Raw genomic sequence first — 115,343 nt, 5'->3', positions numbered from 1 at the left:
ACGAAGAACCATCCTCCATATACATCGTAAAGGGAGGCGACACGCTTAGCAGGATTGCCAAAAAATATGAAACGACCGTATCGTCGTTAGTCGGTCTTAACGGGATTGAAGATCCGAACAAAATTTATATCGGTCAAAAATTATGGATTAAGTGACTGGAACTTAGTGTAAGCATAAAGGAATATAGTATAGAGTTGCCGAGTATCGTGACAGGAGAGTTTGAATAAGAAATCCGCTTCAATGGGACAATATTTAGTGAAGAAAAAGCCGGAATGACTTTTATCCTTCGATCGAATTGGGATCTAAGACAGGGTAGCTTTCTTATAGGTTTATGAATGAATCACTTAGGGGGCTAATATGGAACTTACTTTATTACTGGAGTATGGATGGGTGTTAATTATTTTAATATTTTTAGAAGGTTTATTATCTGCTGATAATGCATTGGTATTAGCCATCATGTCAAAGCATTTGCCAGAGGGGCAGCAAAAAAAAGCGATTAATATCGGATTGCTTTTAGCTTTTATATTTAGGATTGGTGCCATTTTCATCATTTCGTACCTTTTCCACGTTTGGCAAGTTCAAGCGATCGGTGCAGCGTATTTGATTTTCATTTCTTTAAAACATTTACTGAAAAGGGATCATGAGGAAAATGATAAAAAAGGGAAAAGCTACCGCATGACCGTTGCGCAAATAGCATTGGCCGATATCGCCTTTGCCGTTGATTCGATTTTAGCGGCAGTCGCTCTTGTTTTGGCGTTGCCGGATACGCCGATGGGGAATATCGGTGGCATGGATGGAGCTAAATTCATCGTGATCCTGCTAGGTGCGATAGCGGGCTTGATTGTCATCCGCTTTGCAGCAGGTTATTTCGTTAAGATATTGACGGAGCGCCCGAGTCTCGAGACTGCAGCCATGTTACTTGTCGGCTGGGTTGGGGTCAAGTTACTTATGCATACCCTCGCGCATCCATCCGTGCACATCATTTCACACGAGTTTGTAGAGGGACCCATCTGGAATATAATCTTTTGGTCAGTCATGCTTCTTATTGCCTTGGGTGGCTGGTTTTTGTCTAAAGATAAAACGGCAAAAAATGATGAAGAATAATTTTCTGATCAATAGATCCGTTCAGCTTCATCAAGAAGTTCATGGTCAGTGCTTGGAAGGATCAATGGCATTTGGTTTGGAGTAAAGACCGATATGAATATTTCGGTCTTTTTTTGTTGGAAAGTGCAGGAAGAAGGAAGCGGTTTTTGAGCTTGCCCCATTATTTGATAGGGACCGGTTTTTAACCTTGAATATGGTCATTAAGCTGCTCGCTTACTCCCTTATCGGATGCTCGATTGTTATGTCTCCCTGCAAGTAATTCACAATGTCTGTTAATTGTTTCATGCATCTTTAAAATAAATGATAATAAACTAAAGGGTGGTGCATTACTTCAATAACAGGGGTTGCTGCGGCAGCCTTTTTCTTATGGAATGAATGGGGCATGTTAGTTCAACAAAGTCCTGATTCAATTCCAAAAATTACGATGATTTGATTCGAGCTAATTTCTTCGAAATCCAAATTTAGTATGATACAGTAAATATTAGAAAATTATAGATAGCAAAACGAGGTGGGACGAGAAATGAAAAAAGGTCTTTACGAAGCACATTTACCTGTAAGTAATCTTGAAAACTCCATTAAATTTTATGGAAAATTGGATTTGGAAATTGCCTATCAGAGTGAAAAAGTAGTTTTCTTCTGGCTTGAGAAAGGCAAAAGTTGGCTTGGTCTATGGGAAGCAAACCAAGTGGAAATTCCGTACCATCCTTCCATACGACATGTAGCTTTACGAATGGATATGGAGGACATGACATCAGCAAAAGCTTGGTTGAATAGTAAGGGTATCAAGATTCGTACAGCCTTTGACTTAACCGAAGAACACCAACCTTTAGTTCTTGATAACAATCCACAGGCTCACGCAGCTATTTATTTTAACGACCCAGACGGAATTCGCTTGAGTTGATTGCTCCTTTGAGATTGGATTTTGAGCAATCCCTTGGAGAGATCTCATTGGAGGATTGGTATAGACGAAATGCTGATCCGAGCTAATTCAGTTCCGATTCAGATGTAAAAGGGGGTGCTGTGGCAATCCTGATCCTTCTAGACAAACGGGTGCTTTAGCTGAAGACAGCTCTTTTTATGGGGCAGGGTGGCTCCGCAATAAACAAGTGATTTAACATTACAATAGAAAGACCAGGGGGTTCAGTATGTTCTTACATAAAATAGATGAGGAGTTCTTATTGAAGCTGTTGGAAGCAAAGGATGCAGAAAGAGTTTTCGAAATAACTAATAAATCCAGAGAATATCTGCGAGAATGGCTTCCTTGGTTGGATCATACAAAAGAACTTGAAGATACAAAAGGGTTCATTCAGGTTTGTTTAAGAGATTTTGCTGAAAACAAGAGCGTCAATACAGGTATTATGCATAAGGGACAAATTGTTGGCGTTGCAGGTTATAACCAATTAAATTGGTCAAATAAAACGGCATATATGGGTTATTGGCTCGGAGAAGAATATCAAGGAAATGGAATGATGACAAGGGTGGCTAAGGCATTGACTGATTATGCATTCAAAGAATTGAAACTGGATAAAGTGGAGGTTAGGGTTGCCTTGGAGAATCAGAAAAGCAGGGGGATTCCTGAAAGGTTAGGTTTTGTTAATGAAGGTTGTATCAGACAAGCAGAATGGCTGTATACCCATTATGTTGACCATATCGTTTACGGTATGTTAGCCAAGGATTGGAGCATGTAGTCATCCCTTAATGGAACTAAAGGGTGTGTTAACTGAAGGAAGCTGTCTTTAAGGCAGCTATTTTCTTATGGAACTAAAAAGAGGCAGGTTAGTATAACAGCAAATGGGTGGTTACCTGAGGTGAATTCATGTAATCTACAAAAGTATGTTTTTTTTCCAATCGTAAAGGAGGTCCATAATTGAATTTAACAAATAGAAAACATTCAACAATTGTTGCCCTGTTGCTTGCGGGTACGTTTATTGCGCTCTTGAATCAAACCTTAATGATTACCGCGATTCCACCTGTAATGAAGGAAATGGATATTACAGCCAATAGTGCACAGTGGCTAACTACCGTTTTTATGCTGGTTAATGGGATTATGATTCCTGTGAGCGCGTTTTTACTGGAGCGCTTTACCACCAGGCAGCTCTTCCTTTCAGCCATGGGGATTTTTGCTATTGGTACCTTGGTTGCGGGGCTAGCCCCTAGTTTTGGGATGCTGCTTCTAGGACGGATCATTCAGTCGAGCGGTGCCGGTATCATGCTCCCTTTAATGCAAACAGTCTTCCTCATGATTTTCCCGGTTCAAAAACGGGGTGCGGCTATGGGGTTGGTTGGGCTGGTCATTTCCTTCGCCCCTGCTATTGGTCCCGCTTTATCGGGCTGGGTTACGGAGACCTACTCTTGGAGGGTATTATTCTTTATCATTCTTCCAGTTGCTATTATTGATATCATCGTTGCGTACTTCGCTTTAAAAAATGTAACAGAAGTTACACGACCAAAAGTGGATGTGCTCTCTATTGTTTTATCTTCCATGGGTTTCGGTGGATTATTGTATGGATTCACAGCGGCAGGTAATTATGGCTGGACAGACGGGAGTACGATCATATCCCTAGGCATTGGAACGATTTCACTTGTTTGGTTTATCAAAAGGCAATTGAGATTGAAGCATCCAATGCTGGAGTTCCGAGTGTTCACGTATTCATTATTTCCGTATGCTATCATTATTGGAGCCATTACATTTATGGGGCTGATAGGAGCCGAAACACTCATCCCGCTATTTATGCAAAATATGCGCGGATTTACTGCGTTTGAAGCTGGGTTAGCTATACTCCCTGGAGCCCTCATTACCGGATTACTGTCCCCATTCATTGGACGTATTTTTGATCGGATTGGGGCGAGGTGGTTGGTTATGGGTGGATTACTCATCATAACCGCTTCCTCCTTTACTTATATGGATGTTGGTCCTTCGACAAGCTTCACATTTATTATGGTCGTGTATAGCATTCGGATGTTCGGATTGGCCATGGTTATGATGCCTGTTTCAACGGCAGCCTTAAACCAGCTTCCTAAACGGTTAATTGCTCATGGTGCAGCTATGGATAATACGATGAAAATGATTGCCGCTTCTGTAGGTACAGCGATACTTGTAACTGTTATGACAACAGCTACCGAAAATGCTCAAGCGCGTCCCGAGATCATACATCCTGATATGTATGGCGCGCAAATCTCATTTATTGTCATCGCTGTACTTTCACTGATTAGCCTCCTCATTTCTTTTAAAATAACGGATCAAAAACCAGCAGGAAAAGAGTTCAGAGAAAGAGAAGAATTAAAGAATTGAATCGCGTCACATTCCATTGTCATGCATATCCAGGGACGCTAATAAAGAGGGGAACAAGTCATCCATGATTTGTTCTCCCTCTTTATCTTTTTTTCTTTTTATAAAAAAGTACACATGAAAATTAGAATGGATTTCCAATTGGAATCTTTAATCCGCCATATAATCGGTTCTGAATTCTGCGAATACTTCTGTGAAAAGGACCAGTTTCTTCTATATTGTACTGGAGAATTTGGAAGAATCCACGCATTTCATTCGCATTATAAAAGGGGCGGAAGGAGACCGAATATCCAATTTATTGATTGGAAACTTTATCGATGTATGATGAAGAATAATGTCCTGAACATATAGCTCCGTACAGTTTCAATAAGAAAATCAGGATCATCGCTTGGATGTGTCAATATCATTGGTTTGGAGCAAAGACCGTTTTGAAAATTCCGGTCTTTTTTTTATTGGAGAGTGCAGAAAGCGGGAAGCGGTTTCCGAGCTTCCCCCATTGTTTGAAAATGGGGGGGGGCTTTATTTCCGATAGATGTGCAGCAGCTTTCATAAATCATTTGCATTATTTCAGGAGACCATTGCGAAATCCATGAACCACGACTTGAGTTCGGTTTTTAGCCTTGAACTTCGTCATTAAGCTGCTCACGTAGTCCCTTATCGTATGCTCGCTTAATTGCAATAAATCGGCCATTTTCTTATTGTTATGTCCCTCTGCAAGCAAGTTCAAAATCATGGACTCCCGTTCGGTCAATTGGAGGTCTGTATCCTGTATCACCTCATCATCCTTCCTGGATAAATATAAACCTAGCCTTTTTCCAACCTGCTCGAGCAATAGGAGATCTTCTTTCACATAATCGAATTCCACCCCTATTTGATCGAATGTCAGCCAACCGAACACTTGCCGATCATGAAAGATCGGTACAAAAATGACGGAGGACAGGTTGAATAACCTTATATGCTCCTCTTTGATGTAAGGATGCGGATCCTTTAGAAATACAGGCTTTTTCGAATTGAAAACCAAGGACTGCTTTGCGCTTAGCTGGCCTCTCATGCTTTGTACCTTTGGAAGTTCCAACCCGATGGTGCCGTGGAATTGGTTGGACCAAGGGATATAAGCATAAAAAACACATCTTTTATAATGAAAGAACTCTTCGCATTTTTTTAGGATATAGGCAAAATCCTTGACGCCTGCTGAGTGGATTAAAAGTTCATCCAATTGGTCCAGTAAGCGCAGCCTGATAAGTTCAGCATTTTCCTGTTCGGTTTTGGAATATTGCTTTGGCTTGTCAGCATCCCATTTGTTAAAGCTATGGATAAGCTGGGAGAAAATCGAAAATAGATACATTAAGATGGAGATGGTATGGGTATGTTTCAGATTGACCATCAAGGTGACGATGGCTTTTTCAAAAATTAGCCGAAACATGCTGAAATGATTCGCATTTATCATCGATAAATGCGATTGTAGCCACGTGTCGATATGGTTTTCATGAGAATCCTTGATGTCTTCGATGCTTTGAGAGGATAAAAAGAGTAAGAATGAATCCAATAATGTTTGAATCGTGATTCGTTCAGGTTCATTGATGAATGGCTCCAGGTTCAAGTATATATTTATATTCTCTTCAATCTGCTTATTATGGCTTTTTATGAATAACACGAATTGTTGAAACGTTATCTCTTCATAAGGATGGATGGATTGGGTCATGGGAAGTTCTTCTCCTCAATAACTGAATACCCCTATAAAAAGGGGGGGATATCTTCTTATTATACAGCATTTTATAGGATAGTATTTCAGAATATGAGGAGTAAAATATAGATATGGACATACAAGGAAGCTTATTAAAGGAAGCTTATTAATGGTCATAACCCTTTCATTGAAAGGGTTATCGCGGCTTTCATTGCTTGTATACGATTCATCGCCAAGGGAAACCTCTAGGGAAGAGGATTCCAGATTTTTTCGGGATTTGGAGCATGGGAAAAAATAAAGGGGGATCTGATGAAATGAAAAGACTTGAAAACAAAGTGGCTATCATTACTGGCGGGGGAACGGGCATCGGGAAAGAAACCGCTTCATTATTCGCTAGTGAAGGAGCAAAAATCGTCATTACTGACATTAACCAGGATTCCGGAGATCAAGCTGTAAAGGACATTCAAGCGATCGGAGGAGAAGCGATATTCATTCGCCACGATGTCAGCAGCGAAGAAGATTGGAAAAAGGTTGCAAAGGAAACGATTGATGCATTTGCGAAAGTCGATGTTCTATTCAATAATGCGGGCATTTATATCATTAAACCGGTTACGGAGATTAAACTTGAGGAATGGAACCGGCTCATGTCGATTAACGTGACCGGCGTGTTTTTGGGAATGAAACATATCATGCCATTGATGGCGAAACAAAATAAAGGATCGGTCATCAATGCATCATCCATTGCAGGCTTGATCGGGGCGCCGGGACATGTTCTTTACGGAGCAAGCAAGGGGGCGGTCCGGGTCATGACAAAAGACGCTGCCATCGAATATGCTTCAACGGGAGTCAGAGTGAATTCGATTCATCCAGGATATATCGATACCGGGATGGCAGACTATGCTTCAGAGCAAACGGGCAGCTCAAAAGATGAATTGGGTAAAGAATTTCCGTTAGGACATCTGGGCACTGTCAAAAACGTGGCGAATACGGTGCTTTTCATTGCTTCCGATGAATCTTCCTATACGACCGGCACGGAATTTGTGATTGATGGCGGAGCGACAGCTCGCTAAGGGGCTGCCGCTGCAGTGGAAAGAAACTAAAACCGAAGGAGTGTTTGGAATGAGATTACAAGATAAAGTGGCAATCGTAACCGGCGGAGCGAGTGGGATTGGGGCCAGCACGGCGCAATTATTTGCAGCAGAGGGTGCAAAGGTTGTCATTGCTGACTTTGCTGATCATGGACAAGCAGTATCTGATGAGTTAAATGGAAAAGGGTACGATACTCTTTTTGTCAAAACCGATGTGACGAGTGAACCGGACATAAAGAATATGATTGAAAAAACCGTCAGCCAATACGGGAAGCTGGATATCATGTTTGCGAATGCGGGTATTGCAAGGGATGGAAACATCCATGAGTTGAGCTATGAGCAATGGCAAAAAACGATTGATATCAATTTATCAGGCGTCTTCCTTTCAGATAAATATGCGATACAGCAAATGCAAAAACAAGGGACAGGCGGAGCCATCGTCAATACAGGCTCCATCCATAGCCATGCCGGAAAACCTGGGGTAACGGCGTATTCCGCTGCAAAGGGCGGGGTCAAGCTACTAACCCAAACTTTAGGTACGACTTATGCCAAAGAAGGGATACGCGTCAATGCCGTTTGCCCAGGGTATATTGATACACCGCTCATTGCGGCAGCACAGGGTGACTTAAGGCAAGATTTGATCGATTTACATCCGATCGGCCGGTTGGGCAAAGCCGAGGAAGTGGCTAAAGCAGTTCTCTTTCTTGCAAGTGATGATGCATCATTTGTCACAGGCACAAGCCTTATTGTCGATGGCGGTTATACAGCAGTATAAAAGCCTTTTTCTGAAGGGTGAAAACAACTGCTTAATCGTCCGTTCACCGAAATAACGGACTACGTAAATAAATAATGGAGCTTCTTCCCTATGGGAGGCGATGTAAATCGCTTATCGTAAGGAAGGGCTCTTTTTTAGGCTCTTTTCGTAAAGATCCTCGTTATAAATACGAAACGATTGAGGTTGTTTGGAGAGAAGTCAACCATTCCGCATTACTTGTGAAAAGCAACCAAGTATCTTTTTTAAAAAAAAGAGCATATGAATTGCAGAAAAACCTAGTTGACCGAGAACCTCCGGGAGGTGCTGTTTGGCAATGTATAGGAAGGATATATAGGGAACATAAATATCATAAGGGACATATGTCCTTTCGCGAAGCTCCAGTTCTGTATTTTAATGAGTACAAGCAATCCAGAAAGGAGGAGGAAGGGTGAAAGGGATACTATTTTCGATTATTGCCGGTATATTCATTTCGTTGCAGGGGGTGTTTAATTCAAGAATGAGCGAGGACATTAGCGGTTGGCACACGACTGCGATTGTCCATCTAGTCGGATTTATCTTGTCGATCATCATTTATTTAATTGCCCGGGATGGCAGAGCGGAGGGCTTTCGTGAGGTTCCTTATTTTTATTTGCTTGGAGGCATTCTCGGGGTCGTGATCGTGTTCGGGGAAATGACATCGATAAATGTGCTGGGCATGTCTCTTGCAATCGCCACGATTTTAATTGCACAGCTTCTTTGTGCATTCCTTATAGACACTAAGGGACTATTCGGTATGATCAAGCATAAGGTGTCATTTCAACAAGTGATTGGAATGGCTATGATGTTAGTGGGGGTAATCCTATTTAAATGGTAAAAAGGTGATGTACATTGAAAAAAATAAATGATGGCCGCCGGATTCTTGAATATCTCGATCAATTTCAGCTGAATAGGGTTTTTTCGGAGGGAATGAAGAAAAAAATATCTCTTTACCAATTCAAAAAGGGAGAAATTTTGTGTGCAAGAGGTGAAGATATTCAGCACATGTATTTCCTGGTGAAGGGAAAGGTGAAGATCTTTACCACTTCTCCGGAAGGAAAAGCATGGATCGTTCGGTTCAAAACACCATTGGCGCTTTTCGGCGATGTGGAATATGTAAAGGGGATGCCCGTCCTCCATACTGTCGAAGCAGTCAGTGAAGGAATGGTCCTTTGCATTCATTTTGATGAGGTAAGGGCGATGGAATCCAACCGCGCGGAGTTTCTGAACTTTTTGTTGGAGATCATTACCCAAAAGTTTTACACGGAATCCCATGCTGCTAGTTTGAACAGGCTTCATCCAGTCGAGACACGTCTGGCAAGCTACCTATTGTCTCTTTCCTCGGAAGGGGACGGCTCCATGTTCCATAAGGAAATGGGCACGTCCAATCTAATGGAAATTGCTGATCTCATAGGTACCAGCTATCGGCACTTAAATCGTGTCATTCATAAATTGTGTGAAGAAGGAATCATCGAACGGAGGCAAGGGTCCCTGTATATTGAAGACTTGCCGATGCTCCGGGAAAGGGCAGATGGCAATATTTATGAATGAGATCGGAGGATACATGCATGCAAGGAATTTTGTTTGGAGTTATTGCAGGGGTCTTCATCAGTCTGCAAACGGTCTTTAATGCCCAAGTGAGTGAAAAGGTAGGTTCTTGGGCGACAACCACACTCGTGCTGGGACTTGGTTTCGTATCATCGTTCACCATGTTTATGATCATGGATGATACGAGCCTGTTGGCGCTCGGTCATGTAAACAAGCTTTATCTATCAAGTGGGGTCTTGGGTGTCATGCTCGTCTATTGCATCATGCAGGCGATCCGGCTTTTAGGCCCGGCATATGCGATCTCCATTGTACTTGTCGCCCAGCTCATTATGGCGGTTGTTATCGACACGTATGGCTGGTTCGGGTTTGAGACGGCTCCTTTTACCATGAATAAATTGTTCGGTATCGGAATCATGGTAGCGGGAATCATTATGTTTAAGACGAAAAGGAACGTTATCCAGAAAACCGATAAGCGGGGTATTTTACCTGAAAAAGCTCAACTGTAACGTATCCCATTAAGAAGAACATCCCCCTAATTAACGCATTGGGACAACGCGTTAATTAGGGGGATGGATCTCAAGTTTTAGGAATTGGCATTCGTTGTTCGAGAAGCATATGGGAAAAGGGGATCTTTAAGTTCAAACTCATAGCTTTGTCCATTTACAATTCCAACCACTTTGTCATGTTCATGCAGCTGAATCAAAAACTCAGCCATTTCCTTTGCTGTATGGTACTTCGGTAAAGTGGCATCATAATGGAATTCGTCAACATCAAAGGAGCGTTTGGCAAATTCCGTTTCAGTTGCAGCTGGAGCCAACACCTTCGCTTGCATTTTAGCACCTTGGCTTTTAAGTTCATGAGCAAGCCCTTCTGTAAAGGCGCTGACATAAAATTTAGTGGCGCAATAAGTGATTGCATCTGCAACAAGGGTGTACCCGCCGCCTGAAGAGATATTGATAAGCTGTGTGCCCTCAGTATTTGAATAGTCACGAACGTAAAGGGAGGACAATATTGTTAAGGCCTCAATATTCAGGTGAAGCATTTTCTCGATTTTCGGCAGCCTTTGCTCTCCGATCTTATCGAAGTTTCCAAAACCTGCATTGTTGATCCATGTTTCAATCTGGAGGTCTTTGAGACTTTCATATAGTCCGTAAACGTTCTCGGTAATTGATAGATCGGCAGCATGAACAACGATATCCAATTCTTTATTCATTTGCTCTATTTTTGTTTTTAGTTCGTCCAAATTTTGTTTTCTCCTGGCAACGAGAACTAAATTTTTCCCTCGGGATGCAAAGGCTAAAGCAGCTTCATATCCAATACCGGAGCTTGCTCCCGTGATAACCGTATATTTCATGTGTATACCTCCATTAATTTATGATAGGATGTCATTGTATTACTTAGAGTTCACTCTAAGTCAACAATTAGTCATGATGAGGTGTTTTTTATTTACACGATAAGTGAAGTGGGGCAAAAGCTTGGAATAAGCACACATGCCTTACGCTATTACGAAAAAGAAGAAATCATAACACCGGAAAGAAATGCTCAAGGAATCAGGCAATATACCGATTCACACCTTAAATGGATGGAGTTTGTAAAAAAACTGAGGGAAACGCAAATGCCCATCGAACAAATAAAAAAATATACCCAATTGTTCAAAGAAGGAGACCATACATCGATGGACCGCTTGAATCTATTAGAGAACCATCGCCGAAGCATCGAAGCCCAGATTGAAACATTGAAAGTCACTGAAGCAATGCTTGATAAGAAAATAACGGCATATAAACAGCACTTATCCACTTTGAATCCGTCAAACAGCTAGACCTGCACAAAAAGTGTTCCTTCTGCTGGTCACAGTATTAACGATGCGCCATTTTCTTGAAATTATGTACTTATGTATCGTTAATACTGTTCATCTCAATCTTAATAGGGTTGACTTTCAACATACTCAAAAGGAATGGAAACGGTTATCATATTTTTCACGATCAGAATTTCCTCAAATTTTATTTTGTTGCAAAATATAACTTGCTCCAGATTCGTTAATGAGCTTTGAAACCCCTTCTGGATAATAAGGCATTAGGCGGTCTGCCTTTTCCAAGTCCATCCATTCAACTTTCATAATATTTTCTTCATGTGGAATTTCCTTAGGCCGAGTTACGATGTATCCAAGATAAGTAAAAAAGAATACATGCTTTTCATCTATGAGACTCTCATTCAAAGCTACAATATTGCCGACTTCAATGTCATACCCGGTTTCTTCCTTGACTTCTCTTATAGCCGCTTCTGCCAAAGTCTCCCCGGCTTCAACTCCCCCTCCTGGCAATGTCCAAGTGCCTTTCTTATTGAATACCATCAGTATTTTACTTGTGGCCGCATCAAATAGTAATGAATATACAACATCAACTCGCTGGGAATTCATATCTTTACCTCCTCCGTAAATCGAATCAATCTTAAGTATAAAGTAAATTCATGATTATAGTGGAAAATAGCAGGGAAGGGAAATTCAGACAGTTTCGTTATTTTTAAAATTAAATATACGATCATGTAACAGGATATCCTCCCAATTCTTCCTCCAAACGTCTGGCAGTAAGAAAAGGGTGGGGAAATGTATGGATGATGTGATCATTGGCATCAAAACAAAGCAACCATGGAGATCCGGATGAAGATTGGATCTCGATAGCTACGTCACATATTTCTCCTAGCTACATCAAAAAAAGTGAATGATAGCTTTCTTCAATTATTAGGAGCAGTACCATTTTCCATTATAAAAAATACAGTTTTGCCCACCTTGCTGCCCACCAGGAAACCCTGGGAAAGGCTGCCCCTGCTGTCCGCCCTGCTGTCCGCCCTGCTGTCCGCCTTGCTGTCCACCCTGCTGTCCGCCTTGCTGTCCACCCTGCTGTCCGGGTTGTTGTACAGGCGGACATTGTAGACCTAAATATTGTAATCCAACGATATCATTGTGATGAACCTCGTTTGGCAAACCATCCTCAAGGATTTGAACCATGCCAGTTGTGGTGTTAAACCCCATCAAAATGAATGTGTGTGTCGAATTTCCCCAAAACCCCCTGAAACAATGCCCTTGGCGGCCTGCTTTTAAATGACTTTGTATCGTTGCAGTAGGTACTAAAGATTGCACTCTTTCTGCGTAATGATAAGGCATATTAGCATAATAATTATCGTAATAATATGGTACATTGTTTTGATGAAAGGCGTAGTTATAGTTATACATTCCGAAAATCCTCCCTTTTAGGTACACTATAAAATATGTAAAAATAAAGATTATGTCCTACATGGACAAAGATGGACAATGAATTTGGGCTGCCTAATTTCCAGCCGGGACTAGTATCACCGTAAAACAATCATGTTTATACTGCTTGCATCTTATTGAAACAGAACGCTATGGCCAAAGAGTATTTCAAAGCTAATGAATATTTCCCTAATTGTGAAATTAGTGTTCTTTGCTTCATGAAAGCGTCCTTTGCATAAAGGGTTTCAAGTGATAAATATAGAAGAAGATACTAGGCTGATAGGGTGATCCCTAAAAAAAGCAAATTCATAAAACGAAACTTATTGGAGGAAGCAAATGAAGGTAAAGAAAATCCATCATGTAGCAATCATATGCACGGATTATGAGAAATCAAAAAAATTCTATGTAAATATCCTAGGGTGTGAAATTAAGAAGGAAACCTATCGTGCAGAAAGAAAGTCGTATAAATTGGATTTACTGGTCGGGGGGGAATATCAGTTGGAATTGTTCTCCTTTCCGGAAAGTCCCTTAAGACAAAGTTATCCCGAAGCAAGCGGGCTAAGGCATTTGGCTTTTGAAGTGGAGGATATTGATCAAGCGGTCGAAGAGTTATGCAAAGAGAATATTTCTGTCGAACCCATCCGGGTTGACGAGATAACCGGAAAAAGATTTACGTTCTTTTGTGATCCCGATGATTTGCCTCTGGAATTATACGAAAAGTCTTGCTGAATGGAATCCATCTAGAAAGATAAACAAATTCGATTGGTCAGGTGCGAGGAGGTCCCGTTCAACTTGAACCTAAAAAAAGCAGACAAACTTTGGTATCCAAGGGGTTTGTCTGCATTTTGGAAGCTGCATGTCGATTGCGGCTTCTTTTTTTGTCATGGACTTAAAATGGGCTGTCAAGGACTGCTCTGTAGTATACAGTATTCAAGCAGGATTCATAAGATATAAAAAGGAGGGACAAGCAAATAAAGGAAGAATGCAAGAATGGAGATAAAAACAGTGGTCCAAAAGAAGCTCGGTTTCGTTTAATAACAGGCACATTTACTGACATGGAAACGGCAGAGCTGATGGCAGATGAGCTTAAGCATCGTTATGGCTGGATTGTCTATATAATACCTGAACAAAGAGGAAAAGAAGGGGGATTAGAATAAACGGACACTAACATCCTTGAGAATGCTCGGTGAATGAAGGGAAAATAATAGAGAGGATGGCTGACTTGAAATTACAAGATATTAAAGGGAAATATGATGTCATAATAAGTTTGGGCAGTTGGTGCGGTCCTTCACTTAATTTAAGGCGGCATAATTTAAGGAGGTTTTCATTCCCGCTTGATTGGGTCGTATCTAATTCATTATCCGATGTAAACAAATTGTTGAAGAACGGATTTGATGGGTTTATGGACATTAAGCAAATGCAGCGTATAGATGGTGTTGCCGCGTATCTTGATGATGGAGATGCCGTATTTGCGGACGAGGGCAGGAAGAAGCAAAACGCGCATTTTATTCAGGATAGCACGTATAATATTATCTCGGTACACGATTTCCCAATCATTGAGGAGCAGGATTGGAGACAACTTTACCCCGCCTATAAGGAAAAGCTTAATGACCGAATAAGAAAATTCATTGAAATACTTGCAAACAGCCAATCCGTTCTATTTATCCGGTGGGGGGCAGTAAGCATTCCGGAAGCACTTGAATTGCGATCTATCTTAGCAGGTATGACACCTGGAAAATGTAACATCCTGTTCCTTGATCCAATAGCAGATATACCGAGTGTTAAGGAAATCGACTGGGGAATTGACGGGATTTGTACGACACAGGTTCCAAGCCAAAGCCCTAATGATGATTCCATGTGGGATCATGTTTATGATGGACTGGCCATAACGGACTACTGGAAGAATTAAGGTAACCGTGATTATTTGACAGGATTATGGTTTGGGGAAATGATTCGGAGTTTCAGCCGGATTACGACGAATACGATCAAGAAATGGACAGATAAATGATTCAAATAGGGGTGCCTGCTCGAGCATTAGACATGAGTAGTCCCTCTTTTGGTCACTAGCAAATTGAAGGAAGAGCATGTTTTGGTTAAACATGCTCTCCTTCTTTAACGGATGTCTGGGGATAGGGCTCATTTAAAGGTGAAACGCCGTTTGAAATCCCAATCCAAAATAAATGAGTTATTTGCACCTGTTAAAAACTTATAATCAATATAGGTTCTTTCCTTTTTAGTCATTTCGTCTACATATGGGGAATAGGTACGGAAAAACAATTGGTTTTTCTTTTCATTGAATTCGACAAGTCTTAGCCAGCCATTCCCGCCACGATAATCCGATTGATAATTGACCACCATTTGAATGACATCATTCCCCGCTCTGTTTTTCTTTACTTGATGAGCAATGCCGAAATAATGTCCATTGACCGTCATGAAAACTTGATTATGATCCTTTACGAGTTCTTTCCATATCAGCCGGCCATTGGCCGATTCAGCGGCGATGGTTTCGTTATTAATCACATCAGGGAAAATGATATCATGTGAAACGAGGATTGTCGGTTTATCCTGATGCTGATCGAGGACACCTTCCGCCCATTGCAAGTCTTTATGAAGGTTTTTCATATCAACGATCAAGACCAAGTATTGATAACTACCGGCCTTAACGATTGCAAAGGAGCTGTACCCGGATTGGGATGAGCCCTTATAGTATGCTTTATTTTGAAAACGGTGCGGTCCATAGTGTGTTAGGAATGGGTTTCCGGCCGCATAATCATGATTTCCTGCCGCCATCATATAGGGGATGTGCTGCTTATCCAATTTCGAAATGGCTGAAAGTGAGTTTTGCCATTGTTTTTCCGTATCACTATCGACAATGTCACCTACGAATGAATTCATGATGATATGGTTCTTCTTCGTGTTCTTGGAAATCCAATTCATCTGGCTATTGAAAATCTCTGGGTTTTGGCTTGAATATTTCTGAGTATCAGGAATGAAAACGAAATTATAATTTTTTTTATTCGTCAAAAGGGGCATTGATTTATTAGAGCCTTCGAAGGGATCATCGTCACGGGGATCCTTCACAAGCCATTCTTTTTCAGTCAATGCTTTATTGGCGATCCGGATTTCCTCGATATTCCCCGCAAATAGTTTATCCAATTTATTGCTCCATTCGGATGCTCCGATGTTCCAGCCCTTCCCAGTCAATCCCGCAATGCCTATAGCCTTTTCCGATTCTCCGTAATCACTTATGCTATTTAAAGTCAAGGTGGTCGCGCTGCCATCATTGACTACAGCCAAGTGGTACCATTCATCCGCATTTAACGCTCTTGACCAATTGCTTACATTATAAGTTAGATTGGAAGGGTGGCTTGTCCAATGTATTTTTTGATCGCTTGATAAAGTAAGGGCAGAAAGAAGTTTCTTGTCGCCGTCCATTTTATTAAGGTCGACCGCTTTTCCTTGCCTGGAGAAAAGTCCTAACCCATTGTTGGTTTTAGTTTTAGCTGGTAATTTAAAAATAGCTTCGATTGTGAATCCATTATCGAATTTCTCTGAATTGATCGGTGCGTTTTTCTTGGTTTTGAAGTATCGTCCTGAAGGCCCGTTTTCCTGATTAGCGAATTTTAGGCTATCCACCCCTTCACGATCATGATAATCTTCTTCAGACCATTGAATCAATCCTTTTAATTCAGGGGAGGCAGCATCCCCGATGGTTGCCATCTCCAGATCGTTTCCGTGCTTGCTTGTATCCTCGATCATTAAGTTTCCTTTATCGATTGAACCACTTTTGACATGCTGTCTTGTGAATTTCCAATCAGCCAGGATCGTGCCTCGATCATTTTCAGCATCGGGATGTATGGAGTTTGCCGAATTGGCAATGCCGGGAACAATCATGAATAATAGTGTTAGACCAATAAATGCTTTTTTCATTTTCATAAAACATGCACCCCATTACAATTAGATAAAGCACTATTTGAATAGCCGCTATATTGTTATTCCTTATGTCATCCTGATATCTTTAACGAATTATGTAAGGAAAGAAGATTTATACCGCAATATCATTTAGTTTGCTTATCTTCTTGTTAACTTATTAAGGATAGGTAAAAAAGGCCTATTCGACCTGTTGATATCAGGAAGATAATGACACTTAAGTTCTATATAAGCTGTGAAGCGGCTGAAACTGAAGGCATTAAGGAATCAAAAAATCGCTATATCCGTGAAGAAATTCAACTTTTGGGTTCTCAAAAATAAGTGGGATTATGTTAATATATGGATAATTATTTTGACGGTCGTAAGAAAGAGACATATTGGAAGGCAAATCCTATACAGTAGCTTGGAAGGTGCGTATGGTAACAGAGGAGGAGAAATATGGAAAACGAATTCCCGGTTATTGAGACGAAAAGATTGATATTGCGTGAAGCAACAAAAGCGGACGCAGGTGATATGCTTGACTATCTAACTGATATCGAGGTCGTGAAGCATATGGGATTGGAGCCTTTCCAAACAGTCGATGAAGTGTGGGAGGAAATCGGTTGGTATCAGTCCATCCGCAAAGAAGGTACAGGAATTAGATGGGGAATAACGATGAAAGATAACGGGAAGGTGATCGGGAGCTGTGGATTTTTGAATAGGGCCCCTAAACATTTCCGGGCAGAAGTTGGCTATGAACTAAATCAAGCTCATTGGGGAAAAGGCATAGCAGGTGAAGCCTTGGAAGCCGTCGTCAGGTATGGCTATCATCACTTTCAATTGGAAAGGATCGAGGCTTTAATCGAGCCCGCCAATATTCCATCCCAAAGACTGGTGGAAAAGCAAGGCTTTAAAAGAGAGGGCTTGCTTAGGCATTATGAATATACTTGTGGGAAATTTGATGATTTATTGATGTACTCCCTAATAAAAAAAGATTTGAAAATCATCTAACGTCATGAAACAAATCCATGCTTTTTTTTAAAACCGCTGTAAAGCGGTCTTTTTTATGAACTTGATGCCGGAACGAGGTCCTAAGTTTTCTCACTTGTTGCGGTACTCTCTTTCAACCTTGCAAATACGTACGGAATAAGAGGAATACCAGTCTTTCATGCCTTTTTCCTGAGCTTTTTTGTGTAAAGCATTTTCCTTCCAGCGCTTGATTGAATCCTGGGATTTCCAATAAGATACGGTGATTCCTGAACCGTTTTGATCCCTTACGCTCTCTACTCCTAAAAAGTCTTCTTGCTGAGAGGCAAGCTCAACCATGAAATCAGCGGTTGAATCGTAGCCTGCCGCATCTCCTTCACTTCTGTTTGACGTAAAAATACAAGCGTAGTAAGGCGGTTCGGGTGTATTTGCAAAAAACATCAATGGATTTCCCCCTTTAACTGACTTTTTTAAAATCATATCCTATCAGGATATGCAGGGATAGGGACATTCAGAAGCCGGCAAACCAAGCAATGGGGTGGGGCGTGGAGTTCAAGATATGTTTGGTCCATTATGCAAGAGGGGGAAGGAGAGTATTTATTTTGGAACGAATATAGTACTTTGAAGGTTTGTTAAAAAAAGGAGATGGTTTTATGTGTGGGATTCTTCAGTGAACATTTGGAAAGAGACTCCTATTTGCCCAAGCATCGTGATATTTTGTTGCTTCATGCAATAAAGGACCTATCGGCTGACCGGGATGTTTTGGCCATATACCTTTCGGGGTCATTAGCGAAAGGGAACTTTGATGATTACTCTGATATCGATCTGCATACGGTTGTCATCCGAGAGCGGAAAGCAGCTTACTTAAAGGGAAAAATGCAACGAGCCAATGGCTGGGGGAATGCCGCTTTTCATGAAGATCACCATTCATCTTCACCATATATCGTCACACATTATGATACCTTCGTCAAAGTCGATAGCTGGTATCATTCACCTGAGGAAGTTGTACCTTCCATCTGGATGAAGGAAATTGAAATCCGCCATGATCCCTTTAATATCGTGAGTCAGGTTGTTGAGGCATCGGCAGAGATTGCTTACAAGTCTACAGTGGAGGAAGTGGAACTTTGGCGGGGGAAACTGCTTGCTTTTATCCATGAAACATACCGAGCTGTTATGAGGGGGGAGAGATTATATGCACGATCTAATCTCGATAAAGTGCGCTGGCACATCGTCCATGGCTGGTATATGGAAATGGGGGAGCATTTAGACGGCTCCTATGGAGCATGGACGAAAATGGAAGGAAAAAGAAGTAAATTGGATGAAAAGAAATTAAACCTCTTAAATGAATGGGGCAGCGATCGCAATCCTAGTGAAATCATGAAAACGATGGGAAAGATGATCCCGGAATTCCTTAGATTGAATAAGTGCCTAAGTATGCTGATGGACATCGAACCAAATGAAGATCTGATTAAAAAGATGATAAAAATGGCTACTTGATCTTAGTTTTCATAGCAGAAGATTTAAATGAATTGATTTGTGTTTAGATCACGATTTCAGAACAAATACGGAGGGATGTCTAACGTGGCTGAATTGATTTATCATGTGGCAGTATCGCTGGACCATTTCATTGCGGACCAAGGCATAATCGATGGAGATATCAGTAATTCCCTCTTTTTATTCGAAGGAGAGCATGTCCCGGATTTTTTAACGGAAATTCAGCAATATGACGCCGTATTGATGGGGCGGAAAACATATGAGTTTGGCTTTCATTTCGGCGCAAAACCGGGTGAACCTGGCTATAAGGGGCTGAAGCATTATATTTTCTCAAATTCCCTTCAGTTCGAATCGAACGAGGAAGTGGAGCTCATCAAGGGAAATGCCGTGGAATTCATTGAAAATCTCAAGCAGCAAGGGGAAGGTAAGCTATGGTTATGCGGCGGAGGCGAACTTGCCGGGAATTTAATCAAGCATAAACTCATCGATCGATTGGTACTGAAAGTGAACCCCATCATCATCGGGGAAGGCATCCCCCTTTTCGGCAGCGTCAAGCCTTTGCTTAAACTGGATTTAATTGAAATGACGCAGTATCCAAACGGTGTGATCAAACCCACATACAAAATTATCTATACCTAGGGAATCAGTGATCGGGTTGCGGCAGCGGCCCTTTTTTTGTTGTTAAAATCTATTGACCCGCTGATGAAAGAAACTATATTTATTCTTTTCAGATAGTTTGCTTCATCCAACATAGTTACCTAGCGCTTACATATATAAAACGATACAAAAAGGTTGCTATAGACCCACCCAATTTTAAGTTGGTATGATAATCAAGTACTTAATTGTGGGGGGAAGTTGAATGGAAGAACAGAAATATAATGACCTCAAATTAGGCGAACGTGGTGCAATCATTAGTATCATTGCTTATATTTGTCTATCTATTATAAAATTGGTTATTGGATACATAAGTGACTCAGCTGCTCTAAAAGCGGATGGTTTGAATAATACGACTGATATTATCGCATCCATTGCCGTATTGATTGGATTAAGGCTAGCCCAAAGACCCCCCGATAAAGATCATGGATATGGTCATTGGAAAAGTGAAACGATTGCCTCCATGGTGGCATCATTCATCATGTTTGCCGTTGGTGTGCAGGTATTGATCGATGCCATTTCGTCCATGCTTGACGGGGGCAAGGAGTCGCCTGACATCATGGCAGGGTATGTGGGAATTTTATCAGCAATCGCCATGTATTTTGTATATCGGTATAATAAAAAGCTGGCTCTTAAAATTAACAGTAAAGCCGTTATGGCCGCTTCGAAAGACAATATTTCAGATGCTTGGGTAAGTATTGGAACCGCTATCGGAATCTTCGGCTCCCAACTAAACATGCCATGGCTTGATCCGCTGACGGCAATCATCGTTGGGCTTTTAATATGCAAAACAGCATGGGAAATATTCAGCCAATCCTCTCATGAGCTTTCAGACGGATTCGATGAAAATAAAATCCATCTCTATAAAGATGTCATTACAAATGTGAATGGGGTCAAGGGTATAAAAGAAATTAAAGGGAGAAATTATGGCAATAATGAAGTCATCGATGTTGTGATTCTTGTTAATTCCACATTGGATATAAAAGAAGCACATGATATTGCAACACATGTAGAAAAAGTGATGATGAATGAACATGGGGTGTATGATGTACATGTTCATGTTGAGCCCAATTAACTATGCTGATTTTCCTTTGAACGAAGATATACCAACATATTAGACAAATGCATATACATGTAATGGCAGATACTCCCTCTCTAAATTGTTAGAGGGGGATTTTTTGCATTCAAAAAATAGTGTTATTGCTTAGTACAAGTTTCCACCTAATATCATAAGCTACAAAGAAGTAAAAAAAAGGTGGTGTTTTTATGAGTTGTAATTGTAGAAGATGTCGTGAACAAAGGGAAGAAGTGATTACAGATCCTACAAGGACCGTGGTGAATACGAGAACAAATCGGCGTGTCGTGAAGCATATTCATCCAACGGAAGTGATTAATGTTAATAGGACTGTGGTTAGAAATGAGCATTACTATCCTGTATATGAGAGAGACGTTTATGAAACGGTTGAAGAAAACGTTAATTGTGGCAGTAACCCGAACAATAATAATAGATGCAGACCCTTCTGGGACAGATGAATAAGGATGTAATGGAGCGCCCATACCTGGGTGCTTTTTTATTAAAGGAATTCAGCGAAGCGGTTGAAATGGGCAGGTACCGTAAAAATTGCCGTGAAATGGATGAAAATAGGGAGTGCCAACAGAAAAAAACGAACCGATTGTTATACATAAATAATGAATGTTGATGAACAAAAAGGAATGCCTTTCAGATTGAGCATTCCTCATATCTTCACTTCCTGCTTTCTTTGTTCTCGCTTTCCCGCTTCTTTATGATGGCGTAGGCAAGATAACCAATCAAGCCCATGAATAACCCAGTGCCGCCGACAATATAAATCATCGTGAACACTTTTCCGAACGTCGTCTGCGGTTCAAAACCGGGGTGGCCAACGGTACTTAGAGTGACAACACAAAAATAAAGAGAGTCAATTACGGTCAGCCCTTCCTGCTTAACATAGAAAATGGTTCCGGAAAGTAACATGACCAGGACCAAGGCGAAAAGAACTTGGAAATTCTTCATTTTAAAAGCGGACCATAGCGCTTTTAAAAAACGTTTTAGGGTAAGGATAAATGATATCATGGGTAATCAAAATTCCTTTCTGTTTCATTTCAGATTAGGCAGTAATTGTTCAATCCTGGCTAATCCTTTCACTATACAGGAAATTAGATTGGTTTGACAAAAAAAGAAGGAGGTGCGATTGTAGTGGTTACCATGGGGAGATTCAAAAAGGGGGGAAATATGTTGAAACCGCGTATTACTGTGCTTACGTTAGGCGTGGATGATTTGGAAAAATCGCTGGCATTCTATCAAGATGGAATGGGCTTTCAAACGGAAGGGATTATAGGGAAGGAATTCGAGCACGGCGCCGTTGCCTTTTTCGACTTGCAAGCAGGCCTAAAACTTGCCATTTGGAAGCGAAGCGATATAGCCCATGAGGCTAAGGTTCCATTGTCGCAGGCAAGCTCCACTGAATTCACGATTGGCCATAATGTAGGAAGCAAGGAAGAAGTTGATCGTGTATTGCTGCAAGCATATAAAGCGGGAGCCGAAATAACCGATCCGGCACACGATACGTTTTGGGGAGGATATTCCGGTCACTTTAAAGACCCTGATGGCCATCTTTGGGAGGTGGTCTGGAATCCGCAGTGGGACTTGGAAGAATGACGAACGCCTTTTTGAACATGGCCGGAACAAACTGATTGAGTATCAAAATGAAGGAAGCACTAGACCTTGAGGGGGATATGCTTCCTTTTTTATTTAAACAATTCCCTGCTTTTTTCATGCGTTATTCATTCTTTTCTATCTATTGTTCGCCACCACCTCCCATCCTTACCTGCTTAAAAAAGGCTTGATAATGACACCCTTCGTTTGATTTAGAATCCCATGATCTCCATATAAAAAAGGATTGACATAATAAGTATAACGTTATAATGTTTAATTATTGAATAATGTGTTTTTTCAGTCTTTTTACATAAAGGGGGAAAGATTATTGAATAGTTTTATGAATGTACTCGAGTCGAAGGTGCTTCCAGTGGCAAATAAAATTGGATCACAAAGACATCTGCTAGCAATCCGGCACGGTGTCCTTGCAACACTTCCTTTAACGATTATCGGTTCGTTTTTTGTTATTTTATTGAATTTCCCAATTGATGGGTATGATGAATGGATCGCTCCTTACCGAGCTGCATTGGATGTACCTTTCCGATTTACAGTTGGGGCGATGGCACTTTATGCTGCATTTGGGGTGGGTTCGGCTCTTGCTGGTCATTATAAATTAGATCAGCTCAGTGCAGGCTTTCTATCAGTCTTAGCTTTTTTGATTACATGTGTGGTGCCTACCCAAGTCATGGAAACTGTTCCAGGGGTGATTGATGCGGGGCGATGGTTACCTATTAGCGCTTTAAGTGCAGCTTCTTTGTTCGGAGCGATCGTCACCTCATTGATTTCCGTTGAAATTTTTCATTTTCTCATAAAACGGGACATCAAAATCAAATTACCGGAAAGTGTCCCGCCAATGGTGTCCAACTCGTTTGCAGCCCTGATTCCAACATTGGTCGTGGTCCTTCTTTTCTGGGGCATTCGTTATGGTTTAGGGTTTGATATTAATTCGATCATCACGACATTGGTGTCTCCTCTCAAAGATCTTTTGGTCGGTAATAGTTTAATAGGTGGTCTGCTTACCGTCTTCCTCATCGTTTTCTTTTGGTCGCTTGGTATTCATGGGCCGGCCATATTGGGACCGATCATACGGCCAATGTGGGATTCGGCGATACTCGAAAATATGGATGCGTTTGCAAGAACCGGTAATGCGGCGAATCTGCCCAATTTATTTACCGAACAATTCATTCAATGGTTCGTTTGGATTGGCGGGGCAGGATCGACTTTATCGCTTGTAGTACTATTCTTATTTTCAAAATCGAAGTATTTGAAAGAGCTGGGTAAACTATCTTTTGTTCCGGGGATTTTTAATATTAACGAACCTGTCATCTTTGGAGCACCTATCGTCATGAATCCGATATTGATGGTCCCGTTCATTGTTGCTCCTTTGGTGAATGTCGTCGTTTCTTACACGTTCTTTCAATTAGGATTGATTCCCATGATCATGGCCAAGCTTCCGTTTACGGTCTTCGGCCCGATTGCCGCTGTAATCAGCACGGATTGGACCATCATGGCTGGGGTTCTAGTTATATTGAATTTCTTCATTTCATTAATGATTTATTTTCCGTTTTTCAAGATGTTCGAAAAGCAGCACCTGCGTGATGAAAATAAAATCGAAGATGGACCGGAAGAAAAAAAGGCAGGCATTAAATATGCTTGAAATTATAGGCGCAGTGCTAGCCTTTGTCGGTGCCCAAATCCTATTTTCGCGAACGAAGCTAGCTGAATGGATAACACCTTGGAAATCAGTCGGCTTTACCATTTTAATCATTAGCATTTCCATCATTTTGTTTAGCGCATTAGGGTCAACTTATTATTTGATTGTCATCATGCCAACGATTATTTGTTCTGTAATGGTATCCTCCCGCTACCGTGACTATTTAATGAGGTTACAGGCAAGGCGGGTTCAATGGAAAGAAAATAGGGAGTGAATGAAGCTATGAGAAGATTGGGAATATCGATTTATCCGGAACACTCTACACCGGATCTCGACAAGCAATATATAAAATTGGCCCATCACTATGGGTTTGAACGGATATTCACGTGCTTATTATCGGTTTCAAAACCTTATGAAGTCGTCATGGAAGAATATAAAGATATCATTTCTTATGCGAAAACGCTGGATATGGAAGTCATCCTTGATGTTGCGCCGGCTGTTTTTGCCAAGTTTAATATAAGTTATGATGATTTAGGATTTTTCGCAGAAATGGGAGCGGACGGGGTTCGTCTCGATTTGGGCTTTGATGGCTTGAAGGAAGCTAAAATGACGTTTAATCCTTATGGATTGAAAATTGAATTGAATATGAGCAATGATGTCGAATATTTAACGAATATTTTGACGCATCAAGCAAATAAGGATCAAGTGATTGGGTGCCATAATTTTTATCCGCAAAAATTCACGGGTCTGCCTTATGAGTTCTTCATCTCCTGCAGCAAGCGATTTAAAGAACATGGCATCCGGACAGCGGCATTTGTTACTTCACAAACGGGTGACATAGGGCCGTGGAACATCAACGATGGATTGTGCACATTGGAACAGCATCGTGAACTTTCCATTGATGTGCAAGCCAAGCATTTATGGGCCACAAACTTAATTGATGATGTGATTATTGGAAACGCTTATGCCAGTGAAGCGGAATTGAAAATGCTGGGAACTTTAAAGCGGGACATGATCGAGTTGAAAGTGGAGCTCCATTCGGATGCATCCCCCATCGAGCATCAAGTCGCCTTGGAGGAAATACATATTCGCCGTGGTGATATCAGTGAATATATGGTCCGATCAGTTGAAGTAAGGAAAAAATACGGAAAGGAAAATTTTCCGATTCGGAAAAGTGTTCCACAGCAAAAAGGGGGCGTTTTCATCGGCAATGATTCCTTTGGAAAATATAAAGGAGAGCTTCAAGTCATTTTACGGGACATGCCCTTGGATGAACGGAAAAACCTTGTTGCACAAGTAGTGGAGGAAGAACGTTTTTTATTGGATTATATTAAACCATGGAGCTCATTCAGATTGATTAACTAAGCTGGAGCAAAGTTTGACAGGAAACAAATAAAACAAGGGAATTATGAGGAGGAAAATGTAATGAATATACTATTATGCTGTTCTGCAGGAATGTCTACAAGTCTATTGGTTAATAAAATGGAGAAAGCGGCATCGGAAGAAGGAGTGAATGCGAAAATCCAGGCAGTAGCCACTACGGAAGTGAGAAATCATATTAACGATGTGGACGTGATTTTGTTAGGGCCGCAGGTTCGTTACTTACTTAATGATATTAGGAAAATCGGAGATGAAAAGGGCGTGCCGGTAGATACGATAAATCCGATGCACTACGGATCATGCAATGGCAAGGAAGTGCTGAAAACAGCCATTCAATTAATATCCAAATAATTCACTTTGAAGAGATGAGAGGGTGCTAATATGGCGAAAACGAAAGAGGCGTTATCTGAACTATCTTTTCAATTGATCCTCCATAGCGGGAATGCCCGAAGCTGCGCAATGGAAGCCATCTCCTTGCAAAAGCAAGGCAAATCCAGCAATGCACAAGAAAAGCTGAAAGAAGCGGAGCAAGAGTTTGTGGCGGCACATAAAATCCAAACCGCCTTGATCCAAGCGGAAGTGAATGGTGAAAATTTCGACATACCAATGCTGCTGATTCATGCTCAAGATCACCTGATGACTTCCATGACAACAAAAGATTTAGCGATGGAAATCGTGGAATTACATGAGAAAATACAAAAGGTTCATTAAGTGAGGGTTGGCGCGCTTGGTGGTTTAAAAAGTCACCGAAAAATGATCTGACCCAATAATGTTAGACCTATAGTTTAAGCAGCTTCTAAGACCTGAGATCGGTTTTCTATCGGACTCAGGTCTTTTAATATTTCCTTCATACGTTCGTGGCTATAGAAATGAATATAATCATCTAATTCCTTTTCAAAGTGATCCATACTTTCAAAATCTTGGAGAAAAAGCATTTGGACTTTAACATGCCAAACAAATTTTCGATAACTGCTGTTGGTTTGGTTGGAGCGAAGGTTAACAAGTAAAGGAAACTTGTCCAAAACGATCAAGGATAAATGGTGGGGAACGGACGAAGAAAAATAGCCGCAGCCTTGAAATTCAATGTTAATCGGTGGTCTATCTAGATTTAGCTGATAATGGCTGTTTAAAGGAACAAAGTTGAATTTTTACCAAAATCTGTAGTTTGTGCATCTTCATTGACATGAATCAATAATAATATATAATACAGATATATGATATCTCTAATTGTAAATCATAAATGAATTTGAAGAATAGGAAGGAAATGAGGAGAGTGAAAGAAATCAACATTCAATTAAGCGTATAGGGGAACGTTTTTTTATCATCAATTATAGATAATGTAGATATCTAATATCATTTTGATAGTATTTAAGAATTTATCAAGAGTGGAAGACCACCACCAACGACGATATAAAACCCATACTGGTTCAGTTGCTGGGAAAATAAAAAACAAATGAGGGAAAAAACAATGTCAAAAATTTTATTTGTAAAAATTAACGATCGTCCTGAGGATCAAGCAATTAGTGTGCAAATGTATAATAAATTTTTAAACACGTTTAAAGAAACGACAAGAAATGAAGAGATTGTTGAATTAGATTTATTCAATATTAACCTTCCGTATTATGGGAATGCAGCTATTACAGGAGGATTCAAGCGGAGCAAAGGGTTAGAGTTAACAGCGGAAGAGGCAAAAGCTACAGATATTGTTGAACACTACTTAAAGCAGTTCTTGGATGCAGAAAAGGTAGTTTTCGCTTTTCCATTATGGTATTACACAGTTCCTGCTCCATTAATAACCTATATTTCTTACCTTTCCCAAGCAAGAAAAACTCAAGTTAGTAACAAAAAAGTTGCTATTTTATGTGCTCGTGGTTCGGATTACTCTTCTGAACATATGGCATCAAAGGAGATGGCCGTTAATTTTGTAACTAATTGGCTTCATTACCTCGGCATTACTGAACTTGAAACGGTCGTGATTGAAGGTCATACACAATATCCTGGTCTTTCACAAGGAATCATAGAAGATGGTTTGGACATGGTAGTAAAGGTTGCCTCCGATTTCTAATAATGAAGAGAAGGGACTTGGCAAAAAGATGACTCATTCATTGAAACCGGCATTGGTCGTCATTTTAAGATAAGTTCGGCAGGAGGGTCAGCTGCCATATTCAATGTGATTAAAAAATCTGAAAATATGATGTATTACGCTCTTTGGGGTATGATCCAGTCCTATATAAATATGGAGCAATTGAATTGTCTACTCAAGGAGATGAATAAATTTTTCTCATCCGTTTAAACCCAAGAGTTTGAAAAGGTAACTTGAAACGATGTTTTTGATAACATCTTACTGGCAATTAATGAAAGAACGGATTTAGCCAAAAAAATAGAAAAGATGTTGCCAAAAATATATATAGCAAAGGAGTGTATGGTACATGCATTTCAATGGATTTGATCAAACTGATTTTGACACGTTTACAATAGAAGGACTCGAAACTAGAATGGAAGCAATAAAAGATCGTATTCGGCCGAAGTTTCAAGCGATGGGCGACACACTGAAGGATGAATTGTCAATATTGGCTGGAAATGAAATGTTTTTGCATATTGCAAAACACGCACGACGAACGGTTAATGCTCCGAAAGACACTTGGCTAGCGATATCAGCAAACAAACAAGGATATAAAATGCTTCCGCATTTTCAAGTAGGCTTATTCGATGACCATGTTTTCATATGGCTTGCATTCATTTACGAATTACCTAACAAGAAGGAAATTGCGAGTAATTTTCTCAAGGAAATTGATAGTATTCGCGAGCTGATTCCGAGTGATTATGTCCTATCAATTGACCATATGAAAAAAGAATCCGAATCAATTTTCAATCTAGGTGAAGAAGGATTGGAAAAATCGTTAGAGCGCTTTCGAGACGTGAAAAAGGCAGAGTTCCTTGTTGGTCGCCATGTTCAATCTAATGATCCAATCTTGAAGGATGGTGATAAGTTCATTTCATTAGTTGGTGATACATTCAAGACATTATTTCCACTTTATAAAATATCGCTTCAATAAAAAAACGCTTACTACTCGTTTTGAAAGGCTGGAACTAGCCTTGTATCAGCGTACTACAGACCTACACACCATGAATTACCGAAAACCGTTAAAGCATACGGTTAAAACTACAATGTAAATGGGAAACTGTAAAGACATGGCTTCTATGGGACTTTTAATTTTTGAACAGTTTCCTGAATATATAAGCAACACATAGCCAAAAGCTTGTATAGGTACAGGGTCTGGCATCAGTAATGCATTACCATTATAGATATAAAGAACAATCTGTCTGATATATGTTTCATATCTGAACGGAAAATCACGAATGGTTCTAATCCTATGTGACAAAACTGAACAGATTAAGAAATTCAGTTGTGAAAATTAGGGATATAACCAAAACATCGGTTAAACTTTTTCTTTTCTTGATAGTATCCAAACTAGGACAATGAAAATTGATTTTAGACCCTAATTTTTTTAGTCGGAGGTTATTTACATGCAATTCAGCAAAGGAGTCGAATACGCTCTGCATTGTCTATCTTATTTTGTGGATTTACCTACAGGAAAGTCCGTCGGCGTTAAGGAACTAGCAACATTTCAAGGGGTTTCTGAAACGTATTTATCAAAAATTTTCACTAAATTAAAGAAGTCGGGCATCGTACGTTCCATGCCTGGCGTTAAAGGTGGGTACGAATTAGCTAAACACCCAAGTAAGATTGATTTTTGGGATGTTATAGAAGCCATCGAAGGAGAGCAGCCTTTTTTTCAGTGCGCAAACATCAGGCAAAAGTGCATCTTGTCTGAAGGACAAGAAGTTCAAGACCCCATTCATTGTGGACCCTGTACAATTAATGTCATTATGTTAGAAGCTGAGGAGAAGATGAAGGTTTATCTCAAGAGCAAAACCATCTTAGAGCTTAATGATACTTTAAAATTGAAATTGAAGGACAGACATTCAGAGGGAGTAGATTGGTTCCGAAAAGCCCTGGAACATAGATAGGGGGTCTTGTTCACGTTTTACTGAGTTCCTGTACTATGGGAGCCTTAAAATTAGCTGTACTGACTTAAATGAGTTTTTTTACGTATAATTACAGATAATAGGTATCTGTAATGTATGCGGTGTAGCACGAATTAATAAAGAAAAGGAAGGGAAGAAAATGAAGACTGAATCAGTAAATACCGTTGTAAATGCGAAAAAGCAATTTGATGAGATTGCGCTGCAATTTGAAACATTTAGGATCCTTAATGAAGAAGGTATAGTCATCAATGAAGATGCTATGCCAGATCTTACTGTAGAGCAATTAAAAGAACTGATGAGGCGAATGGTGTACACACGTATTTTAGATGAACGTTCAATCTCTTTAAACCGTCAAGGCCGATTAGGTTTCTATGCACCAACAGCTGGTCAAGAGGCTTCACAGATAGCTTCTCAATTTGCTCTAGAAAAAGAAGATTTCATTTTACCCGGATATCGTGATGTTCCACAGATTATTTGGCATGGTTTACCGTTATATCAAGCATTTTTATTCTCTCGTGGACATTACCATGGAAATCAAATGCCCGAAGGTGTTAACTGCTTAGCGCCACAAATTATTATTGGTGCTCAGTATATTCAAGCTACCGGTGTAGCTTTAGGTTTCAAGAAACGCGGGAAAAATTCAGTCGCAATTGCTTATACCGGTGATGGTGGTGCATCACAGGGCGATTTTTATGAAGGAATGAACTTTGCAGGTGCGTTCAAAGCACCAGCGATTTTCGTTGTTCAAAACAACCGTTATGCGATTTCGACTCCAGTTGAAAAGCAATCTGCCGCAGCTACTATTGCACAAAAAGCGGTAGCAGTTGGTATAGCAGGTGTTCAAGTTGATGGTATGGATCCACTTGCGGTGTATGCAGCAGTTCGGGATGCACGAGAACGGGCAATTAAGGGTGAGGGCCCTACTCTCATTGAAACGTTAACATACCGTTATGGACCACATACCATGTCCGGCGATGATCCGACACGTTACCGTACAAAAGAAATAGATAATGAATGGCACGAGGTAGATCCTTTAGTACGCTTCCGTAAATTCTTAGAAGCAAAAGACCTTTGGAATGAAGAAGAAGAAAAAAAGGTAATCGAACAAGCAAAAGAAGATATAAAAGCTGCAATACAAAAAGCCGACCAATACCCAAAACAAAAAGTTACTGATTTGATCAAGAATATGTACGAAAAAATGCCAGGTAATCTACAAGAACAATATGAAATTTATAAAGAAAAGGAGTCGAAATAGACCATGGCTCAAATAACGATGATTAAAGCAATCACCGATGCAATCCGTACAGAGTTAAAGAATAATGAAAATGTTTTAGTTTTTGGTGAAGATGTTGGTGTCAATGGGGGAGTATTCCGCGCAACTGAAGGCTTACAAAATGAATTTGGGGAAGAGCGAGTTTTCGATACACCTCTTGCAGAATCAGGTATAGGCGGCCTTGCGATAGGTTTGGGTCTAACTGGTTTTCGACCTGTCATTGAGATCCAATTCTTCGGTTTCGTATACGAAGCGATGGATTCCCTAAATGGACAGCTTGCCCGCATGCGATATCGGTATGGCGGTCGTTGGACGGCCCCAGTCACCATTCGTGCACCTTTTGGTGGGGGAGTTCATACACCCGAGTTTCATTCTGATAGTTTAGAAGGGCTCCTTGCTCAACAGCCTGGATTAAAAGTCGTTATACCATCAACCCCATATGACGCGAAGGGCCTGTTGATTTCGGCGATTCGTGATAACGATCCAGTTGTATTTTTAGAGCATATGAAATTGTATCGTTCTTTCCGTCAAGAGGTTCCGGAAGAAGAGTATACGATAGAAATTGGTAAAGCGGATGTGAAACGGGAAGGAACAGACCTATCGATCATTGCCTACGGTGCGATGGTTCACGAGTCAATAAAAGCAGCCGATGAACTCTCAAAAGAAGGGATATCAGCAGAAGTTGTCGACTTAAGGACGATTAGCCCGTTGGATATGGATACGATTATAGCATCCGTTGAAAAGACGGGTCGTTGTATAGTCGTTCAAGAAGCTCAGAAACAAGCTGGTATTGGAGCTCATGTGGTCGCTGAAATAAACGAGCGCGCAATCCTAAGTTTAGAATCTCCAGTATTACGTGTCTCAGCACCTGATACTGTATATGCATTTACTGAGGCGGAAAACATTTGGTTACCGAATTATAAAGATGTAATCGAAACAGCTAAAAAAGTTATGAACTTTTAATTGAAACGTAGCCACCATGTATCGTAAAAACAATTTCGCCTTGCATAGCGTATTTAAGGATATAAAAAAAGGAAAACAAATAATTGTAGACGGAGGATTGGATATGTCAAAACATATTTTAATTTTAGGCGCCGGGTACGGTGGTTTATTATCAGCCATGGCAGCCCGTCAACACCTAAGCGTGGATGAAGCAAGGATTACAGTAGTGAATCGGTTCGCTACACATCAAATCATTACAGAACTGCACCGTCTAGCCGTAGGAGACCTTAGTGAACAAGCAGTTGCCCTCCCACTTGATAAATTGCTTAAAGACTACAATGTTGTTTTAAAAATAGCGTCGGTAAAAGAAATTAGACCAGACCGCCGTGAAGTATCTCTTGAAGACGGAGCAATATTAAGTTACGACTATTTAGTGACTGCTCTAGGAAGCGAAACAGCTTACTTCGGTATCCCTGGTTTAGAAAAGCACAGTTTCGTACTTAAATCAGTAAATGATGCAAATCGATTACGTGCCCACGTAGAAGGTTGCATCGCTGCTTATAGCAAAACAAAAAATAAAGCGGACGGTACGATTGTGGTTGGCGGAGGGGGCTTGACTGGTATAGAACTTGTTGGAGAATATGCTGATAAAATACCAAGTTTATGCTTAAAATACGGCATTGATCCTAAAGATATTTCTCTTTACTGTGTAGAAGCTGGCCCTTCGATTCTTAAAGGCTTCCCTGCAGAATTAATTGAACGCGCTTATTCAAGTTTATCGAAACGTGGCGTTACAATCGTTACTGGTATACCAATTGTAAAAATGGATGGTAGATCCGTTGAACTTAAAGACGGCAGAAAAATTGAGACAAAAACAATGATATGGGCTGGAGGAGTCCAGGGGATCTCTGCAGTAGCCAAATCCGGTATGGAGGTGAATCGGGGACGCATACTCGTAAACGAGTTTTTACAGTCTACATCTCACCAAAATGTATTCGTTGCAGGTGATAGTGCTATCGTATTGGGTACAGACGGAAAGGCATATCCACCAACTGCTCAATTAGCTTGGCAAATGGGTGAAGTTGTGGGTGTGAACTTAGCTAGGTCCATACGCGGTGGTGCTATGGAACCGTTCATGCCTGTATTCTCTGGCACATTAGCAAGCCTTGGACGTAAAGATGCAGTTGGTACAATCGGTGGAAATAAAACGCAATTAAAAGGTTTGCCGGCAACATTAATGAAAGGAGCTAGTGATGTTCGTTACTTAACTCATATCAAAGGATTATATAGCAAAGCATATTAATTTTACATTTTCACGTTTCAATTCTACCCATTTTTTAAAAAGAAAATAAATTCCAATAAAAGTAAGGTGCAGAGGTGTAAATTATGCGAAGAGTGGTTATTTTAGGAACGGGTCCAGCGGGATTAACAGCTGCCATTTATTTAGCTAGGGCCGATATGAAGCCCCTTATCATTGAGGGGAGTCAACCAGGTGGCCAACTGACAATGACTAGGGAAGTGGATAATTATCCAGGTTTTGTGGGGGGGGGTGATGGGTCCCGAACTCATGGAAAACATGAGAAAACAAGCTGAGCGCTTCGGTGCCGAATTTAAGACAGGATGGGTGAATAGTTTAGACCTTAGTGGGCCCCCATATAGATTACGTGTAGAAGGATTAGGCGATATTTTAACACAATCTCTAATTATATCTACAGGCGCTTCTGCTAAGTTCTTAAACATTCCTGGGGAAAAAGAGAATATTGGTCGAGGTGTTAGTACATGTGCCACCTGTGACGGATTTTTCTTTAAGGATAAAAAGATAGTTGTTATAGGCGGTGGAGATACAGCGATGGAAGAAGCCCATTTTCTTGCAAAATTCGGTTCGGAAGTACGTATTGTGCACCGGAGAAATGAACTAAGAGCTTCAAAAATCATGCAAAATCGAGCACAGCAAAATAAAAAGATCACGTGGAGTTTAAATAAAACACCAATTGAAATAATGGCGAACAACAAGAATGAAGTAACAGGCTTGAAGATAAAAGACAATGGAACTGGCGAAGAGGAGATAATAGAAACAGACGGTATTTTCATTGCTATTGGCCATTTACCTAGCACTGGCTTCCTAAAAGGGCAGTTGAATACAGATGAAACTGGGTATATTATTGTAAAACCGGGTTCCACTCAAACAAGCGTTCCAGGTGTATTCGCTTGTGGGGATGTTCAAGATAGCAAGTACCGTCAAGCCATTACAGCTGCTGGAACAGGATGCATGGCCGCTTTAGACGCAGAACGTTATGTAGAAGGAAGTGCAGTCCATGATTGGAGTAAAGCGTGATAAAAAAAATACGATGATTGAGTAGCGAAGGTAATGATAGTATTCAGCAAAAGGTTCGTATTGTCCCATATTGAACATATGATCCTTAACCTTGAAAATGATTAGAAGCTATATTCCGAAGCTGACAGGTATTTAATTTGAAGGCTCTGATAAAGAGTTTCGTTGAAATTCAGGGACTCCATTCCAGGTGTCCCTTTATCCGCCAAATCCCTATTCCTTCTTAATCTTCAAGTTGCACAAAGCTTCGACTTGCGATATACCTCCATATGCTGAAGGACTTTGTCTTTTTCAAGGAAACGATTCGAATGCTTTAAACGGATTTATCTTTGTTAATCTCCTTTAAAGCCATTCGGTAACCTTCACTTTCATTAGTATATTTTCATTTCTCTTTGCCTGTAATGAAAATTTCATTTCGAAATTAAAAAAATATGACAGTTTAAGTAATGAACAATAAACTGTCATATTTTTGTTTGGAGTTTACCGACTAAAGGAATGTGGCGATAGTGATACCTTTTTTTAATAATACCGATCCCTTTAAAATCTTTGAGCTAAATCTTTTGCTTCCTGAATCCCTTTTTCTTTAATTTCCTGTGCACGATCAGGATATTGATTGTGTCCTTCGATAAATATCCCTTCCAATGAAGGGACACCGAAGAATCCCACAAGTAGGTTTTTAATATAACGGTGTCCCATTTCCAGATCAGCTGACGGTCCTTCGGAATAAATGCCGCCACGCGCTTGAATATGCAAGGCTTTTTTATCTGTCAATAAACCGACTGGTCCGGTTGCCGTATATTTGAATGTCTTCCCGGCTACTGCAACGGAATCAAGATACGCCTTCATTACAGGAGGGAAAGAGAAATTCCACATAGGTGTCACGAAAACATACTTATCGGCGGATACAAATTGTTCACTCAACTCTCCAAGACGGCTGACTTTTTCTTTTTCCTGATCGGAAAGTTCTTCAAATCCTTTGCCTGTTTGAAGTTTTCCCCACCCACTGAATATATCGGCATCTAGTGCAGGAATATGCTCCTTATATAAGTCGATATGAACCACTTCGTCGTTAGGGTTACTCTGTTTATAGGCTTCAATAAAAGAGCTTCCCGCCGCCAAACTAAAAGATTGTGTATGATCAAGTGGATGTGCTGTAATATAAAGGACTTTAGCCATAATCAATACCCGCTTTCCAAATTTTATAAAGTAGCCTCGATCTGTAAAATCAAAGCCCGATCATTTATTCTGCTTCACCAACAAGGGTGAATCGTTCATTCACATGTTGTGGAGTTTCAATCTCATCCACTACGGCGATGGCATAGTCAGCATAACTAATGTAGCTTTGCCCTTTACCATTTAAAATGACATGATCTTTTCCTGCCTGATAGGAGCCGGTTCTTTTCCCTTCCGGATCGAAGAAACCTGCAGGGCTGATATACGTCCATGTAATGGAATTTGATTGCTGCAACTCCTCAAGCTGTTTCGCTGCATTGGATGCAGTCGGATATACAAAGTCCGGGAAATCTGGTGTATCCATAAGTCTTGTTGTATGGGTTTCATCAACAAAGAGGCTCCCGGCACCGCCCACGACGACCAGTTTTGTCTGTGGGGCTTCATTAAGGGCTTTAATCAATACTCTGCCAGCATCTACATATAAATGTTCCTCGCCTTCTGGTGCCTTATAGGTATTGACCACTACATCAAAGGATGTAAGATCTGATCCAGTTAGCGCAAAAATATCTTTTTCAAGTACAGTAACGTTCGTTTCGGTAATTTTTGAAGCATTTCTCACGATTGCCGTTACGTCCATTCCTCTATCTTTCGCTTCTTTCATAATAAGATGTCCAACCTTGCCGCTTGCTCCAATGATTCCAATTTTCATCCTTTGTTCCTCCCAAAAGCATTGTTTGATAAAGCATAGTCATATATTATTACTTTAGACGTTACTTTGTAAGTAGTGATTTTTAAATAACATAGTCACAAAAACAAGACCATTAGGAAAAGGAGGTAGTTAGCATGGCTCGAACATCATTTCAGGGTGAAATTCCCAACGAACAGATAGAAGTATGCCCTGTCACGCATGCTCAAAATGTAATAGCAGGCAAATGGAAAATTATCATATTATGGCATTTGAAAGAGACAAGACGGTTTGGTGAGCTTCAAAGATTGGTCCCCGGAATTTCAAAAGGAATATTGACAAGTCAATTAAGGGAATTGGAAAAAGATCAAATGGTCATAAGGAAAGTATATCCAGAAGTGCCCCCAAAAGTAGAATATTCGCTAGCAGACGCAGGGAAAGGTTTCATGCCCATACTAGAAAGTATGGGTGACTGGGGAAAGAAATATGCCTTCAACAGCAAAAATTCTTAATCCTGCAATACTTAATGGAAAAAATCTAGCAATCGTGCTCTCGAGACATTTGTGTCTCAAGAGCCTTTTTTTGTTCTTCGGTGAGATGTTTATCTTTTTGTTGATAAAGATAGGTATGTATCTTATAATGGTTATAATGAATTTTTTCGCCATTGAAAATAGGGGGTTCGTACATGCTTAACACGGTCGTTTTATATTTACCCATAGGTAGAAAAACATTTGATATTGAAGCAGCTGAAATATATCGCAGGCAAAGTATGGATTGGTTGGAAGAAAGCTGCAGCCATCTTGTAGCACCAGAACAAACCGTGACTTCCGTTGAGGATCTTCAAGATTTTTTAGATTCTATAAAGGATGTGAAGGTCGACACGGTTTTATATCAAAGTGTTACATTTGCAGATGGGGAGTTCATGGTCAAAGTTTTGGAATATTTCAAGCAACCTGTGATCGTTTGGTCAGTACGCGAACCAAGCGTCGGGGGGCGTTTGCGTCTTAATTCATTAACGGGTGGGAACAGTACCAGCAATGTCCTGCGTAATCATCAACATCCTTTTGCATTTGTATTTGGGAATCCGGATGAAGAAGATTTAAGAAAGCGTTTACTAAGGCAATTTAATGTTATGCGTGTATTCAAGGCATTAAGTGAACTTAAAATTGGTGTTGTAGGTGAATATCCACCTGGTTTCTTCTTCTCACAAGCAAATGAAGGAGAATTGCAAACAGCACTTGGTGTTACACTTCATAAGATTGACTTGCAAGAGGCATTTGTACAATGCGTGGAACTTCCAGAGCAAGCATGGATCGGTGAAATTGAACGTGCCGAGAGACAGGTCATTGGGTTGAACCGAAATGATGAAACCGTAACAAAATTCGCACAATTTTCAACATACATCAAAAAACATATCCAGCAACAAGAGTTGGATGCATTAGCGATGCGTTGTTGGCCTGACTTTTTTAACGAATTGGGAGCAGCACCATGCTCAACGCTATCCCAGTTCACGGAAGACGGAATGGTAACATCTTGTGAATCCGATATTCACGGATCGGTTTCCATGTATATTCTACGTGAATTAGCTGGTGGCAATGCCCCGTACTTAGGCGATTTAGTCCATGTGGATGAAAAGAAAAATTCGGTTGTATTTTGGCATTGCGGTGCCGGGGCGTATTCACTGGCAAACCCTTCTACAGGGGCAACAGTCGGTGTACATCCAAATCGTAAAATAGGGTTTGCCATGGATTTTGGTTTGAAAGCAGGCGTAGTAACGATCTTTAGAGTAAGCCATACACCTGAAGGCTATCGTTTTTTGGTAATGAAAGGAAATGCATTGGATGGAGAACAGCCTTTTTCAGGGACTTCAGTGGAAGTTGAATTAAAAACAGATGTAACGGACACACTTTACAAACTTATGCATGCAGGCTACGAACCCCACTTCGCGTTAGTTTATGGAGATGTAACGGAACACCTAATTGAATTGGGACGAATGCTTCAAATAGAAACCGAAATATATGTCTGAAAGAAACCGGATCGCCCCTTATAGCAATGGCTGGTTTATGATATATACTTTATCGTAAAGACTGGCTTAAAGGAGTTGGACAACATGAAAAATATGATAGATGCCAATAAAAATGTGGCTCTTTATTTACAGGTGAAAGACATTTTAGTGAAGCGCATTCAGGAAAAAGTATGGAAGGCAAACGCTTTAATACCAACGGAACAAGAGTTGATGCAAGAATTCGATGTTAGCCGTACTACATTAAGGCAAGCGATTTCCATTCTTGTCCAAGACGGATTATTGGAGAAGAAGCAAGGAAGAGGAACAATCGTAAAGCCCCAACCCCTTATCGGCGGGAGTCTAGGAAGACTGAAGGGATTAGCGGAAGAAGTAACCGAGAGAGGTTTAACCCCCAATTCAAAATTACTGCGTGCAAATTTCACACAAGACTTATATTACGAAACATCAATGCTTCAACTGGCAGAGGGAGAAGAAGTTTTCGTGATTGAGAGGATCCGTTTCGCAGATGATGTCCCTATTGCAATTGAACGCTCATGCTGGCCCAAACATATTGGACAAATGTATGAAAAACATGACCTGAATAGTGCAAAATTTTATGAAATCTTAGAGGGAAATGGAATTTCGTTAAAACGGGCAAAAGAAAAAATCTGTGCAATCAACGCAACGATTTACGAAGCTGATTTATTGGGCATTCGCGGCGGTGAAGCTTTGCTTGAAATGACAAGGCTAAGCTTTGGATTCGATGATAAACCACTTGAGTTTACTATAACGAAATATCGAAGTGATAAATATCATTATGATATTGACCTTTTTAGGTGAATCTTAATAAAGCGGGGGAGTGGAGAGAATGACGAATTCAACACAAGTTAAGCAACATGGTTTATTAGTGGCGGGTCATTGGGAGAAAACGTCAGAAACAATGATGGTATTAAACAAATATACACAAGAACCGGCTGCTGAAATCTCGGTAGCGACAAAAAAACATGTGGATAAAGCTGTAAAGAGTGCGAAAGCTGCGTTAAAACAGAATTTTTCACCGTATGAACGATATGAGGTATTAATGAAAGCGGCCCAATTGCTATTAGAGCGCCGCGAAGAATTTGCCAGGATCTTAGCGATTGAAGTTGGAAAGTCCATTCGTGAATCACGCGGAGAAGTGGATCGTTCAGCTCAAACTTTACAAATATCTGCAGAGGAAGCAAAGCGCATCCATGGAGAAGGTGTTCCTGTTGAATCAGCTCAAGGTTCAGAGAATCGCATGGCCTTCACCATCCGTGTTCCTGTTGGCGTCATTGCAGCTATCACTCCGTTTAATGCACCGATCAATCTGGTCTGCCATAAAATCGGTCCAGCACTTGCGTCCGGTAATAGTGTAGTCTTAAAACCTGCTGAAGTCACTCCAATCTGTGCCATTAAACTGGCATCCTTATTGGAGGAGGCTGGGCTACCAAAGGGACGCCTTCAAGTGCTGACTGGAGATGGTGCAAAAATCGGTGAATGGTTACTGGAAAATCAAGATGTTAACATGTTTACTTTTACCGGAAGCCCTCGAGTGGGAGAATTAATCCGTTCAAAGGCAGGCTTACGTAAAGTGTCTCTTGAATTAGGGAATAATTCAGCGACCATCGTTCATAAAGATTCGGATTTGGAAAGAGCGGCAACTTTAGTTTCACAAAAAAGCTTTAATAATGCAGGACAAGTTTGTATATCCGTCCAACGCATTTATGTCCATCAAGATATCTATGAATCTTTTGTTGCTAAGTTAATAGAAAAAACGGAAGAGTTCGTGGTGGGTAACCCAATGGATGAAAAAACAGATATTGGACCGATGATTCGCCTTACTGAAGCGGAGAGAGTGGAGGCATGGGTGAAGGAAGCGGTGGAACAAGGGGCCCGGATTGAGGTTGGTGGTAAACGTGACGGCGCCTTCTATTTGCCTACCATTTTAACGAATGTAAAGGATGACATGAAAGTTTGTCGTCAAGAAGTGTTCGGTCCAATTGTATCGATTGCCACATATGAAGAAATAGACGAAGTGATCGCTAAAGTAAACGATTCTGATTATGGATTGCAAGCGGGGCTCTTCACGAACGATTTACAATTGGCCATGAAAGCGGCTCGTGAAATAGAAGTGGGAGGACTTATCGTTAATGATGCGTCGGCATACCGGGTCGATCATATGCCTTATGGCGGCGTGAAGAAAAGCGGGAACGGAAAAGAAGGCCCAAAATATGCGATGGAAGAAATGACGGAAGAACGTATCATCGTCTTGAATTTATGATTGAAAAAAAGGACCTAGAGTGGGAAGGATCTAGGTCTTTCCTTTAGTAGATGACAAAACAAAAGGTAATGAAGGTGACAAAAATGGAGTTTTTAACTATCCTCCTGCCGGTTTTCGGTATTTTTGCGATTGGGTTTATTGGACAAAAGAAAATCGGTTTTGATACAAAGACAATCTCAACAATGGCGCTTTACTTAATGTCGCCAATTCTTGTATTTCGAACTTTTTATACTACCCCATTCACTATTGATTACCTATACCTTACTTTTTACACATTTGCTCTTTGTTTTTCCTTGATTGCCGTTGTGTATGTCATTTCTTATTTTCACGGGTATTCGACTCCGGAAACATGTGGGATGATCTTGGCTTCGTCCTTTATGAACAACGGAAACTATGGTACCCCTGTAGTTCTATTACTCTTCGGTGCCACTGGTCTAAAATCTGCCATTGTGTTAATGGTGATACAACAAGTGGTGATGTGTACTGTGGGCGTGTATTATGCCGCAAAAGGGAGTCCGGATGGTAATGGGATACGCTCAGCTCTTCGGGCAGTTCAACGCATGCCCATCGTATATGGCGGGCTTTTAGGTGCCCTTTTTCAATTCCTGCATATCCCATTTAGCAATTCCGTACAAGAAGCCGTCAACTTAGTGGCTGATGCCGCAATTCCTACTGTAATGATTGTACTGGGCATGCAGCTTGCCAACATTTCAATAAAACAATTGGCCAAAGCCAGGATCTCTTGGTCGCTCCTTATCAAGCTTGCCATTTCACCAGCAATAGCGTATATGCTAACTCTTTTCTTGCCTGTAGATGAGATGGTTAAACAAATCATGATCATTATGGCTGCCATGCCGACTGCCGCCAATACGACGATGTACGCGCTTCAATTCAATACAGAGTCAGATTTCGTTTCAAGTACGACACTTATCAGTACTTCGTTAAGTCTTGCAACATTGCCTATTATATTCATGATTGTTTTATAAAGTGATAGCTGTTCCCATAGATGTTTTTCAATCAAAATGCAGGCCAACTTGATAAAATCGAGTTGGCCTGCATTTTTTTATATGTGTGCACCATTTAAGGTTGCTTTTGGCTCTGAATGAAAACGAAAGTCGACTTCAGATTGCTGATAACTTTGGAGGATCTGTACTTAGACCGTTTCATTCCACTTCCTCGCCCGCCCTCTTGAAAGCTGAGCATTGGAGGGCTACCATTAGCTCACCCTTATAATTTGGTGAAGGAGAGGTAGCCAGGGTAGGCAAACCTTTAGATATACCGACATCCGTCCCATTTACGTCCTCGAGTAAAAGGAGGATTACTTCGCAGACAGTACTATATACGATGCCTTTTATTGTGTTGCACACAATAAATGAAAGGGGATTTGGAGAGTGTCTCTAAAGCGTTATATGCCCACCCCAGCTTGTCTACAAGCTTTTTTATCAATGCTAGTTCCTTCTATATAAGGTGCTTGTCAGTGACTTGCCATTTCAGAAGCGATGGAGAGGATGGATAGTGGGGGCTACCCCTAAAGTTCAAAAGTAAGAAATATGAAAAATGCGGCCCTACCCGTATAAAGGGCAGTGCCGCATTCAGACTGTAGACAAACTCGATGAAAATCGAGTTTGTCTATTTTTATGGCCTGTACAATTTAGACGTTGATTTCCACTCCAGGCACTCGCTTTCCGCGGGCGGTCGGGGAGCCTCCTCGGCTTTGCCTGCGGGGTCTCCCCTAGACGCGCTTTTCCCGCAGGAGTCTCGAACACCCGCTCCAATCAACTTTGTCTTACCTTTTAGATAGAACACTTTTGACTGGAGTCATTTTTGTTTTAAAATTGAAGGATTAAAACTTGAGGTGATGAGGATGCTTTCTAAACATGATTCTATTCAGCGAGATCAACTTGAAATGATTACTTTAGATCAACTGGTGCCACCGAACCATTTGGTTCGTAAAATGGAGGCTTCCATTGACTTCACTTTCATTTATGACTTGGTGAAAGATATGTACTCAGAGGTAGGACGCCCAAGTATTGATCCAGTTATTTTAGTTAAACTGACTTTCATTCAATATACCTTCGGTATTCGTTCCATGCGTAAAACGATTGAAGAAGTTGAAACCAATATGGCTTACCGTTGGTTCTTAGGCTATGGTTTCCATGATAAAGTACCTCATTTCTCTACGTTCGGAAAAAATTATGAGCGACGCTTTAAAGATACAGACCTGTTTGAACAGATTTTCTGTCGCATTTTAATGACAGCTGCTAATAAAAAGTTAATAAGTGTAGAACACGTTTTCGTGGATTCCTCCACATGTGAAAGCCAGTGCGAATAAACGGAAATTTGAAAAGAAAATCGTTCGTAAAGAAACACGAGCGTATCAAGGACGTCTTCAAGAAGAAATCAATCAAGATTGTGAAAACCATGGAAAGAAGCCTTTTCCACCAGATAAATTTGATAAGGAAGAAACCAAAGCAATTAAAGAAAGTACTACGGATCCTGAGAGTGGCTACTATGTGAAAGATGAACGAACAAAACAGTTTGCCTATTCATTCCATGCGGCCGCAGACGGCAACGGTTTTGTATTGGGAACGATTGTAACACCTGGTAATACACATGACAGTCATATTTTGGAGCCACTTGTTGAGCAAGTGAATTGAGAAAGTTGGAAAACCAGAAGCAGTTGCCGCAGATGCAGCTTATAAAACACCAGCGATTACAAGCTACCTATTTAACAAAGAAATCACACCTGCTTTACCCTATACACGTCCTCGTACAAAAGAAGGATTCTTTCGTAAACATGACTATGTTTACGATGAACACTTTGATTGTTACCTTTGCCTTTCGGGAGAAACTTTAAAGTACTCAACAACAAATAAAGAGGGCTATCGCGAGTACAAATCGCCAAAACAAATTTGTGCAAAATGCTCATTTTTATCAAGGTGTACGGAAAGCAAAGACCATCAAAAAGTAGTGACACGGCATATCTGGCAAGCATATGTGGAAGAAGCAGATCATCTGCGTCATCATCAAGAGGTAAAACCTATATATGCGAAACGCAAAGAAACGATTGAGCGTGTATTCGCAGATGCAAAAGAAAAGCATGGTATGCGTTGGACTACTTTAAGGGGACTTAAGAAATTGTCGATGCAGGCGATGCTTACTTTCGCTGCCATGAATTTAAAGAAGATGGCCACTTGGACATGGCAAGGTCCTAAAATGGCTTAACATAGTGGCTCGAAGAGCCCAAATCTCGTAACCTTTGGTCAAAATTTCAAAGGAATTTCAAAAGGGGTTCGGAATTTTTTAATTCCGAACCCCTTTTGTCTACAAACTGAATGCGGCACTACCCGTATAAAGGGCAGTGCCGCATTTTCATGCTCCTCTGTATTACAAGGTTCTTGTGACCACCAAACAATAAATGGGGGATGCACCAATTCAATTAATTAGAGACAGTCGCTTTCTCATTATGAACTCTCTTTAACAATTCATCAATGTATACTACTTTTCCTGTTTTAATGGACTCTTCTGCTGCAATTCCGACGACAATGGACCAAAAGCCTTCTTCAACAGTGGCAGTCGTGGTTGAAACGCCTTCCATATTATCAATGAAGTATTTGTGCTCATAATATGTTCCGCCATTATGTCCACTGCTTTGGATAACAGATGGATAACATGGAGTGGAGATTCTTGTAGGTTTACTTTCACCACTTAAAACTTCCAGATGTGTATTTGGCCGATTCACCGGTAAAAAATCATCGTTTTCATAGGCTCTAAGTCTTCCTCCATCTCCACATATCGTAATTTCTTCATAAAACATAGGAGAAAACATGCACAAATTAAAATTCGTGTTCACACCGTTTTCATAGACGATATTGACATTTGCATGATCGATTACATCAGATTTTTGTTCTTTATATTCAAAATCGTTAAAATTGACAGCGCTTCCTCCGGTTGCATAAACGAAAGAGGGCTTGGATTGAGCCAATAAGTTTAAAAGGTCAAAATAATGACAACATTTTTCAACGAGCGTACCGCCTGAATATTTAGAGAATTTATTCCATTGGTTTACTTTATCCAGGAAGGGAACTCGATGTTCTACAATGCTGATTGTTTTAATATCACCAATTGATTTTCGCTCGATCGCTTCGTGAATGGATTCGTTGTAAATCGCTTTGTAACGATATTGTAGGCCGATTTGAAAGATCCCTTTATAACCATCGGCAAGTTCTTTAATTTCCAATGCATCAATTAAGTTTGTAGCCATTGGTTTTTCTAGTAAAATATGCTTTCCGGATTTGACCGCTTCTCTCACAATCTCAAGATGGGTATAATTCGGCGTACAAATAATTAGTCCATCTACTTGTGGATCATGACAAGCTTCCTCAAGAGTCCGATACTCCACTAGATCATGTCCAGGGAAGTTTTCCGAGAACATCCTTTTCGTATTTTCAATACTTTTCTTATCTAGATCATAAATGCCATGAATGGTTGCTCTTCCCTCCAGCATGGTAACTTTTATATGCTCATGACCTATCATCCCGGCACCAATCACGTTAAATTTATATTTTTGTTTTTCCTTTTTAAAAATGTATTTATCTTCTTCGGATAAGTAATCAACATTTAAAAAACTCGAGAAAAAATTACTGTTTAATTCTTTTCTTTTTGTACTCATATCAAAAACCTCCATGTAATTTTGTTAATCATCAATAGTTTCCATCCCTTTTTTCATGTTCCTTCGGATTTCACTGGTAATCCATAAATATGGAGCTAGCGGTAACCCAGGTAAACATAGTTACCTTTAAATAAAAATCAGTATCTTTGTTCATTATAAGAATACGTTTACAGAATTACAAGGGATGATTATAAAAAAAAGAAAAATTCTGAAAAAAACGTTCCAGTGCCGCGAAAGAGGTTTTAGGAACTCTGATATGAAATATTGATAGAGGATAGGCAAGCAGTCAGGCCAAGAAGATTGAATTTTTCAAACAAATGAAAAAAATATATGGAAAAGGCTTGCTATTTTGTATGCGTTTTCATAATATAATAAAACATAATAACTTTTTCAAAAAGATAGTAATGTTAGAAAAGAGTTTCTCTAAAACGATGGAAGGAGCACATGCCATGGAAGATTTTCAGCTGACAAGAACGTGAAATTTGAGTGCGCATTTCTTATGAAGGGTTCGTGACGATTAGACAATTGACATTTCTTTAATTTTAAAAATGGTATTTAAAAGGAGAGAACGTATGGAACAATCAGTCATTCAAAACATGGAACGTCCAGTTGATACTTCTAAGAAATTAAAGCTTAAGGAAAAAATAGCATACGGAATGGGGGATGTAGGAAATAATTTTTTATTTGATCTAGGTCAAATCTATTTGCTTAAGTTTTATACGGATGCACTTGGACTGCCATCAGCAACAGCAGGGTTAATCTTCTTAATTACAAAAATATGGGACGCCTTTGCCGACATTACTGTAGGCACTTGGGTGGATAATCGAAAAAAAATTGGTCCAAAAGGAAAGTTCAGGCCGTTTATCCTTTACACGGCAGTACCGTTAGCCCTCATTACAATCGTTAGTTTTACCAATCCTGATTTTTCACTCACTGGAAAAATGATTTGGGCTTATGCAACCTATATGGCATTTGGTACCATTTATAGTATTTCGAATATTCCTTACGGTTCAATGGTTCCTGCCATGACCAAAGATCCTGTAGAAAGAGCGGAGTTGGCTGCGTTTAGGCAAGCAGGATCAAACATGGGCCTATTGATTACTACGGTTGGGTTCATGCCTATCGTTTTACTTTTCAATAGTGAATCCACTGGATACATAGTGGCGGTATCGGTATTTGCTTTTTTAGGTGTACTATTGCAACTATATTGTTATAAGAATGTTAAAGAAAGATATGTGTACGAGAAGCCAAAAGAAGCTCAGGTGAAACTGAGTGAGAGTTATAAAGGGTTGTTAAAAAATACCCCTCTTTTGATCCTTTGTTTAGTGAACTTGTTTACTTTTTCAGCTTTCAATGTAAAGCTCGCAGTACAAGTATACTATTGCCAATATGTATTGAAAAATGTTTCAATCGTTCCTTACATGGGCTTTTTCAGCATTGGCTGTGTGTTTATAGGTGTAGCACTAGTTCCGTTCATGGTTAAAAAAATCGGAAAGAAATACACGTATATACTTGGTTGCGCAATTTGGGCAGTTGGCGATTTATTAGCTTATATTTTTGCTGATAATGCCGTAATATTTATCATTTTAGCTTGTTTTGCCTTCTTTGGAAGTGCATTTGTCAATAGTTTGAACTGGGCATTCGTTTCTGATGCGGTTGAATACGGGGAATGGAAAACAGGCAATAGATCGGAAGGTGTGGTTTATTCATTCTTCACTTTCTGTCGCAAATTATCTCAGGCTCTCGCAGGTTTTATCCCAGGTATTGTTTTAGGGCTAGTCGGGTATGTGCCCAATGCCGTGCAAAATGCCAATGTGGTAGAAGGGATTAGAGGGCTTATGTTCATATATCCAAGTACATTGGCCATGGCAACCATTATTGTTATGGCATTCTTTTATAAACTATCTGATGATAAATACAATAATATCGTAAAAGATCTTAATGAGCGTAAATCAGGTATACCTATGTAAAAAGTAATCAAGTACTTGACTGCCGGATTAAACTGTGATGATTTAAGTTGAAGGGCCCGTAATGTTGGTATAGTGTAGCTTATTTTACATTAAAACACGAACGGGCACTTGGCATAAAAAAATTTACTAGAATTTGTAAAGAAAAAGCTTGAAAGATAGCAAACTTTTTTTTATTATAGAATCAAAGGTAGTGACATTTTGTAAAACGTAGATACGTTTAAAACACATGAGGAGGAATAAAGTATGAAATATTTTTTGGACAGTGCCATTATGAAGGAAGTGCGTTATGCTTATGAAAATTGGGCCATCGATGGGGTAACGACGAATCCTCGCCACATCATGTCAAGCGGTAAACCATTCCTTACCGTGTTAGATGAATTAGGAAGCGAATTTAAGGGCGTTGAGAACTTTCCTATTTCAGTGGAAATTAATCCTCATTTAGACGATGCAAAAGAAATGGTTGAAACAGGAACGAAGATTGCACAATTGTCTTCCAATTTCGTCATTAAAATTCCGTGTACAGAACCAGGTTTGATTGCGGCGAGGGAATTTGAAAAAGAAGGCATCCCTACGAATGTCACGCTTGTTTTTTCTCCTTCCCAAGCCTTGCAAGCTGGAAGAATCAAGGCTAGTTTCGTATCGCCTTTCGTTGGATGGAAGGAAAATAGCGGGGATGACACGACTCAATACATTCAAGATATCGCAAATATCTATAAAACGTATCATTTCGAAACTGAAATTATCGTGGCCGCTTTGCGGAATGGCAAACAAATCGTTGATGCCGCTAAAGCAGGGGCCCATATCGTGACCTGTGGCTTCGATGTTTACAAGGAAAGCTTCCATCACGCATTTACTGATTATGGATTGGATAAATTCCGCAATGCCTGGGACAACACAATTACGGAAGCACCAGTATTGAAATGATAATAAATAACGTTGAAAGGTTCCTCATGGATGTTAATTTGAGGGCCTTTTAAAATGGAAGAAAGGAGCGGGGTGACCTTGTCAAAGTATGAAGTGATTAGAGGTTTAAATAAACATATTTCCATTTTCCATGTTGAAGATAGCAGGTTTGCACCATACGGTAAAATAATCATTGGGTATGATTTTCAAGAGCTGCAAACATATATGAAAGAAATGGAGATTCCTCAAGTTCATAATGTCTATATTCCTTCAGTTTCCGATATGGAAAATACGAGCGTGAAAGAACGGATTCAAACTGCCTTTTATGGAGAGATGCCGATTCAAATTGGATATTGTAATGGTCCGAGCTCAACGCTGAATGGTTTAGAATATCATAAAGGCAGTGAAATCAACATTGCGGTGACAGATATGGTTCTTCTATTGGGAAAAGTACAGGATATTCACGACAATAGTTATGACTCTACAAATGTAGAGGCGTTTTTTATCCCGAAAGGAACGGCGATAGAGTTATATAGTACAACCTTGCACTTTGCCCCGTGTAAAGTAAACGAAGAAGGGTTCAAGACAATCGTTATTTTGCCGGCCGGCACAAATGAGCCATTAAATCAGGAGATAAAAAAAAGAACGGAAGAGGATAAACTATTATTCATGAAAAATAAATGGCTGATTGCTCATCCTGAAAGCAAACAATTGGCAAGTAAAGGTGCATATGCCGGAATAAATGGTGATAATATTTCAATTTTCCATGGGAAAAATAAAATAAAAATCAAATAACTAACTTCATAGCTGCAAAAGAGGTGGGAGCTTTATGTCCCGCCTTTTTTATGTTCTCCAAAGCTTTCTATAAGGAAAATCCGGAAGTAGGCCGAATTAATTTCAGTTTGGTCGGAAAAAAGGAGAAGAAGGCCGAATTAATTCAAGTGGGGTCGGAAAAATGGCGAATACGGACAAAGTTATTCCATGCAATACCGAGATAGCGGCGAAGACGACCCGAATATTCCAGAACAGGATCAAGTCTTGCGAAGGCAGCAGGGTTGTTACTCAATGGAGAAAAATGCTATGGTGGATGGATGAGGTAAGAAAACATGAGGAAAAGAAGTGAAATAAATGGCTGAACCATTGAAGGATTTATATAGTGCTGCTTTCATCCGTGAATTCAGTGAAAAAGTGAGAAACGTCCATCCCCCCTTTTCTGCTCAATCTTTTCGAGAAGATGTGATGAATGAGGAATGGGATGAGATGAAGTTGAAAGAGCGAATCAGGCATATTTCGCTTACACTGGGAAGGCATCTTCCGAGTGATTATCAGGAGGCCCTGAATATCTTATATCAATTGGAAAAGGATTGTGAAGGCTTCAGATATTTATTTTTCCCGGATTTTGTTGAGGTGCATGGGTTAAGTAAGGAGAATTGGGCCCTGTCGCTTGAAGCCTTGGAGCGTTTTACTGTTAGGTCTTCTTCTGAATTTGCCGTGCGTGCATTCATCCTGCTTGAGCCCGTGTTAATGATTGCGAAGATGAAGGAATGGGCACAGAATGAGAATGAGCATGTCCGCAGGCTAGCCAGTGAAGGATGCCGGCCGAGGCTGCCTTGGGGACAATCTTTACCGATGTTCAAGGCAGATCCGCAGCCGGTTCTGGAACTGCTGGAAAGCCTGAAAAACGATCCCTCGCTCTATGTTCGTAAAAGTGTGGCCAATAACTTAAATGATATTGCCAAGGACCATCCGGCTGCCGTCATTCAAATTGCCAAGCGCTGGCATGAGAGCGGGGACGACCTTACGAATTGGATCATCCGGCGAGGCTGCAGATCACTTGTCAAACAAGCGAATCCCGAGGTGCTGGCTATGTTTGGTTATGCGGATGTATGGAGTGACCCGACGATGGTAGCTGCGGCTTTTATTGAAAATGAGCCGGCTTCCATTAAGATCGGGGAGACGAGTGAACTTCATTTTGGCTTTCAGGTGGAAGCCATCAGTACAGTGAAGCTTCGGATTGAGTACGCCATCGATTTTGTGAAAGCCAAGCAAAAAACGTCCCGAAAACTGTTCCTGCTGGCAGATAGGAATTTTGCAGCTGGAGAGCGCGTTGATAGAGTGAAAATTCACAATTGGAAGGATTTAACCACACGCCGTCATTATGGGGGCCTCCACAAGATCTCGCTTCTTGTGAATGGAGTGGAAGTTGCAGAAACGAATCTCACGCTTACATTGTCATGAGCAAAACTGCTGTATGGCCCCTAATGCGAAAGAAAACCGTATGATTTTCAAACCTTTTCCCGGCGGAATTCGGGGAAAGGCTTTTTATTTTTCAAAGGATATAGGATGGTTGAAAAAAAAGTGGTTGACACACCTGTACGTACAGGATAAGATGAAAGCGTAACCAAATCTTGTACGTACAGGTTTGGGGGACTAATATATTTTACTTTCTAAGGAAGGGAAGTACTCAAATGGGTAAATACACAGAACCAGCAGGGGATTTGCTCCAATATGTCGGAGGGAAAGAGAATATCGCCACGGTTACGCATTGTGCGACAAGAATGCGATTCGTACTGAAAGATACAGCAAAGGCGGATGTAACGAATATTGAATCAATCAAACTAGTAAAAGGAACCTTTACACAAGCCGGGCAGTTCCAGGTCATCATCGGCAATGAAGTATCATCCTTTTATAATGAATTCGTTTCGATAGCCGGCTTGCAGGAAGCATCTAAAGAAGACGTGAAAGCGGCAGCTAAACAGAATATGAGCTGGCTGCAGCGCTTGGTTGCCCATCTTGCGGATATTTTCACACCGCTGATTCCAGCCATAGTCGTCGGGGGCCTCATTCTTGGTTTCCGCAATATCATCGGGGATATTAAAATGTTCGATGATGGCACGAAGACGCTTGTGGAGATTTCCCAATTTTGGTCAGGGGTCCATGCTTTCCTTTGGCTGATTGGTGAAGCTATATTTCATTTTCTTCCAGTTGGGATCACGTGGTCCATTTCGAAGAAAATGGGCACCACGCAAATTCTCGGAATTGTCCTTGGTTTGACGCTCGTTTCTCCGCAGCTTCTTAATGCATATGCAGTGGCAGAGACAAAAGCAAGTGACATCCCGTTTTGGGATTTTGGCTTCGCCCAAGTCGATATGATCGGCTATCAAGCCCAGGTCATTCCGGCGATACTGGCAGGCTTCGTTTTAGCTTATTTAGAGCGGTTCCTGAGAGATCGAGTGCATAATTCCATTTCCATGATCGTCGTTCCATTTTTTGCTTTGCTTCCAACCGTGATCATTGCCCATACCGTTTTAGGGCCTATCGGCTGGAAAATCGGCACAGTCATTTCATCAGTTGTATACTCTGGTCTGACTTCATCGTTTGGCTGGCTATTCGCTGCCGTTTTCGGCTTTGCGTATGCACCGCTTGTCATCACCGGTTTGCATCACATGACAAACGCAATCGATTTGCAGCTTATGAGTGAATTGCACGGAACGAACCTTTGGCCGATGATCGCTTTATCGAACATTGCTCAAGGAACGGCTGTACTTGCGATGATTTACATCAATAGAAAGGACGAGGAGGAAAGACAAGTGTCGATCCCAGCCACAATTTCATGCTATCTCGGGGTAACCGAGCCGGCCATGTTCGGGATTAACTTGAAATACGGCTTCCCGTTCCTGGCAGGTATGATTGGTTCAATGTTTGCTGGCATCGTATCCGTCGGATCTGGTGTGATGGCCAACTCCATCGGCGTAGGCGGGATACCGGGTATCCTTTCCATCCAGCCAAAACATATGGGAATGTTTGCAGTGGCGATGCTGGTTGCCTTCATCGTGCCGTTCATTTTGACCATCGTCTTTTCCAAACGGCCTCAAATGAACTTGAAAACGAGAACGAAACCAACGAAATTAAATGCGTAACCATGCAAAGGGGGAGGAGTCTCCCTCTTTTTTTTATCATACTGGCAAAAGGTCGTTTGAAATAGCAGAGGAGGATTTTACAATGAAGGATTTTAAAAAAAGCACCGTGTATCAAATTTATCCGAAATCATTCAAGGATTCCAACGGGGACGGCATCGGGGATATCAATGGGGTGATTGAAAAAATGGATTACCTCGAGTTACTTGGAGTTGATTATATTTGGCTGACGCCATTTTACCGTTCACCGCAAAATGATAACGGCTATGATGTAGCGGATTATACATCCATCGATCCAGCGTTCGGGACAATGGCTGATTTCGAGAGATTGGTGAAGGCTGCCCAATCAAGGAATATGGAAATCATGCTGGATATGGTATTCAACCATACATCCACAGAGCATGAATGGTTCCAAAAGGCATTGGCAGGCGATAAGGAGTATAAGGATTATTATATTTTCAAAAAATCGCCCGACAGCGAACCGCCTACGAATTGGATTTCAAAATTTGGCGGCCCAGCATGGGAATATGTAGAAGAATTTGATGAATATTACCTTCACTTGTTCGACCGTACACAAGCTGACCTTAACTGGGAAAACCCTAGAGTAAGGCAAGAAATCTATGATGTCGTTAACTTTTGGATGGAAAAGGGTGTGAAAGGGTTCCGCCTGGATGTCATCAATCTCATTTCCAAGCCCGGCTTATTCGAAAATGATTTGGAAGGGGACGGCCGCTGCTTTTATACGGATGGCCACAAAATCCATCAATACCTTAAAGAATTGAATGAAGAAACGTTTGGGAAAGAAGAAAAAGTGGTGACGGTAGGAGAAATGTCATCGACGACGATCGATCATTGCATCCAATATTCCGCGCCTGATGAAAAGGAGCTGTCCATGGTATTCAACTTCCATCATCTCAAGGTGGATTACATGGATGGGGAAAAGTGGTCCATTGCCGATTTTGACTTCAGGATGTTAAAGGAAATCCTCAGCAGCTGGCAATACGGCATGCAAAAAGGTAACGGATGGAATGCACTCTTCTGGTGCAACCATGACCAGCCGCGAATAGTGTCCAGGTTTGGCAATGATGAAGAGTATCAAAAGCAATCGGCCAAGATGCTGGCAACAGCGATCCATATGCTCAGGGGAACGCCTTACATATATCAAGGCGAGGAAATAGGAATGACGAATCCGAAGTTCACCAAAATTGAACAATATCGCGATGTCGAATCGATTAATTATTTCAATATTTTAAAAGAAGAAGGAAAAGATGAAGAAGAAATAATGGAAATTCTCCAAGCTAAGTCCCGTGACAATTCCCGGACACCGATGCAGTGGGAACATGCGGAGCATGCCGGCTTCACGACGGGGACGCCTTGGATTGAAGTCCCAGATCATGCAAAGGCAATCAACGTTGAGCATTCACTGAGCGATCAAGATTCGATTTTCTATCATTACCAAAAACTAATATGTTTACGGAAGAAACATGATATCATTGCATATGGGGAATACCAGGAAATCCTTGGTGACCATCCCGAATTATTCGCTTATATCCGCAGTCATGAAGATAAGAAGCTCCTTGTCATCAATAATTTTTATGCAAAAGAAGCGTTTTTCGAGATGCCAAAGGATGCAAACCTGTCCGGCTTCAAGTCAGAGCTTCTAATTTCCAACTATGCCGATTCAAAAGAGCTTGCTGATCAATGTGTGCTGCGGCCCTATGAATCGGTGGTCTATTTGTTGGTAAAGGGACAGCCGGTTAACAAATAATATTGTGGTGATGAAATGAACAGCAAATACCTATCACTATATGGTGATATCGTTACAAAGATTGAAGAAAAAACTTTTTCCGCCAATGAAAAGCTTCCTTCCGAAAGCAGCTTCATGGAAGAGTATGGTATTTCAAGGGATACTGTGAGGAAGGCTTTGAATTTACTCGAACAAAATGGGTATATTCACAAAATCAAGGGCAAGGGATCTTTCGTGCTCGATATCAACAAATTCAATTTTCCTGTGGCAGGATTGATTTCCTTTAAGGAAATGGCGGAGAAGCTGAATCTGCATTCCAAAACGATCATTCATACGCTGGAGCTTGAGTCCCCGGACTCAAACATGATGAAGCATCTTGACCTAACGAAAGATCAGGAAATATGGAAGGTTTTTCGGATTCGGCAAATCAATGGCAAAAAAATCATCCTTGATAAAGATTATTTCAATAGTGAGCTTGTCCCTAAGCTGACAAAGGAAATCAGTGAGGATTCGATTTATCGATATATCGAGGGAGAACTGGGGCTTCAGATTGGATTTTCGAATAAGGAAATCACCGTGGAGCCATGCAGTGACGAAGATAAACAGCTATTGGATATTGAAGACTATGATATGGTCGCCGTCGTGAGAAGTACTGTCCATTTAATGGATGGAAGTTTGTTTCAGTATAGTGAATCCAGGCATAGGCCGGATAAATTCAAGTTCACCGACTTTGCACGGCGGACTTGGTAAAGACTTCAGCCGTATATGCCCAATAGTTCAAGACAAAAGGGGGTTCGGAATTTAACATTTCCGAACCCCCTTTTTACCTGTCAAATTCCGCCTTGAGTTGGTCATTTTGTACCTTTCATCTAGCTGTTTCATTCAGTTAGAGATGATTTCTTTGTTTGCTTCGAAGAATGGGAAGCGTTCAATAAAGCAACTCCGCCAATGATTAAGATTAACCCGCCTAACGTAAGTGTACTAAAGGGCTCATCCCAGAGAATAACGCCTATCAATGCAGTTAAAGCGGTGCCGATTCCAGACCAAATGGCATAAGCCAAGCTTAACGGAATCGTTTTAAGACATAAGGATAGGCAATAAAACGCCGTTCCGAAGCCCAGGATAACCCCTAATGTCGGGAAAAAATTAGTGAATCCATCAGATATCTTAAGCATGGTCGTCCCAAATACTTCGGTTATGATGGATATCCCCAGTGCCATGTACCCTTTCATTCCATTACCTCCAATATAATTAAAAACGTTATTGAGAATCACCAGCAGCAAGCTTCAAAATGACGACTCCGCCAATGATCAAAAGTAAACCTATGAATTTTTTCAGATTGAAGCTTTCTTTATAAACGATTACCCCCACTAAAGCTGTTAAGGCGGTTCCAATGCCGGACCATATCGCATACGCCGTTCCAAGTGGAATGGTCATGAGGGATATGGATAGGCAATAAAAGGCTAAACCCATTCCGATTATGACACCCAAGGAAGGGAAAAAACGTTTAAATCCGTTCGATCCTTTTAACATGGAGCTGCCAAACACTTCACTTACAATCGCTATTGCCAAGAATGCATATGGATACAAAATGATCTCCTCCTATATTGCTGTTCATGAATTTTTAAATTACTTTCTCAAGCATCTTATCATCTAAGGGAGCCATATAAAAAGTCTCGCAACAAAATGTAACATTCTATCATCATTCAGCATGTCACAGCGGTTCACATGCTATCTTGCTTCCCTATTCCTTTTCGATGCTGTTCATGGGCAATCTATCATTTCCAAGAACTGAATGAATCTTCCATGTTTTTGCTGCAGCTCTGCTTGAAGAAGCAAGCTAGTGCTCAATATATCACATAATAGAGTGCATAAGAGAAGGAAACACCAAATGAATCAAAACTGTCTGAGTGGTGTTGTCAACTCCGATGTGATGAAAGCCTAACTCGTGCTGCAAACTTTGTTTGTAAAAAAGGTCAAAAAGGGGTTCTTAGGAAATTTGTCGAATAGAGTTTATAAACGAATATCAAGGAGTGGTTTTTCTTATGGAATTTATGGTTAACAAAAACTGCCTTCATCAAGCTCTTTCAGCTGTCGGGCATGCAATTTCCACAAAAACGACACCATCCATTTTAACAGGGATAAAGATAGTCGCAAATGTGGATGGATTAATCCTCCTAGGCAGCAATTCAGACATTATCATCGAAAAAACCATTCCAGTTACGCTTGGCGGTGAAAGAGTATTGGAGGTGTATGATAAGGGAAGTGTCGTCTTACCAGCAAAATATTTACGTGATATCATCCAAAAATTATCCGATGACATCCATATTAAGCTCAACGCAAACCATTCAGTAACGATTAAATCGGCTGAAATCGTTACTGATCTTAATGGTTTCAATTCGACAGAATATCCTGATCTTCCGTTCATTGATGATTCCGCATTCATTGAGGTACACAGTGAAGGATTGCAGGAAATCATTAAGCAGACGGTTTTTGCCGTATCCAAAAGCGAGTCCAGGCCTGCACTGGCAGGAGTCAATATGACATTCAAGGAAAATTTGCTTTGTTGCGTGGCGACGAATTCGCATCGCTTGGCGTCAAGCGAGCTAGCGTTAGAGACCAAAATAACTGGTTCGTTCATCGTCCCAAGTAAGAGCCTGAATGAGCTGACCAAATTAATGAATGATGAAGCGGGTGTCGTACATATTTTTGTTTCAAAAAGTTACGTGGGATTCAAATCAAGCCATATTTCACTTTTTACCAGGTTGATAGATGGCAGCTATCCTAATGTATTGGAAATGCTGCCAAGAGATTCGAAAACGACCATCATCATGGACACTAATAAACTAGTAAAAGGAGTTGATAGAGCCTGTCTCTTTGCTAGGGATTGCCGAAATAACAATGTACACTTAGATCTCTTGGAGGGCAATGGATTACAAATTTCTTCCAATTCAACAGAACGAGGGAAAATAAAAGAAATCCAAACTATCAAGGGCATAAAAGGTGAAGGAGAAGTAAATGTTTCACTTGATGGATATTTCTTATTGGATGCCTTGAAGGTGATAAAGGAAAAAGAGGTCAAACTAAGCTTTGGCGGAGCCATGAAGCCTGTCCTAATCGAGCCTGTCAATGGTACTTCACAGCTTCATCTCATTTCACCTGTAAGATCACCATCAGCTTGATGTGTACATAGGTGCACGCTTGCATTTTAATAAAGTAAAAGATGGATACCGCCTATTTTCGCCACGGTATCCATCGTATAAATAATCAACGAGCAGTTACTAGGTTAATGCCGGCAGCTTTATTTCGAAGGAGAATGTCGACCCTTGTTCACTAGTCTCTTCAAGCCAAATGCTTCCATCCATCATTTCCGTCAATCGTTTACAGATGGAAAGGCCAAGGCCCGTCCCTGTTTTGAATGTTGCCGTGCCTTTTGGATACACTTGATTGAAAGGCTTAAAAAGGCTCGCTACTTGATCATTTGGAATACCGTTTCCTGAATCCTTTACATGGAAAGATAAATGGATGAAATCAGGATTGTTTTCTCCGGGCATTAAGGTGACGGAAATGTTAATGTTGCCATCATCCGTATACTTAATGGCGTTTTCTATTAAATTTACAAGGATCTGACGGATTTTATGATCATCGCCCAATAATACCATCGGAATCTCCGGATCGATATCACTAAGTAATCTCATTCCTTTTTTATCGGCTTCAGCTTTGAATGATTTGAATACTTGTTCTACACAGAAGTAGATATCAAAAGGCTGGATGTTCATTTCCATTTTACCCGTATCCATTTTAGAATAATTCAATATATGACTTACCATCGTAAGCAGCGCCTTGCCGCTCGTTTCGATGATTTCCGTATATTCTTTTTGTTCGTCCGTCATTTCAGTAGAATGAAGCAACTCCGTCATTCCCAAAATACCGATCATGGGATCTTTAATTTCTTGACTGAGGACAGCCAGTAAATCGGATTTATCCTTACTGAGTTTATCAATTTGGAGTGATGCCAAACGCAGCTCCATTTCATCCATGACGATCTGGGCAAGGGACCGGAGAATTTCCAGTTCTTGTTCCGTGATGACACGCGGCTTATAATCAATGACACAAAGAACGCCAAGATTATGGTTGTCATGCGTATTCAAAGGGATGCCGGCATAAAAACGGAACCCGTTTTCTCCTGCCACCAAAGGGTTTGCTAGCGATCGTGGATCTAAACTGGCATCTTTAAGTATATAAGGAACATTGTGAAGTATGGCTGAAGCACAGAGACCTGGCTCCCTTTCGATTTCCTCCACATCCAAGCCATGATGGGACTTGAACCATATCCGATCCTCGTCGACAAGGCTGGTAATGGCGATAGGTACATTCAGGAGCTGTGATGCAAGGGCCGTAACCCTATCGAAAGCGCCATCCGGCGGTGTATCAAGTATTTGATACCGCTGTAGGGCATTTATACGTTCTTTTTCATGTGGGGTAATTTCCATCATGTTCAATTAATTTTCCTCCTATGTCTCAAAGATTGCCATGCGCACAGTAAAGTGGTTCATGACATGAGACATTCCTATGCAGCATATACCATGATTTCATGGAGAATGACAAAAGCCCTATATTTGATGGAAGACTTATCGTCCATTCATGCATTCTTATACTGATGCTCCCATTATATCATTTAATAGGCGGAGGGGTTCGAATAATGTAGGACTTGTCCTTTACTACCCAGCCCGGAATGCTAAGCAATAAAAATCAATACCTTTTCTTAGAAAAGAGAAAAAAACATGATGGACAACTTCGTAAAACAAGTAGCTAATAAACCGTAATTGTCACATTCCGATTTCTATATATTCTTTATTTAGGCATGTTTTTCAGTATCCATTTTTTAATCAGCTTGGCCACTTGGGGTGGCGAAGTGCTGGAGGTATCTATTACTGGGATGGGAGGAGAGGATGTCTGAGCTTCCTGAACCAATTTTTCAGATAGTACATTCATATATTCGATGCTATTTTCCGTCCATTTCCCCCGTGCCGCTAGCCGTTCTGTGCGCGCTTTGTCATTACAAAAAAGATGGAGATAATGCACAGGACCAAAAAAAGGGAAGTGATCACAGATTTCTACGTTATATGGGTCAGGTACATGGCCAAACAAAACGGTATTCCGCCCGGAATATGCACTATAATAGGCAATTTTCAACCAATTATCACAAGCTTGCTGATAATTTTCATCATTTACAATAAGATCCATATCAAAAACATTTACATTTAAATCAACCATGATTTTCTGTAGTTCCAATGAGGTTGCCGATTTACCGGAACCACTGATGCCAGTCACAATAAAAATAGGGTACGTTATGATCATCACCTTCCAATGTGTTAAGGGAATGGGCTACTGATATCCCATATGATAGTTACACCTTATGTATCATATGTTGATGCTCTGGAATTGCATCTTTCGTATACCTAGAGCGAAAAAAAAACTTGAACGCTTTTTCCAGCTTTACATGGGGTCAGGGCGATAATCCATAATAAAAAACCCCGGATCGGGGTTTTGTTTGTTAATATCTGAACTGGTTCCTCGTAAAATTGCCTGGAGGAGCACCAACCAAGCCTTGGGGGGGATATCCATTCATGCCGTTACACCTGTGCGGAAAAAAATGTTTATATGTGATGACATGTTTATTTACGGTAGTGGTATGTGCGGGGTGAAAAACTGGAATGACAGTATTAATGATATTTGTTTTAACATAATGTCTGGTGGGGGAAGATTGAGACGGATCGTACTGTACAGGCATGGTCTGCGGCGGGCAATATTGCGGTGGGCGCTGGCCGCCATGTGGGTGCCCCCATGGTTTATTATACATTTCAACACCTCCCGTCATTTTTTTGGTCATTATTAGTTTATGAAATGAAATGGCAAAGGGACTAGTATAAACGCCTTTTTCTAAAAAATGTCTGTAACGTTGCTGAATATTCGATTTCGTTTATAGGTTTTTAGCAATGGCCAACCATTTTCATCGCTTGCTGAACAAATGACGTGAATCGCTTCCGCATGATCTTTTCTTTGTTTTTTTCCAAGCCCCATTCAGGAAACGAAGATAACCGTAATGCCGCATATAATTGCCAGAATGGTAAAGTGGCCAAATTCAAGTGTGGCATCATGGATACATAGACGTCGGTGAAGTTATCCATTGCTGCCGCTCCAAAATGAAATAATATTTCAAGCTGGCTATTGGCAAGGTCAGCCAAAGGATCACCTAAGGCTGCGTCTTCCCAGTCGATTACCGAAGCGAGGGTATCTTCAAAGAATAATATATTTCCTGGCCAATAATCACCATGAAGGATTACATCTCTATTCAATGAGGGAAATGGAATGGCTGATTTTAATACATGGAGGATCAAGCTGTTATTTAAGGTTTCGTCCATATTTGCCCTTTTTTCGTGGAGCATCTGTTCATGCAATTCTGTCTGTTTAGGAAGAAAAGAAAGCTCAAGATGTTCACATTCGAGACGATGAATGTGAACTAGATTGGCTGCGAGCTGGAAAATATAATCCGCCAGGTTGGACGGGGCAAACTCCGGCCCGCCCTCCACATATTCAATAAGTAAACATGGCCTAGTAAAAGCTCCCCCGGCTTGCTCAAAATAATAAGGTGTTGGAACGGGCAACCCTTCGTTTGTCAATATCTCCAAAAGCCTGTACTCATCCGCCGCAATATGGGGGTTGCGTTTCAAGTCATTCACGCCATGCTGACGGACGATCATTTGTACGATTTTTCCTGTAGGTTGTAATACTTCCAACCTTGTAACTTGCGCCGATATTCCCCCTTTTAAATCCCATGAACGAATAAGCTTGTTTGCTTGATCCAACTTCTGCACCAATTGTTCAAACCTAATCGTTTCAGATGCTCTGAAGTCCATCACTGCGACACTCCTTTTCGAATGGACGATAGATTGCAAGGTAACCCGACTGACAATAGCATGGTAGCGTATTCTTTTATGTACTTGCTATTTTTACGGGCAATATAATGGTAACTTCGGTCCCGGTGCCTACATCGCTTTTAAATTCAATCGTGCCTTGATGTAATTCGATAATCCTTCTGCAAATCATCAGTCCCAATCCAGTGCCCTTTTCTTTTGTGGTATAAAAAGGTTCGAACAATCTTTTGAGTCTGTCGCTCGTCATCCCGTTACCTTTATCCGTGATATGGATGAAAAATTTGTCATCGGATGCCTGTCCCAAGGAAATTTTGATCTCTTCTCCGTTTTCCTCAGTAGCTTCAATCGAATTTTGGATAAGATTAATCAATACCTGCTTCATTAGATTTTGGTCGCAAACAGCCGTAATTTGCTCTGATTGAGAGTCAAAATTGATCCTGATTCCTTTCAAATTTGACTGTGGTTCCATGAATTTATTGACATCTGCAATAAGCGAGTTGATATTGTACTTGCTGGCTTTCATGGTTTCATCCGGCTTTGCGATAAACATAAATTCATTTACAATGCTGTTGATCCTATCCAATTCCCTCATCATAATTCCAAGATAATCATGTATGCTCGCGTCATCAACACGTTCGCTTATGATTTGGGTAAACCCAATGATTGAAGTTAGCGGGTTACGGATTTCATGAGCTATACCAGCAGCCAATTCGCCCACTACAGCCAATTTTTCCAGCTCCAGAAGCTTGTTTTCGTTTCTTTTCTTATCTGTGATATCGATTGCCGTTCCGATGACCTCGGTTACTTTACCATTCACCATCAAAGGATTCAGTGACGCAACGTAATGAATATCACCGACTTTGCCTTCATAATTCACCGTTTCTCCATCCCATGCTATTTCATAAAACCGTTGTTTTATAAGAGCTTGTTTCATTGGCAAAAAGTCAGATAATTTTTTCCCGATGACCATCGCGGTTGGCATGATTGATTTTGTAATGAAATCGCCTTCAACGAAAGTGTGTATGAAGTCGTTATCTTTTTTTATGAATTTGAATAAGAATCCATTTCTCGGGATAAGGTCCCGGTAGTCATTATCCAATGCCTTGTTATCATTCTTTTCCATGTCTCAGCTCCATTATAAGGATATGTATGGTGAAACGGATTTGATCGCACGACCATTATTAATGGAAGTTCTTGTTAAGATTTTACCAAAGTAAAATAATAGAAGGAAGCTTTTTTCAGGTTGTTTCAAATGCATAATGTAAAGCGGCTAAAATATGTGGGAAGGTACAATTTTAAATAAATCCGGCGGGGAGAAGGCATCAGCTGCATGAGCAGAGGGGCCGTGTCGAAATATCAAACATTTCTTGAACTAGAGATTTTTTTTAGCTGTTAGTATACGTGTACAAGCATTTATCAAGCCGGTACATAAGATTAATAGAGGTGATTGAAATGGTAAAAATATTTATTGACCCCGGACACGGCGGTAGCGATCCAGGATCTGTAGGAAATGGCTTGAAGGAAAAAGACTTAACCTTATCCATCGCGACGCGAATCAAGGACATCTTGTTGATTGAATATACGAACGTTTTTGTAAAGATGAGCAGGACATCGGATACATTTCCCTCTTTAAGCGATCGGACCAATCAAGCGAACGCTTGGGGAGCCGACTTCTACCTTGCCATCCATATCAATGCTGGCGGCGGCACTGGATATGAGGATTATATCTATACGTCAACGAGCAGCGAGACGAAAACGTATCAAGATACCATTCATACAGAGGTCATGAAGCTGATCGACATTCCGGATAGGGGACAAAAAACAGGGGATTTACATGTACTTCGTGAAACGGACATGCCAGCACTTCTAACCGAAAGTGGTTTTGTCGATAATGTCAATGATGCAGCCAAGTTAAAAACGGCATCATTTATCGAATCCCTTGCTCGCGGGCATGTAAACGGCCTTGTGAAATGCTTCAAGCTTAAGAAAAAAGATACAGCGGTATATCATACGGTTGTTAGCGGCGACACCGTTTACTCTTTAAGCCTGGCTTATGGCAGTACCGTCCAAAAAATCAAAGAGTGGAACGACCTTGACAGCCAGTACACCATTGTCGTAAACCAGAAAGTAAGAGTGAAATGAAATTGCCGTTATGATTACAGGATAAGAGGAATGTTAACCTCAAATAGAGCATGCCTCTTAAGCAGGAGGCTCAAACTGCGGACAAACTCGGATGGTAAGGGAGTTTGCCTGCGGTTTTTGTTTTGCCCAGTTAACGTTGCTTTGGGCTGCAGAAACCAAGAAGCTGTATAGCAGTGGGGCCGGAATTCAGTCTCGCGCCGCCCGCACCAATGCCAATCCAAGCTGGAGTAATACGAAGGCAGGATCCGGACAACCCCGAAGTTTTGAAAGGGGTTGGATTGCGAGGGGAGAAGAGGAGAGCATTGAAAGCCATCCTCCATAATGAAGAATGGCTTTCAATGTTCTTGATAAATGCCTCTGACGGTTTCGAACCCACTCTCTTTTTGAAGCATAGGGTAGGGGAGGACATGCTCCCTTAAGGATTTTCACCTGTCTCCGGTTAATTTGCTTGTCAGAGAATAGGTGGCTACAAAGTTTTCCGGCGCTCTTCCGTCCTATTATTATTTTTACAATGCTGAAACTGATGTAAGGTAGGCCTATTTTTACGAAGACATCTATATATGTACCGGAAATAAAAAAGTACAAACCCGTATAAGGTTTGTACTTAGTCAATTGGATGGAAATGAACGAAATGATTAATCGTATAATTTGATGGCCTGAACCACTTTTCCTAGAATATTGACTTGATCGTTTTTGAAATGATAGGTTTTTTCCTCATAAAAAGGATCAGTACTGCAAGGAATGAGCGTAATTGTTTCTGCTGCAATTCTCACATGCTTGACTGTAGCTTCATGACCATTTACCAAGACTACACCTATATTCCCGTCCTCAAGGTAGCTTGTTTTTTCAACAAGAATCAAGGAGCCGTCGCTGAATTCTTTGTTCATGCTGTTTCCTTTTACTCGGAGAAAAAAATAGTCTTTGTTGTTTTTTAGCATCGAATTCAATGTAGGCATATAGGCTTCTATATATTCGTTCGTGAAATTAGGCTCTCCAGCAGGGATATTTCCATATACACCAATTAATCTAACATTCTTTTCGTTCAAAAATTCAATGGAAGAATCCTTTTTAACGATCGGTGTTCCGTCAACGAGGTGAGAAAGCGGTATGTCAAAGCAAGTGGACATCATGCTCAACTTATCCATCAAAGGTTTATTGCGGCCCGACTCCCAGGCGGAAACTGCCGTCGGGGCGACCTTTAATATCCTTGCCAAATCTTCTTGAGTCATTTTTCTTTCTTTTCTAAGTAATTTTATCCGTTCCCCAATGTGCATTTTTCTTCACCTCTCATTTGAATATACACCATGGGTGAAAGTGAGTAAACTCATAGTGCGCGAATTTTACAAAAAATTGATGGTAACTATACTTCAAGTGTGATATCATTTTTTATAAAGGAGGTGGCAAGATATGACACAGGTTAAATTCACACTAAAGCAAGCTAGGAAGTATAAAGGTTTAACCCAAGATGAAATGGCGAAAGTGCTAAGGATGGCCAAGAGGACATACATTGACTATGAACAATATAAGATTCCTTTAAGGGTCGATAAAGCGTATATGTTCGCTGAATGTGTAGGTTTTTCAATCGATGACATCATTTTTTTTGACCCGGATGTACACTTCAAATGTAGTTGAAGAGACAAGGGAGAACTGTGCTTTTTGACGAAAGAAAGGGCAAGCCGGCAATGGGCAATCTAATCATGAGCACCCCTAACGTATCGATGGAGTACAAAAATCCATAGTTACGGCGTTTCGTACGGAGGAACGGAGGCAGGTGAAACAACTGGAAAGAGAAATTGAATCCATTGAAGTCATTGATGGATTTGTTGTTAGTACCGTTGCAATTGGAAACGAAGTTGGCGGGGAAGTCGTTTCAGATATTATCCAACATGATGGAGTGTTCAAATTATACAATGGACGAGCTTATCACTTAAACCAAATTACCTGTCATTAGTGTGAAATATTGAAGAGGTGAAGGGGGATTTGTAGCGTAGAAGAAGGTATCCAAGTATTTCAGCTTGCTTTAACAGAATTCTCATCAACCATCCTCAGATGAAAGCACATCAATGGAAAGATAAAAGACTTTAAGTAGTATCCCATCGATGAAAGCCATTTATTGTGAAAAACCTTTACTGACGGCTTATTTCATGGTGACTGGCTTATTGAAAATACCAAGACTAGAGGTACATGGACAGTGGCACATTCGAAGGAATTGGCAGTTAGCATGCTTAATGATGGTCAAGCCCTCTCCACTTTTTAGGAGAAGGGTTTTTCCTCGTTTTTGAGCGACTCCTATCCATAAAAAATGCCCTGTTTCGGTTACATTAATGGACCTGTTACTCGAAGCACCAAGTATAGGTTATTACGATTGTGGAAGATCCTTGAAATTCGAGAGATAAGCATCGTGCTTTATCACTACGACAATGGTTTCGACCTAGTATCTTTTTCCCATCTTTTATGGAGATGGCAGGTAATGCGTGGCGAACGTACAAATACTATTTAATGAAAGGGCAAATTGGTAAAGGGGGTATTGTCTGTAGTGTATTTTTAAAAAAAGCAAAGGAAATAGGAGGAGAACTCAATTGAAAAGCAATGTCATCAATTATGTCGTTTTTCTTATCCTCATCGTAACATTCTTGATTATGGCAAAGCCGGACATGACCTCTGCTGGAAAATTAAAACCACCCTCTGAAACATTCACCCCTGGCGATTGGTTTTTGGGGGGCACTCCTCCCAACCATGACAAAAATAAACCGCCGATTGTATTTGTTCAAGGAAAGAATGGCAGTTCTACCAGCTGGTATGGTGAAACGGATTATCACGGGGTCAATGATATGTATACCAAAGCATATGAAGCGGGCTATCAAACCGTTTTCGTACAGCTTCATGATTCAGCCGGAAACGGTTCCGCTAGTCAATACGACAATGGCAGGCTGTTAGCGTCCATGCTAAAGGATATAAGCAAACATTTCGATGGTGAAAAAGTAAATATCATAGCACATAGCAAAGGGGGCCCGGACACCCAAGCGGCCCTTGTGCACTATGGAGCACACCAATATGTCGGCAGGGTCATCACCTTAGCATCCCCTCACCATGGATCGAACCTCGCTGATTTGGCATATAGCTGGTATGCAGGCTGGCTAGGCTCACTGCTGGGGCAAAAAGATGATGGAACATATTCTTTACAGGTTGGGAAAATGGCGGAATTTCGTTCTGTAACAGATAACCATATAAACTCCCGGAAAAACATGTATTTCACCGTTGCTGGAATGAATAGAGGACCAGCGTTGACTGCTTTATCACTTGGAGGAGAGTACTTGTCCTCCTATGGAGAAAACGATGGGCTTGTGAATGTCTGGAGCAGCAAAATCCCTTACGCGAAACATTTATTTACCGATTCAAACCTGGATCACGATAACATTCGCATGGGGGCTTCCGTATTTTCAAGAATTGAACCGTATTTAAGAAGGACTTCGATTGCATTCGTTCCTGATATGGATATCCAACATAACCTGCAAGGAGAGGATGAGCCCATCACTTCTGCATTCTCTCAAACCGTTTTCGGAGGCGATCTGCAACAAAATGCTTGGAATGAACATAGTTTCCATGTAGATGAAGCGGTACCAGGTGTTATTACCATATACACGGCCTCAAAAGATGTCGAAATCGAAGTCGTATCTCCGTCTAATGAAAGGCACTCCCTTTCACCCATAGCACATACCGCAAAAAATGAGACTTCCTTTTTTAAGGGAGCAGCCATCCAAACATTTAAAAAAAGCAAGCTGGAAATGGGTACCTGGCGGGTGCGGATGAAAACGAAGTCCCTTTTGGACGCATACTTATTAACGGCACAATTTAACGAACGTGATCCGATTACATTGAGCATGCCTGGAAAAGTTAAACAAAAGGATGCCGAATTTTTCATAAAGAAACCGCTCAATGGTAAAAAGGAGCAAGTACTCACAACCTTTAAGGTTCATCTAATCGATGAATTCGGTAAGGAAATCAGTCCAACAACCTCCATGCATATAAAGGGCAATGAAAATTTTTCTGGAACACTTCCGGAGGTGCCTAAATCCGGTGTATATAATGTAACGATCGATGTTAAGGAAAAAGGGGCGGATGGTACTGAACGAATACGTACCCTGATTCGTTCGATCTATATTGAAAAATAGCGTGGATGCTTGGAAGATGCCTTTTCTTATAGAAGGCATTTTTTATTTGAAAAAAAAGGCGGCGGGAGAGTAAAAAGACATCAAGTACCTACGAGTGAGCAAGCCTATGGCGAATGGAATGAAGGCGAGCCTCCTCGATACTAAACATATTCACTCCGTCTTTTGTTTGGATGATCGATAGGATAATATACCAGTTTTGAGGGCGGCATAATTGCCAATGCTTGCATATCCATAAAACCAGCCCATGAAAATGCCTGCAACCAAATGTTGTCGATGACTGATGAAAATGGAAATGAATAAACCGAGACCTAATACGATGGTAGGGATGAATTTGGATGGGATATGGAACATGATCTTGACGACCTGCGTGACGATCATGATGATAGGTATCGCTATCACAGCATCCCAAAAGTTTGTATGGATAGTTGGAAAGTCCATCAGTGCACCACCTTAAGTAAGAAATTCTTCAAGCTTATTTTTTACCATGTATAAACAAAATATACTATCGTAATATTGCTGATGATTTGGCTCTAATCTTGCAGGCGAGTCCAACTAGATACCCAATTGGTTGGACGACCTGTAACCTTTCTTATCCCTCTGAATACGATATGAGTGAAGGCATGCATTAATCTACTGGAGAATCTTATCGGGAGGTCGGAATGAGCAAGGAAACGTTTATAAATGAAATTGCACCCTATGCCCTGAGAATTCATGAAGAGTTTAAAATTTTACCTTCCGTCATAATAGCCCAAGCATGTTTGGAGAGTGGATATGGGACAAGCACTTTAGCCAAGCAAGCAAAAAATATATTCGGTACGAAAGGTGACTATAAAGGCGAATCTATCATTATGCAAACAATCGAATATGTTAACGGAGCACCTGTCCAAGTAAGGAATAAATTCAGAAAGTACCCGACATGGGAGGAAAGTCTTCGCGATCTTGCCAATCTGTATGCATTCGGGACTTCGTGGAATAGAAATTTATATACGGCCGTCATCGGTGAAAAGGATTTTAAAAAAGCCCTCAAGGCAATATACGATGCAGGCTACGCCACAGACCCGAAGTATATTGAAAAACTGGTGAACCTTATAGAAACGAGCGATTTAACCAAGTTTGACTCCATGGTGGGTGAGGTCTATCATATCGTGATAAAAGGGGATACCGTTTCTGCGCTTGCCAAGGCATATGGTTCAACGCAAGTTCAGATTCAGCAATGGAACGGGCTGGCCGATCTAAACTTAATCAAAGTGAACCAAAGATTAAGAGTGAAATGAACGTTAATCGGGAGGGAGTGCTATGCACTTGCTTTCTTTTTTTTGTCTGCCGATTGCATAGTGGAAGGGAAATGTGTTCTTTTCTAGTAAAAAATAATCCTATCAAAAAATCCCTACGCATAATGAGAGAGTTCTCTACATAAATTAAGAGACAAACAAAAAAAGCGCGGTTAGCGCTTTTAGTGTATTTGCCTATATAAGCCTATCACTTTTCCGAGTATGGATACATCCCGCAGAATGATGGGCTCCATATTCGAGTTCTCTGGCTGCAGCCTTATGTAATCCGGTTCCTTAAAGAATCGTTTTACTGTGGCTTCATCATCTTCAGTCATCGCCACGACGATATCTCCATTATTGGCACTGCTCTGTTGCTTCACGATGACATAATCACCGTCATGAATTCCTGCCTCGATCATACTTTCCCCCATGATTTCAAGCATGAATACATGATCATCATGCGGTACCATGCTTTCGGGAAGCGGAAAGTATTCCTCTATGTTTTCAATTGCCGTTATCGGCATGCCGGCTGTAACTTTACCAAGTAATGGAACGTTCACGACATTGGCTTTCGGAATATTGTTAGCATCCTCCAAATTCAGGATTTCAATGGCCCTCGGTTTGGTTGGATCACGTCTGATCAGTCCTTTGCTTTCCAGGCGGGATAAATGTCCGTGTACGGTCGAGCTTGATGCAAGCCCAACTGCTTCGCCGATTTCCCTTACGGATGGCGGATACCCTTTCAGGCGAACTTCTTCTTTAATGAAATCAAGAATATCTTGCTGCCGTTTTGATAGTTTAGTCATATGTGCACCTCTTCCCCAATGTTCTTTGCTTCATTATAGCATGGAGGCCAATCCTATACAAACATAAGTTCGAATTTTGTTGTTGACTGAAACAGGTGTTCTTATTATAATTTAAATATAAAATGCGAACGAACATTCGTGTCGGAGGGATTATTCATGAAAAAATTATACAAAAATTATATTTATACGATTCTATTAGCCGGTTCAGTATTTATATTTTCAATTTTATTCTCTTGCACAATAAACGATGATCAAAAAAAGGATTTCCTTTCTATAGAAGTAAGCGAAGGCGATACCTTATGGGAAATCGCCGAAGAATATGAAGAAGCTGATTTGACAAAAAAAGAATTCATTGGTTGGATAGAAGAGCATAATGGTATCAGTGGGGATTCGATTAAACCCGGACAAGTAATCGTGATACCGGTAAAAGGGGAAAAGCTCGTTCAGAATTTGGCCAGTCAGCAGTGAAGGTAGGGTATTATGAAGGCAGTTATCTATTGTAGGGTCAGCACGGAAAAAGAGACACAGGAAACATCATTGGCAAGGCAGGAAGATGAACTAGTCAAGTTGGCCGGGAAGATGGATGTGGACGTGGTTGCGGTAATAAAAGAGCAGGCGAGCGGGTATGAGCTAAACCGTGACGGGATTTTTGATATGCTGGAGCTTTTTAAAACCAAGGAAGCTGAAGTCCTATTAATCCAGGACGAGACACGGCTTGGAAGAGGCAATGCCAAAATCGCGCTTTTCCATGTCATCCTTAAAGAAGGCGTGAAAATTTACACACTTTCGCATGATGGGGAACTTGAGCTATCGGATTCAGATGCCATGGTCATCCAAATAGTCGGGATTGTGGAGGAATATCAAAGGAAGCTACATAATTTGAAAATAAAACGCGGGATGTTAAGGGCTGTCGAAAAAGGCTACCGCCCTCAAAAAAACCTGCATAACCAAAGGAATGCAACCGGAAGGGACCGCAAGGAAATTCCTGTAGAAGAAATCATTAAACTTCGTGCGAACGGATTGACGTTTGCAGAAATTGCAGCCACCTTAAGGGGGTTTGGCTATAAAGTATCCAAGGCTACCGTGAACCGCCGTTATCTTGAGCATCAGCAAAATACAGAGGAAAGTCAATCATAGAACTTGTAATTTCGCTTCTTTTTTAATACCATGACAATATCAGCAGATATGAAGGAGCGAAATTATGCTATCAAAAGAAAAATTGGCCCGCATTAATGAACTTTCCAAAAAGGCTAAGGAAGTCGGCTTGACGGAAATGGAAGCGAAAGAGCAAACGCTATTAAGAAGCGAGTATTTAGAAACATTCAGGCGATCGATGTCCGATACGTTAGAACACGTGAAAGTGGTCGATCCTGAAGGTAATGACGTCACTCCACAGAAAATTAAAGATATTAAAGAGAAAAGAAACTTACATTAATGCTGGGACTTTCCTGACGGGAACTCTCTATTTTTAAGCTTCTTTTGGACAGTAATCCTTAAAAGAGAGTGCATTCATGTATGTATTCTCCTATTTAGTTTAATCTAAATAGGGGAATTCTTTAATTTTGGCTAAAGGATGTATAATATTGGGTATCGAATAGTGATTTTAGTTGTGATATTTAGCGGGTCACTATAATATAAAGAGGTACATTACAGGAAGGGATGTTTTACTATATGTTAGATAAATTAGATGCACTTTCTATCAATACCATTCGTACTTTATCGATTGATGCAATTGAAAAGGCTAATTCTGGCCATCCAGGGATGCCTATGGGTGCAGCGCCAATGGCGTATAAACTATGGACTGAATATATGAATCATAACCCGAAAAATCCAGAGTGGTTCAATAGAGATCGTTTCGTTCTTTCAGCAGGACATGGATCGATGCTGTTGTATAGCCTCCTGCACTTGTCTGGGTATGGCTTGACCATTGATGATTTAAAAGGGTTCCGTCAATGGGGCAGTAAAACTCCAGGCCATCCTGAATTCGGACATACTGCAGGCGTAGATGCGACTACAGGACCGTTAGGACAAGGGATCGCGATGGCAGTTGGAATGGCAATGGCCGAACGACACTTGGCAGAAAGCTATAACCGTGATTCTTATAATGTGGTCGATCATCATACATATAGCATTTGCGGAGATGGAGATTTAATGGAGGGTGTTTCTGCTGAAGCGGCATCATTAGCTGGGCATCTCCAACTTGGAAGACTTGTTGTTTTATATGACTCCAATGATATCTCCCTTGATGGAGACTTAAGTCAGTCATTCAGTGAAAGTGTAGCGGAACGTTTCAAATCCTATAACTGGCAATATATCCGAGTTGAGGATGGAAATGATCTGGAAGAAATTGCGAAAGCGATTGAAGAAGCGAAAACGGATGAAAATCGTCCAACATTAATAGAAGTGAAAACAGTTATCGGCTACGGTTCACCAAACCGTTCAGGTAAGTCAGCAGTTCATGGCGCTCCGCTTGGTTCAGATGAGCTGAAGCTGACTAAGGAAGCATATAAATGGACGTTCGAGGAAGATTTCCATGTTCCTGAGGAAGTGTATTCACATTTCAATCAAGCTTGTGTTGAAGCTGGATCGAAAAAAGAAGAAGCTTGGAACGAACTGTTCAAGAATTACAAAGAAGCACATCCTGAATTAGCCGGACAATTGGAACTGGCCATCAAAGGTGAGCTGCCTGCTGAATGGGATCAGGAAGTACCGGTTTATGAAGAAGGAAAAACATTGGCTTCCCGTGCTTCAAGCGGAGAAGTTTTAAATGCGATTGCCAAAAGGGTGCCTAGCTTCATAGGTGGATCGGCAGATTTAGCCGGCTCGAATAACACGGCCATTAAAGGTGAGACGGATTTATTACCGGGTAATTACAGTGGCCGTAATATATGGTTTGGTGTACGTGAATTCGCAATGGGAGCTGCATTGAATGGGATGACTCTCCATGGCGGACTTAAAGTATACGGGGGGACTTTCTTCGTTTTCTCTGACTACTTGCGCCCAGCCATAAGAATGGCAGCACTGATGGGTTTACCTGTAACGTATGTATTCACACATGACAGCATTGCTGTAGGGGAAGATGGTCCGACCCATGAGCCAATCGAACAATTGGCTTCATTACGGGCGATGCCGAACCTAGGTGTAATCCGTCCAGCAGATGGGAATGAAACGGCAGCGGCTTGGAAAGTGGCTATGGAGTCTACAAATAAACCAACTGCCCTTGTACTTACTCGTCAAGGATTACCGACAATTAAGGACACGGATAAAAATGCTTATGAAGGTGTTTCAAAAGGAGCTTATATCATCTCCGACTCGAAAAAAGAAGAAGCTGATGCTTTGCTTCTTGCGACAGGCAGCGAAGTGAACTTGGCTGTGGAAGCACAGCAAGCTTTAGCGGCAGAAGGCATTGATGTCTCTGTAGTCAGCATGCCTTCATGGGATCGATTCGAAACGCAATCGAAAGAGTATAAACAGAGTGTCATCAATCCGGCTGTGAAAAAACGTCTAGCCATTGAAGTGGCTTCACCGTTTGGCTGGGATCGCTATACAGGTGATGAAGGTGAAATCTTGGCCATCAATCACTTTGGAGCGTCTGCACCTGGAAACAAGATCATGGAAGAGTTTGGGTTCACAGTCGATAATGTAGTGGCCCGTGTTAAAGAATTGTTAAAATGATCGTAAATGGAACTGACGCCAACTAGTTTGGTGTCAGTTTTTTATTGGAATTTCTTATTGTAAGGGGGAATTCTTCGATTCGACAAAAAAAGAAGAAAATTTCTCCAACAAACAACATATACCGTCCGTTTGTCAATATATAATGAGAATAATTAATTTTCGTTTAATTATGTCAATTATAGGGGAAAGTCATCATAGATAGTAAAAAATGGAAGGGTTTGGTGTTGCGTTGTCCGTGTGACCAAAATAGGAATGCTAGGAGGCATTGGCTGATGAGAACCTATCAAATTTTTTTAATCGAAGATGAATTTGCCCATCATTATTACGGTCGAGAAAAGCTATTTTTCAATTTGTTTTTGGAATATATTCATGCACGGGGCCGACTGAAGAGTATTTTGCAAAAACAAATCGAATTTGTCACCAAGACAGTCCCGACCATCCAATTGAAGTTGGCCATCGAGCACCGCTTGCAAAGAAAGATGAATTTTTGGACGCAAAATGGCAAATACTATCTAGAAAAAACAAATGGATCAAGTAAAGCCGTTTTAATTATCGAGAATGAATCCATTACACTAAAAGCTGATGGAGATTACGAAGCGGAGACTGCCTTTTTTGAATGTATTCGAAAATATGAGGCGAGTTTTCTCGCCATAGATTTTGAACACGAAAAATACGGCTGGTTAAAACCGATAAAAGAAAGAAAATTTGTCTAAATGGGGGACTTTTCGGCAGCGGGTATTGTATAATAACCTTTGGTCTAGTACACTGATGTTAGACAACACGAAGGAGGAAATAGTATGTGGGTTTACATTCTAGTTGGCGTACTGGCATTGATTGCTGGAGTAGTGCTGGGATTTTTCATCGCTCGTAAATACATGATGGATTACTTAAAGAAAAATCCGCCAATTAACGAACAGATGCTGAAAATGATGATGATGCAAATGGGTATGAAACCATCCCAAAAGAAAATTAATCAAATGATGAGCGCCATGAATAAACAACAAACAAAATAAACTCAAGGGTTCATTCATTGATTAATGGCAATTATAAGATAAGCAAATCATAAACTACTTTGAAGAGTGAATCTTTCATCATAAATTTCCATTGTTTTTGCTTTATCTTTCCATTACAGATCCGAAACCCCCTCTCTGCATGAATGAGCCAGAGAGAGGGTTTTTTTGTATTGCAGAAGAAGTCTTTGAGTGGTCTTGTTCCGTTACATAGCAAGGGGTTCTGACCGGCCTTTCCATGCAAACGGAGTCAAAGGATCTGCAAGTCAGGGTAATAATATCGCAAATGTTTGGATTATGGTTGGTGAATATGTAAAAAGGCTCGTTACAATAGCTCATATCTGGTAAAATAGTTAATTGTAACTACTACAACTGCTAACAGGAGGATCATTGATGAACGATTCAGTAGGTTTTTGGAAACGATTTTTCGCAGGAATTCTCGACGCACTAATAATATCTTTGCCTTTAACATTGATTTTTGGTTGGATAACCGGTGATTGGGAAAATGAAGATTTCTCAACAATATTGGACTTGCTATACATGCTGATCGTCCCGATAGTCTGGTATGGCTATACAGTCGGGAAAAGGTTCATGGGCATCCGTATCGTACGGGTCGATGGCAGGAAATTAGGTATAGGCACGATGCTGTTAAGAACATTCGTTGCAGGTATAGTCTATATCCTTACAATTGGGATAGGTTTTATTATTAGCGCATTCATGGTCGGTATAAGAAAGGATCATCGGTCGATTCATGATTTCATTGCTGGTACATATGTGACATCGGAGAAACCTTAATAAAAAATGAGCGGTATAAGCTACATAAAATTAAAAGACCTGAGTTCGGTAAGCTACCCTACTCAGGTCTTTTAATTTTATCAACATCCGTTTTCGGGTCTCGTACTATTTCTTTTGAAAATGCTCTTGGAGCAAATACCGATATCTGTTGGAAAGATGCATTTTTTCAATCTATCTAAACTCAATATTTAGAATGCTGAATGTTGAAAATGACAATTCTGTTCGAGGCTGCGCGCCTCCTCGGTTAATTTTCATCTTTTTCAATCATTTGTATGAAATTAAGCGCAGTTTCGGCAAGTGTATCTTTTTTTCTTGTACATAATGAGATGGGATTTTTTAATTGAATTTCATCTACATATACTGTGCCTACTTCTCCACGGGTAATATATTCGTTAACTTCTAGAGATGAAACAAAGGTAACTCCATAACCTTCAATCACTGTTCTGATTGTTTCATTCAATCCATTAATTTGTAAGCCAACGATTGGTTCATTTACATGATGGATTTTACATAAAGAAACCAACTTTTCCCTTGAGGAACTCCCTTCTTCTCGAAACACAAAAGGCTCTCTTGCCATTTCAGCCAATGTAATATGTTTTGAAGCGAACTTATGATCTTTATGCACGACAAATACCATTTTATCTTCAAGTAATTCCTTACTATGAATGAATGGATTAAACTCTTTTCTTCCACCTATGAAAGCAATTTCTGCTTCATAATTAATTAACTGATCGATTGCACTACGAGAATTAGTTGTTGTTAATTCTACCTCTACCTCAGGGTATCTTTGTTTGTATCGCCCTATCCATTTTGGTAATAAAAAATTTGCTGGAAGATATGTTGCGACAATACGTAGCTTTCCAACTGCTCCATTTTTGAGTTGATTAATATAAGAGTCTATTTCGGCTTCAAGGGAAAATAATCTTTTAGCTTGTTTAGCAAGTTGAAGGCCAGCTTGGGTTAATAAGATGCCTCTACCCTTAGGAGACAATAAATTTAACCCGATTTCTTGTTCTAATTTTTTAATTTGTGCCGTTACAGCAGGCTGACTTATATTCAGCTCCTCAGCCGCACGAGTAACATTTCCCTTTTCAGCGACAGTATGAAATAGTCGTAATGCATGTAGGTTCATTATTCACCTCTATAATCATAAATGAAACGTATGAATACCATAAAAAGATATATTATATGTATTGGTTTTCTTCCGTTATTATAAGACTATAAAAGTTCCAACTCAAGAAAATTTCTAAGTAAAGAGGTGAGAGGGCAGCTTGTATGTCCCTAATAAAATGAAATTAATATGTATCGACTGTGGTCAAGGAATGTCTTCCAATAATTTAAACCACCATTGTACATGTGGCGGACTTTTAGATATTGTCCAAGATTTTCACAACTATGATGCTGACTTTTTGAAGCATTTATTCAATGAACGCCTTTCTGAAAGAATGACACCATACGCAAGTGGGGTATGGAGATACAAAGAATTAATTTTTCCTGAGTTACCTGAAGACTGCATTATTACCAAATATGAAGGAAACACAGGATTATACTCTTCTGAGTTGATTAGGAAATATACGGGATTGAGTCAAGTTTCTTTAAAAGCGCAAAGTGAAAATCCTAGTGGTTCATTTAAAGACAATGGTATGACGGTTGCGGTTTCTCATGGGAAATCCTTGGGTTTTAAAAACTTCACTTGCACCTCAACAGGAAATACATCCTCTTCCTTAGCTATGTATGCCTCAATCGCTCATGCAAATTCTTATGTTTTCGTCCCAAATAAAGATATATCGATTAATAAAGTATTACAGACAATAGCGTACGGTGCACATGTTTTTAGTATTTCGGGTACTTATGATGACGGAATTCAGTTTTTAGAGGAGAATGCTAGTGATCTTGGTTTATACGTATGCAATTCCATTAATCCCTTTCGGATAGAAGGACAAAAAAGTATTATTTATGAAATTGCCCACTATTTAAACTGGAATTTACCTGAGTGGATTGTAGTACCTGGTGGAGCTTTAAGTAACGCAACTGCATTAGGTAAAGGATTACAGGATTTATTTTCACTCGGGTTTATAGACAAGGTGCCAAGAGTAGCAATTGTACAAGCTGAAGGTGCCAGCCCATTCCATAAAATGATAGCTCAAAATAAGAGTGAACTTATTCCTGAACCTCGGCCATATACTAGAGCTTCTGCATTGAATATCGGAAATCCACCTAGTTGGAAAAAAGCCATGCTTTCTTTAAGACAAACAAATGGGACGACCATTTCCGTAACAGATGATGAAATTCTTGACGCAAAAGCTATAATTGATAAAAGTGGCATTGGGTGTGAACCTGCTTCGGCAGCTACTGTTGCTGGACTACGAAAATTAGTGTCTCAGCAGGTGATTGACAAAGAGGAGTCAGCACTCTGTATCTTAACGGGAAATATCTTAAAGGATACAGATGCCCTGAATGAGTATCATTTTGGAGAAAGTAATCATTCAACCTTTAAAAATGAATGGCAACCGACTAGTTTGACATATGACACTATTAAAAAGTATATAGTATAGAAACCTTATTTTATTCGTAATGAAACCTAGGGAATTGGGGTTATCCCCGACAAGAAGACAAACATTAAAAGACAGGGCAGTGATCAAAAAACGAAATTCAAACGGAGCTCGGTGACTGAGTCGTTTTTGGAATCGTTTATAGTTTGAATTAGTAGATATGATCGGTTCTGGTGTAATTAGGACCTGTTCGAAACATATCACCTGAATATCCTTTTCATGTATGAATGATAAGGCGTTGGTCCTTTGGCAAGTTGGACCACGCCTTGTTTGCTTCGAACATTAAATATTTCTCTGGATAACCAATTATTGTAAATGGCTTTTGATTTCGGTAAGCCGTTTAGTCATTGGCTTTTCACCTCGTCCAGTTTGCTGGTTGCACTTTCTTCAATACTTTACTCTTCCTCTGTTATCTGTTTTTTCAAAGACTCGATATTGTCCACAATTGGAACAGGTTATTCTTTTATTGGGAATGACCTTACCTCACTATGTAATCAAAGCCATCTCCGACAAGCATTGGGTATCATTTGACGTTTTTTACCGATCCATTTCTTGAGTGTGGCAAAATGAATGACATGATCATAAAGTGGTGAGAGTTGACTTTAGCAACTGTAATGATTAAAATTACAGTAATCTCCTTGAGGAGGATGCCAAAAGTGAATAGTGATTTTACAATAGCTGTGCATAGTTTGGTTTATTTGGCTTATTTGCCCGATCATATGGCAAGTAGTGAGTCTATTGCAGAAAACGTTTGTACGAACTCGGCAAGAATTAGGAAAGTGATGAGCTGCTTACGGAATAAAGGGTATGTCAAGACTAAAGAAGGTGTTGGCGGAGGATATATTCTCGAATGTAATCCTGAAGAGGTAAGTTTAGCGGATATTTATATAACCGTCTCACATGGGACATTGAAACCGAAATGGTGTACGGGTGATCCGGAGAAAAAGTGTGTCATTTCTTCCAATACCCAGGTGGTCATGGATCAAATATTCGATGAAGCCGAGCTATATTTTGAAAAGTATTTAGAAAATATTACACTTAGCACGTTTTTGGAAAAAATTAAGCAATGTCCTCGATATTGATTAGTTTTTTCTTTTATCCTTACTGTATCTTTTATTTTTACAGTTAAGGGTTGTTCTTAAAATGAATATAAAAGAGGTGTTTCGATATGGCAGGAAATAGACCATTTGAAAACGGTGATTGGGTACAAGGAAGGTCGAGGGAGGGGGAACTCATTCATGGGTTCATCGAAACCATAGGCCGAAATCAAGATATCATTAAAGTGAATGTAGTGGAAAGTGATAATGAAAAGGCGGTTGGTAAATCGATTTGGATCCCAAGTAAATGGACTCAAAAGCTGCCCGATTTAGAAATTAGTAACGAAAGCCATCTATTGGCATTAATTGATTTAGCGTTACTTTCCAAAGATGAGACTTGGTTTATGGAGTTATCAGGTAAATTGGAATCTGTTAAGATACATCCCAAATTAAAGGCTGAGAAATCCGATTTCCTTATGGAGGAAAATCGAATCGCGAATCTTGATTTTAATAAATGAGGTTTTAAACTGGTGTTTATAACGGATAAAACGAGGAGGAAATGATCATGGCTATCGAGCATGTTACAGATGGAAATTTTGCTGTTGAAATTAAAGAGGGGTTAGTGCTGGTTGATTTTTGGGCCCCATGGTGCGGCCCGTGTAAAATGATTGCACCAGTCCTAAACGAATTGGACGATGAAATGGGTGAACAGGTTAAAATCGTTAAACTCAATGTTGATGAAAATACAGCGACGACACAACAATACGGGATAATGGGAATACCAGCACTTATTCTTTTCAAAGATGGAGAAAAGGTCGATCAGGCAGTGGGCCTTCAGCCTAAAGAAGCAATTTCGGCGTTAATCGCTAAGCATGCGTGATCATTCAATGACAACCGACCGTTACGTATTCGGTTGTTGGTAACTTACTTATAAATGGAGGACTGTCAAATGAATTCTAAATATACACCATTATTTGAATCATTCAATATAGGGAAAGGGGTGGAAGTGAAAAATCGTCTGGTGATGGCACCGATGACCAATTTCTCTTCGAATCCTGACGGGACCGTATCCGATGAAGAAATAAGCTATTATGAGCGCCGGTCAAGCGGGGTGGGCATGGTGATAACGGCTTGTACGTATGTGACGGCAAATGGCAAAGGATTTCATGGGGAGTTTGGCGGTGATACGGACGAAATGATTCCTAGCCTAAGTCGTTTAGCTTCGGCGATAAAAGCGAAAGGTGCAAAAGCAATCCTCCAGATTTTTCATGGCGGCCGCGAGGTTCCACCGGAATTAGTGCCTAATGGCGATGTTGTAAGCGCAGGTGATATCCCATCAGTTGGCGAAGGGAAAACGGTTCCGCGTCCACTGACCGAAAAGGAAATCGAATCGATCATTCTCGATTTTGGTGAAACCACTCGACGTGCCATAGAAGCTGGATATGATGGTGTCGAAATTCACGGTGCCAATGGTTACCTGATTCAGCAATTCTTTTCCCCGCACTCGAACCGTCGCGAAGACAAGTGGGGAGGATCACTTGAAAGGCGCCTGAGTTTTCCGTTAGCGGTGGTGGATGAAGTCCAAAAAGCCGTGGCAAACCATGCCAAAGCACCGTTCATCGTAGGATATCGCTTTTCACCAGAGGAACCTGAAACACCTGGAATCACGATGGACGATACACTTGCATTGATTGACGGACTTGTGAAAAAAGATCTGGCTTACCTTCATGTTTCATTAATGGATTTCTGGTCAAAAGGAAGAAGGGGAGCAAATGCTAACCGGCCCCGGATGGAAGTCATTAAAGAACGTGTCGGAGATCAAGTTCCTGTCATCGGCGTCGGTTCGATCTACACGGCAGATGATGCGATCAATGCACTGCAATCAGGCGTTCCTCTGCTTGCCTTAGGCCGTGAATTGATCATTGATCCGGAATGGGTACAAAAAGTGGAACAAGGAAGAGAAACGGAAATCGTCACAAAAATAAACAAAGATCATCAACGGCAATTAGAGATTCCTGATCCATTATGGCAGGCCATCATCCATTCCCCAGGGTGGTTTCCAGGGATTGAATAGGCCGACGCCTCCATGGAATATACAATGATAATTGAGTGAAACCGCGGATATGGGACACACATGAAAAAGTGTCCTTTATCCGCGGTTATTTAATGCTGGATATGACTCGTATATAATGGTGTTTAGAAGACCCTTCCTGCATTAGTACCTTCATCTTTCTCTTTGTTCAGAAGAGGATTCCCACAATGACAGTTCCGGCATAATGTTAAGGCTCTTTTCGCAAAGTAGGGAGCGTAAATCAACCACACCGCATTACTAGGTGATTTATAGCAAAATATGCGAAAACAGCCAATTTTAAATAAGAAAAAGGGGCAATGCGGGATGAGGTGATCATGAAAACGCTATATAATCGTAAATAGGAAGGAACAGCGCCTCGAATTTGCAGTTTTACAGGCATTTTTGAATTAAATGATCGTTGTTTGAGAAGTATGACTATGTTTAGTAGCAGAAAAAAACACGGAGTGGATATATCCGACTCCGTGTTTTTCACAATGATACATAGCTTAAAAAAGAATGGAATCAAGTGAGTAAGGACCAGCTCCAGTTAAAGCGACACCAATCGCAACTGCGAGGATGGCAAGATTGTATTCATATCCGTTCTGGGTTGCCCAATAGCCATTTGCTCCGTGAACCTTAACAATCGCAGCAAGCATGGTAGCGGCTATCAATATCCCAGCTAGAGGTGTAAGCAGACCTACAGCGAACAATGCACCGCCAATAAGCTCCGAAATACCCGCAAACAGGGCCATCGTAACTCCCGGCTTCATGCCGATCGAGTCAAACCAGCCTCCAGTTCCTTTTAATCCATGACCGCCAAACCAGCCAAACAATTTTTGCGCGCCATGACCAACGAACGATAGACCAATAACCAATCGTATTAGTAATAAACCTAAACCAATCATTTATGATTCCTCCTAAATTTTTATGTGTTAGTTAGATATCTTTAATCCGAGATAGTGTAGCATAAAAAATATCTCGAATTAAATTATCTTGAATTAAGAATAAATGATTGTATGTGATTTGTCAAATTCATTTATTTTCTACATGCAAAATCGTAACAAGATGGCGATGCTGTCCGTTAGGGAAAAAGCAATCACATCATTTCTTTGCTAGTTACCTAACGGCGAAACATTGCATAAACGCTCATTCGACAGGGAATGTTTGGAAAAAACCGGGAGAGCTTTGACTGGAACGAAATAATAGATCAGATACGGTCACGCACTTATAGCCGTTTTTATATAGATAATCCAAGGTCGGTTCCAGAGCCATTACCGTTTGGGGACGATCGCTCCAATCGTGGAGGAGAATGATGTCACCAGCCCGTAACGAATGTATGATGTGGGAGGATATTTTATTCGGTGCCGGCCGTTTCCAGTCTTGGGGATCTTGATGCCAGGACCATAAAACAACCTTGAATCCTTTTTTTACTGCGGTATTAATGATTATATCGTTATGAAGTCCACCTACAGGCCGGTATAATGTCGGTTTGTATTTGGCAATATCCCAAATCACTTTATCGGTTTTGTCCAATTCGGAAGATAATAATTCAGCTGTCATATTTTTGTCGTAATAGTGATGATACGTATGGTTCGCAATTTCATGTCCTTCTTTGATTTCTCTTTTGAGGATGCCAGGATTGCTTTTCACTTTATTGCCTGAAACAAAGAACGTGGCTTTGGCATTATATTTAGCCAATATATCCAGGATTTGAGGGGTATAGGAAGGGTGTGGACCATCATCAAAAGTGATTGCGACAATTTTTTCATTGGTTTTTCCATCCCAAATAACGTTTCCAGTTTTTTCGTATACCGCTCTGCTGGATGTTAAGGCGTCAATATGGTTCGCTTTACAGAAGAAAAGAAGAAAGAAAACGGAGAAAGTCATCATCATGGTCTTCAAAATAGTCCCCCCTGTACTTGTGTGTATATGAGTTAGTATATGGAGTTCCATTTTATTTAGCCGGTGGTGGGTAAATAAAGCATTAACTTCAATGACATTGAGGTTACAAAGAGATCATTCCCTTTTAGATAATGAACATTTGCAATATGATGGGTGTTCCTTTAATTGGGGCATCTGCGGTATTCAATGTAAGCTTTCCGGTTTCAACGGTGTAATTATCATGAGGTTGCAGGACGCCATTTATGAATAAATTGATATAAGATACTGTTGCTGGATCTGGTATGACCTGTTTTTCAATGTCCGATATCCCATCTTCTTCAACAAAAACCCGTTGGCATCCATTTGCGACGGCATAAAATTCATATGCAACGATACGTTTTGGGATTTTCGTGCGAACTTCCGTGAAAGAGCATGCAGGGAAAAACAACAAAGGTTTAGGGATTTCTTCATCCTCATTGATAAAACGGCAATATTTATTGTCCATTTTCTTAAATTCTCCCCTTTTTCTTATCTCCTATATATTTTATATAAAATACCGATTATCGTGAGGACCATTTTTGGAATTTGTCTATACACTTCCGTCCTTGAAGTCATAGCTTATAGAGAAGAGAGGTGAATATATTGCCGTTAAAGATCATGAAATTAGCCATTGAGGCTACCTCGCTGATTAGTGTAAATCCATTGATCACCCGTTTATTTTATGAGGTGCCTGCAGCATTGGAAGGTCCAACTGAACTGACGATCGATCCTGCAAGCTTTTGGACGGACACTGGCGGTGCGGCTACAGTGCTTCCTGTATTGACTGCTGAAAACAGCTCATTTGAAGTGTTTATTAATGGTGTGCTGCAAATGGAGGATATATCCACATACACTCCAGGTGCTACTGGTGTCGGCAGCCTCGTGCTGACCATTCCTGATGGTTCATCCGTTTTGGCAGGGTCACCTGTCGTTCTTGTCGTGACAAACTACGCACCTACCTCGGATGTCGATATTGTAACGTAAATCCATCTGACCTTCTTTAAGTTAAAATAAGAAAACAGGCAGCGAACGTGCTGCCTGTTTTTATGGAGGAATTTCATCAGGAGAAAGAATGAATAAAGGAGTTCTTCCGGGAAAGGAAGCATATACTGATACTGACAGGAGAGAATACGGCTGGAGATTACCCTGGGTAACATCCACGATACTAACGATTAAAAACCTGCACCGGTTTTATAAAAGAGTTCATCATATTTATTCAGTAATCGATCAAGCTGCTGGCTGTACTCCACGGCAATAGTTGAGTTCAAACCATCTTCAGCGACGACTTTTATCAATTCATTCCGCTTTAATTCGATTTGTTCAAGGAATTCATTCTGTTTAGCCATTATATTTCCTTTCTGGCCCTAGCATTTTATAAGGTACCCTTTAATGTGAGCTGGTTGTAAAATCTGTATGAATATAACAATTATATCGGCTTGGACCAATGAATTCAAATATGTGTTCATCTTATTGATCAAACAGATTTATTTGTTGTGGATCGTAAGTAGCTGTCAATGAATCTTCATAGTCCCATACATGTATTCAGTTATCTTATTTGTTACAATGTTTATAGGTTGATATACATAGGAGTGAATTCAATTGAATGACATAAATATATTTTTGGCCTTTGGCGCAGGTTTTTTAAGTTTTATTTCTCCGTGCTGCCTACCGCTGTATCCAGCCTTTTTGTCTTATATTACGGGTATGAGCGTCGGGGAAATCAAATCGGAGAACGCCATGCTACAAAGAAGGAGTATGCTGCATACTTTATTTTTCCTGCTTGGCTTTTCCTTGGTTTTCATTGCGATCGGTTTCAGTACAACCTATCTAGGATCATTCTTTACCAATTATAAAGAATTAATTCGTCAGATCGGTGCCATTTTGATCATCGTTTTTGGATTATTCATCGTTGGAATTTTTCAGCCGAAATCCTTGATGAAGGATAGCCGATTCGAATTCAAAAACCGTCCGAGCGGCTATATCGGTTCCATATTAATCGGATTGGCCTTTGCAGCTGGCTGGACACCTTGTGCAGGTCCATTATTAGGGGCAGTCATATCATTGGGCGCAACGAACCCTAGTGCCGCCATGAGCTATATGGCTGCTTACATTTTAGGTTTTGCCATACCATTTTTCATATTATCGTTCTTTGTCGGTAAGCTGAAGTGGATCAAAAAGTATAGCCAATCCATTATGAAGATTGGCGGATACCTCATGATTGTAATGGGTGTCATTTTGTTTTTTGATTGGATGACCCAAATCATTGCAGTCCTGTCTAGACTATTCGGTGGCTTTACCGGATTTTAGTCCATAAAAAGCTAGTTTTTCAAAAAAATTCAAACTGATTAAATGTAATTAGGTCTAATTACCCTTAAAAAAATGATTTTATACTTATTAATTGGATGATAATTCTTGATTTTAGGTCTAAAGTTTTATATCCTATACATACTGGATAAATCATTACATTTCTCACGCAGTTTTTTTGAATCTTGTTGTTGGAAATGAGGAGGAAGACCATGGCCCGAATAGTAATTGTTGATGATGCTAAGTTTATGAGAATGACGCTTTCAAATATTTTATCAAAGGCTGGACATGAAGTGATCGGTGAAGGGGAGAACGGCGAAGAGGCGATTGAACTATATCGACACCTTCAACCTGATTTGGTGACTATGGATATAACGATGCCACTCATGAGCGGGTTGGATGCAGTTAAAGAAATCAAAAAGGAATTTCGGGCTGCAAAGGTTATAATGTGCTCGGCAATGGGTCAGCAGAAAATGGTTGTCGAAGCGATAGAAGCTGGAGCAAAGGATTTTATCGTCAAGCCTTTTGACGAGAGCAGGGTAGTGGATGCCATCAATAGGGCGCTTGATTAAGTACACGCTCCTTGTTTATCTTAAATAGGTAATATATACTTTGTTTATTAATTGAAGTCATATATAATTTTTTATGGTACTTACCTATTTTTAGTTAAAAGGGATGGTTAAGAGATGATATATATATCAACGGGTATAGCGATCGTGATGGCTATGGGTGTTTTCATGTTGCGGATGAAGGAAACAAAAAAACCAGTGAACGAAAAGAAGATCATCTTGCCGCCGTTATTCATGAGTACGGGAGCTTTGATGTTTATTTTCCCCATGTTCCGGGTTTCTCGATACGAATTTTTGGAGGCTCTAGTCGCAGGGATGCTATTTTCCATCTTGCTCATCAAAACCTCAAAATTTGAAGTGAGAGATGAAAAGATTTACATTTTGCGCTCAAAAGCGTTCATATTCATCCTTATTGGCCTTATGGTGATTCGGCTCGTCGCGAAAATTATGCTCGGGAGCACCCTTGAAATAGGCGTCTTGAGCGGAATGTTTTTCTTACTCGCTTTTGCTATGATCGTCCCCTGGAGAATTGCGATGCTATATCAATATAAAAAGGTGAAGGCAGCCAGTTTCAGCTGATTTGTTGTGGAATTTCATTGCATGTCCTGCTTTTCACGAATGCCAGTAAAAGAAGTCAAAAAAACCTGAGTCGATCTTCAAAGCGACCCAGGTTTTTTTATTGTTAGGGAGCGTAAAGGGCAAGACGAGGATGTAAATCCCTTACTATCGATGATGGATATGGAATTAATTTGGAAAAACAGCGCGATTTAGAAAATGTAAACCTAGTAATTTCATCTGAATTATATTATATTAATATTATGATAAATTTACTAGAGGAGGAGACGGTTGATGTTACAAATGATTGTGTTAGGGATTATATGTGGGCTAATGCTCGGATTTGTGCTTCAAAGGGGCCGTTTCTGTGTTGTTGGTGCATATCGTGATTTGATTTTAGCTAAAGATGGACGGATGTTTTTAGCTACATTCGTTGTTATAGCGATACAAAGTATGGGTGTTTATGCTTTGAATGGCACAGGGGTCATTCAGTTTGGAAATGATGGATTTCCATGGCTGGGAACAATCGTGGGCGGCTTTATATTCGGTATCGGTATGGTTCTCGCAGGCGGTTGCGCTACCGGTACATGGTACCGGGCTGGAGAAGGAATGATTGGTAGCTGGGTAGCTCTTTTTGGTTATATGCTTGGAGCAGCCATGACGAAGTACGGTGTCTGGAAAGTGGCTGGGGATCATCTGTTATCCTATCGTACAAGCGACACGTACATTCACGAGACATTGAATGTTTCGCCTTGGGTGCTTGTGATCCTCGTAACCGTTTCGGTAGGCATCTTGGTGATACGTGAATTAAGGAAGCCTAAACTGCCAATCTTTCAAATGAAACCGAAGAAAAAGGGGCTGGCTCACCTATTATTCGAAAAACGGTGGCATCCATTTATTACGGCATTGTTGGTTGGCCTGATTGCCATCATTGCCTGGCCGTTAAGTGCGATGACAGGCAGGATGTTTGGTCTCGGAATCACGGCTCCTTCCGCGAACATCCTGACTTTCCTTATTACCGGGGATGATGCGTTAATCGATTGGGGGACGTTTTTAGTATTGGGAATTTTCCTCGGGGCTTTCATAGCGGCAAAAGGAAGCGGGGAATTCCGTTGGCGCCTGCCAGATATGAAAACATTACGTAATAATGCTTTTGGCGGTGTAATCATGGGATTCGGGGCGAGTGTCGCAGGAGGATGTACAATCGGGAATGGCTTGGTGAATTCTGCATTATTTGCCTGGCAAGGCTGGATTGCGATTATCTTCTTCCTTCTAGGTACATGGGTGGCTACTTATTTCACGATTATCCGTAAGCAAAAGCAGAAGGTTGGTTCTTCCAAAGCTGCTTAAGAATTCAGCAAAAATACGAACAAGGAGTGGATTTCACTTGGCAAAAGTACTGGAGACGACAGGGATGGTTTGTCCGTTCCCGTTAGTGGAAGCAAAAGAAGCAATTGTGGATATGGCAATGGGAGAGGAATTGATCATTAATTTCGATTGCACCCAAGCAACCGAAAGCATTCCGCGCTGGGCTGCCACTGAAGGTCATGAAATTACGGAGTTCGAACAGATCGATGATGCTAAATGGCGCATCATCGTCAAAAAGGGAAATTGATCAATAAAAAAAACGTGCGGGGAATTCCTTTGCACGTTTTTTTATTTTTTCAAGACTGAATCGTTGGCTAGGGCAGTTTCAAGTGATAACATGATTGAAAGAACATTTAAGGAGATGTGGATAATATGGTGGATGAGGTCATTTTAAATGATGTTCGGCTGATTGTTACTGATTTTCTTGCTGACACTGTAGAAGGATCTGAAGGTGGAGAAATCAGAAAAGTCAGTTTTAATTTCAAGGTAACGAATGAGGAATACCATGATATCACAACACTGCTTTATCAAATGATATTCGATATAAAGATTCCGCAGCTGAACGAGGAGTTTCGAGCGGAAATTCATAATTATGCTACTTCCGTTACAAATCTCTATGAAGAAAATGCAGTCGGGGATTTTTCATTGGTTCTACTGGAAGTGAACGAGCCGGAATGATTACTTTGCCAGTCTTGTAAAGATATGGGTTACTGTCTATAATGATAGTGACGATTCTATACATATGGGGTGATACTTTGCTTAGTGGCTGGTTTTTATGGTTTATTCTATTTTGGGTAGTCCTTTTAATCATATTGATGAGCATTGGCGGCTTTTTCATGTTTCGAAAGTTCCTGAAAAGATTTCCTAAAGAAGACGGAAAGTCGGATATGGATTGGGAAGAATACTATTTGGATCAAACCAAGCACTTATGGACAAAACAGCAAAAGGATTTGCTTGAAGATTTAGTGAGCCCTGTACCGGAACTTTTTCGGGATGTTGCCCGGCATAAGATTGCCGGGAAAATCGGTGAATTGGCCATCAAGGAAAAAGCGGGGGATATTACCGAGGACCTGGTGATCCGAGGATATATCATCGCGACACCAAAGCGTGATCACAAGTTCTTACAAAAAAAATTGGCTGAACGAGAAGTGAATATGAGTCCATATGAACATTTATTCAGTTAAGGTGAATAAGGACCGGCTGCAGGCAAACCCGATCGTATGGGAGTTTGTCTGCCGTTTTTTTGTTTTGCCTAGTATTCTCCATCAGCCTGACTGCCAACAGTGAAATGGACGATAACGGAGAGTGGACTGGTGCGAAAGGTGAAAGACCCGCTTTCGAATACAGTCCAAGGGAGACCCCGCAGGCCATGCACTTCACATAGAGCCAAGGAGGCTCACGGGACCTCCCGCAGAAAGCTAAGTGCCCGCAGTGAAAAGGAGCGTTTCTCCACCAAGCCTCCCTACCTGCTACCAATTCAATAAAAATTCAAGAGGGTTTCGGAATGGATAATTCCGAAGCCCTTCTTTCATCTGTACAGCAGATTCGAAAGAATGGTAAAAGTTAGAACGTTTGTGCCCAATCCATGCTATTCTATGAATTTTTGCTATAATAATAGTAAGTAAAAATGAGGACGGAGTGAAATTATGAAATTTATCCATACCGCTGATTGGCATTTAGGGAAAATTGTTCACGGTGTACATATGACTGAGGATCAAAGGTATGCACTGCTGCAATTCATAAATATAGTCGAGGAGGAAAAACCGGATGCGGTCGTGATTGCCGGGGACTTATATGATCGTTCGGTCCCGCCGATTGAAGCAGTGGAGCTTCTTGATGAAATCCTTTATACGATCAATGTGAAAATGAACATTCCGATCGTTGCCATATCAGGAAACCATGATTCGGCACAACGGCTTTCCTTCGGTTCATCATGGTATCGCCATAGCCAGTTATACATTCAGGGGAAATTGACAAAAACATGTGAGCCGGTCCGCATCAAGGGAGTGAATTTTTATTGCGTCCCGTATGCTGAACCAGGGACAATCCGCCATCTTTTTGAAGATGATAGCATCCATTCCCATCAAGACGCCATGAAGCGGATAACCGGCAAGATCGCGGAGAACCTCAATCAGGATGAACCGAATGTCTTTGTCGGACATGCGTTTGTTTTAGGCGGCAAAACGAGTGATTCGGAGCGTGTTTTGTCAGTAGGTGGTTCAGGCTGCGTTACCTCGGACCTATTCGATGCTTTCGATTATACGGCACTTGGTCATCTGCATAGTCCGGATGCCATTCGTCACCCTAAAGTGTTTTACTCCGGATCGTTGCTGAAATATTCATTCTCTGAGGCCAAGCAAAAAAAATCGCTTTCCGTCGTCGATATGAAAGAGGATGGGAGCTTTGAACTAAGCTATCGATCCTTGGCACCTAAGCTTGATATGAGGGAAATAGCAGGAACGATGGAAGAACTGCTCGATCCTGCCTTTTATCGATTGCAAAAACAGGATGACTACTTGAAAATAACCTTGAATGATGAGGGCTCGCTCATCGATCCGATCAATCGCTTACGCCAAATATACCCGAATGTACTTCACCTCGAGCGAAAATGGGATTTGACCGATCTGAGAAGAAAAAAAGCCTTCTCCTCGATCAAGGATGAGCAGAAATCGGAACTGGATCTGTTTGAATCGTTTTACCAAGAAATGACGGATCGCCAATTTGATTCGCAGAAACAAGATTTGATGGTGTCGGTAATCGAAGCCGTTAAGAAAGAGGAGGCCTTGAAATGAGACCACATATTTTAACGATGCAGGCATTCGGTCCTTATGCAGGAAGGGAAATCATTGACTTCAATTCCCTTGGGGAGCGGACGATGTTTGTCATTTCTGGTAAGACAGGTGCAGGAAAAACAACCATATTTGATGGGATTAGCTTTGCGATATATGGAAAGGCAAGCGGAGAGGACCGCAGCGGTCAAGATTTGCGGAGCCAGTTTGCCGAAGATGATATGTTGACGGAAGTCTCGCTGCAATTCACCTTGCGCGGAAAAACCTATTTAGTGATCCGGTCACCACAGCAGGAACGGAAGAAAAAGGCTGGCGAAGGAACGACAACAGTAGGAGCGAAAGCCGAATTATATGAAATATTGGCTGATGGAAACAAATTGCTAGGAGCGAATGTTCGTGAGGTTGAAGACAAAATCAAATCACTCATTGGGCTTGATGCCAATCAGTTTAGGCAAATCCTGATGATTCCGCAGAATGAATTCCGTAAACTGCTAACTTCCGATAGCAAGGATAAGGAACAGATTCTTCAGAAGTTATTTCATACAGAACTTTATAAACGTATAGAAGAAAAATTAAAAGAAGAAGCATCCGTCCTTAAGCGGAAAAGTGAAAAAAGCGCGCAGCGGCGAATCGAATTGATGAAGGGGATCAAAGCTGGCAATCATGAAGAATTGCAGGAGCGACTGCAAGCTGAAGAGCCTAACGAACAGCAGGTCCTTCCCCTTTTACAGGATGTCATATCGGCCGCCAGTGAAACAGGCAAACAGCTCAAGGAACAAATCGAGGAAAAGCAGAAGGCTCGTGATCAAGTGAATCAAGAGCTTTCTAAAGCGGCTGATTTGCTGAATCGGTTCTCGGATAAAGAGAAACTGCGAAATGAGAAGGCGGACCTTGAATCGAGGCAGCCGGAAATGGAAGTAGTGAAGCAGCGAATCAAAATGGCACAAAAAGCGGCATCGCTTGAAAAGCAGGAACGATATTATTTGCGCATTGGCAAGCAAGTGCAAGATGCGAACGAGGAACTGCAAAAGCTAGGCGAGCAAGCGGAGAAGCTGCAAGCGGACCGTAAGGAGAAGCAGGATACCTTTGATAGGGAATTGCTGAAGGAAAAGGAAAGGGAGCAGGCCTTACGAAATGTGCATCAGCTAGAGCAGCTAAAAGGGGCTGTCATGAGTTTTGCCAGTTTGACAGCCCAAGTTACTTTGGATGAAAAAGAGTGGCGGAATAGTAAAGAGCTTCGTGAGAAAAATGTGGCCCAGTATCAGCAAGTCGAAAACGACGCAGAGAAGGCGGCGGTTGAAAAAAGCGAAGCCGAAAAAGCGGCGGTCCTTCATCGGGAGCAGGAAATGGAAGCAGAAAAACTGAATCGATCATTAATGAAAATGAAAAAACTTCAAGAATCCTTCTCCGAGATACAATATATGAAGCAGGATATGGATGATAAGAATAAACGGTTCCAGGAGAGTCAAAGAATGCAAGTTTCGGAGCAGGAGAAACTGGAGGCACTCAATCATAAGTGGCGTTCAGGTCAAGCTGGCAAGCTTGCTTCATTATTGCACTCTGGGGAGAATTGTCCTGTGTGCGGCTCGGAAAGTCATCCAAAACCAGCACGGATGCATGAGGACATGCCGACGGATTTGGAACTGAAAGAGCAAGATAACAAGCTGAAAATGGCAGAGCAGCAAAAAAGCCAAGCGGAAAGCGAATATTACCGGGCCCAATCCAAATATGATGCCCTGGCCGCCTCTTCTCAGGAAAAATTGCGGGACCTGCAAGCTGATATGCCCCAATTCAATCCGGAAGATATCGAATTGCATTTGAAGCAATTCACGGAAAAAGGCGAAACGCTCCATGCGCAATTGATGGAAACGATGCGGAAAAAAGCGGCAGTTACTGAATTGGAAAGAGTGATGCTGGCATTAAAAGAGAAGGCAGCCAAGCTTAAAGAGAATTTGATCGCCTTGGAAAGAAACGAAGACCAAGGTAAAACCAGATATATTGAAAGCTCCACGAAATTAGCGGGCTTAACGGATTCCCTCCCAGAAGGAATCCGGACTGCGGACGAATATGCTGCAGCTTATCAAATTGCCGTGAAAACACAGAAACAATTACAAACTGCCTTGGAAGATGCACAGAAAAACCTTCAAATGGTGAAGGAAAAAGAATCGGTCATCCAGGCAAAGAAAGAGTCCAGAAGCGGAAATATCGAGGCATTAAACGATGAATTGAAAGCGGAACGGGAAAAGTTCATTGCAGATATGACCCATCAAGGTTTTTCCAACTATAAAGAATATACCGCAGCGAAAAAATCGGAAGCGGCTCTCGGAAACTTGGAAGAGCAAATCCAGCAGTATAATCAAAATTGGCAAAGTGTTTTAAGTTTATTCCATGATCTGGAGATGAAATTAAAAGATGTCGTCAAACCGGATATGGAAGGATTGCAGAAGACCTTTGAATTCATAAATGAAGAATTGGAGTCCATGCGCCAAAGTCTAAACCAATTACTTTCGGAAAAACAGACGAATGAAGAAATCGAGAGTAAATTGGCACAAATCAGGGAAGATCAGAAAAGCCTCGATGAAAGGTACAGTATCGTCGGCCATCTATCAGAAATTTCCAAAGGCCAAAACTCCTTCCGAATTACGTTTGAACGGTATGTATTGGCAGCCTTTTTAGATGACATCTTAAAAGAAGCCAATTCAAGATTGCTGAAAATGACCAGCGGCCGTTACCAGCTGCTGCGAAAACTGGATCCAACACGCAGAAACATCCAAAGCGGGCTGGAATTATCCGTCTATGACCAATATACAGGACAGGAAAGGCATGTCAAAACCCTTTCGGGAGGAGAGAGCTTCAAGGCGTCACTTGCTCTCGCTTTAGGTCTTGCGGATATCGTCCAGCAGAATGCGGGTGGAATATCGCTCGAGACGATGTTCATCGATGAAGGGTTCGGTACGCTCGATCCTGAATCACTGGAGCAGGCGATTGAAGCGTTGATGGAGATACAAAGCACGGGAAGGTTAGTCGGTATCATATCGCATGTACCGGAATTGAAGGAAAGGATCGATGCCCAGCTCCAAGTCATTTCGACGCAAAAGGGAAGCCGGACGGCCTTTCACTTTGCTGGATAATTCAAGTGAAAAAGAATGGCCTGGGAGCAAAGATGCTCTCAAGACCATTCTTTTTTTGTTATGATGAACGAACTACTCAATATTAATATCCTCTGCTTTTTTTCCGGGGGAAAACTTATGGATGCGAATCACCAAAATGGGATTCGAGAATTCAGCGGTAATCCTGCGTGTGCAAATCGAAAAGGGGAAGGGAATATTTCTCTGTGTGGGAATGGTATCCGCTTTATTATCAATAAAAGGCTTATGAGCTTCGTCAACGATGATCGATAGCTCATTATCGCTCAGGCACACCTTAATATCCTCGACATCATGATTTTCCAAAACCGCCTCCACCATATACTCATCGTCACTTTCGTATATATCAATTGAAAAAAGCTGATGATCCAACGCACAAGTTTCCGGATCCAGAAAAAACTTTTTCACCCATTCATCAAACTTTTCAACTTCATTCTTTTGCGATCCATGTTGATAGTCTTGCATTATTGATACCCCCGGTTTTCCTTTGTTTGTATTATATGTCCGAAGGATGAAGAATGGTGAATGGAAAAGTGAAAATGTTTACATGAAAAATCAATCAATTCATTGCCGCTGTATTCATGAGAAGGAATGATGATTGCAAGAAAATTTGAACGTTAAAGAGTGATAAATCAGACGCTTTATGTTTAAAAAAGGATAATAAGTAGCAGATATTTTCCCTGTTATCGATAATTCAATAATGAATTATTTAATTATTGATGAATCCCTTGCAGTGAGGCATTTAAAAGGATCCAAATTCAATAATGAATTAATGCTTTAGCAGTTTATGCTACAAATGCCCGGCTCTGACTTGGCATGTAAGTTGCATGATAAATACGTATTAAACAGGCACGACAGGAGATTCGTTTATATCTGGAGGGATGAATGGTGCGTAAAACGATAGATCGACCGTGGGAGCAATGGTATGTGGGAAGGATGAAAACTATGAAGCTACCGGAAATATCCGTCTATTCCTTGCTTGATAGGGCAGCAAGAAAGTTTCCTCACCATACAGCCATCATTTATGAAGATCAAACGCTGGATTACCTCAATCTTAAAATGCAGGTCGACAAGCTTGCGGGAAAATGGAGGGAAATGGGTCTTGCAAAAGGAGAGCGAATTGGCCTGATGATGGCCAACCATCCTTATTTCATCATCAGCTATTATGCCGCCCAGGCGCTTGGCCTGATCGTCGTGCAGACGAATCCCATGTATAAACCAAGGGAACTATTGCAAATCCTGCTTGACTCTGGAGCTAAATATATTGTATTCGATGAAACCGCAGCCAGTACAGTCGAGGAAACGAAAGCGATATATGAGTTTGCCGTCTGCATGAAGACGGAAGGTGATCAAGATGGGACATATTCGCTTCAATCCATGATTCAATCCGGGGAGGCCATTCAAGCGGCGGAAAGCATCAGCCCATTTGAAGATATTGCGGTCATTCAATATACAGGGGGGACCACAGGGAAGATGAAGGGAGTCATGCTGACCCACCATAATTTGACTTCCAACGTCATCCAAAGCTATGAAATGTATGGGGATTCGATGATACCAGGAAAAGAGATCGTTTTGGCCGCTACACCGCTCTATCATGTTTATGCCATGACAAGTGCGATGAATCTCGGAATCTATCTAGGGGCCGCCATTCTATTATTTCCGAAATTCGATCTCCCGCATGTTCTGGCAAACATTAAAAAATATCGTCCAACCTTTTTTCCAGGAGTACCTAAGATGTATAATGCGTTCGTCAACCATCCTGAAATCGAAACATATGGACTGGATTGTTTAAAAAGCTGCTCTTGCGGCTCTGCGCCCCTTCCTATTGAAGTGATTAAGCGGTTCGAGATGCTGACCGGCGCCCAAATAGGAGAGGGGTTCGGTTTATCGGAAGCATCGCCCTCGACCCACCGTAATCCTCCTTTTGGTAAAAGGAAGGTGGGAAGCATCGGCATTCCATTTCCAGGTACGGATTGCATGATCATTGACGATGATAATAATGAAGTTCCCAACACAAGTGTCGGTGAATTGCTCATAAAAGGACCGCAAATCATGAAGGGATACTGGAATAACGAGGCCGAAACAAAAAAAGCACTACAGAATGGATGGCTTTACACCGGCGACCTTGCCGTCATGGATGATGAAGGATATTTCTATATAGTCGGCAGGAAAAAGGAAATGATCATCGTGGGCGGATTCAACATTTACCCGCAAGAGGTGGAAGGGGTACTGTATGAACATCCAGCGATTAAGGAAGCTGCTGTGGTGGGCATCCCCCATAAAGAAAAAGGCGAAGTCGTAAAAGCGTTCATCGTCCCTAAAGAAAGCGCTTCCATCGACCTTGAAGAGGTAGAAGGATATTGCTATTCCCAACTTACTCCATACAAGGTGCCGAAAGTGTTTGAAGTAAGAAATGAATTGCCGCGCAACACAGTCGGTAAGCTATTGAAAAGATTATTAGTAAAAGAAGAGCTTGAAAGGGAGGGGAGAAACGATTGAGGGACGAGGTGGATGCTATATACATTTCAACTCCATCCATTCGCGTGGGGCATGCGGATTTTTGAAGGTAGATATAAAAAGGAGGGTCTGTTATGCGTTGGGTTGTTCTCATTCTATTATTCTTTGGTGCCGTCATTAATTTTGCGGATAAATCGATTGTAGGACTTGCAGCTGTTCCCATCATGAAGGAATTCGATCTTTCTTATGCGGAGTGGGGCCTTGTTGGCAGCAGTTATTATTGGCTCTATCCCGTAACGGGGATTTTTGGAGCAGCATGGGCTGATCGACTTGGGGCCAAAAAAGTGCTTGGATTCATCATGTTGACCTGGACTGTGCTGCAATTCGGCGTATTGGCCATCGCCGCGCTGCCATTTCTCATTCTTTACAGGATTTTATTGGGCGCATTCGAAGGGCCTTACAGTCCAATTGCATACAGCCATGCCGATAAGTGGTTTCCCCCGAAGCTAAAAGGCTTTGCCAATTCAGTGGTTGTCGGCGGGGGAACGGTCGGTGCGATGATCGTGGCGCCCATCCTTGTTTCCTTAATCACGATATTCGGATGGAAGGCTGCCTTTGCTGCACTTGGTGCAGCAAGCTTTGTTTGGTTCTTCCTTTTTCAATTTTTAACAAAGGAAAACCCAGTCGAAGTCCATGAGCAGGTGCAAAAGAAACAGAAAGCAAAGCTGGAAAAAATCAAATGGAAGGACTTCTTGGCGCTACTGGCATCACCTACGGCTTTATTCACCACTCTCGCCTATTTTTCCACTTATATTTTAGTCGTTTGGTTTTCGGTTTGGCTCCCGATTTATTTAGTGGAAGCCGTAAAAATGACTCCAGGCCAAATGGGATCAAGCGTAGCAATAATCGGAGTCGTTTCCGTATGCATTTATATGGGGGTTTCGATGATTTCCGATCATTTATTCAAGAAGAATCAAAACTGGCGATCGTCAAGGGTGTACGTCGTTGCGGGATCGATGATTCTGGGGGCCTTGTTTTTTTCCTCCATCATGGTTTTTCAAAATCCAATCTGGGTGATAGGCGCCATGTGTTTAGCGAAAGGACTGACATATGCGATTTTGCCGATCGGGCCAACGATCATGATCAATGAAATGCAAGAGCGGGGTGGGTTGATGACGAGCATCCTGACCTCATCAGGTAACATAGCAGGCATCATTGCCCCTCTTGTAACAGGGTATATCATAAGTTTGGCTGGAGGTAACCAACTATTGGGCTATAATCTATCGATTTTGTTCATGGCGGCTCTTGTCTTGGTCTTTGGCATCTTATTTGCCATATTCGTAAAACCTGTCAAGTCAATCAGGGATCAAACAAATAAACAAACTGGGGACATGGACCTTAAGTCCTCATAAGCAACGGGAAAATCCATAAGTTCAGGTGTGAGATAAAAAAAGGGAGTGGATGAAAAATGAAGAGAGATGCGGTCATTGTATCAGCAGTACGTACAGCAATTGGAAAACAGGGCGGTGCACTTGCTTCGGTCCCGGCTCATGTATTTGGGGCGGAAGTGATGAAGGAAGCGATAAACCGGGCGAAGGTAAATCCCGAAATGATTGATGATGTCATCATGGGGAATGTTTTGAGCGGTGGCGGCAACATAGCCAGATTGACAGCATTGGAAACAGGTCTTTCGATACAGCTTCCTGGTTTGACGGTTGACCGTCAGTGCGGTTCCGGAATCAACGCGGTCAATTTAGCGGCACAAGCGATTTCTGCCAGTGAAGGGGAGATCTATATCGCCGGTGGCGTGGAGAGCATGAGCAGGGCCCCTTACTTGATGGATCGTCCGGAAAAAGCATATAACGCAAAGCCTCCGCAGTTCAGGAAGTCGCAGTTGTCCCCGAAAGAAATTGGCGATCCGCCAATGGGAATCACTGCTGAAAACTTAGCTCGAAAATATGAGGTCAGCAGGGAAGAACAAGATGAATTTGCTCTCCAAAGTCAAAAAAAGATGGCCAAAGCCATGGAAGAGGGCCGTTTTGATGAACAAATCATGCCAATGAGCATACCAGGCAGAAAGGGTGAAACACGCGAATTTAAGGTGGATGAACATCCTCGCCCGCAAATAACGAAAGAAGGGCTAGCCAACTTATCACCAGCTTTTTTGGCAGGTGGGTCCGTGACGGCAGGCAATAGTTCAGGATTGAATGATGCTGCTTCTGCATTGGTCATCATGTCGAGGGAAAAAGCGGAAGAGTGGGGGATCAAGCCTCTAGCGACGATCAAAGCACAGGCTGTTGCCGGTGTCGATCCAAATTATATGGGCATCGGACCTGTTCCCGCGATTAAAAAAGTAATGGAAAAATCGAAGCTCACCCTGGCTGACATGGACATCATTGAAATCAATGAAGCCTTTGCGGCACAAGTGATTGCCTGCAATAGGGAGCTTAATATGGATGCAGCCAAAATCAATGTGAATGGGGGAGCCATCGCCCACGGACACCCGCTTGGTGCGACTGGGGCCATTCTCATGACAAAGGCGGTTTACGAATTAAAGCGCATATCAGGAAGGTTCGCTCTTATAACGGCATGCATTGGTGGCGGTCAGGGAATTGCAACGATCATTGAGCGTGAAGCCTGATTTGGAATAAGGTGGGAAACAAAACGTAATTCCAGGAAAAAATCAAAGGAGGAAATAATCATGACAATCACGTTAACCAAGGAAATGCAGCAGATGAAGGACATGATCGGTCATTTCGTTGAAAGGGAAGTGGAGCCATTCGCGATTCAAATTGAAGAAGAAGATGCCATTCCCGAGCATTTAGTGGAACAAGCAAAAAACCTTGGTTTATTCGGAATCAGCATTCCCGAACAATACGGCGGAATTGGCTTGAATACAGTGGGCAAGGCTACCGTTTTGGAGCAGTTAGGCAGGACGCATAATGGCTTTGTTTCATTGATCAGCGCTCATACCGGGATAGGCAGTACGGGGCTGGTCAAGCTTGCATCCGAACATTTGAAAGAGAAATACTTGCCTGATATGGCAGCAGGCACAAAGATAGCAGCCTTTGCATTATCTGAGCCCGGAGCAGGTTCGGATGCCACCAATTTGGCTACATGCGCAGAAAAGAAGGGCGATTGCTGGGTGATGAACGGCACGAAGCATTTCATCACCAACGGGCCAATAGCCGATGTTTTTACCGTATTCGCCTTAACGGATAAGAGTAAAGGGGCCAAAGGCGGAATTACAGCTTTTTTAGTAGAAAGAGATTTTCCTGGATTGACTGTCGGCAAAAAGGACAAAAAAATGGGGCTGAGAGGATCGTATACCTCACAAGTCATATTCGAGGATTGTATCATACCTGAAGAAAATGTTATCGGTGAGGTTGGAATGGGATATATTTCAGCACTGACCATTTTGGGCGAGGGCCGTGTCGGCTTGGCGGCTAGGGCAGTGGGTTCATGCGGGAAGTTGATAGAATTATCGGCTAAGTATGCAAAGGAGCGCATTCAATTCGGCAAACCGATTGCCGATAACCAGGCGATTCAATGGATGCTGGCTGATATGGCGACGGAAACGGAAGCGGCAAGGGCCTTGACGATGATGGCGGCGCAAAAAATCGATGAAGGGAAAAAGGTGATCAAGGAAGCATCGATGGCAAAGCTATTCGCTTCTGACGTGTTCAACCGGGTGGCGGATAAAGCGGTCCAAATTCATGGCGGGATGGGCTATATGGCGGAATATCCAGTTGAACGTTTTTACCGTGATGCCCGCATTACGAAAATATATGAAGGAACGAATGAAATTCAACGTTTGATCATTGCAAGGAATGTGTTGGAAGAGTGCTGACCGCGCTTAAGCATTGATGAGCGGAATGCCGATGCATGAAATGGCGTGAAGGCAAAAATACGAGTATCTGAACTTTGAGGGGGAGATGTGAAGTGAGCGAAGAAATTGTAATCGTGAGTGCTGTCCGAACACCGATCGGCCGCTACGGAGGGGCATTAAAGAATATAAGTTCTGGGCATTTGGCTAGCCTCGTTATCAACGAGGCCATTAAACGGGCCAATATAGCAGCTGAACAAGTGGATGAAGTCATTTTCGGGGAGGTAAGGCAAACGACCGAATCCTCGAATGTCGCGAGGGTGGCAGCTCTGCGTTCAGGGATTCCTGAATCTGCACCAGCTTTTACGGTAAACCGTTTATGCGCATCAGGCATGCAGGCTATTGCTTCGGCCGCCCAGCAACTAAGCTCGGGACAAGCCAATATCGTCGTTGCCGGCGGTACGGAAAGCATGAGTCGTGCTCCACTTTATTTAAGAAGTGCCCGATTTGGCGGGGATCGGACCGAACTGGTAGACTCGAATACCGAAGCAGGGCAACAGCCTCAGGAGATGTATGGAAGCAGATTAGGGATGGGAATAACGGCTGAAAATGTCGCACGGCGATACAACATTTCCAGGGAAGAGCAAGATGCCTTTTCGATTGAAAGCCAACGAAGAGCGGCACAGGCGACCGAAACAGGGAAATTCAAGGAAGAGATCGTTCCTGTCCAGGTAAGTGAGAAAAAGGGGACGGTTACGATAGAAGTGGATGAATATCCGCGTCCGGATACCACAATGGAACGGCTTGCAGCTTTAAGACCGGCTTTCAAGGAAAATGGAACCGTGACGGCAGGAAATGCCTGCGGCCGTAATGACGGGGCTTCGGCATTGGTATTAATGAAAGCCAGTGAGGCAAAACGGTTGCAACTGAAGCCAATCGCGAAAATTGTAGATTGGGCGGCGGCTGGCGTTTCTCCTGAAGTGATGGGGATTGGACCTGTACCAGCCGTCGGAAAGCTTTTGGAGCGTACCGGTAAAAAGATTGAAGAAATCGGTCTTTTTGAATTGAATGAAGCATTCGCTTCACAAGCATTGGCGGTCATCAGGGAGCTGGCGCTTGATGAAAGCAAAGTGAATGTAAACGGCGGGGCGATTGCGCTCGGGCATCCAGTTGGATCAACGGGTGCGCGGATCGTGACAACACTCATTCACGAATTGATTCGCAGGAAAGAGAGATACGGAATCGCGACACTTTGTGTCGGCGGGGGACAGGGAATGGCGATCATGGTTGAAACCGTATAAGGAGTGGAGATCCGACGTGGTTCTGATCCTTTTAAGATAGTATTCGAGTAGTTGGAAAAGGAAGGGGGAATAGTGTGTCTGTTGAAGTGGAGGAAATTCGCAACCAATTCGAAAGCAGTGCGTTCTTTTCACATATCGGGTTTGAAATCACTCGCTTTGAGGAAGGAAATGTTAGGATCAAGTTAAACATTGAAGAGCATTTACTGAATGTTAATGGGACATTGCACGGAGGGATTCACGCTACCATGCTGGATACCATCCTTGGAATGGTGACCCGTTCCGTGACCAGATCAAAAGTGGTGACGACAAGTTTGACCGTACATTATTTGGCGAGCATATCGAGCGGTGAATTGTTTGCAGAAGCAAAAGTCCTGCAAAAAGGGCATAAAATTGCCTTTACTGAAGGAGAGATAAAAGATGTAAACGGTAATATCATTGCAAAGGGAACGGGAATATTCAAAATCATTCGAAACAAATGATACGAGGATGAACGAGCGGTAAGCAAAACTTAAAGTTACGAGCATTTTAACGACAAGGAAGTGGGAGAGATTGATGAAAACTTGGCAAAGATTTTATCCAGAAGAAACCCCTCCTGAAATTGAGATTCCCTTATTGTCCCTATATGGACTATTGGAGCGCTCTGCCAACCTTTACCCCTCAACGAAAGCCGTCATCGCCGGCGAGAATGAGCTGACTTATTTGGAATTGAAGGATGCCTCAGATTGGTTTGCCATGGATTTATTCAATAGGGGTTTTCAGATGAATGACCGGATAGCCATCATGCTGCCAAATTGTCTGGAATATATCATTGCTTACTATGCGATCCATCGTTTGGGAGGTGTGGTCGTTCAAGTGAATCCCTTGTATCAGCCCAATGAATTAGATGAGATATTGAGTGATTCCGAGGCAAAATGGTTCATTGGTCGTGAGGAACAACAGGAGAAATTGAGGGCGACAAGTTTTTCTGAGTTGGTGACGTTCATTCCTGCCGACACAGTACGGAAGGGTGGACCAGTTCCAACGACGCTGGACAAGGAACTGCCTGAGATTTCCCTAGATCAAAAGGAAGCGGTGGCCTTGCTGCAATATACCGGAGGAACGACCGGGAAATCCAAGGGAGTCATGCTCACCCACTTTAATTTGATTTCCAACGTTCTTCAAGACTTTTCCTTTACGGCGGAACCTCTCAAACTCCAAAGTCCTGGCGAACGGATGCTTGGATTGACGCCATTATTCCATGTGTTTGGCAATGGACGATTGAATAGTGCCGTTTATGCAGGGGCGACATATATAACATTGGAAAAATTTGAAATCGATAAAGTGGTCGAGCTGATCCGAAAACATCGGCCCACCATATTTCCAGGTGTTCCGACGATGTATATCGCCTTACTCAATCACCGGGATTTAACGGCAGACGATTTAAGCTGCTTTAAATACTGCAGCTGCGGTTCAGCCCCGCTCCCGATAGAAATCATCCATCAATTCCAAACAGCTTTCAGTATCTCGATATCGGAGGGATTCGGCATGTCCGAAACCTCACCCACGACTCACAGAAACCCTGTTAATGGACAAAAGAAGCCCGGAAGCATTGGGATACCATACCCTAATACAGACGCAAGAATCGTAGATTTGAAAACGGGGACAAAAGGTATGACACCAGGCGAAGCAGGTGAATTGATCATTAAAGGGCCACAGGTCATGAAGGGCTATTGGAAAAATCCAGGGGATACGGCAGCAGCTTTGCGGGATGGCTGGCTATACACCGGCGATATCGCGACGATGGACGAAGAAGGGTATTTTTATATCGTGGGCCGGAAGAAGGATATGATCATTGCAAGCGGCTATAATATCTATCCAACCGAAGTGGAGGACATTATTTATCAGCATCCTGCCGTGAAAGAAACGTGTGTATATGGCGTGCCGGATACATATCGCGGGGAAACGGTTAAAGCGGCGATAGTCATCAAGGAAGGACGATCCGTCTCGGAAGCGGAAATCCGGGCGTTCTGCCGTCAACGCATGGCCCGTTATAAGGTGCCGCGGGAATTTGAGTTCAGGAAACAGCTCCCAAAATCAGCGGTAGGGAAAATATTGCGCCGTATCTTATTGGAAGAAGAAATGCAGCGCCATACAGCAGGTGAACTATGAGTTGCTGTATGGCAGCTGACACGAAAATCAAACAACCGCCAAATAAGAGAACATTCCCTTGTCTGGCGGTATTATCTTAACTACTACACTATTTTCCTCTTAAGGGAACTTCAAACGAACTGCCCTTCATCAATAATTCATGTGATTCACCATCTGATATATCGTCTGTCGTGAATGAAAAGGACGCGAGCTCCCCAATGTTTTCCTCTGGATCGATCAATAAGCCAATTGTGCCTTCCCTCTTTTCGCCTGGTTGGTAATCCGAGCGGCTGACTTTTTTTGTCCCGATGAACGTATCACCGGAGTGGATGAAATTTTTAGTGGGCACATCATATGTAAGGTTACCATTGAAGGTGACATTTTCCATGCTGTAGAACTGGAGCTCCTTCGAATCTTTATTTTCCACGGAATAAGTAATTTCCAGGTAAGAAACCCGTTCGTCAATATCCGCTTTGGACCAGGCGGCTTTTTGGTCGATTTCCTCCATGCTTAAATGGTCTTTATAATAGATCGAGTAGGCCTCTTCAAAACTCAGACCAGTATAAGACTCCAGCTCTTTCTCTGCTTCGTCAGTAAGCGAGGATAATTGAATTCTGCGAATATCCTTGATCGTGATCACCATGTGAGCTAATTCAAACGACTTATTAACTGGCTTGGTCTCAAGTAAGGTGAGTGTTCCCCAATTTTTTTGATGGACCTTATCCCCGACTTTTTCAAGGTGAGGTCCGCCAAATTCCTCTACTACAGGGATCTTGGACTTCTCGGTTTTTCTACTTTCACGTTTTTGCGGTTCATTCTCGCTGCTGGAATTATTGAAGGCCAATACACCTAATGAAACGAGCAATAATCCAGCCAGTGTTGATAGCATCCATCTTTTTCTGATATTTCATCACTCCTTGTCTTACATCATTGATGTCCCATACTATAATATACCATCCATCCTTTACCATCCATCCTTTGCAAAACATGAAAAATGTGAGCTATGCTTGTAACCGCATACAAAAACGCTTGCCATTACAAAATAAACCTGTTAATCTATTTTTAAGAATAATCTAAACGTTTACATTTTTATAAACTCTTAAATGAGAATCGTATCTTGATATATCTGATGCTTGTCTTGAAAAATCTAAACGTTTACATTTTGAGGTGTCAACAAAATGGAATCTAAACCAAATATTCATGATGTTGCAAGTCTAGCAAACGTCTCCATTGCCACGGTATCCCGGGTCATCAATAACCAAGGAGGAGTCCGTAAAGTAACGGAGGAACGGATCCTTAAGGCAATCGAGGAACTGGGCTATATCCGCAGTGCAGCAGCAAGGACCATGAAGCTCAAAGAAACGAAAACGATTGGCGTCATTGTACCTGATATCAAGAATCCGTTCTTTCCGCTAGTAATGGCAGGAATCGAACAAAAAGCACGTGAAAAGGAGTACTTCACCATTTTAAGCAGCACGAATGAATCGCCCAAGATTGAAGAAGAAATCGTGAAAAATTTCATTGAGCGTGGCGTGGATGGAGTGATCATCACAACGGCAAATGAAAACGGCGATCATCTAAAGCTTCTTGAAGAACAAGGAATCCCTGTCGTAGCGGTTGACCGAAGCATTAAAAAATGGGAAGTGGATACGGTTCTTGTAGATAACAAGAAGGGGGCCTATCAGGCAGTACAGCAATTGATTTTACAAGGGCATGAAAAGATTGCGATCATATGCGGACCCTTGAATACGACCCCTGGGCTTGAGCGGTACTTGGGCTATCAACAAGCCTTGGCAGATTACAAAATCGAATTGGATGAACGATATGTCATTCAAGGTGATTTCGGGGAGCAAAGCGGCTATCAGTGTACAGAAAGGCTTTTTGAACTTGATGAGAGGCCGACTGCCATTTTTTCTTCCAACAATATGATGACGATCGGCTGTATGAAGGCGCTGGAGGATGTAAACTGGAGGCTTGGCAGTGAGGTATCGTTCATAGGTTTTGATGATGTGGATATTGCAACATTTTTGAACCCTAAGCTTAGTGTCGTAGCAAGGCCAATGAATTCCATAGGTGAGATTGCCTTTTTACTGTTGCACGAGCGGATTGGTTTAAAGGGGAATCTTCCAAAACGGGAGTATTTATTGTCTCCTGAGCTTAAAATCAGGCAGTCTTGCCGATTGGTGAACCCGACGTTTTAATTGTATGAAAGGGCACTGGACAATCAATCATCCAGTCGTCCATTTCCTTTCACGAATTGTAAGCGCTTTATTTTAAATGGGGAAAGAGAAGAGAATAAAATGATCAAGTCAAAAATAAACGACCATATCTTATGAAAGGCGGAAGCAACAAAAAAAACAGATCATGACTCTTTGTGATGAAGCAAGAGAATAGGGATTTGCCTTTGTATGTGTGAATCCGGTCTGGGTGAAAACGAAGGCAGAAGAATTTAAAGGAAGTGATGTGAAGGTTTGCGCGGTTACCAGCTTTCCGCTCAGTGCCTCGACGGCTGCGATAAAAGCGTTGGAAACAGAGAATGCCGTTCAAAATGGCGCCGAAGACGTGCTATGGTTTTAGCGATTGGATTATGGAAATCAGATGAATATGATGAGGCGGAGGCTGACATCAGGATTTGAAAGCGATGGTTCGGGCTGGTGCCACTCGAATAGGGGCAAGCTCCGGGGCGGCGATCATGGACGGCGAAGCAGTCGAAGATGAATACCGATATAGCGTGTAAGGGTTTTTTTAAAACTAATGGACACAAGGAGATGTTAAAAAATGAAAAAACAAAACTTAATTCAGCTGTCAGATGGTTATTTGAATCGTACGCCTATTTTTCAGTTTATCCTGTTGTCTTTGCTTTTCCCGTTATGGGCGGTTGCCGCCAGTTTGAACGATATCCTGATCGCACAGTTCAAGCATGTATTTGAGTTGACAGATTTTGCGAGTGCTTTAGTGCAGAGCGCATTTTATGGGGGGTATTTCCTGATTGCGATACCAGCTTCAATGGTGATTAAGAAAACGAATTATAAATTTGCCATCATTACCGGTTTGCTTTTTTATATTATAGGCTGCTCGTTGTTTTATCCAGCATCGCATATGGCTACGTATACGATGTTTTTATTCGCGATCTTCTCCATCGCGATCGGCCTGGGGTTTCTTGAGACGGCTGCAAATACATATAGTTCAATGATTGGGCCGCGAAAGTATGCGATTCTTCGCTTGAATATCAGCCAAACCTTTTATCCTATCGGTGCGATTTCTGGAATCTTATTAGGGAAATACCTTGTATTCCAGGAAGGGGCAAGCCTCGAGGCAAGGATGGCGACGATGTCGCCGGCAGAGGCTCAGGCCTTTGGGCTGAAAATGCTTGAAAATACGCTGGAACCGTATAGATTTATGATTTTCGTCCTGATCGGTATCTTGATCTTGTTCATTTTGACCAAGTTCCCATCATGTAAGCCCGAAGGGAAGAGCGGCAATGCTTCCGGGAAATCACCTGGGATCATGAGAACGCTTAAATACCTGGGTGGAAACAAACGATTCCGGAAAGGAGTGGCCGCGCAATTTTTATACGTGGGGATGCAGGTAACGGTTTGGTCCTTTACGATTCGCCTTGCGCTCGATTTAAATCCCGACATCAATGAGCGTACCGCATCAACCTTTATGGTATATAGTTTCAGTGCTTTCTTTGCAGGCAAGTTCATTGCGAATTTCTTGATGACCCGTTTTTCGCCAGCAAAAGTATTGGTCAGTTACGCCATTATTGGTTCAGCGCTTCTTGCCTATGTGGCATTCGTACCGAATATGACAGCGGTGTACGCAGCCGTTGCGGTCAGCATGCTGTTCGGGCCATGCTGGGCGACGATTTATGCGGAAACGCTTGAAGTCATCCAAGATAAGAAATATACCGAAACGGCCGGTGCGATCCTCGTCATGGCCATTGTAGGGGGAGCCTTCATTCCTGCGTTGCAAGGGTTTGCATCTGATTTCTTCGGTTCGATGCAACTGGCTTTCCTTGTATCCATGGCCTGCTTCATCTACGTTGGCTTCTATTTCTTCGGTGAAATGAAAACGCAAAAAGTCACAATTCAGGCTGCAGAAAAGCCAGCATCATCATTGTAAGTTCAGAAACGAATCTTCGGCATAGGGAAAAGTTCAAGCACCGCTTCCCTGTGCGAAGATAAAGTGAAAGGGTGGAAGGAATGAAGGGAATAATCGGACTGCAACGGAATTATTTTAAAGAAAGCCGCACACCGTTTTTTACCAACGAAGAATTCACTGTTAACTTATTCCGCTATCCATCAGGCATTGAAGCGATCGAGATTACCAATTCAAGAGGCAGGATGGTGGTTCTACCATACATGGGCCAAATGATTTGGGATTTGGAATTTGACGGTGTAGATCTTAAAATGAAGAGTATGTTCGCCCAGCCCAAAAAGGCTGATAGCATCATAGATACATATGGTTGCTTTGCTTTCCATTCAGGGCTTATCAGCAATGGCTGTCCGGGGCCTGATGATGACCATGAAATGCATGGAGAAATGCCCTGTGCCGAGATGGACAGTGCCTGGCTGGAAATAACCGATTCGTCCGTAAAAATCTGCGGCCGGACCGAATATATAAAAGGTTTCGGCCACCATTACCTAGCTTCTCCGAGCGTTGAAATGTTCAAAGCGAAAGGGTCGATCCAGATGACCATGGCTGTGAAAAATCTATCGGGCGAAGTGATGCCGCTACAGTATATGTGTCATACAAACTATGCTTACTTGGAAAATGCCGAAATGAAGCAAAATATCCCGAACAGTGCTTTCAAGCTAAGGGAGTCGATTCCAGATCATGTGAAACCGACCGATAAATGGCTGGGTTATAATAAGAAGCTATTAAATGGCGAGGCATTGCTTAAAGCAATAAATCATCCTGAAATGTATGATCCCGAAATCGTGTTTTTTGCAGACGAGCTGAATCTTTATCAGGAAGTAGCAGAGTTCGAGATGGTTTCACCTGACGGGATCACGTTTTTTACCCGTTTTTCAACAGCTGAATTGAACTACGCCACAAGGTGGTTATTGCATAACGTCAATCAGCATGTCGCTTCTTTCGTCCTGCCGGCCACAAGTCGTCCAGAAGGCTTCAGCGCCGCAGAAAAAGCAGGAACGTTGATGATGCTTGGAGCAGGGGAAGAGAGGACGTTCACGATAGTGACCGGAAAGAAATAAGGAGGAACAATAAATGGACATAGCAGTGATTGGATCGAATATGGTGGATTTGATCTCGTACATTGTGGACATGCCAAAAGAAGGAGAAACGCTTGAGGCACCGGATTTTAAAATGGGCTTCGGCGGGAAAGGTACCAACCAAGCGGTTGCAGCCGCCAAAATGGGCTCAAAGGTGATGATGGTAACGAAGGTCGGCGATGATCTTTTTGCGGATAACACGATCAAAAATCTTGAAAGCCATGGGATTGATACGGAATTCACCAGTAAAGTGACTGGCACATCAAGCGGGGTGGCACCGATTTTTGTCGATCAAGAATCAAAAAACCGCATCCTGATCATTAAGGGAGCAAACCAGCACTTGCTGCCGGCGGATGTCGACCGTGCCGCAGGGAAGCTTAAGACAGCTTCCTTGATTATCCTTCAGCTTGAAATTCCGCTTCCAACCGTTTACCGTGCGATTGATTTTGGTCGCGAACATAACATTCCGGTCATAGTAAATCCGGCTCCTGCGTCAAAAGAACTTGATTTTGATTATGTGTGCAAAAGTGACTTTTTTATCCCTAATGAGAGCGAACTGGAGATTTTAACGAACATGCCTGTTGCTACAGATGAACAAATTAAGGAAGCGGCGTCCATTCTCATAAATAAGGGCGTTGAAAATGTAATCGTAACGATGGGAAACCGGGGAGTCATGTGGATAACGAAGGAAAAAAGTGTGAAGGTTGCGTCGCAGAAAGTGACAGCGGTAGATACAACCGGAGCGGGGGATGCCTTCATAGGCTGCTTTGCCCACTTCTTAGTGCAAAATGGGGATGTACTCCAGGCGATAAAAAAGGCTGCAGCCTTTGCCGGATTAAGTGTCACGAAACGGGGAACTCAGTCTTCTTATCCAACGAGTGTGGAATTGGAAGCGTTCTTAATGTCGAGAAATTAAGGCAAGAGGGTAGGACAAGCCGGACAGGTGGCAAACTTTTTGCCGCCTGTCTATTTTTGTATCATCAATCAACCACAAAAAGCAACAGCTCCGGTCTCCACTGGGATTTTTGATGATTGTACAAGCCATTTATATGTAAATCCATATCATGTTACAAAAGGGATACTGTATGGAAGGCTTAGTTTGGTGATCTTGGGCCTTTCTAAAAAACAATCGTCTGGCACATTTACTTAAAAGGAGACGTGTAAAATTGTTGCTAAATAACAGTGGAAAAGAAAAAGGCCTACAAATGAATAAAGGTTCCATGTTGCGACCTGAAGAGATACAAGCCATTGACTCATGGGTAGCAAAAATGGGGAAGCACCATTTTTTTGAAACGACAGCACAAAGAATGACTTCCGCTACAAAAACGCTGAACCTTCAATATGAAATGATCGGGCATGGCTATAATCGAATCGTTTATGATCTGGATAATGGCTATATATTAAAAGTTGCCCTGTCCGAGATAGGTATGGTGGCCAACGCAAATGAAGCACACATCTATAATAATTGCAGGGAGGAAGTTAGAAAGTATATTTGTCCGGTTAGTGAATATGATTCTGGCTGGATCATCATGAAGAAGATGGACACAAGCGTGCGGCATGCAGTCCTTGACTATATGAAGCTTATCAAGCTCGAAATTATATTTCTGAAGTATGGCATGATTCCAATCGATTTGCGAATCGCAAATGTCGCTTTTTCCGAAGAACAAGAAATGGTCGTCATTGATTATGGCCTTTTCACGATGGATCTCAAAAGCCCTGTGTTTCGCTGGTTCATATGAAGGTTCACAACCATTTGCAAGGATTGGGTGATTACCTTTGGGAGATGGATGTTTCTGTCCATTTGTGATTGCCACTGCATTTCACCCTCTTCCTAACTCTCTTTTGATCGGATGAATAGAGAAGGATTTTTAGATAGCAATCAATCCTTGAAAATGGAAAATGAAAAAGGGAAAATCCCTATTACAAGCCGAATTCTCGAGTAAACAGCTTTTACGCAAGAATAAAAGTACACAAATTTACGCTTCTGAGTGTTGACGTATTATATTTTTTAGCATAAAATATACCCCCATAGGTATATAAAGCGAAAAGGAGAAAAAACAGAGATGACTGAACAGAAAAAAACGACAATCATCTTATTTAGTGGTGATTATGATAAGGCGATGGCTGCTTACATCATTGCAAATGGTGCGGCAGCCTACGATCATGAAGTGACCATCTTCCATACATTCTGGGGATTGAATGCATTGAGGAAGGACGAGCCGTTGAAGGTGAAAAAAGGGTGGCTTGAGAAAATGTTTGCCAAAATGATGCCGCGAGGTGCTGATAAGATGGGCTTATCCCAATTGAATTTTGTTGGAATGGGACCTAAAATGATCAAGCATGTCATGAAAAAACATAAGGCGATGTCACTGCCGCATTTAATCGAGCTGGCTCAAGAACAAGAGGTGAAACTAATCGCCTGTACGATGACAATGGACTTGCTCGGTTTACAACAAGAGGAATTATTGGCTGGTATCGAGTATGCAGGTGTGGCTGCTTATTTAGCGGAAGCTGAGGATGGGAATGTAAACTTATTCATTTAAAGGTAGTGCGAGGAGATAAAAATCATGAGAGAAATATTGCCTAATGAAGTGAATGATTTAGTGAAAGGGAACAAGCCAGTTCATGTCATTGATGTGCGTGAAGTGGATGAAGTGAAGGGCGGGAAGATTCCCGATGCCATGAACATCCCATTGGCTTTAGTGGAATGTACCATGCAGGACCTGGATAAATCAAAAGAGTACATCTTAGTCTGCCGTTCGGGGGGCAGAAGTTCAAGGGCTGCACAGTTACTAGAGCAGCATGGATATAAAGTGATGAACATGGTGGGGGGCATGAATGAATGGAAGGGTGCAACAGAATGACTTTTTGACCTTTTATATACCCCACCCCCTATTAATTGAACAAGGAGGAAAATGATGATTACAACGAATTCCGTACTGGATGCAAAAGGATTGGCCTGTCCCACGCCCATCGTCAAAACGAAAAAAGCGATGAACAATCTGGAAGCTGGAGAAGTGCTTGAGGTTCAAGCGACTGATAAAGGATCAACTGCCGATTTGAAGGCCTGGGCGGAAAGTTTAGGTCATCAATATTTGGGAACGGTGGAAGATGGAGTGGTTATGAAGCATTATCTTCGCAAAGCTAGTGCTGAAGATCAACAAGAAAGAATCCATGAAAAGATCATTACAAATGAAATGCTCCTGGAAAAAATCGAAGCAAAGGAAAACACGATCATCCTCGATGTAAGAGAAAGGGCAGAGTATGCTTTCAATCATATTCCAACGGCTATATCCTTTCCAATCGGTGATTTGGAACACCGTTTGGAGGAACTGGATAAAGGATCTGAGCTTTTTGTCATTTGCCGTACGGGCAGCCGAAGTGACCTTGCTGCATAAAAACTAACGGCAGCTGGATTTAAGGAAGTCATCAATGTTTTACCTGGCATGAGCCAATGGAACGGTCCTTCACAAACATCGGTCAAAAAATAATTGAACATTTAGTCGTGGAACGGCCTTCTTCTTTATGATCGAGTGCAATTGTTTCAATCGTTTTCTTGGGGATTTCGCCCCGGACGCTAATGGAGGGAAAAAATTTAATGATTAATATACTATATGGGGTATAAGGATGATCTATAAATCGATGACTGCAGCGGAGGTTGCAAGGAAAGTTATCAATGAAGATGAATTATTCATTTTGGATGTTCGAAATGAAACGGACTATATCAATTGGAAAATTGAAGGGGAATGGTTTGAAATCCTTAATATTCCATACTTTGATTTGTTGGATGGTGTGGAAAAAATCATCGAACGGATTCCGGAAAATAAAGACATTCTGGTGGTTTGCGCAAAAGAAGGCTCATCAATGATGGTGGCTGAAATGCTGGCTGAAGCTGGACTTCATGTTGCTTATTTAAAGGGGGGCATGAAAGCGTGGAGTGAGCACTTGGAACGGGTGAAGATCGGAACATTGACTGATGGCGGAGAAATTTATCAATTTGTCCGTCACGGCAAAGGGTGTTTATCTTATATGGTCGTATCCAATGGCGAAGCTGCCGTGATTGATTCCACAAGAATGATCGATGTTTACCTCGATTTTGCCGAAAGCATAGGTGCAAAAATCACGCATGTGTTGGATACACATCTACATGCTGACCATATTTCAGGAGGCCGAAATATAGCAAAAAAGACTAATGCAACTTACTGGCTGCCAACAAAAGATGCAACGGAAGTAACGTTTGATTACCAGCCATTGGAAAGCGGAAAGGTGATTAGAATCGGTCATACGGCGATCGATATCCAAGCCGTATATTCGCCAGGCCACACGGTAGGCTCGACATCATTCGTCATCGATGAAAAATACCTGCTTTCTGGAGACATCTTATTCATTAACTCCATCGGCAGACCGGACTTAGCAGGCTTGGCCGAGGATTGGGTAGGCGATTTGAGAGAAACCCTATATACACGTTATCGAGAACTATCAGAAGAGTTACTGGTATTACCTTCACATTTCATGATTCATGAAGAATTGAATAATGACGGTAGTGTCGCCAAAAAGCTAGGCTATTTATTTGCTGAGAATCATGGATTGAACATGGCAGACGAGTCAGAGTTCAGAGCATTGGTATCGGGTAATTTACCGCCTCAGCCAAATGCTTATCAAGAAATTCGTGAAACCAATATGGGGAAAATCCAACCGAAGGATGAAAAACAGCGCGAAATGGAAATTGGACCAAATCGTTGTGCCGTTCGTTAAGTATAAATGAAACCTGAATAAGGAGAGATTTGGGATGAATTCAGATAAAGTATTGGATGCTACAGGGCTTGCTTGCCCAATGCCGATCATTAAAACGAAAAAAGCGATGAATGAAATGCTGCAGGGGCAAGTGCTGGAAATACATGTAACTGATAAAGGAGCTAAAGCCGACTTGGCGGCTTGGTCAAAATCAGGCGGTCATGAACTAATCGACACAGCGATGGATCATGAGATACTTAAATTTTGGATCAGAAAAGGCTAAAGAAGCGAAGGGAACCTTTTAGATTCCCTTCGTTTTATGGGAGGCAAGTAATATGGATATCACTTTTATCATGACCATCTTCCTGATTGGATTCATAGGTTCATACATTTCCGGAATGCTCGGTATTGGCGGTGCGATCATTAATTACCCATTGCTTCTATTCGTTCCTCCCATTTTCGGTTTAGCGGCATTTAGTGCACATGATGTAACAGGTATAAGTGCGGTGCAAGTTTTGTTTGCTTCCATCGGAGGGGTCTGGAGCTATCGGAAAAGCGGACATGTAAATAAAACGCTCATTCTTTATATGGGAATCAGCGTGTTGATCGGAAGCATGCTCGGAAGTTTCGGATCACGAGAGATGTCGGAAAACGGAGTGAATATTGTCTACGGTGTTTTGGCGTTGATCGCTGCTTTTATGATGTTCATTCCGAGAAAAAGAATGGATCAAGTTACTAAGGAACAAGTGAGCTTTAACAAATGGCTGGCGGCCATCCTGGCTCTACTCGTTGGTTTGGGGGCAGGAATAGTCGGGGCAGGAGGCGGTTTTCTAATAGTCCCGATCATGCTTATCGTGTTAAGGATCCCGACCAGGGTCACGATCGCATCTTCACTGGCCATCACGCTCATCTCATCAATCGGTGCGACGGCAGGGAAAATCACGACTGGGCAAGTTGATTTTTATCCAACACTGATCATCGTTGCAGCTAGTTTGATAGCCGCTCCAATCGGGGCGATGGTCGGCAAAAAAATGGATGTAAAAGTCCTGCAAGTCCTATTGGCCCTCTTGATTTTGGCGACAGCTGTGAAAACCTGGCTGGGAATCATGACTTGAGATGATTTGGGGAAATGCAGGTGTCGAAAAAATGACCCTTTAGAAAGCATGGGAGAAAATCTTCAACATCTGCATTCAATGTTGGACAAACCAGGAAGACTGGAGACACTCCCATTAACATGAAGTTTGTCTCCAATCTGAAAACCCCGTTCTCGTAAAACGGGGTTTTTTAGTTTGGATAATATAAAATCATGCTTAACCGGGTCAGCGTTCCGCCGGTATTCAGGTAAGCATGGGGCTTGTCTGCCTTGAATCTGATGGAGTCGCCATCTTTTAAGATGTATTCATGATCATTTAGGCGGACAGTCAGCTCGCCTCCAAAAATAGTCAGAAATTCTTCCGTTCCTTCTTGATGTGGATCGGCACGATGAAGTCCACCTGCTTCGATCTCGATCGAATAAACCTCAAAACGTTTATCAGCTTCGAAGGGAAAGTGAGGATAAACTAGATATTTGCCGTTGTCTTCAGTTAATGTTCGAATATCACTTTTAAGAACAACCGTTGTATCTGGCCGGGGATGATCGATTAGCGAAGAAAAGGAAATCTTTAAACCATTGGCAATTTTCCAGATCGTTGTGATCGTGGGACTCGATTCCCCTCGTTCAATTTGGCCTATCATTGTTTTGCTTACACCAGTCAGCTCTGCAACCTTTTCGAGGCTTAACTTTTTATTTTCTCTGAAGGCTTTTAAGTTTTTCGCAAGTATAAGATTTATTTCCTCCATAAGTGCACTCCTTTATATACAATATAACGATCGTATTGTACAATAAAAAGTAAGTCGTTATATCGTTCTTTTTAAACAGTATAACATACATCTCTAAGGGAGGCGCACCCATGCCATTAGTAACATTTTTACTTTATGTTTTTGTCACCAGCTTCACCCCAGGCCCCAACAATATCATGGCGATGTTATTCGCTAACAAATACGGGTTTAAGCGGACGCTGAAATTCTGTTTAGGCGTAGGAGCAGGTTTCTTTGTGATCATGTTATTGTCGAGTTATTTTAATCTGCTGCTAAAAAATTTCATTCCAAAAATCGAATTTATCATGACAGTCCTTGCTGCCATCTATATGCTGTATCTGGCCACGAAAATAATCAAAAGTAAAAACAAAAGCGAGGATGAAGATGGAGATAAAAATAACCGTTTTCTGTCAGGCATGCTGCTGCAGTTCATCAATCCAAAAGGTATCTTGTATGGCATAACGGCCGTTTCAACTTTTATCATTCCCTATCATACTTCCAATGCCAGTCTGCTATTTTTCTCCTTATTTCTTGCATTTATCGGTTTCCTGAGTACGATGAGCTGGAGCGTGTTCGGTTCACTGTTTCAAAAGTTCCTCACAAAATATAGCAGTCAGTTCAATATCGTCATGGCCTTGTTATTGGTCTATAGTGCCATATCCATTCTTGTAGGATAGAACACCTTATCTAATATAAGGAAGAAATACGTAGTAAAGAAGCCTATTATACATATAAAAGGCTTCTTTCAGTTTGTAGACAAAAGGGGTTCGGAATTTAAAAATTCCGAACCCCTTTTGAAATTCCTTTGAAATTTTGACCAAAGGTTACGAGATTTGGGCTCTTCGAGCCACTATGTTAAGCCGTTTTAGGACCTTGCCATGTCCAAGTGGCCATCTTCTTTACATTCATGGCAGCGAAAGTAAGCATCGCCTGCATCGACAATTTTTTAAGTCCCCTTAAAGTAGTCCAACGCATACCATGCTTTTCTTTTGCATCTGCGAATACACGCTCTATCGTTTCTTTGCGTTTCGCATATATAGGTTTTACCTCTTGATGATGACGCAGATGATCTGCTTCTTCCACATATGCTTGCCAGATATGCCGTGTCACTACTTTTTGATGGTCTTTGCTTTCAGTACACCGTGATAAAAATGAGCATGTTGCACAAATTTGTTTTGGCGATTTGTACTCGCGATAGCCCTCTTTATTTC

121 protein-coding genes and 3 pseudogenes (1 of these 124 cut by a window edge) are annotated in these 115,343 nt (G+C 41.5%); 94 read left to right on the top strand and 30 right to left on the bottom strand.

The window, feature by feature from the left end; translation table 11 throughout:
• The 5 genes from AS888_RS08875 to AS888_RS08855 form a co-directional block, all read left to right on the top strand.
• Positions 1 to 155, top strand: the end of a protein-coding gene (locus AS888_RS08875; protein WP_061141765.1) for a GH25 family lysozyme. The gene continues 616 nt to the left of window position 1, outside the view; 155 of the gene's 771 nt are visible here — the last part of the coding sequence; the start codon falls outside the window, past its left edge; the stop codon is at positions 153 to 155.
• A 202-nt stretch (positions 156 to 357) separates the two neighbouring features.
• Positions 358 to 1,104, top strand: coding sequence for a TerC family protein (locus AS888_RS08870; RefSeq protein ID WP_061141764.1), 747 nt, complete (start codon positions 358 to 360; stop codon positions 1,102 to 1,104).
• Between the two features lie 520 nt (positions 1,105 to 1,624).
• Positions 1,625 to 2,005, top strand: coding sequence for a VOC family protein (locus AS888_RS08865; protein ID WP_311316471.1), 381 nt, complete (start codon positions 1,625 to 1,627; stop codon positions 2,003 to 2,005).
• 244 nt (positions 2,006 to 2,249) lie between these two features.
• Complete coding sequence (locus AS888_RS08860) at positions 2,250 to 2,792, top strand: GNAT family N-acetyltransferase (RefSeq protein WP_061141763.1); 543 nt, start codon at positions 2,250 to 2,252, stop codon at positions 2,790 to 2,792.
• Positions 2,793 to 2,971: 179 nt separating this feature from the next.
• Entirely contained in the window at positions 2,972 to 4,396 is a 1,425-nt protein-coding gene (locus AS888_RS08855; RefSeq protein ID WP_061141762.1) for a DHA2 family efflux MFS transporter permease subunit, read from the top strand.
• Positions 4,397 to 4,955: 559 nt separating this feature from the next.
• On the opposite strand, the gene AS888_RS08850 is transcribed toward AS888_RS08855, so the two are convergent.
• Complete coding sequence (locus AS888_RS08850; RefSeq protein WP_061141761.1) at positions 4,956 to 6,095, bottom strand: LuxR C-terminal-related transcriptional regulator; 1,140 nt, start codon at positions 6,093 to 6,095, stop codon at positions 4,956 to 4,958.
• A gap of 296 nt (positions 6,096 to 6,391) precedes the next feature.
• Between AS888_RS08850 and AS888_RS08845 the strand changes: the two genes are divergently transcribed.
• The 5 genes from AS888_RS08845 (at position 6,392) to AS888_RS08820 (ending at position 10,009) form a co-directional block, all read left to right on the top strand.
• Positions 6,392 to 7,147 (top strand): SDR family NAD(P)-dependent oxidoreductase, encoded by a 756-nt coding sequence (locus AS888_RS08845; RefSeq protein WP_061141854.1) that lies wholly within the window; start codon positions 6,392 to 6,394, stop codon positions 7,145 to 7,147.
• Between the two features lie 49 nt (positions 7,148 to 7,196).
• A complete protein-coding gene (locus AS888_RS08840; RefSeq protein ID WP_061141760.1) occupies positions 7,197 to 7,940 on the top strand; it encodes an SDR family NAD(P)-dependent oxidoreductase in 744 nt (247 codons plus the stop codon).
• 427 nt (positions 7,941 to 8,367) lie between these two features.
• Positions 8,368 to 8,793: a DMT family transporter gene (locus tag AS888_RS08830; RefSeq protein WP_061141758.1), complete on the top strand. Its 426-nt coding sequence runs from the start codon at positions 8,368 to 8,370 to the stop codon at positions 8,791 to 8,793.
• Between the two features lie 14 nt (positions 8,794 to 8,807).
• Entirely contained in the window at positions 8,808 to 9,506 is a 699-nt protein-coding gene (locus AS888_RS08825; protein WP_061141757.1) for a Crp/Fnr family transcriptional regulator, read from the top strand.
• 17 nt (positions 9,507 to 9,523) lie between these two features.
• Positions 9,524 to 10,009 (top strand): DMT family transporter, encoded by a 486-nt coding sequence (locus tag AS888_RS08820; protein WP_061141756.1) that lies wholly within the window; start codon positions 9,524 to 9,526, stop codon positions 10,007 to 10,009.
• A 77-nt stretch (positions 10,010 to 10,086) separates the two neighbouring features.
• On the opposite strand, the gene AS888_RS08815 is transcribed toward AS888_RS08820, so the two are convergent.
• Positions 10,087 to 10,857 carry an SDR family NAD(P)-dependent oxidoreductase gene (locus AS888_RS08815; protein ID WP_061141755.1) on the bottom strand — a complete coding sequence of 257 codons (771 nt, stop codon included), beginning with the start codon at positions 10,855 to 10,857 and terminating at the stop codon, positions 10,087 to 10,089.
• Between the two features lie 90 nt (positions 10,858 to 10,947).
• On the opposite strand from AS888_RS08815, the gene AS888_RS08810 reads away from it, so the two are divergent.
• Positions 10,948 to 11,322, top strand: a complete 375-nt coding sequence (locus AS888_RS08810; protein ID WP_061141853.1) for a MerR family transcriptional regulator — start codon at positions 10,948 to 10,950, stop codon at positions 11,320 to 11,322.
• A 174-nt stretch (positions 11,323 to 11,496) separates the two neighbouring features.
• Here the strand turns inward: AS888_RS08810 and AS888_RS08805 are convergent, their stop codons facing one another.
• Positions 11,497 to 11,919, bottom strand: a complete 423-nt coding sequence (locus AS888_RS08805; protein WP_061141754.1) for an NUDIX hydrolase — start codon at positions 11,917 to 11,919, stop codon at positions 11,497 to 11,499.
• 321 nt (positions 11,920 to 12,240) lie between these two features.
• Positions 12,241 to 12,732, bottom strand: a complete 492-nt coding sequence (locus AS888_RS08800) for a hypothetical protein (protein ID WP_061141753.1) — start codon at positions 12,730 to 12,732, stop codon at positions 12,241 to 12,243.
• A 354-nt stretch (positions 12,733 to 13,086) separates the two neighbouring features.
• Here AS888_RS08800 and gloA2 point away from each other — a divergent pair, with 354 nt between their 5' ends.
• Entirely contained in the window at positions 13,087 to 13,479 is a 393-nt protein-coding gene (gene gloA2, locus AS888_RS08795; RefSeq protein WP_061141752.1) for an SMU1112c/YaeR family gloxylase I-like metalloprotein, read from the top strand.
• Positions 13,480 to 13,963: 484 nt separating this feature from the next.
• Positions 13,964 to 14,659: a DUF1796 family putative cysteine peptidase gene (locus AS888_RS08790; RefSeq protein ID WP_061141852.1), complete on the top strand. Its 696-nt coding sequence runs from the start codon at positions 13,964 to 13,966 to the stop codon at positions 14,657 to 14,659.
• Between the two features lie 227 nt (positions 14,660 to 14,886).
• Here the strand turns inward: AS888_RS08790 and AS888_RS08785 are convergent, their stop codons facing one another.
• The gene (locus tag AS888_RS08785) at positions 14,887 to 16,686 is read right to left on the bottom strand and encodes a LamG-like jellyroll fold domain-containing protein (protein ID WP_061141751.1); all 1,800 of its coding nucleotides are present in this window, start codon (positions 16,684 to 16,686) and stop codon (positions 14,887 to 14,889) included.
• A 432-nt stretch (positions 16,687 to 17,118) separates the two neighbouring features.
• Between AS888_RS08785 and AS888_RS08780 the strand changes: the two genes are divergently transcribed.
• Positions 17,119 to 17,670: a GNAT family N-acetyltransferase gene (locus AS888_RS08780; RefSeq protein WP_061141750.1), complete on the top strand. Its 552-nt coding sequence runs from the start codon at positions 17,119 to 17,121 to the stop codon at positions 17,668 to 17,670.
• Positions 17,671 to 17,760: 90 nt separating this feature from the next.
• Here AS888_RS08780 and AS888_RS08775 read toward each other — a convergent pair whose 3' ends face one another.
• Positions 17,761 to 18,090, bottom strand: a complete 330-nt coding sequence (locus AS888_RS08775; protein ID WP_155645437.1) for an antibiotic biosynthesis monooxygenase family protein — start codon at positions 18,088 to 18,090, stop codon at positions 17,761 to 17,763.
• 213 nt (positions 18,091 to 18,303) lie between these two features.
• On the opposite strand from AS888_RS08775, the gene AS888_RS08770 reads away from it, so the two are divergent.
• The 4 genes from AS888_RS08770 (at position 18,304) to AS888_RS24995 (ending at position 21,327) form a co-directional block, all read left to right on the top strand.
• Positions 18,304 to 19,143 carry a nucleotidyltransferase domain-containing protein gene (locus AS888_RS08770; RefSeq protein ID WP_061141748.1) on the top strand — a complete coding sequence of 280 codons (840 nt, stop codon included), beginning with the start codon at positions 18,304 to 18,306 and terminating at the stop codon, positions 19,141 to 19,143.
• Between the two features lie 84 nt (positions 19,144 to 19,227).
• On the top strand, positions 19,228 to 19,779 hold the full coding sequence (locus AS888_RS08765; RefSeq protein ID WP_061141747.1) for a dihydrofolate reductase family protein: 552 nt from the start codon (positions 19,228 to 19,230) through the stop codon (positions 19,777 to 19,779).
• A 220-nt stretch (positions 19,780 to 19,999) separates the two neighbouring features.
• On the top strand, positions 20,000 to 20,869 hold the full coding sequence (locus AS888_RS08760) for a cation diffusion facilitator family transporter (RefSeq protein WP_061141746.1): 870 nt from the start codon (positions 20,000 to 20,002) through the stop codon (positions 20,867 to 20,869).
• Between the two features lie 191 nt (positions 20,870 to 21,060).
• Positions 21,061 to 21,327, top strand: coding sequence for a CotD family spore coat protein (locus AS888_RS24995; protein WP_081092354.1), 267 nt, complete (start codon positions 21,061 to 21,063; stop codon positions 21,325 to 21,327).
• Between the two features lie 211 nt (positions 21,328 to 21,538).
• On the opposite strand, the gene AS888_RS08755 is transcribed toward AS888_RS24995, so the two are convergent.
• Positions 21,539 to 21,886, bottom strand: coding sequence for a potassium channel family protein (locus tag AS888_RS08755; protein WP_061141745.1), 348 nt, complete (start codon positions 21,884 to 21,886; stop codon positions 21,539 to 21,541).
• Between the two features lie 162 nt (positions 21,887 to 22,048).
• On the opposite strand from AS888_RS08755, the gene AS888_RS08750 reads away from it, so the two are divergent.
• The 6 genes from AS888_RS08750 to AS888_RS08725 all read left to right on the top strand — a co-directional run bounded on the left by AS888_RS08750 (position 22,049) and on the right by AS888_RS08725 (position 26,213).
• Positions 22,049 to 22,471, top strand: coding sequence for a VOC family protein (locus AS888_RS08750; protein WP_061141851.1), 423 nt, complete (start codon positions 22,049 to 22,051; stop codon positions 22,469 to 22,471).
• A 325-nt stretch (positions 22,472 to 22,796) separates the two neighbouring features.
• Entirely contained in the window at positions 22,797 to 24,125 is a 1,329-nt protein-coding gene (locus tag AS888_RS08745; RefSeq protein ID WP_061141744.1) for a PTS sugar transporter subunit IIC, read from the top strand.
• Positions 24,118 to 24,396, top strand: a complete 279-nt coding sequence (locus AS888_RS08740) for a hypothetical protein (protein ID WP_061141743.1) — start codon at positions 24,118 to 24,120, stop codon at positions 24,394 to 24,396. The genes AS888_RS08745 and AS888_RS08740 overlap by 8 nt, the downstream gene beginning before the upstream one ends.
• An 8-nt stretch (positions 24,397 to 24,404) precedes the next feature.
• A complete protein-coding gene (locus AS888_RS08735) occupies positions 24,405 to 25,487 on the top strand; it encodes a DUF871 domain-containing protein (protein ID WP_061141742.1) in 1,083 nt (360 codons plus the stop codon).
• 27 nt (positions 25,488 to 25,514) lie between these two features.
• Positions 25,515 to 25,853, top strand: coding sequence for a PTS sugar transporter subunit IIB (locus AS888_RS08730; protein ID WP_260320170.1), 339 nt, complete (start codon positions 25,515 to 25,517; stop codon positions 25,851 to 25,853).
• A gap of 30 nt (positions 25,854 to 25,883) precedes the next feature.
• Positions 25,884 to 26,213: a PTS sugar transporter subunit IIA gene (locus AS888_RS08725; protein ID WP_061141740.1), complete on the top strand. Its 330-nt coding sequence runs from the start codon at positions 25,884 to 25,886 to the stop codon at positions 26,211 to 26,213.
• Between the two features lie 74 nt (positions 26,214 to 26,287).
• Here AS888_RS08725 and AS888_RS27135 read toward each other — a convergent pair whose 3' ends face one another.
• The gene (locus AS888_RS27135; protein WP_397251313.1) at positions 26,288 to 26,524 is read right to left on the bottom strand and encodes an IS3 family transposase; all 237 of its coding nucleotides are present in this window, start codon (positions 26,522 to 26,524) and stop codon (positions 26,288 to 26,290) included.
• Between the two features lie 446 nt (positions 26,525 to 26,970).
• Between AS888_RS27135 and AS888_RS08720 the strand changes: the two genes are divergently transcribed.
• The 7 genes and pseudogenes from AS888_RS08720 to trxB all read left to right on the top strand — a co-directional run bounded on the left by AS888_RS08720 (position 26,971) and on the right by trxB (position 34,102).
• Complete coding sequence (locus tag AS888_RS08720) at positions 26,971 to 27,567, top strand: FMN-dependent NADH-azoreductase (protein WP_081092352.1); 597 nt, start codon at positions 26,971 to 26,973, stop codon at positions 27,565 to 27,567.
• A gap of 364 nt (positions 27,568 to 27,931) precedes the next feature.
• Complete coding sequence (locus tag AS888_RS08715) at positions 27,932 to 28,558, top strand: YktB family protein (protein ID WP_061141738.1); 627 nt, start codon at positions 27,932 to 27,934, stop codon at positions 28,556 to 28,558.
• A gap of 472 nt (positions 28,559 to 29,030) precedes the next feature.
• On the top strand, positions 29,031 to 29,534 hold the full coding sequence (locus AS888_RS08710) for an RrF2 family transcriptional regulator (protein ID WP_061141737.1): 504 nt from the start codon (positions 29,031 to 29,033) through the stop codon (positions 29,532 to 29,534).
• A 157-nt stretch (positions 29,535 to 29,691) separates the two neighbouring features.
• Entirely contained in the window at positions 29,692 to 30,807 is a 1,116-nt protein-coding gene (gene pdhA, locus AS888_RS08705) for a pyruvate dehydrogenase (acetyl-transferring) E1 component subunit alpha (RefSeq protein ID WP_061141736.1), read from the top strand.
• A 3-nt stretch (positions 30,808 to 30,810) separates the two neighbouring features.
• A complete protein-coding gene (locus AS888_RS08700) occupies positions 30,811 to 31,788 on the top strand; it encodes an alpha-ketoacid dehydrogenase subunit beta (RefSeq protein WP_061141735.1) in 978 nt (325 codons plus the stop codon).
• Positions 31,789 to 31,891: 103 nt separating this feature from the next.
• On the top strand, positions 31,892 to 33,070 hold the full coding sequence (locus AS888_RS08695; RefSeq protein ID WP_061141734.1) for an NAD(P)/FAD-dependent oxidoreductase: 1,179 nt from the start codon (positions 31,892 to 31,894) through the stop codon (positions 33,068 to 33,070).
• An 83-nt stretch (positions 33,071 to 33,153) separates the two neighbouring features.
• A pseudogene (gene trxB / locus AS888_RS08690) lies at positions 33,154 to 34,102 on the top strand (thioredoxin-disulfide reductase).
• A 534-nt stretch (positions 34,103 to 34,636) separates the two neighbouring features.
• Here the strand turns inward: trxB and AS888_RS08685 are convergent.
• Together AS888_RS08685 and AS888_RS08680 are read right to left on the bottom strand one after the other, a co-directional pair.
• On the bottom strand, positions 34,637 to 35,275 hold the full coding sequence (locus tag AS888_RS08685) for an FMN-dependent NADH-azoreductase (protein WP_061141733.1): 639 nt from the start codon (positions 35,273 to 35,275) through the stop codon (positions 34,637 to 34,639).
• A 64-nt stretch (positions 35,276 to 35,339) separates the two neighbouring features.
• Positions 35,340 to 35,981, bottom strand: coding sequence for an NAD(P)-dependent oxidoreductase (locus tag AS888_RS08680; protein ID WP_061141732.1), 642 nt, complete (start codon positions 35,979 to 35,981; stop codon positions 35,340 to 35,342).
• A gap of 134 nt (positions 35,982 to 36,115) precedes the next feature.
• On the opposite strand from AS888_RS08680, the gene AS888_RS08675 reads away from it, so the two are divergent.
• The 6 genes and pseudogenes from AS888_RS08675 (at position 36,116) to AS888_RS08645 (ending at position 43,489) form a co-directional block, all read left to right on the top strand.
• On the top strand, positions 36,116 to 36,469 hold the full coding sequence (locus AS888_RS08675; protein WP_061141731.1) for a winged helix-turn-helix transcriptional regulator: 354 nt from the start codon (positions 36,116 to 36,118) through the stop codon (positions 36,467 to 36,469).
• 173 nt (positions 36,470 to 36,642) lie between these two features.
• Positions 36,643 to 37,983: a sulfoquinovose isomerase gene (sftI, locus tag AS888_RS08665; protein WP_061141729.1), complete on the top strand. Its 1,341-nt coding sequence runs from the start codon at positions 36,643 to 36,645 to the stop codon at positions 37,981 to 37,983.
• Between the two features lie 84 nt (positions 37,984 to 38,067).
• Positions 38,068 to 38,802, top strand: coding sequence for a GntR family transcriptional regulator (locus AS888_RS08660; protein ID WP_061141728.1), 735 nt, complete (start codon positions 38,068 to 38,070; stop codon positions 38,800 to 38,802).
• A gap of 28 nt (positions 38,803 to 38,830) precedes the next feature.
• The gene (locus tag AS888_RS08655; RefSeq protein ID WP_061141727.1) at positions 38,831 to 40,264 is read left to right on the top strand and encodes an aldehyde dehydrogenase family protein; all 1,434 of its coding nucleotides are present in this window, start codon (positions 38,831 to 38,833) and stop codon (positions 40,262 to 40,264) included.
• 83 nt (positions 40,265 to 40,347) lie between these two features.
• Positions 40,348 to 41,250 (top strand): AEC family transporter, encoded by a 903-nt coding sequence (locus AS888_RS08650; protein WP_061141850.1) that lies wholly within the window; start codon positions 40,348 to 40,350, stop codon positions 41,248 to 41,250.
• Between the two features lie 878 nt (positions 41,251 to 42,128).
• Positions 42,129 to 43,489 (top strand): annotated as a pseudogene (locus AS888_RS08645) (IS1182 family transposase).
• A gap of 214 nt (positions 43,490 to 43,703) precedes the next feature.
• Here the strand turns inward: AS888_RS08645 and AS888_RS08640 are convergent.
• Entirely contained in the window at positions 43,704 to 44,936 is a 1,233-nt protein-coding gene (locus AS888_RS08640) for a Gfo/Idh/MocA family protein (RefSeq protein ID WP_061141726.1), read from the bottom strand.
• A 317-nt stretch (positions 44,937 to 45,253) separates the two neighbouring features.
• Between AS888_RS08640 and AS888_RS26375 the strand changes: the two genes are divergently transcribed.
• The 8 genes from AS888_RS26375 (at position 45,254) to treR (ending at position 54,223) form a co-directional block, all read left to right on the top strand.
• Positions 45,254 to 45,415, top strand: a complete 162-nt coding sequence (locus AS888_RS26375) for a hypothetical protein (protein WP_155645423.1) — start codon at positions 45,254 to 45,256, stop codon at positions 45,413 to 45,415.
• 93 nt (positions 45,416 to 45,508) lie between these two features.
• Positions 45,509 to 46,906, top strand: coding sequence for an MFS transporter (locus AS888_RS08635; RefSeq protein ID WP_061141725.1), 1,398 nt, complete (start codon positions 45,509 to 45,511; stop codon positions 46,904 to 46,906).
• Positions 46,907 to 47,149: 243 nt separating this feature from the next.
• Positions 47,150 to 47,830, top strand: a complete 681-nt coding sequence (locus tag AS888_RS08630) for a transaldolase family protein (protein ID WP_061141724.1) — start codon at positions 47,150 to 47,152, stop codon at positions 47,828 to 47,830.
• Positions 47,831 to 47,908: 78 nt separating this feature from the next.
• The gene (locus AS888_RS08625) at positions 47,909 to 48,604 is read left to right on the top strand and encodes a DUF4867 family protein (protein WP_061141849.1); all 696 of its coding nucleotides are present in this window, start codon (positions 47,909 to 47,911) and stop codon (positions 48,602 to 48,604) included.
• Between the two features lie 333 nt (positions 48,605 to 48,937).
• Positions 48,938 to 50,047 (top strand): DNA alkylation repair protein, encoded by a 1,110-nt coding sequence (locus tag AS888_RS08620; protein WP_061141723.1) that lies wholly within the window; start codon positions 48,938 to 48,940, stop codon positions 50,045 to 50,047.
• A 230-nt stretch (positions 50,048 to 50,277) separates the two neighbouring features.
• Entirely contained in the window at positions 50,278 to 51,729 is a 1,452-nt protein-coding gene (treP, locus tag AS888_RS08615) for a PTS system trehalose-specific EIIBC component (protein WP_061141722.1), read from the top strand.
• A gap of 82 nt (positions 51,730 to 51,811) precedes the next feature.
• Positions 51,812 to 53,494: an alpha,alpha-phosphotrehalase gene (treC, locus tag AS888_RS08610; protein WP_061141721.1), complete on the top strand. Its 1,683-nt coding sequence runs from the start codon at positions 51,812 to 51,814 to the stop codon at positions 53,492 to 53,494.
• 15 nt (positions 53,495 to 53,509) lie between these two features.
• Positions 53,510 to 54,223, top strand: coding sequence for a trehalose operon repressor (gene treR, locus AS888_RS08605; protein ID WP_061141720.1), 714 nt, complete (start codon positions 53,510 to 53,512; stop codon positions 54,221 to 54,223).
• 128 nt (positions 54,224 to 54,351) lie between these two features.
• Here treR and AS888_RS08600 read toward each other — a convergent pair whose 3' ends face one another.
• Complete coding sequence (locus tag AS888_RS08600; protein WP_061141719.1) at positions 54,352 to 54,705, bottom strand: DMT family transporter; 354 nt, start codon at positions 54,703 to 54,705, stop codon at positions 54,352 to 54,354.
• A gap of 28 nt (positions 54,706 to 54,733) precedes the next feature.
• Positions 54,734 to 55,063, bottom strand: a complete 330-nt coding sequence (locus tag AS888_RS08595) for a DMT family transporter (RefSeq protein ID WP_061141718.1) — start codon at positions 55,061 to 55,063, stop codon at positions 54,734 to 54,736.
• Between the two features lie 455 nt (positions 55,064 to 55,518).
• Here AS888_RS08595 and dnaN point away from each other — a divergent pair, with 455 nt between their 5' ends.
• Complete coding sequence (dnaN, locus tag AS888_RS08590) at positions 55,519 to 56,655, top strand: DNA polymerase III subunit beta (RefSeq protein WP_061141717.1); 1,137 nt, start codon at positions 55,519 to 55,521, stop codon at positions 56,653 to 56,655.
• Between the two features lie 99 nt (positions 56,656 to 56,754).
• Here the strand turns inward: dnaN and AS888_RS08585 are convergent, their stop codons facing one another.
• The 5 genes from AS888_RS08585 to AS888_RS08570 all read right to left on the bottom strand — a co-directional run bounded on the left by AS888_RS08585 (position 56,755) and on the right by AS888_RS08570 (position 61,534).
• A complete protein-coding gene (locus AS888_RS08585; RefSeq protein ID WP_260320169.1) occupies positions 56,755 to 57,969 on the bottom strand; it encodes a GAF domain-containing sensor histidine kinase in 1,215 nt (404 codons plus the stop codon).
• Between the two features lie 358 nt (positions 57,970 to 58,327).
• Entirely contained in the window at positions 58,328 to 58,834 is a 507-nt protein-coding gene (locus AS888_RS08580; RefSeq protein ID WP_061141715.1) for an AAA family ATPase, read from the bottom strand.
• Between the two features lie 196 nt (positions 58,835 to 59,030).
• Positions 59,031 to 59,267, bottom strand: coding sequence for a CotD family spore coat protein (locus AS888_RS27130; protein WP_397251309.1), 237 nt, complete (start codon positions 59,265 to 59,267; stop codon positions 59,031 to 59,033).
• Positions 59,268 to 59,466: 199 nt separating this feature from the next.
• Entirely contained in the window at positions 59,467 to 60,393 is a 927-nt protein-coding gene (locus AS888_RS08575) for a phosphotransferase family protein (RefSeq protein ID WP_061141714.1), read from the bottom strand.
• Between the two features lie 76 nt (positions 60,394 to 60,469).
• On the bottom strand, positions 60,470 to 61,534 hold the full coding sequence (locus AS888_RS08570; protein WP_061141713.1) for an ATP-binding protein: 1,065 nt from the start codon (positions 61,532 to 61,534) through the stop codon (positions 60,470 to 60,472).
• A 329-nt stretch (positions 61,535 to 61,863) separates the two neighbouring features.
• Here AS888_RS08570 and AS888_RS08565 point away from each other — a divergent pair, with 329 nt between their 5' ends.
• A complete protein-coding gene (locus tag AS888_RS08565; protein ID WP_061141712.1) occupies positions 61,864 to 62,553 on the top strand; it encodes an N-acetylmuramoyl-L-alanine amidase in 690 nt (229 codons plus the stop codon).
• 635 nt (positions 62,554 to 63,188) lie between these two features.
• On the opposite strand, the gene AS888_RS08555 is transcribed toward AS888_RS08565, so the two are convergent.
• A complete protein-coding gene (locus AS888_RS08555; RefSeq protein WP_061141710.1) occupies positions 63,189 to 63,827 on the bottom strand; it encodes a LexA family protein in 639 nt (212 codons plus the stop codon).
• Positions 63,828 to 63,960: 133 nt separating this feature from the next.
• Here AS888_RS08555 and AS888_RS08550 point away from each other — a divergent pair, with 133 nt between their 5' ends.
• The 3 genes from AS888_RS08550 to AS888_RS08540 all read left to right on the top strand — a co-directional run bounded on the left by AS888_RS08550 (position 63,961) and on the right by AS888_RS08540 (position 66,725).
• Positions 63,961 to 64,185 (top strand): helix-turn-helix transcriptional regulator, encoded by a 225-nt coding sequence (locus AS888_RS08550; protein ID WP_057913529.1) that lies wholly within the window; start codon positions 63,961 to 63,963, stop codon positions 64,183 to 64,185.
• A 139-nt stretch (positions 64,186 to 64,324) separates the two neighbouring features.
• A complete protein-coding gene (locus AS888_RS08545) occupies positions 64,325 to 64,504 on the top strand; it encodes a hypothetical protein (protein WP_061141709.1) in 180 nt (59 codons plus the stop codon).
• Positions 64,505 to 65,192: 688 nt separating this feature from the next.
• Complete coding sequence (locus AS888_RS08540; RefSeq protein WP_061141848.1) at positions 65,193 to 66,725, top strand: esterase/lipase family protein; 1,533 nt, start codon at positions 65,193 to 65,195, stop codon at positions 66,723 to 66,725.
• 150 nt (positions 66,726 to 66,875) lie between these two features.
• Here the strand turns inward: AS888_RS08540 and AS888_RS08535 are convergent, their stop codons facing one another.
• A complete protein-coding gene (locus AS888_RS08535) occupies positions 66,876 to 67,163 on the bottom strand; it encodes a hypothetical protein (protein WP_061141708.1) in 288 nt (95 codons plus the stop codon).
• A gap of 221 nt (positions 67,164 to 67,384) precedes the next feature.
• Between AS888_RS08535 and AS888_RS08530 the strand changes: the two genes are divergently transcribed.
• A complete protein-coding gene (locus AS888_RS08530) occupies positions 67,385 to 67,999 on the top strand; it encodes a glucosaminidase domain-containing protein (RefSeq protein ID WP_061141707.1) in 615 nt (204 codons plus the stop codon).
• A gap of 179 nt (positions 68,000 to 68,178) precedes the next feature.
• On the opposite strand, the gene lexA is transcribed toward AS888_RS08530, so the two are convergent.
• Positions 68,179 to 68,802: a transcriptional repressor LexA gene (gene lexA / locus AS888_RS08525; protein WP_061141706.1), complete on the bottom strand. Its 624-nt coding sequence runs from the start codon at positions 68,800 to 68,802 to the stop codon at positions 68,179 to 68,181.
• Positions 68,803 to 68,958: 156 nt separating this feature from the next.
• Here lexA and yneA point away from each other — a divergent pair, with 156 nt between their 5' ends.
• From yneA to AS888_RS08490, 7 genes are all read left to right on the top strand, one after another.
• On the top strand, positions 68,959 to 69,270 hold the full coding sequence (yneA, locus tag AS888_RS08520) for a cell division suppressor protein YneA (RefSeq protein WP_061141705.1): 312 nt from the start codon (positions 68,959 to 68,961) through the stop codon (positions 69,268 to 69,270).
• Between the two features lie 12 nt (positions 69,271 to 69,282).
• Positions 69,283 to 69,939, top strand: a complete 657-nt coding sequence (locus AS888_RS08515; protein WP_061141704.1) for a YneB family resolvase-like protein — start codon at positions 69,283 to 69,285, stop codon at positions 69,937 to 69,939.
• Positions 69,940 to 70,003: 64 nt separating this feature from the next.
• Positions 70,004 to 70,237: a DUF896 domain-containing protein gene (locus tag AS888_RS08510; protein WP_061141703.1), complete on the top strand. Its 234-nt coding sequence runs from the start codon at positions 70,004 to 70,006 to the stop codon at positions 70,235 to 70,237.
• 236 nt (positions 70,238 to 70,473) lie between these two features.
• Positions 70,474 to 72,477 carry a transketolase gene (gene tkt, locus AS888_RS08505; protein ID WP_061141702.1) on the top strand — a complete coding sequence of 668 codons (2,004 nt, stop codon included), beginning with the start codon at positions 70,474 to 70,476 and terminating at the stop codon, positions 72,475 to 72,477.
• A 272-nt stretch (positions 72,478 to 72,749) separates the two neighbouring features.
• Positions 72,750 to 73,190 carry a sporulation inhibitor of replication protein SirA gene (sirA, locus tag AS888_RS08500; protein WP_061141701.1) on the top strand — a complete coding sequence of 147 codons (441 nt, stop codon included), beginning with the start codon at positions 72,750 to 72,752 and terminating at the stop codon, positions 73,188 to 73,190.
• An 84-nt stretch (positions 73,191 to 73,274) separates the two neighbouring features.
• Positions 73,275 to 73,490, top strand: a complete 216-nt coding sequence (locus AS888_RS08495; protein WP_034312934.1) for a YneF family protein — start codon at positions 73,275 to 73,277, stop codon at positions 73,488 to 73,490.
• Positions 73,491 to 73,880: 390 nt separating this feature from the next.
• Positions 73,881 to 74,282, top strand: a complete 402-nt coding sequence (locus tag AS888_RS08490; protein WP_061141700.1) for an RDD family protein — start codon at positions 73,881 to 73,883, stop codon at positions 74,280 to 74,282.
• A gap of 244 nt (positions 74,283 to 74,526) precedes the next feature.
• Here the strand turns inward: AS888_RS08490 and AS888_RS08485 are convergent, their stop codons facing one another.
• Positions 74,527 to 75,414: a LysR family transcriptional regulator gene (locus tag AS888_RS08485; protein ID WP_061141699.1), complete on the bottom strand. Its 888-nt coding sequence runs from the start codon at positions 75,412 to 75,414 to the stop codon at positions 74,527 to 74,529.
• 157 nt (positions 75,415 to 75,571) lie between these two features.
• Between AS888_RS08485 and thrC the strand changes: the two genes are divergently transcribed.
• From thrC to AS888_RS08460, 5 genes are all read left to right on the top strand, one after another.
• Entirely contained in the window at positions 75,572 to 76,837 is a 1,266-nt protein-coding gene (gene thrC / locus AS888_RS08480) for a threonine synthase (protein ID WP_061141847.1), read from the top strand.
• Between the two features lie 653 nt (positions 76,838 to 77,490).
• Entirely contained in the window at positions 77,491 to 77,916 is a 426-nt protein-coding gene (locus tag AS888_RS08475; RefSeq protein WP_061141698.1) for an RrF2 family transcriptional regulator, read from the top strand.
• An 86-nt stretch (positions 77,917 to 78,002) separates the two neighbouring features.
• A complete protein-coding gene (locus tag AS888_RS08470) occupies positions 78,003 to 78,389 on the top strand; it encodes an IDEAL domain-containing protein (RefSeq protein WP_061141697.1) in 387 nt (128 codons plus the stop codon).
• A 47-nt stretch (positions 78,390 to 78,436) separates the two neighbouring features.
• Complete coding sequence (trxA, locus tag AS888_RS08465; RefSeq protein WP_061141696.1) at positions 78,437 to 78,751, top strand: thioredoxin; 315 nt, start codon at positions 78,437 to 78,439, stop codon at positions 78,749 to 78,751.
• 69 nt (positions 78,752 to 78,820) lie between these two features.
• A complete protein-coding gene (locus tag AS888_RS08460) occupies positions 78,821 to 79,945 on the top strand; it encodes an NADH-dependent flavin oxidoreductase (protein WP_061141695.1) in 1,125 nt (374 codons plus the stop codon).
• 503 nt (positions 79,946 to 80,448) lie between these two features.
• On the opposite strand, the gene AS888_RS08455 is transcribed toward AS888_RS08460, so the two are convergent.
• From AS888_RS08455 to AS888_RS08445, 3 genes are all read right to left on the bottom strand, one after another.
• Positions 80,449 to 80,847: a DoxX family protein gene (locus AS888_RS08455; RefSeq protein ID WP_061141694.1), complete on the bottom strand. Its 399-nt coding sequence runs from the start codon at positions 80,845 to 80,847 to the stop codon at positions 80,449 to 80,451.
• A gap of 241 nt (positions 80,848 to 81,088) precedes the next feature.
• Positions 81,089 to 81,835: a polysaccharide deacetylase family protein gene (locus AS888_RS08450; RefSeq protein WP_061141846.1), complete on the bottom strand. Its 747-nt coding sequence runs from the start codon at positions 81,833 to 81,835 to the stop codon at positions 81,089 to 81,091.
• A 133-nt stretch (positions 81,836 to 81,968) separates the two neighbouring features.
• Positions 81,969 to 82,328, bottom strand: a complete 360-nt coding sequence (locus AS888_RS08445; protein WP_081092350.1) for a DUF4183 domain-containing protein — start codon at positions 82,326 to 82,328, stop codon at positions 81,969 to 81,971.
• A gap of 152 nt (positions 82,329 to 82,480) precedes the next feature.
• Here AS888_RS08445 and AS888_RS08440 point away from each other — a divergent pair, with 152 nt between their 5' ends.
• Complete coding sequence (locus tag AS888_RS08440; RefSeq protein ID WP_311316470.1) at positions 82,481 to 82,846, top strand: DUF4183 domain-containing protein; 366 nt, start codon at positions 82,481 to 82,483, stop codon at positions 82,844 to 82,846.
• Positions 82,847 to 83,034: 188 nt separating this feature from the next.
• On the opposite strand, the gene AS888_RS24980 is transcribed toward AS888_RS08440, so the two are convergent.
• Positions 83,035 to 83,208, bottom strand: a complete 174-nt coding sequence (locus AS888_RS24980; protein ID WP_081092349.1) for an aspartyl-phosphate phosphatase Spo0E family protein — start codon at positions 83,206 to 83,208, stop codon at positions 83,035 to 83,037.
• A 253-nt stretch (positions 83,209 to 83,461) separates the two neighbouring features.
• On the opposite strand from AS888_RS24980, the gene AS888_RS08435 reads away from it, so the two are divergent.
• The 10 genes from AS888_RS08435 (at position 83,462) to AS888_RS08395 (ending at position 92,578) form a co-directional block, all read left to right on the top strand.
• Positions 83,462 to 84,169, top strand: coding sequence for a cytochrome c biogenesis CcdA family protein (locus AS888_RS08435; protein ID WP_061141692.1), 708 nt, complete (start codon positions 83,462 to 83,464; stop codon positions 84,167 to 84,169).
• Positions 84,170 to 84,378: 209 nt separating this feature from the next.
• On the top strand, positions 84,379 to 84,738 hold the full coding sequence (locus tag AS888_RS08430) for a response regulator (protein ID WP_061141691.1): 360 nt from the start codon (positions 84,379 to 84,381) through the stop codon (positions 84,736 to 84,738).
• Positions 84,739 to 84,852: 114 nt separating this feature from the next.
• Entirely contained in the window at positions 84,853 to 85,314 is a 462-nt protein-coding gene (locus AS888_RS08425) for a CcdC family protein (RefSeq protein ID WP_061141690.1), read from the top strand.
• Positions 85,315 to 85,584: 270 nt separating this feature from the next.
• Positions 85,585 to 86,640, top strand: coding sequence for a YeeE/YedE family protein (locus tag AS888_RS08420; protein WP_185113050.1), 1,056 nt, complete (start codon positions 85,585 to 85,587; stop codon positions 86,638 to 86,640).
• Between the two features lie 37 nt (positions 86,641 to 86,677).
• Positions 86,678 to 86,905 carry a sulfurtransferase TusA family protein gene (locus tag AS888_RS08415; RefSeq protein WP_061141689.1) on the top strand — a complete coding sequence of 76 codons (228 nt, stop codon included), beginning with the start codon at positions 86,678 to 86,680 and terminating at the stop codon, positions 86,903 to 86,905.
• Between the two features lie 125 nt (positions 86,906 to 87,030).
• Complete coding sequence (locus tag AS888_RS08410; RefSeq protein WP_061141688.1) at positions 87,031 to 87,336, top strand: DUF3219 family protein; 306 nt, start codon at positions 87,031 to 87,033, stop codon at positions 87,334 to 87,336.
• A 77-nt stretch (positions 87,337 to 87,413) separates the two neighbouring features.
• On the top strand, positions 87,414 to 87,842 hold the full coding sequence (locus AS888_RS08405; RefSeq protein WP_061141687.1) for a DUF2621 domain-containing protein: 429 nt from the start codon (positions 87,414 to 87,416) through the stop codon (positions 87,840 to 87,842).
• A 59-nt stretch (positions 87,843 to 87,901) separates the two neighbouring features.
• Positions 87,902 to 88,042, top strand: coding sequence for a hypothetical protein (locus tag AS888_RS26370; RefSeq protein WP_221408572.1), 141 nt, complete (start codon positions 87,902 to 87,904; stop codon positions 88,040 to 88,042).
• A 262-nt stretch (positions 88,043 to 88,304) separates the two neighbouring features.
• On the top strand, positions 88,305 to 89,450 hold the full coding sequence (locus AS888_RS08400; protein ID WP_061141686.1) for an exonuclease SbcCD subunit D: 1,146 nt from the start codon (positions 88,305 to 88,307) through the stop codon (positions 89,448 to 89,450).
• A complete protein-coding gene (locus AS888_RS08395) occupies positions 89,447 to 92,578 on the top strand; it encodes an AAA family ATPase (protein ID WP_061141685.1) in 3,132 nt (1,043 codons plus the stop codon). Before AS888_RS08400 ends, AS888_RS08395 begins: the two co-directional genes overlap by 4 nt.
• Before the next feature lie 72 nt (positions 92,579 to 92,650).
• Here the strand turns inward: AS888_RS08395 and AS888_RS08390 are convergent, their stop codons facing one another.
• Complete coding sequence (locus tag AS888_RS08390; protein WP_061141684.1) at positions 92,651 to 93,058, bottom strand: Hsp20/alpha crystallin family protein; 408 nt, start codon at positions 93,056 to 93,058, stop codon at positions 92,651 to 92,653.
• A 423-nt stretch (positions 93,059 to 93,481) separates the two neighbouring features.
• Between AS888_RS08390 and AS888_RS08385 the strand changes: the two genes are divergently transcribed.
• The 7 genes from AS888_RS08385 to AS888_RS08355 all read left to right on the top strand — a co-directional run bounded on the left by AS888_RS08385 (position 93,482) and on the right by AS888_RS08355 (position 102,325).
• Positions 93,482 to 95,092, top strand: coding sequence for a long-chain-fatty-acid--CoA ligase (locus AS888_RS08385; RefSeq protein ID WP_061141843.1), 1,611 nt, complete (start codon positions 93,482 to 93,484; stop codon positions 95,090 to 95,092).
• 92 nt (positions 95,093 to 95,184) lie between these two features.
• A complete protein-coding gene (locus tag AS888_RS08380; RefSeq protein WP_061141683.1) occupies positions 95,185 to 96,462 on the top strand; it encodes an MFS transporter in 1,278 nt (425 codons plus the stop codon).
• Between the two features lie 56 nt (positions 96,463 to 96,518).
• Positions 96,519 to 97,691: a thiolase family protein gene (locus AS888_RS08375; protein WP_061141682.1), complete on the top strand. Its 1,173-nt coding sequence runs from the start codon at positions 96,519 to 96,521 to the stop codon at positions 97,689 to 97,691.
• Positions 97,692 to 97,751: 60 nt separating this feature from the next.
• Positions 97,752 to 98,900 (top strand): acyl-CoA dehydrogenase family protein, encoded by a 1,149-nt coding sequence (locus AS888_RS08370; protein WP_061141681.1) that lies wholly within the window; start codon positions 97,752 to 97,754, stop codon positions 98,898 to 98,900.
• A gap of 92 nt (positions 98,901 to 98,992) precedes the next feature.
• On the top strand, positions 98,993 to 100,177 hold the full coding sequence (locus AS888_RS08365) for a thiolase family protein (RefSeq protein ID WP_061141680.1): 1,185 nt from the start codon (positions 98,993 to 98,995) through the stop codon (positions 100,175 to 100,177).
• A 74-nt stretch (positions 100,178 to 100,251) separates the two neighbouring features.
• Positions 100,252 to 100,656 carry a PaaI family thioesterase gene (locus AS888_RS08360; RefSeq protein WP_061141679.1) on the top strand — a complete coding sequence of 135 codons (405 nt, stop codon included), beginning with the start codon at positions 100,252 to 100,254 and terminating at the stop codon, positions 100,654 to 100,656.
• Positions 100,657 to 100,729: 73 nt separating this feature from the next.
• The gene (locus AS888_RS08355) at positions 100,730 to 102,325 is read left to right on the top strand and encodes a long-chain-fatty-acid--CoA ligase (RefSeq protein WP_061141842.1); all 1,596 of its coding nucleotides are present in this window, start codon (positions 100,730 to 100,732) and stop codon (positions 102,323 to 102,325) included.
• Positions 102,326 to 102,413: 88 nt separating this feature from the next.
• On the opposite strand, the gene AS888_RS08350 is transcribed toward AS888_RS08355, so the two are convergent.
• Complete coding sequence (locus AS888_RS08350) at positions 102,414 to 103,193, bottom strand: hypothetical protein (RefSeq protein ID WP_061141678.1); 780 nt, start codon at positions 103,191 to 103,193, stop codon at positions 102,414 to 102,416.
• Between the two features lie 289 nt (positions 103,194 to 103,482).
• On the opposite strand from AS888_RS08350, the gene AS888_RS08345 reads away from it, so the two are divergent.
• From AS888_RS08345 to AS888_RS08295, 12 genes and pseudogenes are all read left to right on the top strand, one after another.
• Entirely contained in the window at positions 103,483 to 104,505 is a 1,023-nt protein-coding gene (locus AS888_RS08345; protein ID WP_061141677.1) for a LacI family DNA-binding transcriptional regulator, read from the top strand.
• A gap of 211 nt (positions 104,506 to 104,716) precedes the next feature.
• Positions 104,717 to 104,881, top strand: coding sequence for a hypothetical protein (locus AS888_RS27125; RefSeq protein ID WP_397251216.1), 165 nt, complete (start codon positions 104,717 to 104,719; stop codon positions 104,879 to 104,881).
• 201 nt (positions 104,882 to 105,082) lie between these two features.
• Positions 105,083 to 106,429: an L-fucose:H+ symporter permease gene (fucP, locus tag AS888_RS08340; protein ID WP_061141676.1), complete on the top strand. Its 1,347-nt coding sequence runs from the start codon at positions 105,083 to 105,085 to the stop codon at positions 106,427 to 106,429.
• Positions 106,430 to 106,509: 80 nt separating this feature from the next.
• Positions 106,510 to 107,523, top strand: coding sequence for an aldose 1-epimerase family protein (locus AS888_RS08335; protein ID WP_061141675.1), 1,014 nt, complete (start codon positions 106,510 to 106,512; stop codon positions 107,521 to 107,523).
• Between the two features lie 13 nt (positions 107,524 to 107,536).
• Positions 107,537 to 108,457, top strand: coding sequence for a ribokinase (rbsK, locus tag AS888_RS08330; RefSeq protein ID WP_061141674.1), 921 nt, complete (start codon positions 107,537 to 107,539; stop codon positions 108,455 to 108,457).
• Positions 108,458 to 108,746: 289 nt separating this feature from the next.
• Positions 108,747 to 109,280, top strand: a complete 534-nt coding sequence (locus tag AS888_RS08325) for a hypothetical protein (protein WP_155645419.1) — start codon at positions 108,747 to 108,749, stop codon at positions 109,278 to 109,280.
• Positions 109,281 to 109,604: 324 nt separating this feature from the next.
• A complete protein-coding gene (locus tag AS888_RS08320) occupies positions 109,605 to 110,084 on the top strand; it encodes a DsrE/DsrF/DrsH-like family protein (protein WP_061141672.1) in 480 nt (159 codons plus the stop codon).
• A 24-nt stretch (positions 110,085 to 110,108) separates the two neighbouring features.
• Positions 110,109 to 110,405, top strand: coding sequence for a rhodanese-like domain-containing protein (locus AS888_RS08315; RefSeq protein WP_061141671.1), 297 nt, complete (start codon positions 110,109 to 110,111; stop codon positions 110,403 to 110,405).
• A gap of 54 nt (positions 110,406 to 110,459) precedes the next feature.
• Positions 110,460 to 111,032: pseudogene (locus tag AS888_RS08310) on the top strand (sulfurtransferase TusA family protein).
• A 136-nt stretch (positions 111,033 to 111,168) separates the two neighbouring features.
• On the top strand, positions 111,169 to 112,296 hold the full coding sequence (locus AS888_RS08305) for an MBL fold metallo-hydrolase (RefSeq protein WP_061141670.1): 1,128 nt from the start codon (positions 111,169 to 111,171) through the stop codon (positions 112,294 to 112,296).
• A 34-nt stretch (positions 112,297 to 112,330) separates the two neighbouring features.
• Positions 112,331 to 112,558, top strand: coding sequence for a sulfurtransferase TusA family protein (locus tag AS888_RS08300; RefSeq protein WP_061141669.1), 228 nt, complete (start codon positions 112,331 to 112,333; stop codon positions 112,556 to 112,558).
• Positions 112,559 to 112,610: 52 nt separating this feature from the next.
• A complete protein-coding gene (locus AS888_RS08295; protein WP_061141668.1) occupies positions 112,611 to 113,390 on the top strand; it encodes a sulfite exporter TauE/SafE family protein in 780 nt (259 codons plus the stop codon).
• Between the two features lie 169 nt (positions 113,391 to 113,559).
• On the opposite strand, the gene AS888_RS08290 is transcribed toward AS888_RS08295, so the two are convergent.
• A complete protein-coding gene (locus AS888_RS08290; protein ID WP_061141667.1) occupies positions 113,560 to 114,114 on the bottom strand; it encodes a helix-turn-helix domain-containing protein in 555 nt (184 codons plus the stop codon).
• Between the two features lie 110 nt (positions 114,115 to 114,224).
• Here AS888_RS08290 and AS888_RS08285 point away from each other — a divergent pair, with 110 nt between their 5' ends.
• The gene (locus AS888_RS08285) at positions 114,225 to 114,809 is read left to right on the top strand and encodes a LysE family transporter (RefSeq protein ID WP_061141666.1); all 585 of its coding nucleotides are present in this window, start codon (positions 114,225 to 114,227) and stop codon (positions 114,807 to 114,809) included.
• Positions 114,810 to 114,987: 178 nt separating this feature from the next.
• Here the strand turns inward: AS888_RS08285 and AS888_RS08280 are convergent.
• Positions 114,988 to 115,343: transposase (locus tag AS888_RS08280; RefSeq protein ID WP_185113049.1), on the bottom strand; the 356-nt coding region annotated here is incomplete at its 5' end.

It is taken from the genome of Peribacillus simplex (assembly GCF_001542915.1).
GTDB classification, from domain to species: Bacteria; Bacillota; Bacilli; order Bacillales; family DSM-1321; genus Peribacillus; species Peribacillus simplex_B.
Note: the sequence above shows the minus strand (reverse complement) of the source record. Positions and strands in the feature narration are given on the sequence as shown.

What these genes read in the sequence shown, in the direction of transcription:
- AS888_RS08600 (WP_061141719.1), bottom strand. Translation starts at nt 54,705, where the DNA reads ATGAAAGGGTACATGGCACTGGGGATATCCATCATAACCGAAGTATTT.
- AS888_RS08740 (WP_061141743.1), top strand. Translation starts at nt 24,118, where the DNA reads ATGCTTGAAATTATAGGCGCAGTGCTAGCCTTTGTCGGTGCCCAAATC.
- AS888_RS08640 (WP_061141726.1), bottom strand. Translation starts at nt 44,936, where the DNA reads ATGAGTACAAAAAGAAAAGAATTAAACAGTAATTTTTTCTCGAGTTTT.
- AS888_RS08790 (WP_061141852.1), top strand. Translation starts at nt 13,964, where the DNA reads ATGGCTGACTTGAAATTACAAGATATTAAAGGGAAATATGATGTCATA.
- AS888_RS08805 (WP_061141754.1), bottom strand. Translation starts at nt 11,919, where the DNA reads ATGAATTCCCAGCGAGTTGATGTTGTATATTCATTACTATTTGATGCG.
- AS888_RS08660 (WP_061141728.1), top strand. Translation starts at nt 38,068, where the DNA reads ATGAAAAATATGATAGATGCCAATAAAAATGTGGCTCTTTATTTACAG.
- AS888_RS08710 (WP_061141737.1), top strand. Translation starts at nt 29,031, where the DNA reads ATGCAATTCAGCAAAGGAGTCGAATACGCTCTGCATTGTCTATCTTAT.
- AS888_RS08870 (WP_061141764.1), top strand. Translation starts at nt 358, where the DNA reads ATGGAACTTACTTTATTACTGGAGTATGGATGGGTGTTAATTATTTTA.
- AS888_RS08420 (WP_185113050.1), top strand. Translation starts at nt 85,585, where the DNA reads ATGTTACAAATGATTGTGTTAGGGATTATATGTGGGCTAATGCTCGGA.
- AS888_RS08575 (WP_061141714.1), bottom strand. Translation starts at nt 60,393, where the DNA reads ATGGACTTCAGAGCATCTGAAACGATTAGGTTTGAACAATTGGTGCAG.
- AS888_RS08355 (WP_061141842.1), top strand. Translation starts at nt 100,730, where the DNA reads ATGAAAACTTGGCAAAGATTTTATCCAGAAGAAACCCCTCCTGAAATT.
- AS888_RS08300 (WP_061141669.1), top strand. Translation starts at nt 112,331, where the DNA reads ATGAATTCAGATAAAGTATTGGATGCTACAGGGCTTGCTTGCCCAATG.
- AS888_RS08850 (WP_061141761.1), bottom strand. Translation starts at nt 6,095, where the DNA reads ATGACCCAATCCATCCATCCTTATGAAGAGATAACGTTTCAACAATTC.
- tkt (WP_061141702.1), top strand. Translation starts at nt 70,474, where the DNA reads ATGTTAGATAAATTAGATGCACTTTCTATCAATACCATTCGTACTTTA.
- AS888_RS08695 (WP_061141734.1), top strand. Translation starts at nt 31,892, where the DNA reads ATGTCAAAACATATTTTAATTTTAGGCGCCGGGTACGGTGGTTTATTA.
- AS888_RS08535 (WP_061141708.1), bottom strand. Translation starts at nt 67,163, where the DNA reads ATGGACTTTCCAACTATCCATACAAACTTTTGGGATGCTGTGATAGCG.
- AS888_RS08395 (WP_061141685.1), top strand. Translation starts at nt 89,447, where the DNA reads ATGAGACCACATATTTTAACGATGCAGGCATTCGGTCCTTATGCAGGA.
- AS888_RS08580 (WP_061141715.1), bottom strand. Translation starts at nt 58,834, where the DNA reads ATGATCATAACGTACCCTATTTTTATTGTGACTGGCATCAGTGGTTCC.
- AS888_RS08840 (WP_061141760.1), top strand. Translation starts at nt 7,197, where the DNA reads ATGAGATTACAAGATAAAGTGGCAATCGTAACCGGCGGAGCGAGTGGG.
- AS888_RS08820 (WP_061141756.1), top strand. Translation starts at nt 9,524, where the DNA reads ATGCAAGGAATTTTGTTTGGAGTTATTGCAGGGGTCTTCATCAGTCTG.
- AS888_RS08450 (WP_061141846.1), bottom strand. Translation starts at nt 81,835, where the DNA reads ATGATGATGACTTTCTCCGTTTTCTTTCTTCTTTTCTTCTGTAAAGCG.
- gloA2 (WP_061141752.1), top strand. Translation starts at nt 13,087, where the DNA reads ATGAAGGTAAAGAAAATCCATCATGTAGCAATCATATGCACGGATTAT.
- AS888_RS08760 (WP_061141746.1), top strand. Translation starts at nt 20,000, where the DNA reads ATGGAAGAACAGAAATATAATGACCTCAAATTAGGCGAACGTGGTGCA.
- AS888_RS08540 (WP_061141848.1), top strand. Translation starts at nt 65,193, where the DNA reads ATGGCAAAGCCGGACATGACCTCTGCTGGAAAATTAAAACCACCCTCT.
- AS888_RS08470 (WP_061141697.1), top strand. Translation starts at nt 78,003, where the DNA reads ATGGCAGGAAATAGACCATTTGAAAACGGTGATTGGGTACAAGGAAGG.
- AS888_RS08720 (WP_081092352.1), top strand. Translation starts at nt 26,971, where the DNA reads ATGTCAAAAATTTTATTTGTAAAAATTAACGATCGTCCTGAGGATCAA.
- AS888_RS24980 (WP_081092349.1), bottom strand. Translation starts at nt 83,208, where the DNA reads ATGGCTAAACAGAATGAATTCCTTGAACAAATCGAATTAAAGCGGAAT.
- AS888_RS08780 (WP_061141750.1), top strand. Translation starts at nt 17,119, where the DNA reads ATGGAAAACGAATTCCCGGTTATTGAGACGAAAAGATTGATATTGCGT.
- treP (WP_061141722.1), top strand. Translation starts at nt 50,278, where the DNA reads ATGGGTAAATACACAGAACCAGCAGGGGATTTGCTCCAATATGTCGGA.
- pdhA (WP_061141736.1), top strand. Translation starts at nt 29,692, where the DNA reads ATGAAGACTGAATCAGTAAATACCGTTGTAAATGCGAAAAAGCAATTT.
- treC (WP_061141721.1), top strand. Translation starts at nt 51,812, where the DNA reads ATGAAGGATTTTAAAAAAAGCACCGTGTATCAAATTTATCCGAAATCA.
- AS888_RS08650 (WP_061141850.1), top strand. Translation starts at nt 40,348, where the DNA reads ATGGAGTTTTTAACTATCCTCCTGCCGGTTTTCGGTATTTTTGCGATT.
- AS888_RS08865 (WP_311316471.1), top strand. Translation starts at nt 1,625, where the DNA reads ATGAAAAAAGGTCTTTACGAAGCACATTTACCTGTAAGTAATCTTGAA.
- AS888_RS08335 (WP_061141675.1), top strand. Translation starts at nt 106,510, where the DNA reads ATGAAGGGAATAATCGGACTGCAACGGAATTATTTTAAAGAAAGCCGC.
- AS888_RS08785 (WP_061141751.1), bottom strand. Translation starts at nt 16,686, where the DNA reads ATGAAAATGAAAAAAGCATTTATTGGTCTAACACTATTATTCATGATT.
- AS888_RS08495 (WP_034312934.1), top strand. Translation starts at nt 73,275, where the DNA reads ATGTGGGTTTACATTCTAGTTGGCGTACTGGCATTGATTGCTGGAGTA.
- AS888_RS08860 (WP_061141763.1), top strand. Translation starts at nt 2,250, where the DNA reads ATGTTCTTACATAAAATAGATGAGGAGTTCTTATTGAAGCTGTTGGAA.
- AS888_RS08585 (WP_260320169.1), bottom strand. Translation starts at nt 57,969, where the DNA reads ATGATGGAAATTACCCCACATGAAAAAGAACGTATAAATGCCCTACAG.
- AS888_RS27130 (WP_397251309.1), bottom strand. Translation starts at nt 59,267, where the DNA reads ATGCCTGTACAGTACGATCCGTCTCAATCTTCCCCCACCAGACATTAT.
- AS888_RS08630 (WP_061141724.1), top strand. Translation starts at nt 47,150, where the DNA reads ATGAAATATTTTTTGGACAGTGCCATTATGAAGGAAGTGCGTTATGCT.
- AS888_RS08510 (WP_061141703.1), top strand. Translation starts at nt 70,004, where the DNA reads ATGCTATCAAAAGAAAAATTGGCCCGCATTAATGAACTTTCCAAAAAG.
- AS888_RS26375 (WP_155645423.1), top strand. Translation starts at nt 45,254, where the DNA reads ATGAAAAAAATATATGGAAAAGGCTTGCTATTTTGTATGCGTTTTCAT.
- AS888_RS08285 (WP_061141666.1), top strand. Translation starts at nt 114,225, where the DNA reads ATGCCATTAGTAACATTTTTACTTTATGTTTTTGTCACCAGCTTCACC.
- AS888_RS08800 (WP_061141753.1), bottom strand. Translation starts at nt 12,732, where the DNA reads ATGTATAACTATAACTACGCCTTTCATCAAAACAATGTACCATATTAT.
- fucP (WP_061141676.1), top strand. Translation starts at nt 105,083, where the DNA reads ATGAAAAAACAAAACTTAATTCAGCTGTCAGATGGTTATTTGAATCGT.
- AS888_RS08440 (WP_311316470.1), top strand. Translation starts at nt 82,481, where the DNA reads ATGAAATTAGCCATTGAGGCTACCTCGCTGATTAGTGTAAATCCATTG.
- AS888_RS08490 (WP_061141700.1), top strand. Translation starts at nt 73,881, where the DNA reads ATGAACGATTCAGTAGGTTTTTGGAAACGATTTTTCGCAGGAATTCTC.
- AS888_RS08370 (WP_061141681.1), top strand. Translation starts at nt 97,752, where the DNA reads ATGACAATCACGTTAACCAAGGAAATGCAGCAGATGAAGGACATGATC.
- AS888_RS08680 (WP_061141732.1), bottom strand. Translation starts at nt 35,981, where the DNA reads ATGAAAATTGGAATCATTGGAGCAAGCGGCAAGGTTGGACATCTTATT.
- AS888_RS08685 (WP_061141733.1), bottom strand. Translation starts at nt 35,275, where the DNA reads ATGGCTAAAGTCCTTTATATTACAGCACATCCACTTGATCATACACAA.
- AS888_RS08350 (WP_061141678.1), bottom strand. Translation starts at nt 103,193, where the DNA reads ATGCTATCAACACTGGCTGGATTATTGCTCGTTTCATTAGGTGTATTG.
- AS888_RS08455 (WP_061141694.1), bottom strand. Translation starts at nt 80,847, where the DNA reads ATGATTGGTTTAGGTTTATTACTAATACGATTGGTTATTGGTCTATCG.
- AS888_RS08700 (WP_061141735.1), top strand. Translation starts at nt 30,811, where the DNA reads ATGGCTCAAATAACGATGATTAAAGCAATCACCGATGCAATCCGTACA.
- AS888_RS08755 (WP_061141745.1), bottom strand. Translation starts at nt 21,886, where the DNA reads ATGATATCATTTATCCTTACCCTAAAACGTTTTTTAAAAGCGCTATGG.
- AS888_RS08555 (WP_061141710.1), bottom strand. Translation starts at nt 63,827, where the DNA reads ATGCACATTGGGGAACGGATAAAATTACTTAGAAAAGAAAGAAAAATG.
- AS888_RS08715 (WP_061141738.1), top strand. Translation starts at nt 27,932, where the DNA reads ATGCATTTCAATGGATTTGATCAAACTGATTTTGACACGTTTACAATA.
- AS888_RS08655 (WP_061141727.1), top strand. Translation starts at nt 38,831, where the DNA reads ATGACGAATTCAACACAAGTTAAGCAACATGGTTTATTAGTGGCGGGT.
- AS888_RS08295 (WP_061141668.1), top strand. Translation starts at nt 112,611, where the DNA reads ATGGATATCACTTTTATCATGACCATCTTCCTGATTGGATTCATAGGT.
- AS888_RS08725 (WP_061141740.1), top strand. Translation starts at nt 25,884, where the DNA reads ATGGCGAAAACGAAAGAGGCGTTATCTGAACTATCTTTTCAATTGATC.
- thrC (WP_061141847.1), top strand. Translation starts at nt 75,572, where the DNA reads ATGAAATTAATATGTATCGACTGTGGTCAAGGAATGTCTTCCAATAAT.
- AS888_RS08325 (WP_155645419.1), top strand. Translation starts at nt 108,747, where the DNA reads ATGAATAAAGGTTCCATGTTGCGACCTGAAGAGATACAAGCCATTGAC.
- AS888_RS08845 (WP_061141854.1), top strand. Translation starts at nt 6,392, where the DNA reads ATGAAAAGACTTGAAAACAAAGTGGCTATCATTACTGGCGGGGGAACG.
- AS888_RS08460 (WP_061141695.1), top strand. Translation starts at nt 78,821, where the DNA reads ATGAATTCTAAATATACACCATTATTTGAATCATTCAATATAGGGAAA.
- AS888_RS08400 (WP_061141686.1), top strand. Translation starts at nt 88,305, where the DNA reads ATGAAATTTATCCATACCGCTGATTGGCATTTAGGGAAAATTGTTCAC.
- AS888_RS08290 (WP_061141667.1), bottom strand. Translation starts at nt 114,114, where the DNA reads ATGGAGGAAATAAATCTTATACTTGCGAAAAACTTAAAAGCCTTCAGA.
- AS888_RS24995 (WP_081092354.1), top strand. Translation starts at nt 21,061, where the DNA reads ATGAGTTGTAATTGTAGAAGATGTCGTGAACAAAGGGAAGAAGTGATT.
- AS888_RS08345 (WP_061141677.1), top strand. Translation starts at nt 103,483, where the DNA reads ATGGAATCTAAACCAAATATTCATGATGTTGCAAGTCTAGCAAACGTC.
- AS888_RS08515 (WP_061141704.1), top strand. Translation starts at nt 69,283, where the DNA reads ATGAAGGCAGTTATCTATTGTAGGGTCAGCACGGAAAAAGAGACACAG.
- AS888_RS08675 (WP_061141731.1), top strand. Translation starts at nt 36,116, where the DNA reads ATGGCTCGAACATCATTTCAGGGTGAAATTCCCAACGAACAGATAGAA.
- AS888_RS08410 (WP_061141688.1), top strand. Translation starts at nt 87,031, where the DNA reads ATGGTGGATGAGGTCATTTTAAATGATGTTCGGCTGATTGTTACTGAT.
- AS888_RS08815 (WP_061141755.1), bottom strand. Translation starts at nt 10,857, where the DNA reads ATGAAATATACGGTTATCACGGGAGCAAGCTCCGGTATTGGATATGAA.
- AS888_RS08570 (WP_061141713.1), bottom strand. Translation starts at nt 61,534, where the DNA reads ATGGAAAAGAATGATAACAAGGCATTGGATAATGACTACCGGGACCTT.
- sirA (WP_061141701.1), top strand. Translation starts at nt 72,750, where the DNA reads ATGAGAACCTATCAAATTTTTTTAATCGAAGATGAATTTGCCCATCAT.
- AS888_RS08305 (WP_061141670.1), top strand. Translation starts at nt 111,169, where the DNA reads ATGATCTATAAATCGATGACTGCAGCGGAGGTTGCAAGGAAAGTTATC.
- trxA (WP_061141696.1), top strand. Translation starts at nt 78,437, where the DNA reads ATGGCTATCGAGCATGTTACAGATGGAAATTTTGCTGTTGAAATTAAA.
- AS888_RS08445 (WP_081092350.1), bottom strand. Translation starts at nt 82,328, where the DNA reads ATGGACAATAAATATTGCCGTTTTATCAATGAGGATGAAGAAATCCCT.
- sftI (WP_061141729.1), top strand. Translation starts at nt 36,643, where the DNA reads ATGCTTAACACGGTCGTTTTATATTTACCCATAGGTAGAAAAACATTT.
- AS888_RS08735 (WP_061141742.1), top strand. Translation starts at nt 24,405, where the DNA reads ATGAGAAGATTGGGAATATCGATTTATCCGGAACACTCTACACCGGAT.
- yneA (WP_061141705.1), top strand. Translation starts at nt 68,959, where the DNA reads ATGAAAAAATTATACAAAAATTATATTTATACGATTCTATTAGCCGGT.
- AS888_RS08530 (WP_061141707.1), top strand. Translation starts at nt 67,385, where the DNA reads ATGAGCAAGGAAACGTTTATAAATGAAATTGCACCCTATGCCCTGAGA.
- AS888_RS08320 (WP_061141672.1), top strand. Translation starts at nt 109,605, where the DNA reads ATGACTGAACAGAAAAAAACGACAATCATCTTATTTAGTGGTGATTAT.
- AS888_RS08550 (WP_057913529.1), top strand. Translation starts at nt 63,961, where the DNA reads ATGACACAGGTTAAATTCACACTAAAGCAAGCTAGGAAGTATAAAGGT.
- treR (WP_061141720.1), top strand. Translation starts at nt 53,510, where the DNA reads ATGAACAGCAAATACCTATCACTATATGGTGATATCGTTACAAAGATT.
- AS888_RS08635 (WP_061141725.1), top strand. Translation starts at nt 45,509, where the DNA reads ATGGAACAATCAGTCATTCAAAACATGGAACGTCCAGTTGATACTTCT.
- AS888_RS08390 (WP_061141684.1), bottom strand. Translation starts at nt 93,058, where the DNA reads ATGCAAGACTATCAACATGGATCGCAAAAGAATGAAGTTGAAAAGTTT.
- lexA (WP_061141706.1), bottom strand. Translation starts at nt 68,802, where the DNA reads ATGACTAAACTATCAAAACGGCAGCAAGATATTCTTGATTTCATTAAA.
- AS888_RS08380 (WP_061141683.1), top strand. Translation starts at nt 95,185, where the DNA reads ATGCGTTGGGTTGTTCTCATTCTATTATTCTTTGGTGCCGTCATTAAT.
- AS888_RS08315 (WP_061141671.1), top strand. Translation starts at nt 110,109, where the DNA reads ATGAGAGAAATATTGCCTAATGAAGTGAATGATTTAGTGAAAGGGAAC.
- dnaN (WP_061141717.1), top strand. Translation starts at nt 55,519, where the DNA reads ATGGAATTTATGGTTAACAAAAACTGCCTTCATCAAGCTCTTTCAGCT.
- AS888_RS08485 (WP_061141699.1), bottom strand. Translation starts at nt 75,414, where the DNA reads ATGAACCTACATGCATTACGACTATTTCATACTGTCGCTGAAAAGGGA.
- AS888_RS08430 (WP_061141691.1), top strand. Translation starts at nt 84,379, where the DNA reads ATGGCCCGAATAGTAATTGTTGATGATGCTAAGTTTATGAGAATGACG.
- AS888_RS08565 (WP_061141712.1), top strand. Translation starts at nt 61,864, where the DNA reads ATGGTAAAAATATTTATTGACCCCGGACACGGCGGTAGCGATCCAGGA.
- rbsK (WP_061141674.1), top strand. Translation starts at nt 107,537, where the DNA reads ATGGACATAGCAGTGATTGGATCGAATATGGTGGATTTGATCTCGTAC.
- AS888_RS08375 (WP_061141682.1), top strand. Translation starts at nt 96,519, where the DNA reads ATGAAGAGAGATGCGGTCATTGTATCAGCAGTACGTACAGCAATTGGA.
- AS888_RS08425 (WP_061141690.1), top strand. Translation starts at nt 84,853, where the DNA reads ATGATATATATATCAACGGGTATAGCGATCGTGATGGCTATGGGTGTT.
- AS888_RS08620 (WP_061141723.1), top strand. Translation starts at nt 48,938, where the DNA reads ATGGCTGAACCATTGAAGGATTTATATAGTGCTGCTTTCATCCGTGAA.